This is a genomic window from Brevibacillus sp. JNUCC-41 (assembly GCF_014844095.1).
Classification (GTDB): domain Bacteria; phylum Bacillota; class Bacilli; order Bacillales; family DSM-1321; genus Peribacillus; species Peribacillus aracenensis.
The window spans coordinates 576,714-692,056 of the sequence record NZ_CP062163.1; the positions used below are offsets into that span (position 1 = coordinate 576,714).

Sequence of the window (115,343 nt, forward strand, 5' to 3'; positions counted from 1 at the left end):
ATTAAAGCTTCATTTTCATGCCTTCATGAGTGGCGTTGAATCCTAAACGTTCATAAAATCGCAGCGTTTCTTCCCGCTTTTTATCGGTCGTCAGCTGAATGATATGGCAGCCCCGCTTCCGGGCACGGTCAATCGCATATTGAATCAACTTGCTTCCAATGCCTTTCCCTCGTTCTGAAGATGCCGTCCGAACCCCTTCGATCGTTGCTCTCCAACCGCCTTGATGGGTAATATATGGAGTGAACGTGATTTGCTGCACCCCAACGATTTCCTCACCAAGACATGCTACGATCAATTCATTATTCTCATCTGCATCAATGGATGCAAATGCTTTTAGATAGCTTTCAGGAAGTGGATTTTCATAGCGTTCCCTTTCCCTCCCCAACACATCATCCGCTAGCATCCGTACTATTTCACTTAAGTCTTTTACCGTCGCATTCCTGAATGTTACCATGATATCCCTCCTGTACAGTATTGCTCTTTTTTCATTATGCTGGTTAACCGATCGTTCATTAATAACTTCAACTAAAAGTTAGGCGGTCCTCTTTTCTGGAGGAAAAAAATTGGACCAACAAAAAAGGACCCCTTTTAAAAGGAAGTCCTTCTTAAGTAACATCATTATTAGGTAATTGGCGCAGGATTGAACAGGGCAAAATCATTATGCAGGCCCCAATGCTCTGCCCAGGTTTTCTTTTTACCGCTGGCCACTTCCAATATGAGGTGAAACATTTCCCACCCGACATCCTCTATGGTTGCTTCACCTGTAGCGATAGTTCCTGCATTTATATCAATCAGATCTTTCCATTGCTCGGTCAATGTATTTCTTGTAGATACTTTGATGACGGAAGCCATTGCCAGGTTATAAGGTGTGCCTCTTCCGGTTGTAAAAACTTGAAGGTGCATGCCGGAAGCGAGCTGCAGCGTTCCGCAAACGAAGTCACTAGCTGGTGTAGCTGCAAAAATCAGCCCTTTTTCCGTTGCTTTTTCACCTGGAGCCAGTACGCCTGAAATGGGGCTGCCTCCGGATTTGGCAATGGAGCCTAATGATTTTTCCACTACATTGGCCAATCCGCCTTTTTTGTTTCCTGGAGACGGATTGGCACTTCGATCGGCATCACCTAAAGCCAGGTAGTTATCATACCAATCCATTTCCTTTATTAACGCTCTCCCCACTTCTTCATTCACTGCACGGGGCGTCAATAGATGAATCGCATCCCGTACTTCTGTGACTTCAGAAAATAGAACGGTTGCCCCTGCCCTAACTAACAGATCTGTAGCATATCCCACTGCAGGGTTAGCTGTCACACCAGAAAATGCATCACTTCCTCCACACTGCGTGCCGATGACTAATTCGGAAACCGGAAACGTCTCCCGCTGCCTGCGGTTCAACTTGATTAAACGTTCCTCGGCCATTTCGATAATGGATTGGACCATTCCCGCAAATCCATGCTGATCCTGAAGGGAAATGATATCTGAATCGTCCCCGCTTGGATTTATTCTCATTGGAGACAGTTTTTCACACCCCAATCCAACTACCAAGGCTTCCCCGCCGAAATTCGGGTGTTTCGCAAGGTTCTGTATCGTGCGAATGGGAATGACCGCTTCCGGTACATTGATTGCGACACCGCACCCATAGTTGTGATTTATGGCGACAACATCATCAACATTGGGATACCTCGGGAGAAGCTCTTTTTTTATCCGGTTCACGACGAAATCCAGCACGCCCACTACACATTGAACGCTTGTTGTAATGCCTAATATATTCTTGGTTCCAACACTGCCATCTTCATTGCGGAATCCCTGAAATGTATAACCTTCAAGCGGGGGTAAAACTTCGGGTATATCATTTGCTACCGGCAATTCCTTTAAATCCGGAGAAGCCGGAAGCATCACCAATGACTCGTCAATCCAACATCCCTTACTGATTGATTCAGCCGCATGGCCGATAACTTCCCCATAGCGGATGATGGCTTCATTCTCGACTATATCCATTAAAGCCACTTTGTGGCCTTGTGGTACTCTTTCTTTCAATTCAAGCCCACAAGGGAAAACGGTTCCTTGATCCAGGCCCCCCGTATTAACCACGATGGCGACATTGTCTAGCCTATTTACCTTAATATAAAGCGGTACCTCCGTCAGCTGCGTTTTCGTATCCACTTTACCAACCCTTTCAATATAATAAAGCTAGCATACTTGTCTGTTATGGATATAAATGTAGCTTTTTAAATGGCTTCAATTATATTCCTTATGCTATTGGGAATCTTCATTTTTCAAAAGTTCGTTTTCTTTTAATTTGAGTGTTTTCGCATACTTTGTTGCTATTTACCAAGTAATGCGGTGTGGTTGATTTCCCCTCCAGATGCTCGCTTTCCACGGGGCGTGCGGTGAGCCTCCTCGGCCTTTCACCTGTCCCGCTGCTCCCGCAGGAGTCTCGCATTTCCACTCCAATCAACCTTAAATAGTCTCGTTTTAAAAACAACAATCTTAACGAAAAGAGCCTTTAATTTTTAGCTATCAATACGATTCTTTCAGGTTTATTTACTATGAAAATGCAGGATAGAGCTCCTATGAGCAATACACCATGCAACCACGCACATTGGTTTTTTTAGGATGTTCAGTCTCATTGCTGATGCGTTGTCATACGCTTCCTCTTTATTTCGCTTAATTTTTCAGAAAAATTTAATATCTTTTATTTTTACTCTTCGTAATAAAGTAAGGGCTTAGATAAAGTGATGAAAGCAAATGAATTTTATCGCAGTCTGCCATATCATGATTGGAATGCGATTTCATCATTGAACTTCCTTCCAGGTTCATTAACTTCATAAGTTCTTTAATCATTCATTCGAAAGCGTTATCCATTGATCGCATTCACGTTATATTATTTTACAAACACCGTTTTAATGGATGTAAAAAACTCTTTTGCTGCTTCTCCTTGTTCCCTGGAGTGGGAACTGGAGTTTTTCATGCCGCCAAATGGCGCCTGCAATTCAACGCCTGCGCTCTCAGCGTTGACCCTGATCAATCCGGCTTCCATATCGTTAACAAATGAAAGCAAGTGTTGGATATTGGCTGTAAAAATCGAAGCACTAAGACCGTATTCGACGCTGTTCGCAAGTTGCAGGGCTTCATCAACTGAATCAGCTTTCAATAAAGCAATCACCGGACCAAAGATTTCTTCCTGTACAATTGTCATATCTGACGTACAGTTATCAAAAATCGTAGGCTCTACATAAAAGCCATTAGCCTGAGTGCCTTTTTCAGCACGCTTTCCGCCAGTTAGAAGTGCAGCGCCTTCCTCGACTCCCTTTTCGATATAAGAAAGAACCGTATTTAATTGATTTTCGCTAGCGCATGGTCCCATCCATGTCCCGCTATCCAATCCATCCCCGATGGAAATGCCTTTCGTTTCTTTCACCAGCAGCTGCTTGAACTCTTCATAAACTTCAGCTGCAACGATGACACGGCTTGTCGCGGTACATTTTTGCCCCGTCGAGCGAAACGCGCCGGTAATGACTGCTTCTACAGCCAGATTTAGATCCGCATCCGCTGCAACGATGACCGGGTTTTTCCCGCCCATTTCAAGCTGGTATTTCGCTCCGCGTGCTATCGCCGCTTGTCCAATCCTTTTCCCAACGCCGTTTGAGCCGGTAAAGGTAATGCCGTTTATATCTTCGTGATCGGCGATGCCCTGCCCGATGACACTGCCCGGCCCTGTGACCATATTGATAACACCCGCCGGTAGACCGGCTTCTTCAAAACACTCCATGATCTTCGCACAGGTGATGGCCGTCTCGGTGGCTGGCTTCACCACAATCGTATTCCCATAAACGAGAGCAGGAGCCATCTTCCAGATCGGGATGGCGATTGGGAAATTCCAAGGTGTAATGACACCCACTACACCAAGCGGGACACGTGTCGTGAACATAAGCGCTGAACTGTCGGTGGATGGAATGACATCCCCCACTTTACGCATTCCTTCTCCTGCATAGTATTTCAGGATCGCAATACCGCGTGCCGTTTCCCCTTTTGTTTCCGCAAAGGTCTTACCCATTTCCCGTGTTGCACATTCTGCGATTTCATCAATCCGCTTTTCAAGAATATGCGCTACTTTATATAGATACTCCCCGCGCTCTGAACCAGCTAGTTTGCGCCATTTATCTTTCGCCTTTTTCGCCGCTTCCACTGCCAGGTTCAAATCTTCCTTGGCAGATTTCTGTACATATCCGACAATTGCCTGATTATCTGCCGGGTTTAAACTTTTTTCAACTTCATTTGAAATGGAAGCAACCCATTCACCGTTAATATAGTTAAGATACGTTTTTGTTTGAACTGTAGTTATCATCTATAATCCCGCCCTTATTAGATTGATTGAATTGGTGTTTCTTTTGGAAAACGATCTAAAGCATTCTCTAATATCGTTTGCATTTCTGCATAATGTTCTTTTTCCACCGGAAGAATTGGTAATCTGACTGTTTGCCCAACTGGCATTCCCATAATCTCCATACCTGCTTTAATGAGAGAAACGGCATACCCTTTTCGCTGACGGCGAATATTATTGATTGGCATGATGACCTGTTGGTAAATTTCTTTGACCGTTTCTTGATTTCCGCTCAAAATGCCATTATAGAATTTTCGTGAGATGTGCGGAATGTAATTGGATATCGCAGATGAGTAAGAGTCAAAGCCGAGTGGAACGTAGGCCGACATGGTAACTTCCGCAAGCGGCATTCCGTTCAGCCAGCCGAAACGCTTTCCGAAGGTATATGTAAGAAGTCCATTCAACTCCATATTGCCTAGACCGTCTTTGACGCCGACCACCTGCGGGACCTCCGCGAGCGCTTCCAAAGTTGAAATTGAAAGTGAAACATTATCACGCTGATATACTATGGAATTCAAGTCTGTACTCTCTGCGATCGCTTTGAAATAAGCCGCCAGACCTGCCTGTTCTCCAGTAACAAGATATGGAGGTAATATTAAATATCCGTCTGCCCCTTTATCCGCTGATATTCTGGCAAGTTCCAGGGAAGTTTGAATATTCCCGCCTACCCCTGTGTATACAGGGACTTTTCCAGCCGTGACGGATACGGCCACCTCAACCATCGCTTCATATTCCTCTTTACTTAATGATGGATATTCCGCTGCTGCACATGCTACGAAAATAGCCTCGAGTCCTTCATCTAGTAAAAATTGGATATTTCGGGCGAGTGCATTTTCATCAAGCTTATTACTCGTTGTAAATGGTGCCACGGGAAATCCGAGGATCCCTTTAGGCGCCTTGCGAATTTTATTCATCTTGTATTCCCCCTTGTGTATTATTGTTTTATTGTAAGACAAATACACCTTCTGGTCAATCGTATTTTTTTTATTTTCTGAAAAATCAACCCACCACCTTATCCCATAATAATTTCGCTTCAAATATATACAAAAAAGCACGATCATTAAGGAGCTAAAATGAAAAAAGATTTATAAAAAAAGCGATTGACAAACAATTTTATTTGTCTTACCATTGGACAAAACTAAATATTAAGAATTTTCACGAAGGGAGACGCAGCCGACATTGTAAGCGGTAACAACCAAAAAGTATAATTAAATACGTTTAAGGAAGTGAGTATATGAACGCTGAAGAAAAAGTTTTTCAAACATCTCCTAAACTGCCGTATGCCCAGAAAAAAACACGGACACGATGGTTCATTGTCTTCATGCTATTTTTGGTTACAGCTCTGAATTATGCGGATCGTGCGACGCTATCAATCGCAGGTACGGACATGTCTGGTCAGCTTGGTCTCGATTCAGTCATGATGGGCTATGTTTTCTCCGCTTTTGCATGGTCTTACGTAGCTGGACAAATTCCGGGTGGATGGCTTTTGGACCGTTTTGGCTCAAAAAAAGTTTACTTTTGGAGTATCACGCTATGGTCTACCTTTACGCTTTTACAAGGGTTTATCGGATTTCTCGGCTCTGCCGGAACGGCTGTCATGGTATTGTTCGGACTGCGTTTTTTAGTTGGATTGGCAGAGGCTCCTTCCTTCCCGGCCAACAGCCGCATCGTTGCTACCTGGTTCCCAAGCCATGAACGCGGAACCGCGGCTGCCACTTTCAATTCAGCCCAGTATTTTGCAACCGTCCTCTTTGCACCGATCATGGGTTACATTACGTATAAGTTTGGTTGGGAATACGTCTTCTTCTTTATGGGCGCTTTAGGAATCATCGTCGCTTTCTTCTGGCTGAAAACGATATATGGCCCAAAGGAACATCCGCGCATCAACAAAGCTGAGCTTGAATATATCGAAGCAGGCGGCGCTTTGATCAATATGGATCAAACCACTGCAAAAAAGGAAGAAAAGAAAGGCGTCAACTGGAATAATATTAAGCAGCTTTTATCAAACCGTATGCTGTTAGGTGTTTATCTCGGTCAATATTGCATTACAACGTTAACGTACTTTTTCCTGACATGGTTTCCTGTGTACCTTGTACAAGAAAGAGGGATGACCATTCTTGAAGTTGGACTCGTCGCTTCCCTTCCAGCCATTTGTGGGTTTTTTGGCGGCATTCTCGGAGGGACATTCTCGGATTTCTTGTTACGGAAGGGATTCTCATTGACTGTCGCACGAAAAGTGCCCATTGTTGTGGGGATGGTTCTATCGATGAGCTTGGTAGCTGCAAACTATGTAGATACGGAATGGGTGGTTATATTCGTTATGGCCCTTGCGTTTTTCGGTAAAGGATTTGGGGCACTCGGCTGGGCGGTAGTGGCCGATACCTCACCAAAGGAAATGTCCGGTGTCAGTGGCGGGCTCTTCAACACATTCGGTAACATTGCAGGCATTACAACACCGATTATCATCGGATACATCATTGCCACGACAGGATCATTTAATGGGGCGCTGGTCTTCGTATGTGCCAATGCTCTTGTCGCAGTCTGCAGCTATTTATTCCTTGTTGGTGAAATCAAACGTGTAGAGTTAAAATCATAGTCAACTAAATATTCTGGTAGGGGGAAGAATCATGAACGATCAAATGCTTAAGGATCATGTAAAAATCGGCACACCGGTAATTTCAGAAATGAGCGTTATTCCAGTTGCTGGCCATGACGGCATGCTGCTGAATTTGAGCGGTGCCCATGCTCCTTATTTCACCCGGAACATTGTCATTCTGAAGGACAATGCGGGTAATACAGGTGTAGGTGAAGTTCCCGGAGGCGAAAAAATCCGCCGGACGCTCGAAGATGCCAAACAATTGGTTGTCGGCCAGTCCATTGGGACATACAACAACATTCTGAATACCATCCGTAAGCAGTTCGCGGACCGGGATGCGGGAGGCCGCGGCCTTCAGACGTTCGATCTCCGTATAGCCATCCATGCCGTAACAGCATTGGAAGCGGCACTTCTGGATTTAGTCGGCCAATATTTAGGTGTTCCAGTTGCAGCCCTTCTCGGCGAAGGACAGCAGCGTGATAAGGTGGAAATGCTGGGCTACCTATTTTATGTAGGTGACCGCAATAAAACGGATCTTGGTTATTTAAGCGAGCCTGAAGCGGAAGATGATTGGATTCGCCTCCGTCATGAGGAAGCGCTCACACCTGAATCAATTGTCCGCTTGGCCGAAGCCGCCCACTCTCGCTATGGATTCAATGATTTTAAACTGAAAGGCGGAGTTTTGCGCGGGGAAGAAGAAATCGAAGCGGTGACGGCTCTTGCGGAACGCTTCCCTGAAGCCAGGATCACCCTTGACCCAAATGGCGGCTGGATGCTTAAGGATGCGATTGAACTTTGCCGGGATCAATATCATGTCTTAGCCTATGCGGAGGATCCATGCGGAGCGGAAAATGGTTTTTCCGCCCGGGAAATCATGACGGAATTCAGGCGCGCAACGGGCCTTCCGACCGCTACTAATATGATTGCAACGGACTGGAGGCAAATGGGGCACTCCATTCAACTTCAATCCGTGGACATCCCTCTTGCCGATCCACATTTTTGGACGATGCAAGGCTCCGTCCGTGTCGCTCAAATGTGCAACGACTGGGGATTGACATGGGGATCACACTCGAATAATCACTTTGACATTTCGCTTGCCATGTTTACACACGTTGCTGCGGCCGCACCAGGAAAAATCACTGCGATCGATACCCATTGGATTTGGCAGGATGGGCAGCGTTTGACGAAAGAACCTTTTAAAATAGTCGGCGGTATGGTCGATGTCCCTTCCAAGCCCGGACTTGGAATTGAAGTGGATATGGAACAAATCGAGAAGGCACATCAGCTTTATAAACAAAAAGGACTTGGTGCCCGTGATGATTCAATGGCGATGCAATACCTGATCTCCGGATGGGAGTTCAATCCAAAATCACCTTGCCTTGTCAGATGATTTTTTCCAACAATGCGTGCGTCTCTCTCTTTAGAGCGGCGCATTTTACTTTTTTTGGGTATGGCTCTTCCCTTCCTTACATGCAAATAAGTGTATTATATTATATAATTAGTCTTACAGTATGAATACATATAGGATTTAACAGAAAAGGGGTTACACAATGGAAGAATCGTCAAAGAAATTAGGCGTACAATCGGTACATCGCAACACTCTTTCACAACAAGTCGTGGATCAAATCGTGCATCTGCTCGTCAGCGGACAAATGAAAGCAGGCGACAAACTGCCTCCTGAAATGGAACTTATGAAAGAACTTGAAGTAAGCCGGCCTGTTTTACGGGAGGCACTCAGTGCACTTGATACACTAGGAGTCATTACACGGAAAACGCGTGAAGGAACCTTTTTTAACGATAAAATCGGTACACATCCATTCTCTGTCATGCTGGCGCTGGCTACGGATAATTTACCAGCGATCATCGAAGCGCGAATGGCATTGGAGTTGGGACTGGTAACTATGGCTGCCGAGAAGATCACAGACGAACAACTGGAGAAACTGCAAGTTACGATTGACACGATTGCCAATAGTGAAGACAACGATTATGGAGAGGCCGATAAAGAATTCCACAAGATCATTGCTTTAAGTGCGAACAATCCCATTATTGAAGGCATGATCGATTCCTTATTGATTACCCATAATAAAATAAATAGCCTGATACAATTCAGGGAACGGGAACTGACTGTAAAGTATCATAAAGCCATCTATGCGGCACTTGCAGCACATGATCCACATGAAGCATTCAGTCAAATGTACAAGCACCTTGATTACGTCCGTCAGAAAGTCCTTCAATATTCTCACGCAAATTAATGTATCGTTTGTGTGGAAGATGGATGGACGTAATCGCAGTGATCCAATTTCATAGGGAAAGTGGATTTTTTCAGGGAACCTATTTTGCTTCCAAGATTTCAGAGTTCAACTTATCTTTTAAATCCAATTGATAGCATCATTCTTATTGAGAAAAAACTGGATAGTAGTTGATCTATCCAGCCCCCACTTATCCACTTTCGATTGAAATGAAAATGATCCCCGATGAAGTCGAAACCTCCCGATCCCCATCCAAGTCTCCACTCAAAAAAATGCATCCCTGCTTACTAGCAGGAATGCATGAATCAGTCCCAAGTTCTCTTGACCATCCTCTTGTTCATTTACGGCTTAATATGCACTCCAACCAGCATCTGCCGTGATGACCGTGCCATTAACAAAACTGGAATCGTCTGAAGCAAGGAACAAAGCCACTTTAGCGATTTCCTCAGGTTTGCCATTGCGTGGATTGATGGCCATACCCAATTGTTGGCGAGAGATGCCGAACTCATTGATGCTCGTCATGCTGGAACCGATGTTGGTTTCAACCCCGCCTGGTGCTATTGCATTGCAGCGAATCCCTTTATTGGCATACATGAAACCCGTGTTTTTTGTGAACCCAACCACTGCGTGCTTAGAGGCAGTGTATGCTGCGCCCGCTCGAGCACCGTGCAAACCGCCAGCAGAAGCAATATTGATGATGACCCCTTTTTGTTTTTCCAAAAAGATCGGCAATACTTTTCTAGTCGAACGCATGACGCTTGTCGTGTTAATGGCAAAAATCCGATCCCACCTAGAATCTTCAATGTCTCCAGCAGGTTCCATGCCATCCATGATACCCGCGTTATTCACCAAAATATCCACCGTACCATACGTACTTACCGTGGTATCGATCAAATGTTGAATATCTTCCTCCACCGCTACGTTCGTTTTAATGGCAAAAGCCATACCGCCATTCGCCTTTATTTCTTCTACCGTCTCATTCGCACCATCAAGATTTAAATCCGATACGACGACTTTAGCCCCTTCTCTAGCATAATCTATAGCGATTTGTTTCCCCATGCCGGATGCTGCGCCTGTCACTACTGCAACTTTGTCTTGTAATTTCATTTGAACTCCCCCATTCATTCTAGTGAAGTGATACTTATCGTACAGATGTTCATTAACTTACTTCCTTTATAGTATAATTAGTTTCAATAGGCTTATACAATCAGCAAATGATGACCTTGATGTTGAACAATGAACAAAAAGTATTCATTATGTTCATTAAAAGCACAATAACCAACAAAGGGTGAAGAAAATGTCCAATAATAACACTGGGATTGATAGAAGGATCAGGAAATCCAAACTGGCTTTGAAAGATTCTCTCATATCATTAATGCAAAACAAGGATTTCAGGGAAATATCGATTACTGACATTGTAGAACGCGCCGACCTTAATCGAGGTACATTTTACAAACACTATCAGTATAAAGAGGAACTGCTTGAAGAGGTCATGGAGGATGTAATTGCGGATTTGATCATATCTTACCGGGAACCTTATAAAAATGTTGAAACTTTCACCATCAATGAACTAACAGCTTCAGTGGTCAAAATATTTGAACATGTAGCTAATTATGCAAACATTTATACCCTCATCCTAAAGTCGAATGCATGGCCTACTTTACTGGAAAGGATTTGTGATGAATTAAAGAAACTTCCATTGGAAGACCTAGAAGATTACCGGCCGAATCCCAAGATCAATACAGAACTTGCCTCCAGTTACCAAGCATATGCGATATTAGGCATGATCATCGAATGGGTCAACACCGGCTTTAAATACAGCGCTGACTATATGGCTGAACAGTTACTGGAAATCATTAATAATAAATCGGTAAATGCCGTCTATAAAATAAACCATACATTTAAGCAGGAATAAGAGGGCTGCATCGGCACCCCTCCTTCTCATTAATACGCCTGCCCTTTGGAAAGAAACCTTGTTACGGTAGACAAGAAAGCTGATAAATTATCTTCATGCACAAAGTGTCCTGCATCCTCTATCGTCACCAATTCGCAATTCGGAATAAGCTCGGAAACTTCCTGCAATTTATTTTGGGGGATATGGCTCGACCCTCCCCCTATAACAAGCGTCGGAATCATAATATCGGTAAGGCGTGCCCACCATTCGGGTTCGGGTTCATTAAGCTGCTGTAGGATCGAAGGCACAACCTGCCAATCAAACGGCAGAGGGCCAGAAGGTTGGGAAGGAATCTCTATTGGTTCATCCGAGAAAGGTGGAGGCGTATCTTCGACAATCAACCTATCTATCCTCGAAGGAAAAGATTGCGAAAAAAGATAGGAAACTGTCCCTCCCATGGAATGCCCTATTAGGGAAAACCCTTCCAAATTCAGCGCATCCGCAAAATGAAGCAAATCATCGCACATCAATTCGAAAGTGTATGTACTAGTTCTCGCACTCCCACCGTGTCCCCGTTGATCTAGAGCCAATACACGATAATTTTCACCTAATGCGGCAGCCACTTGATCCCATGACTCTGCACTTTTGCCCAGCGCATGAAGAACAACAACCGGCGGTGCAGAAACATCCCCGCTCTCCCGGTATTGAAACGTGTGTCCATTCAATTCAATTTGATTAACCCGTATTTCCATCTCCATTCATCTCCTAGGATCTGCATTGGTCTTTTGAACCCGATCTATTTAAGAAAACCTCCTAAAATACTATGTTCACGATAATTAAATTATACTTTTTATGCCTTGACCCATTAATTCGCCCTAACAGCTATTCATTCCTGTCTTAATCCGATTATTTCGACCTTTCCCACATTTATTGATCCTTTGGTCTGGCGGATTTGGCGGCCGCGAAGTAATCCATGACAAATAACCGAAATTGCTTGGCTACTGGGGTGAAGTAGCGTTTTTCTGACCAGCCGAGCCCTATCGTTCTTTGACAAGCAGGTTCGGTTATCCGGATTTTATGGGATAATGAACCGGTTTGATGAAGCCATGTCAGCTCGGATACGAAGGCGACTCCCAACCCTTTCCTGACAAGGTCCGAGATGACAGCAGGTTCATCTCCTTCAAATGCGATGTGCTGGACGAATCCCGCTTCGAGGCAAAATTGATCGGTGAGGCTGCGGAACCCGAAGCCTGTGTTCATACTGATGAATGGTTCATCTTTCACTTCTTGAAGTGTAATGCTTTCCCTGCCTGCCAGCCGGTGATTGGGAGGCACGATCAAGTATATTTCTTCGGTGATCAGCGGTTCCCACTTTAAGTCTGGGCCTTCAATCGGAACGGATGATATGCAATAATCAATTTCCCCTTCTATTAGAAGCTGCTTCATGGATGATATGGATTTTAGGAATTGTTGAAAACGGACATCCGGGTATTGAGATAAAAATGTCCCCAATAAATCCGGCAGGACCCTCGGAATGGTAACGGCCAAGGTGATGCTCTTTTGGTCTTGGTCAGTTAATTCCACTATTTCGCGCCTCCCTTCATTCAGTTCCGCAAAAGCGCGTTCAACACGGTTCAAGAAAATTCGTCCGGCGGCATTGAGCTTGATTTTCCGGTGTTCCCTATCGAACAGTGCGACTCCCAAATCCTCTTCAAGCCGGGATATGGTTTTACTGAGGGATGGCTGAGCAATCTGAAGTTGTTCCGCAGCCTTCGTCATATGTTCCAACCGTGCTACGGTTTGAAAGTACTGGAGCTGTAATATTTCCATTTTCCCACTCTTTTCACATAGATTTAAATCTATTATTACATAATCAATTATGTATTATACAGTATCTAAAAAAGCCATTATGATGAAATAATCTCTTAGTTAGAAAGGGCAGGCTCAAATAATGAAAGGTTTACAACTTGTATTTCAAGATATAAAAGCAATGTGGAAACATAAACACGGGAGAATCGCCTTGATTTTCCTTTTGGTCGTTCCATTGATTTACTCAGGTTTCTTCTTGGCAGGATATTGGAACCCTTATGGAAAGTTGGATCAGCTCCCTGTGGCAGTGGTCAATCTCGATAATGGTTCAAAAATGGACGATAAGCCAGTGGAGGCTGGAGAGGATTTCGTTGAACAATTGAAAAAGCAGAAAGAATTGGATTTTCACTTTGTCACGGCAAAGGAGGCAAATACGGGTCTTAAGGAAGGTACCTATTATATGGTAGTCACGATTCCGGAAGATTTTTCGCAAAATGTCACGACTTTAATGGATAAAAAACCGGAAACGGCTAAACTTTTGTATACTGTCAATCCAGGTAAGAACTTCGTTGCCTCACAGATCAGCTCCACTGCTGTTGAAAAAATGACGGCAAAAATCAACGCAAGCATCACGAAAGTCTATTCTGAAGGCATACTTTCGAAGTTCCAGGACGTTTCTAATGGCTTGGCGGAAGCCGGAGATGGAGCGGAAACACTTCATCAAGGAACGGCGGATGCGAAAAGTGGCAGTGAGAAATTGAATGATGGCATCCAGAATTTGAATGAAGGCGCTCAGAAGCTGCAAACAGGAGGCAACAAGCTCTTGGACGGACAAGAAGCCCTAACGGATGGTGCGAAAGGATTAGCAACAGGTTCCCACAACTTGCAATCTGGCATGAAGCAGCTATCTGATGCACAGGACTCATTGGAAAATGGGATGAAGGAAGTAAGTAAGGGTGTTGAGAACTGGTCAGCCGGAAATGCAAAATTGATGCAAGGGCAAGAACAGGCTGCCGATACAACGAATACTCTAAAGAAACAATTGGATGCCTATATGAAAAGTCATCCTGATGCAATAAAGGATCAAGACTTCAAGCAAATCATTGCCCTATCGGAAGGTTTATCCAAAACAGCCGCCACTTTACATGCCAATCAAAAGCAATTGGGCGAAGGTGCTGCCAAAGTGGCTGATGGACAAGCAACCGTTCAAACCGGGATGAATGCCTTTGGTAATAAAATGGCACAAGCTACCTCTGGTGCCGAGCAATTAAACGAGGGTTCTGAAGAATTGGCGAATGGATTATTTAAATGGAAAAATGGTTTCTCCACTCTACATGCCGGAATCGATTCACTAGCCGGCGGAAGCAGCCGGCTAGCCAGTGGATCGACGGAACTTCAAGACGGACTGGCTTCACTGGAAACGGGTTCAAGCAAATTATCCACCAAGCTTAATGAAGCCGCCGATAAAACGGCCAGTCTTCAGTACGACGATTCGACAACTTCGATGTTCTCTGAGCCCGTACAATTGGTCCAATCCAATTTATCTGAAGTACCTAACTACGGAACCGGGATTGCCCCTTATTTTCTGTCATTGGCCTTTTATGTAGGCGGCATCATGGCTTCCAATATCTTGCCGCTTGGCCGCAGGCAGAATCTTAAGGTTACCGGAACCGTTCATTTCACGAATAAATTATTGCTCGTATATGTAATCGGCTTGATACAGGCACTTCTAGTGGATGCAGTCGTCCTTCTTGGATTCCATTTACACGTGGCCAGTGTCCCTGTATTCATTCTATCAAGCATCATCGTTTCATTTACCTTCATGACATTCATTCTTATGTTGGTGACCGTATTCGGAGTGGTGGGCAAATTCGCAGCCGTGACCCTTCTCGTGTTCCAATTGGCGACCTGCGGCGGAACATTCCCAGGCGAACTGGGCATGTCATTATTGACGAAAATCGGTCAACTTTTACCTATGGCCCACTCATTAAAGGAACTTCAAGAGGTCATCTCACTAGGCGGCTGGGAAAACTTGCAAACGCAGATTTGGATCTTATTAGCCTATCTCGTTTCGGCAGCGATCATTGGCTGGATGGCCAGTCATATCCAGCATGCAAAAGCAGCTTCAGAGGAAGTGACATCTTGATGTAAAAAAGCGCATGGGTAAAGCTTACTGATTAAGTCGGCTGAACTTAAAAGAAGGCTGTTTTAGCATACGTTGTTGCTATTTACCAAGTAAAGCGGTGTGGTTGATTTCCCCTCCAGATGCTCGCTTTCCGCGGGGCGGTCCGTGAGCCTCCTCGGCGTAAACGCCTGTGGGGTCTCACCTGTCCCGCTGCTCCCGCAGGAGTCTCGCACTTGCGCTCCAATCAACCTTAAATCGTTTCGTTTTAAAAACAACAACCTTTACGAAAAGAGCCTAAAAGAAAAAGCCCTATGCTGCCTGAACGATTCAGGTGACATAGGGCTTTATTGTTTCCTTTAAGCGGTTTGATCTTTTTTCACAGCTGGTTTTTCTTCAGCCGGCCAAGCACGCTTAATGAATAATGCCAGAATCAGCGCCACACCGGCAATGAAGGTAGATACAAAGAAGGAGAAGTTAATTCCATCCAGCATTGCCTGCATCCCGATTTGGGCTTTCATTTGGCCCATCATCTCAGCGGTGGGCTGGCTTGTTAATTTGCTCATCGCTTTCGTCATTAAATCTTCGGCAGTAGAAGCTGCACGGTTAGACATGACCGTAACGAGCAATGCCGTACCGACCGCACCGGAAATTTGGTTCAGTGTGTTATTCATGGCCGTACCATGCGGGTTCATGCGGGCTGGCAGCGAGTTCAAGCCATTTGTCATGATCGGCATCATGGACATTGACATCCCGAAGGAACGAACGGAAAACAGGATTACAATTTCTGTATACGTAGTTTCCATTGATAATTTACTTAGCAAATACGTAGTTACCACGGTGATAAGCAAACCGATTGAAGCAAGGATGCGGGCACCGAATTTATCGAAAAGCTTACCGGTAACCGGTGACATGAGGGCCATTAATAACGCACCTGGAAGCATCAGTAATCCAGAATCGAATGGTGAAATGCCACGTACTGTTTGTGTGTACATCGGAATTAAGATCATCCCCGAGAACATCGCCATGTTCAGTACGATTGAGATCGTTGCGGATAAAGCGAACATCGGGTGCTTGAAGATCTTGAACTCAAGCATTGGTGTTTCCATTTTAAGCTGGCGTGTTATGAAAAGGATCAGGGAGATGGCACCGACTACCAGTGTTCCGTATACCCACGGGCTGTCCCAGCCTTTGCTGCCTGCCGAACTGAATCCGTAAAGCAAACCGCCGAAGCCTAAGCTTGAAAGGATGACCGATATTTTATCAATTGAGATATCGACTTTTTCCTTGTGGTCTTTAAGTTTAAAGAAGCCGAAAATAAGCACTAGTAAGGCTAGCGGAGTAATGAAATGGAATAGCATTCTCCAATCATAATGTTCGATGATCCAGCCTGAAAGCGTCGGCCCGATTGCAGGGGCAAACATCATGACCAAACCGAATAATCCCATTGCCGAGCCCCGTTTTTCAACAGGGAAAGAAGTTAAAAGTACGTTCATTAATAATGGCATCATGATTGCCGAACCGGCAGCCTGAACCATACGTGCGCTCAATAATAGCGGGAATACATGCGCTACACCTGCAACGATCGTCCCGATTGAGAATAGGAGCATGGCTGTCAGGAACAAATTACGCACCGAATATTTTCTTATTAAGAAGGCAGTTGTCGGAATCATGATTCCGTTCACGAGCATATAGCCCGTTGTCAGCCATTGGACTGTGGAAGTCTCGACTCCCAGGTCTGTTTGGATTGATGGCAGTGCAATATTTAAAAGGGTTGAATTCAAAATCGATATAAACGCCCCGACCATCAGTATGGCCAAAATGCCATACGAACCCTTTTTCTCATTTGTTTGTGCAGTACTCACTTTTTATCTATTCCTCCATTCAAACTATTGGTTCATTTTATTAGACGTGCGGTATATTCCAATCTCACAAAATCAATAATATACCCCTAGTTCATTTTTTGCAATAAAAATTTACTGGTTTAAATAAGGGTTTGTGCTGTGATGAAAAATAGAGTACGATTATTTTTATACAAGCAGTATAATGAAAATTAGGTGATATGATGAATAATCGAAGGCAGAATGTCATCGATACGGCTCATAAGCTGTTTATTGACAAAGGCTACCAAGCCACGTCCATCCAGGACATTTTAGATGGCAGCGGTATATCAAAAGGTACATTCTATAATTATTTCCCTTCGAAGGGTGAATTATTTATAGCCATTTTCCGTTCCTTCTATACAAAGATTCTCCATGACAGGGAAAAACTGTTGATTGGTCAAGATTCAGCCGATATTGAAGTTTTCATCCGGCAGCTTGATTTGCAGATGATGGTGAACAAGCAGAGCAAATTGCTTATCCTGATCGAAGAAGTCCGTGTTTCTAACGATGAAGAATTAAAACAATTCATCAATAATACAGTATTGTTGAACTTACGCTGGATATATAATCGTTTTATCGATATATTCGGGGAAAACAAAAAACCCTATCTTTTAGATAGCGTCATCATCTTTCATTCGATGATGACCCACATGAATCATTTTAGCCATCGGGCCAATCCCGCCGGTACACCGGACATACAAATTATCCGCTATTGCATGAACCGGATTGTCCGCTTAGTCAATGAAGTGGCTGAAAGCGGGGAACAGATCATTGACCCGGAACTAATGGATAAGTGGTTTCCAAACTTTACAAACAACCTTGATCCTTGCCATAATGATTTGCTTCAAACCACCACGGAATTGAAAAAAGCGATAAACAAAGCTTTGCCTTGCGATGAAGATCGAACAAGAGCCATTGAATTGATCGACTTTATCCAAGATGAGCTGATGCAGTCCGACAAGCCGCGAAAATTCTTGATAGAAAGTTTGCTGCTCACTTTAAAAACTGGATATGCATCAAAGGTCCAAGCAAACATTGAGACTTTTGAAGAAAGCATCAATTCTTGCTTGAGCCTATGAAGATTGAAGATACACGCACCTGCCTAAAACGGCAGGTGTTTTTTTTATGGCTTTTTGAATTGCCCTGTTTTTAAAAAAAGGCTGTTTTCGCATACTTTGTTGCTATTTAAAGCGGTGTGGTTGATTTCCCCTCCTGATACTCGCTTTCCGCGGGGCGGGCGGTGAGCCTCCCCGGCGTAAACGCCTGTGGGATCTCACCTGTCCCGCTGCTCCCGCAGGAGTCTCGCACTTGCGCTCCAATTAACGTTAAATCGTTTCGTTTTAAAAACAACAATCTTTACGAAAAGAGCCTAAAAAAAAGAGTTGGTTTTTTAAAAGGGACCTATGGAAACACTATCATTATCATCATAAAGGGAGGTCTATCTACTTGAGTGCGAAAGAGAATGCTTTGTCCATACTGGCTCTGGGCGGAGTGAATGAAATCGGTAAAAACATGTACGTGGTTCAATATGCTAACGATCTCGTCATTATTGATTGTGGGGCTAAGTTTCCTGATGAAAGTTTATTAGGAGTCGATTTGATCATTCCCGATATTTCCTTTCTTCAGGAAAATAAGGAGAAGATCCGCGCTTTAATTGTGACTCATGGGCATGAAGACCATATTGGCGGGATCCCTTATTTCCTGAAAAAATTGAATGTACCCATTTATGCCACACGTTTAACACTTGGTTTGATTGAATTGAAATTAAAAGAACATAACCTTTTGGCTGATACGGAATTAATTCAGATCGATTCGGATTCAAGGTTGGAATTTGGGGAGATGGTTCTGGACTTTTTCAAAACGAATCATAGTATACCCGATTGCCTTGGAGTTACCATGCATACGCCTGAAGGCACGGTCGTTCATACAGGGGACTTTAAGTTTGACTTGACTCCCATGAATGATCAGTATCCCGATATTCATAAAATGGCCAAAATCGGGAGTGAAGGTGTACTGGTTTTATTATCTGAAAGCACGAACGCTGAACGCCCGGGCTCAAGCCCCTCGGAGCATCTGGTTGGCAGCCATATTGAAGAAGCCTTCATGCAGGCAAAACGGAAAGTCATTCTTTCGACCTTCGCTTCAAATGTCAATCGCGTTCAACAAGTTGTGAACGCTGCACAGAAGACAAACCGGAAACTCGCCCTGATTGGACGAAGCATGGTGAACGTCGTATCCGTTGCCATTGAACGCGGCTACCTCGAGGTTCCTGATGGGATGCTTATCCAACCGCAAGAAGTGGATAAATATGCTCCTGAAAGGGTCGCGGTTTTATGTACAGGAAGTCAAGGAGAGCCATTTGCTGCACTTTCCCGGCTTTCCAGTTCGAATTATCGGGATATGAGTATATTGCCTGATGATACAGTGATTCTTGCCTCCACTCCAATACCCGGAAATGAACGGGATGTTTCACGCATCATCGACAACCTGTTTCAACTTGGTGCCAAAGTCATTTACGGTTCTGGGACTGTAACGGGCATGCATGTTTCCGGACATGCCTATCAGGAAGAATTAAAGCTCATGCTTACACTGATGAAACCCAAGTATTTCATACCGATTCACGGTGAGTATCGGATGTTGCACCAGCATCGATTGCTAGCTGAGTCTGTCGGGGTGGAGAAGGAGCATACTTTCATCATCAATAACGGCGATGTGGTGGATATTGAAAACTCCGTTGCCCGTCAAACGAGAAAGGTCGCTGCAGGCAATACCTTTGTTGATGGTGTTGGCGTCGGTGATGTTGGAGAAATCGTTCTGCGGGACCGTAAGCAGCTTTCCGAAGATGGAATGCTCGTGATCGTCATCACACTAAGCAAGACGGAAAGAAAAATAGTATCAGGACCCGATACCATTTCCCGGGGATTTGTTTATGTTCAAAATTCCGAAGATCTCCTTAGGCATGTGAACCGTCTTGTCACGAAAACGGTCAATGACTTACAAAGTGAAAAAATATACCGCTGGAACGTCATTAAACAAACCATAAAGAAGGAACTGGGGCAATACCTCTTTACTCAAACTAAGAAAAAACCAATGATCCTTCCGATCATCATTGAGGTTTAGCGCCAAATCACAAAAAGGAACTCGACTCGAGTTCCTTTTTTCAATCAAGCCCTGATTTACTTGCTTTTGCGGCCATCGCCTTGTTCTTATTCCAAACCTTGAACTTCATGAAAACGGCGGCAAGACCGATGATCACGATGAATAAAAGGCTGATGAAGAACCCTGGACGTATCTCCTTTTCAAGCAGGGTGCCACTTATGGCGGCCAAAATTAAAAGAAGTCCGAAAACGGCCGTAATCTTACTCCAAATCTTATTTTCCAAGATTTTAAAAGAAGAGAGAATGATGAATGCCCAGTTATACAAAAGTAATATCCCAGCTGATGTTGTAATATATTCATAAATCTTGCCTGGCAGGAGCAAGGCAGTGATGATTGATCCTAAAAGTCCCAAGGCCCCAAGACCGAGTGAGGGCAGTGGAAGGTCCTTGAATTTCTTGATTTTTTGCATGAATAATGCGGGTGCATTCCCATCATCGGAGAGGGTTACCAATAGATTGGTTACACCAAATAGTGAAGCGGTCATCGTCGAGAAACCGGCAATGATGATCGCACCATTAAAAACGTGCGGGAAAAATGCCAGGTGATAACTGTCCAATGCCGAAACGAATGGGCTTTCTTTTTCACTGAATGCCCCTATTGAAATCATGGTTACGGCTAACCCCAATGAAATCACATATATGATGGTAAGAACCAAGAGCATGATCGTCCCTGCCTTAGGCGCATCTTCCTTCTTTTTAAGCTGCATTGCCATCAGTCCAATGACCTCAATGCCGCCAAACGCATAAAAGGCATAGATAAGGGATGTCCAAAACCCTATTAGCCCTTTTGGAAATAATTCATCGAACTTATTCGGAAATGAGGGCGGTTTCCCTCCATCAAGACCAAACCAGCCGAAAACGGCACATACTGCAATAATGATGAACATTACGATCGCTGCCGTCTTAATTATCGCAAGTATGTTTTCCACTCTGTCGAACCCTTTTGTTCCCAGCAATACCACCACGATCGAAACAATGGCAAAACCGGATGCAAATAACCACAGCGGGACCTTCGGAAACCAAAATTGTGATAATAGCGAAAGCGCAGTAAGCTGGCTTCCCATGATCAATATATTGGAGGACCAATAATTCCAGCCACAGCTAAAGCCAGCCCATCGTCCAAATGCTTTATTGGCATAATAACAAAAAGAGCCCTCTTGAGGATCGGCAGCCGTCATCTTAGCTAGCAGATTATAAACGATGTAAGTACCTAGTGCAGCCAAAACAAATGAAAATACAATGGATGGCCCAGTCGTTTTAATCCCTATGGCCGAACCGAGGAAATACCCTGTCCCGATTGTACAGCCAACACCGACCAATGATAACTGCCACCATATCATATCGCCTTGTTGTTCACCGGATGCTGCTGAATTTTGAGCAGTCTTCCCTTTAGCTGAACGGCAATTGGCTTTTGTTGTCATAACATTACCCCCTTCCATCATTCATAGTGTTGATAATGCCACAATGAATTATGTAAGGAAGAAATTTACCAAATGGTAAATCAAGTATTCGAATAAGAATTGAAGTGCTATGTAATAAGCACTGTGATACGACGGCTAAAATGCCTTGATAAGCGCCGATAAAGATAATCCAGGGATGATGGAAATAGCCATTAAGCTTTTTTTCATTTAGGCTCTTTTCGTAAAGATTGTTGTTTTGAGGTTGATTGGAGCGCAAGTGCGAGACTCCTGCGTATGCGAAAACAGCCTTCATTTAAAAACCTGCGAAATCCAATGCAGCTACAAAAGATAAAATCATCCAGCTATAAATGAAAAGTACAAAAAAGCCGTGGGAAAGCCCGGCTTTTTCGGGAATCTCTATTGATTAGGAGGCAGCAGCTTCTTTTTTGTCTGAACTAATGAATTTCCAAACAATCAAGACGATTCCTATACCTATGATCCCTGTAATGATATAACTCAAATTGAGATGATTTTTCATGACAAGGGACATGACCGGAGGGCCTGCCGCAACTCCGATGAACCTAGATGACATGTAGAAGGAAGTTATCGTCCCACGCTGTTCCTTTTTTATATTTTGAGTGATGATTGCGTCAAGTGTCGGTAATAACGCACCAATTGCTATGCCCGCCAAACTTGTTACGAGTAATAAAAGGAAAACTTTATTTTTTGTAAAACCGACAAATACAAGGCTGATTGAAAGGACAATCAGACTAATCATGATGATCTTTTTCATGATTGGCAATTCGCCCTTGATTTTCTTCCCGGCAACATAAGAAGACACACAAAGGAAAAATAGCGGGATCGCTATCACTAAACCTTTTTTGATTCCATGCAAATCATGGATTTTTTCCAGATTATCAGACAAAAAGAAAAGAACACCGAATAAAACCAACATGACAAATACACCAATCAGGAAAACTGTATATAACCATTTTCCTTCCTGTTTGAATATTTTTTTCGTATCATGCCAAAATTCATTGAATTTCTTCGGATCATCCTTTTCCTTTGGTACCTTTATAAAGAAAAAGACCAAGACAATAGATATTAAACTGAAGAATGAAATCGAGAAGAATGGTAAAAACCAGATAAATGCAGCAAACAGGGAACCCAATATTGGACTAAGCACTTTCCCAAATGTATTCGAGGTTTCTATGATACCCAGACAAGCGCTCGTTTTTTCATCATCATCTTTGTATAAATCCCCCACAAGAGGCAAAATGATGGGCGAGGCACCAGACGCCCCAATCCCCTGCAATACCCTCCCAATGATGATCCATGTATAGGGATTTTCCATTTTCCATGATGCATAACCTGCGACCAAGCCACCAATGAGGGCTAGGATCAGACTTGGCAGGATCACCATCTTCCGTCCGAATCGATCTGATAAATAACCTGCTATGGGAATTAAAAAAATGGATGCAACGGAATAGCTTGTTATCACCATGCTTGATTGAAATGAAGATATCCCCACCTTATCCTCGAAAATTGGCAAAACCGGAATAAGCATTGAATTTCCAAGCGTCATCACCAATGGAATCGATGCCATACTGATCAAGCACCACACGCTTACATCTTTATTTTGCTTCTCATGACCCTCCATACTTACACTCCTCATCCATTATAAAAGCAACTAATTGCATAAAAGGTAACCATTCGTGAAATCAATATGTGTTTTGCATCATTTTTTAGATGTCTTAAATTATTATGTTATAGCTTTGAAAGATTTATTCAGTAGCGCATTAACCAAAATTACCCCTTTTGACCTTTAAAACAAAAAAACCATTCTGTATAACAATGGGTTTCTCTTTTTTACAATGACTAGGTAAGCGCAAACCGGACCACGATTCACCATATCCACTCTAAAAGGGCTAAAAAAGTGGTACAAGTCCAATTGTTTGAATACATTCAAATAAGCGAAGATGTATTAAACGATGAGGTGATGAATTGGGCGTTTTTTTCAGCTATATATTATTAGGTTTATCACTGGCGGCTCCTATCGGTCCCATAAACGCTGCTCAATTGGACAAAGGAATCAAGAAGGGTTTTTGGCATGCCTGGATTTTTGGCTGGGGTGCCATTTTAGCAGATCTTGTTTTTATAGCCCTCGTCTTTTTCGGTGTCGTCCACTTTTTGGACAACTCCTTCATGAAGACATTTTTATGGCTTTTTGGATTTTTCGTCCTGACCTATACCGGGATCGAAAGTCTGCTAAGTGCAGGCAAGATTGAAGTGAATGCACGAAAAGCGAAAGACTCCCTTTTTTCTTCATTTCTGACAGGCTTCATCATGTCCCTTTCGAATCCTTTATCCATTTTGTTTTGGCTGGGCATTTATGGATCCATTCTCGCAAACTCCGCATCAAAATATGATATGGATCAACTACTTTTATACAGCTCAGGGATCCTAGTCGGCCTCTTAACCTGGGATTTCGCAATGGCCATCATCGCCAGCACCTTCAGACGCTTATTATCCAAACCCCTACTAATGGGCATCTCGATCGTTTCGGGTATATCCCTTATAGGGATTGGCATTTACTTTGCCATCCAAGCAGCCAAGGTTTTATTTACATAAGCATTTACTGGGTGAGTTCGTATAGAAAAAGACAGCCGATTTATTCGGCTGTCTTTTTCTATACAAACCTAACTTAAGGACATTTACTCATGAACTTTGTGCATTTACTCGTAAGTTCCGCGCATTTACTCGTGAGTTCCGCGCATTTACTCGTGAGTTTTGCGCATTTACTCGTGAATTTCGCGCATTTACTCGTGAGTTCCGTGCATTTACTCGTGAGTTTCGCGCATTTACTCGTGAATTTCGCGCATTTACTCGTGAGTTTCGGATTACGCTGCTTTTTTTGTTAGATGCTGCGTTCTTTTATTTGCTGGACCATTTTCTTGATGAACGTTTCTATTGCGACATTTTCAACTTCTTGTTCCCCGTATTTCCGGACATTCACTTCATTTTCTTTCTCTTCTTTATCTCCGAGAACCAGCATATATGGGATTTTCCCCATCTGCGCTTCCCTGACTTTATACCCGAGCTTTTCATTCCGATCATCAATTTTCACTCTTATGCCCAGATTCTTCAGTTCTTTTTGAACCTTTAAACAATAATCCAAATGAACTTGTGAGACGGGGATGATCTGTACTTGCACCGGGGCGAGCCATACTGGAAAAGCACCGGCAAAGTGTTCTATCAGGATTCCGAAAAAGCGATCGATCGATCCAAAAATGGCACGATGAATGACGACCGGACGAACTTTTTCATTATTTTCATCGATGTAAGTCAGATCAAATTTGTCGGGCATTTGAAAATCAAGTTGGATTGTTGCACATTGATGGCTTCGTTTTAATGCATCTTTAATATGAAAATCAATTTTCGGTCCATAAAATGCCCCGTCCCCTTCATTTACTTGATAATGTATCCCGATGCTTTCCAGAACATTTTTCAAGGCTGTTTCAGAAGCTTCCCAAAGGGAATCATCACCCATTGAATCCTCTGGACGCGTCGAAAGCTCAACGGAATACTCGAATCCAAAAGTGCGGTACACCTTATCGATCAGATGAAACACTTGTTTAATTTCACTTTCGATTTGATCCTGCCGAACATAGATGTGGGCATCATCCTGACAAAATGTACGGACACGCAGCATCCCGTTCAATGCCCCGCTATATTCATGACGGTGGACTTGACCGAATTCGGCCATTCGAATGGGTAAATCCCTGTAAGAATAAAGACTGTTTTTAAAAATGAGCATATGCCCCGGACAGTTCATTGGCTTCATCGCGAATTTTGTTTGATCCACCTCAGTGAAGTACATATTCTCATGGTAATGATCCCAGTGACCCGATTGTTCCCATAACCGCTGGTTCATCATGAAAGGAGTCCGAACTTCGTCGTAATCAGCTTCAGTCTGAAGCTCCCGCGAAAATTTCTCCAATTCATTTCTAACGATTTGCCCTTTCGGTAAATAAAACGGCATTCCAGGGGCTTCTTCCGAAAACATGAATAGCTCCAACTGCTTTCCTAATTTACGGTGATCGCGTTTGGCCGCTTCTTCCAGGAATTCAAAGTGTTCCTGTAGATCCTTTTTCTTTCGGAATGCCACGCCATACACCCTTTGAAGAACTTCATTTTGATTGTCTCCCCGCCAATAGGCACCAGATACATGAGTCAATTTGAACGATTTTACAAATGATGTGGATGGAAGGTGCGGTCCTCTGCAAAGATCGACGAATTCCCCCTGTTGATAGATCGTTAATTTTTCACCATTAGGGATGCTCTTTGCAATATCCAACTTGAATGACTCCCCTCTGCCCTCGAATAACTTCACAGCTTCTTCATAAGTCACTTCGACCCTTTTTATTTCTAGATTTTCACTTATGATTTGTTCCATCTCTTTTTCAATAGCTTGTAGATCTTCTGGGCTCAAAGGATGGTCTAACTTAAAATCATAGTAAAAACCATCTTCCACGACTGGCCCCATTCCTAATTCCACATCTCGGTACAATCTTTTCACTGCCTGTGCCAAAACATGCGCCGCTGTATGTCGTAATACTTGTAATCCTTCTTCCGAATCCAGAGTCAAGATCGACAGTTCGGCATCCTCATTCAGCTTGTGACATAGATCAACCAGTTGCTTGTCCAGTGTTCCTGCCACTGCCTTTTTCCTTAAACTTGAGCTGATGGACCCTGCCACGCCTTCCACTGTCATCCCAAGCGGATATTCCTTTTGCTGCCCATCCGGGAATTGAACTTTAATCATTTTTTCACCCATCACATAAACACCCCTTTTTTAGTAATAAAAAAACGCACTCATCCCTATGTAAGGGACGAGTGCGTTTACCCGTGGTTCCACCCAATTTCCCATAAGCAAGTAACACTCATGGCTCTGGAGCTTGTAACGCAGCTAGACGATATCAGTTACTTTTGTTCACCGATATTGCTCAAAGGCGGTAAATCAGTTTCCTAAGCCAGGAAGTTCGCAGCTAACCCTTCCCTCTCTGAAGACCGTAAAAATGATTCATGTCCTTATCATGGCACTAATTATAATAATAAAAAACGCACCCATCCCTAAGTAAGGGACGAGTGCGTTTATACCCGTGATTCCACCCAATTTCCCATAAGCAAGTAACACTCATGGCTCTGGAGCTTGTAACGCAGCTTAGACGATATCAGTTACTTTTGTTCACCGATATAGCTCAAAGGCGGTAAATCAGTTTCCTAAGCCAGGAAGTTCGCAGCTAACCCTTCCCTCTCTGAAGACCGTAAAAATGATTCATGTCCTTATCATGGCACTAATTATAATAATAAAAAACGCACCCATCCCTATATAAGGGACGAGTGCGTTTATACCCGTGATTCCACCCAATTTCCCATAAGCAAGAAACACTCATGGCTCTGGAGCTTGTAACGCAGCTTAGACGATATCAGCTACTCTTGTTCACCGATATAGCTCAAAGGCGGTAAATCAGTTCCCTAAGCCAGGAAGTTCGCAGCTAACCCTTCCCTCTCTGAAGACCGTAAAAATGATTCATGTCCTTATCAATGCTTCTAAAAATGTAAATGGATTTTTATATTGTTATATATATTACAATATATTCCCATAAGTGACAACCCCAATTTTATAATTCTCAGATTCTTGACCTGGATGAAAAATAAATCAAAATGAAAAACCCGTTCGCCATGACGGGTTTTTTGATTGATTCAATCTTCATCGACTATCGTTAGACTTGAATTCTTTATTCTAAGCCATAGCGTAAGTCCAGTGATCCAGAGAATTAGCGCGCATCCAAAGCCGAGCAAAGATAACGGTGCAAGGATTTGATGCTCCCCAAACATGACAGTGTCTGGCACAATAAGCAATGTGATAAGCGCCAATAAACAGAGAAGCACTCCTGTTGCATAGTAAACCTTGATTTGGAAAAGTGACGCCAAAGGTAAAAAATGAATCCCTACAATAATGGCGATGACTCCCGGTATAAGATCGGTCTGATTGATCAAGTTACAGATGACAATGGCAATCCCAATCAGCAAACCTTCGGCAATGAAGACCATATTAAACAAGAATCCGATACGCTTCAGACGCCTAGCCCCATCTCCTGAAACTTGATTGGACATTTTTTGTGATGCATGAATTAATGAAATGCCGCCGATAACCATTATGATTCCCACGAAGATGGCTGCGAGTTCCATGTAAGGAAACCCCCACCCCTGCAATCCCATTACACCGGTACCTGCCCACAGCGTACCGAAGAACGCCATGAAAATGACTCCAATTCCAGAACCGCGAAACGCCTCTTTCATCCTCATTTTCCTTTCATCCACAGTAATAAAAGTACATAGAATAATAGTATTGCTTACCCTCCCCAATTATTCAGCTGCAAAAAAAATGATTTTAATACCTTATTGCAAAAATCACCATACTGCGATATTATGATATTAATTAGTGATTGATTAATCACTAATTAATGAAATTATGGAGGATACCAATGGCCAGACCAAAAAAAGAGAACCGAAAAGATGACATTCTGGAAGCTGGTTTGGAGGTTTTTGCAGATAAAGGCTATTACAATACAACGACTGCCTTAATTGCCGAAAAAGCCGGCATCTCCCAGCCATATGTGTTTAAATTCTTTAAAACTAAAGAGGAGTTATTCGTAGCGGCCCTGGATCGGGCATACGAAAGGATCCTTGAAGCTTTTAAAATTGAAACAGGACCCGAAGACCTTGTTAACCATATGATCCAGGTATATGAAGAATTGACTGAATCCAATCCCAATGAAATTGCCTTGCAGGTCATAGGACTTTCAGTGACGGAAGACGCAATAAGAAATTCTACGCAGAAAGGGTTAGCAAGCATTAGAAATCACACACTTGAAAAATTTCAATCTGCCGGAATTCCGAATGCAGAGGACCAAGTGACCACCTTCCTGGCGAGGGGGATACTTTGCAATATTTCCCACTTCATCAATATGCCCGAGCTTATAGATGGCGGGGGCAGGTAAGAACCGATTTTCATCGGTTTCTTATTTTGAATGTTTATTTAGTGATTGATCAATAAATTAAAAGGGGATGTAAAATATGAAGAAAGCTATTGTGTTAGGAGCAACTGGCGGATCAGGTCAAGTCATTGTTTCAGAATTGTTATCAAGGGGCACAGAAGTCATTGCTTTCGGGCGTTCAAGAAGTAAGCTAGAGCGATTAATGAAAGAGCATGATCATTCGCAACAATTATCATACAGAATCGGTGACATCTTTGATTACAAAACCATTGTTGAGGCTGCAGAAGATGCGGAAGTCATTTTCCAATGTGCCAACGTTCCCTATCAAGAGATGGCTTTAAAACTCCTTTTACTTGGGGAAAGTGTCATGAAGGCAACCGATATTTTAGGTAAGAAGATTGTCATTGTAGATGGGATATATATCTATGGGCACCAAGTTGCGAAAGGAGATGAAAACCATCCAAAACAGCCGCATACAAAAAAAGGGCAAATCAGGTTGGAATTCGAGAAACTCATATTCAGCCAAAAATGGAAAAATGCCAGAGCATTGATTGTCAGGCTGCCAGACTATTATGGCGCTACCTCACAGAACTCCTACCTTCAGCCAACATTGAATGGACTCGCAGCAAATAAAACGACCGTCTTTATCGGGGACTTAAAAACACCAAGAGAATATGTCTACTTACCTGATGCAGCAAAAATGATCGTGGAAATAGCAGAAAAAGACAACTCCTATGGAGAAAATTGGAACATCCCTGGGCCTGGTCTGATTTCCGGAAACGAAATCATCCAAATTGCCCGTCAGGTAACGGGACAGAAAAAGATGGTTCTTCCCCTTACAAAAAACATCATTCAGATACTTGGCTTGTTCAACCCTTTCATGAAAGAAGTAGTGGAAATCATGTATTTAACCAAAGAAGGATTCATCCTGGATGGAGAAAAATATGAAAACCGTATCGGCCCCATACCTAAAACTCCATACAAAGAAGGAATGGAAGAAACAATGCGAACTTTAATGAGTTAATTGCCGTTTTCATCGATATATACTTATTTTCGAAGATATAACTGGATTTCGGAGATATAACTGGACTTCCGAAGATATATTTCTATTTTCGGAGATCTAACTGGGTTTTCGGAGATATATTCCTATTTTCGAAGATATATCTCCATTTTCGGAGATATAACTGGATTTTCATACAAATCCTCATAAAAAAACCTGAGTCCCAAAGGGATTTCAGGTTTTTATCTATTCATATCAAGCCACATCTGATTTATCAAATTGACAATCTTTTAATGATATTAATTTGGTCTTGTGATAAATCTTGTATCCTAACCAGATCGCCAGGAATATCGGTAATCCGATATAGGAGACAGCGACGCCATACCAGTCGATGCTGCCGCTTAGGAATGCTTGATAATTCTGCCCGGCAATGACTCCCATGCAAAGGACGAATGATAGGATCGGACCGAGTGGAAACCATTTTGCTTTATATTTCAATTCGTTCAGGTCACCACCCTGTGCAACATAGGCAAGTCTAAAGCGATAATGGCTGATGGCGATTCCAATCCAGGCGATGAAGCCGGTTAGCCCGGATGCATTCAATAGCCATGTAAATACATGGTCCCCAAAAATGGAGGTCAAGAAGGCGAGCCCGCCAATTAATGTCGTTAGTATCAAAGCATTCATCGGGATTCCCCTGCGATTGACTTTGGCGAGGAATTGGGGAGCTTGTTTATCTTTCGCCATCGACCATAACATCCGCGTTGATGCATATAGTCCCGAGTTCCCTGCGGATAGTAAGGAAGTCAACACGACTGCATTCATGACGGATGCCGCGAATGCAAGTCCTGCCCGTTCAAAGACAAGTGTGAAAGGGCTTACAGAAATGTTTTCTACATCCCCGTTCAGCAAACTTGGACTTGTATACGGAATCAAGAGGCCGAGTATCAGGATGGCTCCGATGTAAAATAATAGGATGCGCCAAAATACTTGGCGGATCGCATTCGGAACATTTTTTTCGGGATTCTCACTTTCCCCGGCAGCAATACCAACCAGCTCCGTGCCTTGAAAAGAAAATCCCGCGATAAGAAAGATTGAGATGATCGATAAAAATCCTCCCTTGAATGGTGCCTCGTCCATGGTGAAGTTTTCGAATCCAATCACCTTTCCGCCAAAAACCCCAAATATGGTCAATAAACCAATAATGATGAAGCAAATGATAGCAATGACTTTTATTAAGGCAAACCAATATTCAGATTCACCATAGCTTTTAATGGATAGGGCGTTGAGGGTGAAGACGATTCCAAGAAATAATCCACTCCATATAAGGCTGGGTACATCAGGGAGCCAGAATTTCATGATGATGGCTGCAGCAGCTATTTCCACGGCAAGGGTGACAGCCCAGTTAAACCAATAATTCCAGCCAAGTGCAAAGCCGAATGCGGGATCAACAAAGCGTGTGGCATAGGTGGAAAATGATCCCGACACAGGCATATATGTCGCCATTTCCCCTAAGCTCGTCATAAGGAAATAAACCATGATTCCAATGCAGGCATAGGCAGCAAGGGCACCACCGGGCCCTGCGCTCTGAATGGTTGCCCCGCTTGCCAGGAATAATCCGGTTCCTATTGAACCTCCAATGGCAATCATGGTCATATGCCTTGCTTTCAGTTTCCTTTTAACTGTCGGTTCTTGATTATCAATGAGATTCATGTCCATATGGTTCCTACCTCATTTTCTTTTAAAGTTAAAAGTTCAAGAAATATAAGAGTTTTTAACAATCGCTTTGTGAAAGTCTTAATAGTTCGCTTCACTTGCTGGGATCCTATCCAGTTTAATTGCCATTGCCTGGTATCGTCTCCCTATTCCCGGTCTGGGTGACCCCATCCTGCTCAGGCTCCATTCCACACCATTGAATTAATGTAAGGGCAATGATTTCGGCCGTGGAGAACACGTTGTCGAGCAGGATGTATTCATTTGGATAGTGTGCAACCTCGGTTACTCCTGGCCCGAAAACGATTGCAGGCGTTTCACCGACATGTGTCAGCAATCCCCCATCCGTTCCCCAAGGGGAGGCTTCAATGACAGGGTCCTGTCCGGCCACTTGCCGATATTGATGAACAAGCGCATTCATCAGTTCATGCTCTACATCAATTGCTCCTGGAACCCAGCGTGCCCCGAACCACTCCAATACGGGCGGGTTTTCCTTGAACCATTGGTCCACTTCCGCCAGCTGCAATAACCAGGACGCCATTTCATCCTTCGCCTGCTCCATCGTTTCCTCTGGCGCAACGCCCATCCTACCTTCGATTTTCACAAGGTCAGGGACGGATGACGGCCAATTGCCGCCTTCAATGACACCTAGATTAATAGGAATCGGAATAGGCGTGTTCTGATAAAGCGGATCACTGACACGTGCATTTCGCTTTTCTTCCAAGGCACGAATATGATTGATGACGGTCATGCTTTTTTCAATCGCACTAACGCCTTCATATCTTGTTCCTCCATGGGCTGATCGTCCTTTGACATGGATTCGGAACCACATCGAACCCTGCTGTTTCGGGAAGATCCTCATATTCGTCGGTTCAGGGATCAGGGCGGCATCTGCTTTATATCCCCTCAGGACGGCCGCCAGTGTTCCGGCACCGCCGCTTTCTTCTTCAATCACACTTTGAAAAATGACATCTCCTTTTAATTGGATGCCACTTTCCTTCAATGCCTGCATCGCAAGGATCAGCGATACATTTCCACCCTTCATATCGGTTACACCCCGACCAAACATTCTTCCATTTTTAATCGCTCCACTATATGGATCGTCGTCCCACTGATCCCGGTCACCATCCGGAACCACATCGATGTGTCCGTTCAAAATGATGGAACGTCCGCCGCCAGTCCCTTTCATGATACCTACCACATTGGGGCTGTTGGAAAATTCACTGCGCGGAGAATAGAAATAAGAATGCTTTTTCAGCTCGCTGCCGTCCGGTTCCCAACTATCGATTTGCAAACCCATTTCCTGCAGTTTTTGGGCGACGATGGCCTGTGCCCCTGCTTCATTTCCTTGCGTACTTGGGGCTTGTACCATTTTTTGCAATAGGTTTGTTCCTTCTTCCCGATGATCCTTGATCCATTGGTTTATCCGTTTTTTAATATCCGGCACCTTTATCCCTCCTTAATCTTGAATGCATATTTTCGACTTATTCAATCGTGTTGACGGCAGCATGGATTTTCAATGTCGCCTCTGTATTCCTTATCACATCATCCACGGTATATGGCGCCATGACTTCTTTCAGCACCACTCCCTCTTCTGTAACTTCCATGACAGCCATATCCGTAATGATTAAATCCACACTCTGCCTTGCCGTCAATGGGAGCGTACATGCCTTCAATATCTTCGATTCACCCTGCTTATTCACGTGATTCATCAGGACGATCACCTTTTTCGCTTTCTGGGCAAGCTCCATTGCCCCGCCCATGCCCGGCACCCGCTTTCCTGGGACGATCCAATTCGCCAAATCCCCTTTTTCACTGACTTCCAGGGCTCCAAGGATGGTGATGTCGATGTACCCTTTCCTGATCATTCCAAATGCTGTTGCACTGTCAAAATAGGAAGCTCCCATTACAGTGGTGATCGGGAACCCTCCTGCATTACAGAGGGCAGGATCTTCTTGCCCGGGATCAGGACTTGGCCCTGTACCGAGAACTCCGTTTTCCGCATGGAACATCACATGAATATCTTGAGGTATATGGTCGGCCACCAAGGTAGGGATGCCGATGCCTAAATTGACGATCAATCCGTCATGGATTTCCTTGGCGGCGCGTTTCGCGATGCGATTTCGTACATCTACTGCCATGCCCATTTCCAATTCACCCCTTTTGTCGGAATCACCATATCTACATAAATGCCTGGTGTAGCAATACATTCCGGATCCAATTCGCCTACAGGAACGATTTCCTCCACTTCCGCAATCGTAAAGGTTCCAGCCATCGCTACCAACGGATTGAAGTTACATGCAGTCTTGTCGTACACTAAATTCCCCAGCGAATCTGCCTTTTTGGCATAGACGATGCTGACTTCAGCCGTCAAAGCGGTTTCCACTAAGTATTCTTTTCCTTCTATCACCATCTTGTCCTTGCCTTCTTCGGCTATCGTACCAATCCCGACATCGACAAAAATCCCGCCTAAGCCTACACCGCCAGCACGAATCCGTTCGGCTAATGTCCCTTGAGGTGAAAATTCCACCTGCAGCTTTCCTTCAGTCATGAGCCTGCCGGCATTAGGGTTGGAACCGATATGCGAGGCGATCACTTTCTTTGCCCTTTCAGCAGTCACAAGCCGGCCAATGCCGATGTCAGGGAATCCAGTATCATTGCCAATCAAAGTCAATTCCTTAACGCCCTTGTCAAGAATACCCTGTACGAGCGTCGGAGGAGTCCCCACTCCGCCAAACCCGCCATACATGAGTGTGCATCCATCGGAAATATGCTCCAATGCTTCTTCCATGGTCACAATTTTGTTTTTCTTCGTAATGGCCTGCTTCATAACGTTCCTCCTAAATAGCCTGCATGTCCTCAATCAAACCTTCCGTGTGCAATTCTTGCTGCAACTCTTCGAGGGAAGCTTCCAGTATCTTGACGAGGGTATCGATTTCTTCATTTGTAATGATTAATGGCGGAGATATGATAACCGCATCGCCAGCGATTCCATCAATCGCACCTGCAGCAGGATAGATCAACAGCCCCTTAGCAAAAGCCTTATTGACAATCCTTGTGGTCAGGCCGATTTGCAAGTCGAATGGCGTTTTTGAAATCCGATTGGAGACAAACTCAAGCCCAAGGAGCAGCCCTTTCCCTCTTACATCACCAATGATGTCGAATTTTTCGGCCAATCCTTCCAGCTTCTTAAACAGATATTGACCTTTCTCTTCGGCTGCCTGGACCAGGTCATTTCGCTCAATGTAGGAAAGCACTTCCAATGAAACGGCTGCAGATAGCGGATTTGCACTATAAGTGTGTCCAGCCATGATTGATTTCGAACCTTTTAAAATGGGCTCCATGACACGGTCAGTAATCATCGTGGCTGCAATTGGCGTATAGCCGGCACTCATTCCTTTACCCAATGCGATGATATCCGGGGTGACTCCCCAGTGTTCCATTGCGAACATTTTTCCTGTCCGGCCGATTCCCGTCATTACCTCATCGGCGATAAAAAGAATGTCATAAGTTTCGCAGATTTCCTTTATCCTTTGATAGTAGCCATCCGGCGGTGTTACAGCACCAGCCGATGCACCGATTATCGGTTCTGCGATGAAGGCTGCGATATTCTCGGAGCCGACCCTTTGAATAGCTGTCTCCAGTTCATCTGCACACTTAAGCTTGCATCCGGAAGTTTCATTATAATGAGGACAGCGATAGCAGTAGGGAGCAGATATGCTAGGGAAATCCTCCAATAGCGGCACAAAGCGTTTTCTTCTTGGTACATGGCCTGACATCGACAAAGCGCCCATCGTGATCCCGTGATAACTCGTCCACCTGGATATGATGCGATTTTTTCGCTCGAACCCTTTTTCTTGCCAATGTTGTATCGCGATCTTCATTGCCGTTTCGGTCGCTTCCGAGCCACTATTCACAAAAAATGACCAATTCAAATCCCCTGGAGCCAACTCACTCAGCTTTTTTGCCAATGCCTCTGCGGCTCGACTCGTAAAATGAGATCTATATGCAAAAGAAACCTTGCGGGCCTGCTCCGTCATTGCCTCGACAACGTCCAATACACCATGGCCTATACTTGCTGTGACCGCTCCTGATGAGCCGTCTATATACTGTTTTCCATCTATATCATAAAGGTAAATTCCATTCCCATGAGAGATAGTGGGATAGTGATGATCCAAAGTGGGCTTAATCAAATGATTCCGTTCCATTTCATCTCTCCTTTTTCACGTTCGTACACACTTCTCATTATCTATTAATCAATTAAGTTCTGAAAAGAAACCGATTCTACCAACTAAAAGGTTCATCCTGAATCAGGATGGATTCGGTAGGGCAGCCTTCCATAGCATCTTGCATGTCATCATGCAGGATCTCAGGAACTTCGGCAATCCCCTGATTATCGTCCAGGATGACGAAAGCGATCCCTTGATCGTCATAGTCATAAATCTCGGGTCCTGTTGCACCGCATGCCCCGCATGCAATACAGGTTTCTTTATCAACCCATGTGTATTTAGCCATAGAAACAATCCTCCTACTTGACGGATAAATCTTTACCCCAAATATTCATGTCCTCATACTTATCCCAAATATTGCAATTCTTCGTTAATCGGCCTCCATATTCATATCCCAGCTGATGAAAGACTGCGTTCATGCCCATTGACAAGGATCGCGCCAAAGAATAAGAGCAATAAATGTTTTTCCTGAACAATTCTTGTTCCAAAGCGGAGATGAGCACCTTCATGAAGCCATGCTTTCGATGTTCGGGAATCGTTGCACAGTCCGTCAATTCAGCATTGTGATACATCTCATTCACTTCAGCGGATGCAGCACTCACGATGGTTCCTTCATATTCGATTACACTAAAGATCGTGCCTTCCTCCATCACTTTCTTGATATATCGCTCATCATTCATCGGCGTAGGATAGGTTTCAAAAATGGCACCATATAACTTCGCCAGCTCTTGTGCATCATCAACCGTAGCAAACCGGAGGATATAATCCTCAGGAATTTGCTGAGATTCCATCACCCTAGGAACCTTGCTTATCTCTTGGATGACTTTATCTTCCTTGACCCAAAAGTCGCTCGTTCGCCTTTCATCCGTCAAATAGAAAGCCATGCAATAGGCATCATTCCCTTTGAAATACTTGCTCAATATGCCTTCCAGCATGAATCCTTGACCCAATGCCGCTGATAAATCTTCATTTCTGGCCTTAAGTATCACTTTAGTGAAGCCCTGCTCCTTTGCGATGGCAAGGGCCCGATCGATCGCTTTTTTGACATTTCCCCGATAATCATCCATGCGTAAGCGCTGATTGGCATGATCATGATAGAGTTCCATCGTATAACAATCCCCAGTCTCCACTTGGGTGAAAAAAGGCAGCTTTTGAACAGGCATTACGTCCCCCCCTTATTTAAAGAATTCGGGAGAAGAGATGCATATCATCCGCTTCTCCCGGCATTCTATTTCCAATTGAATAATTTTTTGACAGGTGCCTGAAGAAGCTGATCATACGTGAACTCATCAGGATATTCACTCACATCATATATAGACAAGGCTTCATCCACCTTTTGATTCATCGAATCGGACACATAGATTCCACACTCAGGACAGTTCACGGCTGGAACTTGAAGGACTTTTATCGAGCGTTTCCCGTCAGGCATGATCCAGTAACAATCCTTCTTTTCACTTTCTTCCACGTTCGGGGCGTTGCACCACAAGCAATCCATCTTCATTCCTCCTTGCCATCGGATTTAACCGAGCCACTAACGGCCATGGCGTTCTTTTTTTCTTGAGCTAGCCTTAATTTTTCCTTCATTTCATCCCGTTTATCACGGCGATCCTTCAAGGAAGCATGTTCATCAGTGCTTTCATACGATTTTCTCTTGTCAAGACGACGAAGGCCCTCTGGCACCAAATTGAATTTCTCGTCCGTCATGAGAGCAGAAATCCCGACGGCTTCTTTCCTATCCGCCGTACCATACACTTCATCAAAGTAAGCATCCGCACTGCCGGCAACATAATTCTTTGGCTCCGGATAGCTTGTGATAACTCCTTCAAAGTTCCGTAAAACGACTTTATCCGGACTTTGCGAAAGAAGGTAATTCGGAGTCAGGGCAATCTTTCCGCCTCCACCGGGAGCATCCACCACAAAGGTCGGCACTGCATATCCTGATGTATGGCCGCGCAGAGCTTCAATGATTTCCAGCCCTTTTGAAACCGGCGCCCGGAAATGGCCAATCCCTTCAGATAGATCACATTGATAAATGTAATAAGGTCTTACCCTTGCTTTTACACAGTCATGCATAAGCTTTTTCATGATATGTACACTATCGTTGATTCCAGCCAGAATGACTGCCTGATTACCAAGCGGCACTCCTGCCATCGACAGCATATCACATGCTTTTTTCGCTTCATCCGTCAGTTCAAGTGAATGATTGAAATGCGTATTCAACCAAATCGGATGATATTTTTTCAGAATATTACATAAATTTTCTGTAATCCTTTGCGGGAAAACGACCGGTGCACGTGTTCCAATCCGAATGATTTCCACATGCGGGATGGCACGTAAGTTACTCAATACGTATTCAAGAATCTTATCATTGATCAGCAGGCCGTCTCCACCAGAGATCAGCACGTCCCTTACTTCCGGAGTGTTCCGGATATATTCAATCGCCCCGTCAAGCTGCTTCTTCGGAACACCCATGCCAACCTGACCTGAAAAACGGCGTCGCGTACAGTATCTGCAGTACATGGAGCATTGGTTCGTTACAAGGAATAGAACGCGATCCGGATATCGATGCGTCAATCCCGGAACAGGGGAATCCTCATCCTCATGCAGCGGATCCTCCAAATCATATCTAGTCTTGTTCATTTCTGCCGAAAGCGGTACCGACTGTAAACGAATCGGACAGCGAGGATCATCGGGATTCATCAATGAAGCATAATAAGGCGTAATGTTCAACGGAATCGTTTGAGTCGAAATCCGGACTCCTTCCTCTTCTTCAGGTGTCAGGTTAACGACCTTTTTCAGATCATCCAGTGTTTTAATCGTGTTTGTCAATTGCCAGAGCCAATCATTCCACTGCTCTTCCGTTACATCTTTCCACAATTCGATATCATTATAATGCCTGCGTCCACCTAGGTATTCTTTATGTTTTACATCCATTCCCATCAAATTCATTTAAAATGCCCCCCTTATTTTAAAAGCTTATACATATACTCTCGCAAGAATGATGCCAACACGAATAACAAGGTAAACATAAGCAAAAGGGGGCAAACCGAGCTTAAAGTCGCAAGAAATTTTTCAATACGCATGATTTTTTGCAGCCAATTTCTTTGCGCCATGCGAAAAAAGAGGGTCTCTTTTCACAAGAGCCCTCTTCAAGTTACATGATCAAGAAAGTGGCAGCGTTTCCAAAAAACCTGAATTTACTTCGATTCCTTCGATCCCGCCGTATAAACTTTCTCAATGCCGTACTTGTTTAACTTATATTGCAGCCCCTGTCTTTTAATATTGAGGGCTTCTGCCGTTTTGCTAATATTTCCGTTATATTTCTCGAACATCTTGATGATCATTTCCCTTTCCATTTCTTCCAGAACGACAGGTAAATCAATCTTGTCCTGCAATGGGGAATGATGGCTCTGCGCATTTGCTGCAGCATAATTTCCTGAAGGGAAAAGATAAGCGGGAAGATGATGTTCATCAATCATATCTTCCCCTGCGTCCATGACGTTAAAGGTCAACTCGATGGCATGTCCCAGTTCACGAATGTTCCCTGGCCATTGATATTGAAGAAGCCGCTGCATCGCCTTTTGACTGATCCCGCGCACTTCGGTAAAAAATGATTTGTTGAACTTTTGAATAAAGTGATTGACGATCTCCGGAATATCCGTTTTACGCTCCAAAAGAGAAGGCATTTGGACCGTCACGACATTCAGGCGGAAAAATAAATCCGAGCGAATGATTCCCCGCTCCAACGCCTCTTCTGGAGATATGTTCATCGCAGCAATGATCTTAACATTAACCTTCTGCTCCTTCGAACCTCCAACACGGCGCACCTCACCTTCCTGAAGCACTCGCAGCAATTTTGCCTGCAGACCGAGGTCGAGGCTATTCAGCTCATCAAGGAAAAGGGTTCCGCCATTCGCCTGCTCAAAAATGCCCATGCGATCCATCGCTCCGGTAAAAGCCCCTTTCGTCGTGCCGAACAGCAGCCCCTCCATCAATTCCTTTGGAACAGCTGCACAGTTCTGCGCGATGAAAGGCTGATTTCTCTGAGCACTTACATTATGTATACTTTGGGCGACCAGTTCCTTCCCTGTCCCGGTGGGTCCATAAATCATCACTGGGGAATGTGTACGGGCCGCTTTTTTCGCCAATGAAATCGCTTGCTGAAAAGCAGGGCTACTACCAATCAAATCACTAAAATGATAGGTCGCCGTCCCTTCAGAGAACTTGCTTTTCTTATGGGTCTCGACCAGCTGGGAACGCAAATCGACAATTTGGTCGTACATATTCATGACCTTCGTAATATCCTTTGCGATTTCCACTGCCCCTATAATTTCACCATCCTCATACAGAGGATACGTACTATTGATCGACGTTATTTTTTTCTCTTTTACATTGACATATGTTTGAATGGACTCAATCGTTTCATTGCCTTTTTCCAATGCTACATGCAGCGTACTGGATTCATCAGTCAATGAAGGATAAAGCTGAAAAATATTCTCCCCCAGCACCTGTTCACGATCAAGCCCGTCGATATGTGCCATCATTTCATTGTAGAATACCGTATCCCCATCCTTATTCACGATATGGACACCCACATTGATCACATTCAATATCCATTCAAATTGAGTGGAAAACTGATTTACTGAAGATTTCATTTCTTCATCTCCGTTCTCTGTCATTTGATAGAATCACCTGTAAATTATAGCATTTAATGGGAAACATTCATCTCATTATTCTTATAAGATTAAAACTTCAACAAAAAGGCAATAGATTAATAAGTTCAACTAAAGGAATATCGCACCAAGCCAAGAAAATTAATTAAGAAAAATTAAAATTCAGGGGTGAGTCGGATTTCAGAACGAAGCAAAAAAATGAAAATAGAAATTAAACCGTGGGAAGATACAGACCTTGCATTACTTTTTCAACTAAATGCCCCAGAAATGATGGAACACCTTGGCGGAACAGAAAATAATGAACAAATCCTGAAACGCCATCAACGGTATCTACAGATTGGGGATAAGGGGTGCATGTTTAGCATCAACTTGTTTCCGGAGGCAGAGGCAGCCGGTTCCGTTGGCTACTGGCAAAGAGTGTGAAATGATGAATATGTATACGAAATCGGCTGGAGCGTCCTCCCTTCCTTTCAAGGAAAAGGAATCGCATCTCAAGCCGTGAAGGCACTGATAGAGAAAGTCAAAGCCGAACGAAAATACAAATACATTCACGCTTTCCCTTCGATCAATAATCCTGCATCAAACGCAATTTGCCGCAAGCTCGGCTTCAACCTCATCTCCGAATGTGAATTCGAATACCCGCCAGGGAGCTTTATGAGATGCAATGATTGGTGCTTGGAACTTATCTGACAATGGCTCATTACCATTAGGATAGTAGTAAATGAAAGAGAAATTTGGATTGTATAGGATTAAACTCAACAGTTAAAAAGTTTATCAACATTTTTAATTGAAAACTTAGAACTCCATTCATTTGAGTGACAAAAGCCCACTCTCTCAATCAAGGGAGACTGGGCGTTTTATAGCTCTTTTTTGTTTGATAACTTGGAAAACACTTGAGTTATTTATTAAGTAAGTAAAGGCGTATTAATTCAAGAATCCAAATTGTTCTAAATTTTTTAAGTAATATTGAAAATACTCATCTGTAATGTCAGTTGGATACTCTGCGACGCCCCTTTGAATAAGTGAACCTACAATCAATGCATTTAAATAACTATTCAATTTCTCACACTGGTCTCTTACAATAAACTCCGAAATGTATCTGCCATCTTTGCTTTCGAAGAATATATCGATTCTTCTACCTTCTTGTTCATCTAATAGTAACTGGTTGTAATTCCATTCGGTTTTTTTTATTTTTTTCTCATTAAGCGGATTTTCGCGATTATCCAGCACTTGTTCATTGTGGTATCGTCTTTCTTCGTTTGAAAACAGTTTATTTAACACCGATGGATCATCTATTACAAGACATGTGAAAATCTTAGAGTATTCTAATTGGTCATCATTGACTAAATCTAGCACTTCTTTTTTTGAAAATTCTCTAGCTTTGAATTTAGATAAAATACGGTCAACGACCTGTTCCTTGGTTAACGATAGTTCATCTTGCCTGTATAGGTATTGTTTATATAACTTTTCGTAATTGTTCATTGTTTACCCCCTGCGTTTATTTGACGGGTCCACCGTAAAAAGCATGAGCTTTCGGAGTTCGCTTATAAGGGTGCCAATGCCAGTAATAACCTTTTTTAGGTTTACCGTTAAGTTTGTCAACCTCATTTATTGGTTTTCCATTCTTATTAGCCGAAGATGCAACACCTTTTGCTTGATTACTAGAAGTAGACCACGTATCATTCTTCGACTTTATTCTAGCAACTGCCTTAGACTTTGATAAGCCCTTACCAATATATACTCCACCCTTTTTAACAGTTGCAGCAAAATGATAATAACTCTTGGATTTATTGGCTTGAGTAGCAATTACAAAAGCTGTTCCACTAACAATTATCATAGCTCCTGTATGAAACAAAGCAGTTAGAACAGCAGGTGACATAGCAAGTCCAATTGGTATTAAGAATGCCAATGACGGTACGCCTTCTTATCAATAATTCTGCATCAAACGCAATTTGCCGCAAGCTCGGCTTCAACCTCATCTCCGAATGTGAATTCGAATACCCGCCAGGGAGCTTTATGAGATGCAATGATTGGTGCTTGGAACTTGAATGAATTCTTTAGATGATTAGCGGACTTGTGCAGGAAGGATTATTCCAGGGTAAGTCGAATCATGACGGGTTTAGGTGAATTATTTCCCGGGAAAGTCGAATTATTCCCAGGGCAGGACGGATTGCATCCTATCCGACAACATCCATATAGCTGGAACTGCTTAATCCCGCTCTTCTTTTTGGTGTCTGTCTAAAAGGATAATGAACCTGAATAGGAAGTTTTATATCTTAATGATGGTTAGGTTGATTCCCTGATTTTAAGTTTGGTAGGCAATTTAATAATGTCCCGCTTTAATTCCAAATCATCATTAAAATATTTTATTAATTCTATTACAGTGCATTGTCCTAGTTCCATAATTGGTATATCGATTGTGGTTATGGTGGGGGTTGTGACTTGGCAAATCGATTGATTATCATAACCAACTATAGCTAGGCATTCCGGTATTTTGTAGCCCAATGTAGTTGCCTTTTTAATAATTCCTGCTGCTACCTGGTCATTTCCAGTAAATAAGGCAGTAGGTTTTTCTTTTAATTTTACTATTTCATCACAAATACGGAATCCATCTTCAATATTAAATCCATGTCCAAATATCCAGTCATCATTATGTAGTAAATCATTATCCGCTAACGCTTTTATAAATCCCTCTTTTCTTTGGCCCTGAGCCTGACTATAAGAAGTATCGTAGCAAAAACCTATCTTCCTATGGCCTTTTTTTATTAAATGATTTACCGCTTTGTAAGTCGCTTCAAATTCATCATAACCAATAATTGGTATAGAGGCGGAATGATGGTATTCATTACACAGTAAGATTGGGCCATATTTCAAATAAGGCTTTATTACATTCCATTCATTTTCTAACGCTCCTAAAATAACTCCATCTACTTCTCTATTCTTTAATTTTCCCATAACATCCAATTCATTTTTCGAATCATAAAAGGTTTGAAAAATAAGAACTTTATAATCATTTTCCAATGCCGCTAGAGATACCCCTTTAACCAATTGGGCAAAGAATGGATGATCGAATCTTGGGACTGATAGTGCAATGGTTTGGGTTTTATTTGTCCTAAAATTCCGGGCAAGTGAACTTGGTGCATAATCAAGTTCTTCCATGACCTTTAAGATTTGTTCCCTTTTTTCTTTTGATACATATGGATGATTATTCAAGACTCTAGATACCGTTGTTTTAGAGACATTACACATCTTGGCTATTTCGCTAATTTTAGTCATTTGATCACATCCTTGTAATAAGTGGTTGACATGTTACCGATTTCAGAAGTTATTATTAAACCGTTCCTCACATATCACATATTACCAAATTTTCCTGAGTTGCATTTTTACATGTTATTGAAGCGGATATTTTTAGCTAATGGAGGGATTGTTATGTTATTGAATAAAAAGGGCGGGTTTCAGTTACTGCCAAATGTTGAAGACCCAAAATACATTGTATTCTGTGATTTTGATGAAACCTATTATCCTCACTCCATGAGTCACGAGAGACAGAAAGATTTATATGAACTTGAAAATTACTTAGAGGCAAAAAGTCACGATGGAGAACTTGTCTTTGGCTGGGTCACTGGAAGTGGTATTGAATCAATATTACATAAAATGGAACAAGGTGGCTTCAGATTTTTCCCGCATTTTATTGCTAGTGACTTAGGTACTGAAATCACCTATTTCTCAGAAAATAATTTTTTGGAAAATGATCCAGATTGGCATTCACAGCTTACTATCGAAGAATTTAATAAAAGGAAAGTCGATGAAATTTATAATGTTCTACATAACGGCAATATACCATTGATTCCTCAGACTCAAATGGGAAGTTCACGCTACAAAAGAAATTATTATTATCAAATACAACATGAATCCCTCGACAAGAAGAACTTAGCCACCATCCAGATGGTGGCCAAAGAGTACGGGGTAGGGGTAAATATCAATCGTTGCAATCCCCTTGCCGGAGATCCTGAAGATAGTTATGATATAGACTTTATTCCATTGGGTACTGGAAAAAATGAAATTGTACGTTTTATGCTAGACAAATTCGCGCTGAGTCGGGAGCATGCCTTTGCATTCGGGGATAGCGGCAATGATCTGCTCATGTTAAAAAGTGTTAAACATGGTTACTTGGTAGGGAATGCAACTCAAGAAGCGAAGGAAGCTCATACTAAAATAGCGGCAGGTACGTACTCCAAAGGAATATTAAGAACTTTGCAATCCATCATTACTATTTGAGTGGAGGTATAAGCAATTGATGCGCTTTTGCCACAGCTTTAACTTTCTGCTAACGGTATGGTTTTTTCTATCAAGCAAGCAATTCATTCCATGTTTCTTGACCTGCTTGCTTATCAGCGGAAATCTTGCTTGCCTTTTGGTCTTGAAATAATGCCGCCTCTGTTTTCCCCCCGAATTCTCCGTCAAGGGGTCCGGGGTTAAACCCTTTCAAATAGAGCGCTGCTTGCAGGATCCATGTGATGTTGCCAGCAGCTCCTTTTTTTAAAGTGACGGTTGCTGTCTTGGTTTTAGGTCCCCATTTTCCATCGGCAATTAGCTTTTTATTGTATTGCTTATTCAGCTCCGTTTGTAAACCTTTTATTAGAGCCGATCGAGTTTTTGGACCATAAAACCCATCACCTTCAATATTCGTTTTATATCGGCTATTTAACGTTTTTTGTATCGAAATTATATGACTATCTCCTTTGCTGGCCTTCGGCATTTCCATTTTTTCTAATTTGAAGGTAAGGTGAGGTTCTTTTCCTGCTTGTAACTGTGTAAAAGATAACCCGCCTGTCATCTCCAAGTGGGGATAATCCTTGAATGAACTCCAATCCCCGCCCCATTTAAATCCTAAATCCTTACCTATGGCAGCCACGCGCTGCCACTTTGAATCAACTGTCCATATCGCCCTCTTGCCATCATCACTCACAATGAAGAAATCAATGGCCAGTCCATAATTATGATAAGATTGCCCTGGTTTAGCGTTCGTCACAATAGGTTTAGCTAGATTGCTATAGTTTTTTCCATTGTAGCTGTAAACTCGTCCTTGACCATAAAGTACGGCTTGTTCTTCCAAAGAGCGATGGCCTGCACTTATCTGTACAGTGATCCCTTCAGTATAAGCACATTCCACCATTTCCAATGCTGATCCCTTCACCACAGGATTCATCCCTTTGCCCATCCTTTTCACTGATCGATCCAGTAATGTTCGTAATGCTACCGTCAATGCAATCCCTCCTTTTAGTTCCCATCAGGCTTTATATAAGCCCTTTTAATGGAAAAGTAGCATGGTTGGAAAAGTTTGTTCTCATTTATTAGAGAATGGAAGTAATAGGTTATTTAACAAACGTTCCAGCTGATTTAAGAAATCCGCTCCCTTTCCGCAGACTGTCTGCCAAGCCTCCTCGACGCAAGCGTCTGTGGGGTCTCGGCTAGCCAGATATTCGGAGGGAATGCCGGAAATTATTATTTTTTTTTGAATATATCATCTTTATCCAAGATTGATAACTGAGGGTGAAAAAGCCTATTGTTCCTTCACAATAGAAAGGGAATTTCCCCAAAAAAATTAGACTACTTCCGTTCGCCTGTTTGCGAATGAAAGTAGTCTATTAATGAATTGTTTTATTAATCTCTTTAACTTACGCCTTAATTTCAATAGAGGGGCTTATTGTAAAGTCAGCCTCTGTTTTACTTTTCACTTCATCAAGTGTTATGCCATTTTGCAATTCAATCAATTCCATGCCAGCTTCTGTAAATTGAAAAACAGCCAGTTCGGTAATCAGGCAATGGACGACTTTTTCCCCCGTCAATGGCAATGTACAGCTCTTTTTCACTTTGGATTCCCCATGCTTGTTCACATGGTCCATAATGACAACAATTCTTTTTGCGCCTTGGACGAGATCCATCGCCCCTCCCATTCCTTTTACCATCTTCCCTGGAATCATCCAGTTTGCCAAGTCCCCATTCTCGGACACTTCCATCCCGCCTAAAATGGCCAGGTCGATGTGGCCGCCGCGAATCATCGCGAACGATTCAGCGCTATCAAAAAATGATGCTCCCGATTTTGCGGTTACTGTTTCTTTTCCGGCATTAATCAAATCCGGATCGACTTCATCCTTTTGTGGATAAGGTCCGATTCCCAGTAAGCCATTTTCCGATTGAAGCATGACATTAAAGTCATTTGGAATCATGTTGGCAATCAAGGTCGGCATTCCAATCCCTAAATTTACACACATACCATCTTGGATTTCTTTAACGGCCCGTTCTAAAATTAGTTGTCTCGTCATTCGAATGCTCCTCCTTTTTATGCGTTAGCAGTTGTAAGTCTTTCAATTCGTTTTTCATAGTCACTTCCTACAAGCACTTTCTGTACATAAACCCCTGAAGTATGAATTTCATCTGGATCGAGTTCTCCTGTGCCCACGAGCTCCTCCACTTCGACAAGCGTGACTTTTCCTGCAGTGGCAACGACAGGGTTAAAATTCCTTGCCGTTTTCCGATATACAAGATTACCGAAATGATCTGCTTTCCAGGCTTTTACAAAGGCAAAATCTCCGACTATTCCTTTTTCCATAATGTATGTGCGGCCATCAAACTCTTTATGTTCTTTACCTTTCGCGACTTCCGTTCCTACTCCAGTAGCTGTATAAAAGGCAGGAATTCCCGCTCCGCCCGCTCTTAAACGCTCGGCCAGCGTTCCTTGTGGAACTAGCTCGACCTCCAGCTCGCCACTTAAAAATTGCTGTTCAAATAACTTATTTTCCCCTACATAAGAAGCGATCATTTTTTTGATTTGCTTATTTTCAAGCAAAAGACCTAGACCCCAATCGTCGACTCCACAATTGTTGCTGACAATCGTCAAATCCTTTACCCCTTTGTTACGCAAAGCAATGAACAGTTTTTCTGGTATTCCGCTTAATCCGAATCCGCCAACGATAATGGTTGCTCCATCCTCGATTTGTTGAATAGCGCTATCAAAAGATGTTAATAATTTACTCATTTTCCATCATCTCCATTCTTAATACTATTCTATTAAATAAACAGTGAAGTTGCAAAAGCTATGATGAACACGGTTACAGTTTTCAAAACTGTAATCGCAAAGATATCCTTGTAAGATTGACGATGTGTCAGTCCAGTAATGGCAAGCAAGGTAATGACGGCACCATTATGCGGCAGCGTATCCATTCCGCCAGATGCCATGGATGCAATTCGATGAAGCATTTCAGGGGTGATTCCGACACTTTGGGCCACCTGCAAATAGTGACCTCCCATTACTTCTAACGCAATCGAAAGTCCACCTGACGCGGATCCGGTAATCCCTGCCAGCACATTGACGGCGATAGCTTCGGATACGAGTGGATTGCCGCTTGCATCGAACACCCAGTTTTGAATGACCGAGAATCCAGGAAGCGTTTTCACCACATTCCCGAAACCAACTTCAGATGCAGTATTGAATATGGCAAGCAAGGATCCCATTGCCGCAGCAGTTAATCCAGTTGCCAATTTGACCTTGATACGTCCAACATTCAGAAGCATCGCTGCAATAATACCGATTGTCAATGCAACAATCAAAGACCAGGATGAAGTGACTGTGCTTACATCGGCAATGTTGAAAGTTTCCTTCAACATCGATGCATCATACCAGTGCTTAACCGAAATAGCACTCCGGCTGAAAACAAAATTAAACGCTACGACAAGGATGAGCGGTACGATGGACAGCCAAAAGTTAGGCAGGTTTTGCTCTTCTGCACTTTCTGGTTCATTAATATGTCCTTCCCCATAGCCTTCGCCATTTGCCAATGCTTGTTTACGGCGACGCTCTAACCAGATCATTCCTCCAGTGAATACCATGATCGCGCCAATAATCCCTATTATTGGGGCTGCATAGGTATCCGTTCCGAAATAATTCGTTGGAATGATATTTTGAATTTGAGGTGTTCCAGGAAGGGCATCCATCGTATAAGTGAAAGCGCCTAATGCTATCGTTCCTGGCAATAACCTTTTTGGAATGTCTGCTTCTTTAAAGATTGCCGCTGCAAACGGATAAACGGCGAATGCCACTACAAACAATGAAACCCCGCCGTATGTCAGCGCCGAACACGCCAGCACCACGGCAAGAATGGCCTGCTTTGAGCCTAGTGATTTTACGATGGTCTTGGCAATGGATGCTGCTGCACCGCTCATTTCCATGACTTTTCCAAATACGGCCCCTAATAAGAATATCGGAAAAAACGCTTTTATATAGTTAGCCGCAAACGTCATATATGTCTCTGTATAACTCGGCAGCAAATGTCCACCGGATAAAATGACCGCCAATAAAGTAACGATCGGCGCTATGATAATGACCGGATAGCCCCGGTAGGCTAAAAAGATTAAAAGTCCCAGCGCCACAACAATGGCTAAAATTTGAATCACCAACTCAATTCCCCCTTTTCTCCTCTTGCCCCAAAATAATTTCAGAAGCCCTTAAGCAGAACTACTAGTAATCTCCTAAATTCCATATTTTCAATTTTTCCGCCTTTGCCATCCAAGCTTGCCTTCCCCAAGTCAAGCTGAATGAGCTTCCTAAGTGGTTTCCAATTAGTGAGAACGCTTTCAACAATCTGCTGAATTACGAAATCCCCTTTCATTTTACGTGAAAACACAATATAAAATGACAGATAGGCCATTCACAAAAGTTAATTATGCAATTATTGTGCCAACTTAAGCACAATGAAAAATGACATCTTTTAAAGCCTTTTCCAACATTTTATTTCCCTGTTTTTCAATAAAACCCTTTAAAACTGTCAAGGTTTCAGTACACATACGTATAAACTCCGAAAAAGTGTAAGCCTTTTCTTACACCATTTATATTTCCTTTCATTTTATGTACGGATTTCCTTACACTTCAAATATTTGCTAGTGAAAAATTCTTAAGAGGTGGTTAATAAGTATAAAAAAAGTGCCCTTGGGCTAAAGGGCACTTCAGACTGTAGACATACTCAATGGAAATCGAGTTGGTCTATAGTTAATTTGATCGTTGATTTCCTCTCCAGGGACTCGCTTTTCCCGCAGGAGTCTCGCACCTTCCGTTCCAATCAACTTTTTTAAAACTTTAGATTTAACCTCTGTTCCTACATTCTTTTTTTATGTTTTGTATACTTTGAACGTTGCGTTTACTCCAGGTACTCGCTATCCGTCCAATCTACTATTTTAAAAATTCAGAAAGTACCCTTCGCAAAAGGACAATTTCAACATTCATAAACCATATTTATTCATTTTTTCATATAGTGTCGTTCGACTCACTCCGAGTCTCTTTGCCGTTTCTGATTTATTACCAGAAGTCATTTCCAAACACGAAACGATTGCAGCCCGTTCGGTTTCATCCATTACTTCCGCTAAAGTGCGAATCGATACTGATTCTTTATGTCCCGTTATTTCTTCAGGGAGATGCTTGGAACGTATCATTTCCCCTTCTTCCACAATATTCATTGCGCGTTCGATGATATTCTCCAACTCACGGATATTACCCGGCCATTTATAAAGACGCAACAGCCGTAAAGCTTGTTCACTCATCCCCGTTACGCGTTTTTTCATGAGGTTCTGGTACTTTTCAACAAAATGATTTACCAGTATTTCAATGTCCTCCGGTCGCTCTCTCATGGAAGGAACCTGGATTTGCAAGACCTTCAGCCGGTAATACATATCAAGTCGGAATTCCCCCTTCGAGACCATTTCCTCCAGATTACGGTTCGTTGCAGCGATTACCCGTACATCAATCGGAATGCTTCCCGTCGAACCGACCCTCTCGATCTCTTTTTCTTGTAACACACGGAGCAGCTTAACCTGCATATGCAGTGGCAGCTCACCGATTTCATCGAGAAAAATCGTTCCGCCTTCAGCCGCTTCGAACTTACCTGCTTTTCCGCCTTTTTTTGCACCAGTGAAGGAACCCTCTTCATAGCCGAATAGTTCTGACTCCAGCAGCTCTGCAGGGATGGCCGCACAGTTCACTTTGACAAATACACCCATGGCCCTTCTGCTATCATTATGAATGGAATGGGCAAACAGCTCCTTACCTGTTCCGCTTTCACCCAAGATCAACACATTCGAGTCGCTTTTAGCGGCAATTTTGGCTTGACCTTTTACTTCCATGAAAGCAGGACTTCTCCCCATCAGATGATCAAACGTATATGAGGCCTTATTCCTCTCGCGAAAATCGCCTTTGTACTTTTTCAGCTCAACTTCTAGTGAATTTATCCGTTTGGAAAGAGCGGTAAATTGGCCGACATTCTTAAACAGAATCTTTCCGACCGCCCCTATTAATTTACCTTGTTTCCTTATCGGGGAGCGGGTCGCAATTATATAATTATCTTTTATTTTTTGTAATTCAGCGACCTCTTGCTTGCCAGTTTTGGCGACCACATGCATACGGGTATTTTCAATGACCTCCGTTACATGTTTCCCAATGGAACTTTCCTGATCGACGCCAAGAAAATCCGCATAAGCGTGGCTCAGCATTTGGACATACCCTTCCGTATCGACCATCACCAAGCCGTCATAGGCAAATTCGATAATATCCTTAAACAGAAGTTCTTCATGATTATCGCTGTTAAGAAAATCACTTTTATTATTTGTAAATAATAGGAGATAAATCTGATACTCCTCATCACCCATTTGAATGAGGGCCTTTCTGACAATCCCATTATGATCATTCAAACGAATCGGAGTATTTACAGCGGGTACAAGTTTTTTTTCAATAATCAAATTTATTTGCCGATCCAATTCATTCTCAGCAAAAGCCTCGGATAATACGCGATTGCTGAGAACGATTTCTGTTTCGTTTTTCGTTACCAAAACACCAAAAGGCAATTCTTCCAATATCGCTTTCACTAATTCAAATTGAATAGTTTTATTATCGCTGGCCATTCCTATTCTCCTTAACCCGTCTGAAGTTTCCTCCATTATATCATAGGAAAAAGGGGCCAAGTCATTACCGTTCCACAATCAGCGCAGTTCCCTGTCCGCCACCGATACATAATGTGGCAAGGCCGGTTTTTGCATCCCTAAGCTTCATTTCATACAATAAAGTCACTAAGATTCGGGCACCGGAAGCACCTACCGGATGACCCAGAGCTATTGCACCGCCATTTACATTCACTTTCTCGGGATTCAGTTTAAGGTCTTTAAGCACGGCGAGTGATTGTGCCGCAAAGGCTTCATTCACTTCCATCAAATCAAGATCATCTATTGTCAATCCCGCTTTTGCCAAAGCCTTCCTTGTCGCAGGCACAGGACCGTATCCCATGATTTTCGGATCAAGCGCAGCATTTGCATATGACTTAATTGTCGCTAATGCTTCCAGTCCCAGCTCGTCCGCTTTTTCCTTAGACATCAGGACTAACATCGCACCCCCATCATTGATTCCGGATGCATTTCCTGCCGTAACCGTCCCATTTTCCTTAAAAGCAGGACGCAGCTTCGCTAGCTGGTCGATTGTCAGCCCATGACGCGGGTGTTCATCTTGGTCCACCAAGATCGTCTTTCCTCTGCGTTTATATTCAACAGGTACGATTTCATCTGCAAATCGTCCTTCAAGCTGTGCCTTTTCAGCCTTCCGTTGGCTATCTAAAGCAAATTCGTCCTGCTTTTCACGGCTGATTCCCCACTGCTCGGCGATATTCTCCGCAGTCACGCCCATATGATATTGATTAAAAACATCCGTCAAGGCATCATATGTCATGGAATCGACTGCTTCGGCATTCCCCATTTTCTGTCCAAAACGATAATTCGGAAGTAAATATGGAGCATTGCTCATGCTTTCAATCCCCCCGGCAAGAATCACATCAGCATCGCCAAGGGCAATGAATTGTGCGCCCATTATTACCGTCCGGAGGCCAGATCCGCAAAGTTTATTTATGGCCATGGCCGGCGTTGTTTCCGGAATCCCTGCATGAATCGCAACCTGACGTGCCACATTTTGCCCTAATCCAGCAGATAGAATATTCCCTACTAATACCTCATCAATCATGTCAGCCGAGATATTCGCCCGCTTAATCGCTTCCTTGGCAGCCACAACTCCCAAGTCAACCGCCGACACATTGGCAAGACTGCCTCCAAAAGAACCAACTGGTGTTCTTGCTGCCCCCACAATCACTACTTCTCTCATAATACTTCCTCCTTCTCCATTTTTAATTTTCCCAGTTTAATAAAATTACGGTCCCTCTCATTGATTTTCTGAGACACGGCAGATCCTTCATACGTAAAAATCCCTTCTCCCGACTTCGTCCCAAGCTTTCCCTTAGCTACCAAATCACGAATCAAATCAGGGGCTTCCTTACTTTGATCCAATACCGGTGAAACATTATCAAAAACGCGCTGCCATGTATCCAATCCGCCAAAATCTGCAATCTCGATCGGCCCAGTAAATGCCCATCGAAAACCTGGTCCAGCCGTTATCGCCGTATCGATATCCTCAGCATCGGCAACGCCCTCTTTCAATAGATAAAAGGCTTCCCGCATCAAGGCAGTCTGGAGACGATTGGCGATGAATCCTGCTATTTCTTTTTTCAAGAGAATCGGAGACTTGCCGATTTTACGCATTAAATCCATTGTTGTCTTGACGATTTCAGGCTTTGTTTCGTCATGCTGAACAACTTCAACCAACGGAACCAAATGGCCAGGATTAAAGAAATGCGTGATGACCATTCTGTCGGCAAACGAGGCCTTCTCCATCAATTGAGAAATCGGAAAGGTCGATGTATTTGAAGCAACAATGGCATCCGGTTTGATTATTCCCTCCATTTGCTGATATAGATTCAACTTCAGCTCAATGACTTCCGGAATCGCCTCAATGATAAAGTCAGCATCCCTTACAGCCCCTTCCAAATCTACGCTATACGTAATATTCGCTAAAGCATCTTGCTTTTCCTGATCAGTCAATGCCCCTTCCTCAATGAGCAGTGATAGATTCTCAGAAATCCGATTTTGGGCATGGTGTAGCAACTCTTCCTTTATATCGTTAATGGTGACGGAATACCCGCTAACTGCAAAAGACTGAGCGATCCCGCTCCCCATTACACCTGAACCGATAATGGTTATTTTTTTAATCATCCAGCTTCCCCTTTCCGTTTCCATTACCTTTATTTACTCACTTTTTTATTTATGCAATATTTATGCCAAAGATTAGGGGGGAATAAAATTCTTTTTTTATCTTGAAAATCATGATAGACTCTTACTCATTAACCTAAACCATATTTTTATAACCTTCCCTTTATATTTCCAATGGAGTTTGCCTTGTGAAATATTCCCTATTTACGACATAAAATGACAGACCTGGACCATTACATTTTTTATTGGAGGAATGTAATATGGTTAAAGATAAAGTGGCGATCATTACCGGATCCGCTAGAGGAATCGGTTTTGAGATCGGAAAGATATTCGCGGAAAATGGCGCAAAGGTCGTTTTGTCCGACCTTGATCAAAACACAGTTGAAAAAGCTGCTTTAGACCTGAGGAACAAAGGCTTGGATGTTATCGGCCTAAAAGCGGACGTAACAAGTGAAGAGGATATTATCCAACTAATCAAACAAGCTAAAGACAAATACGGACGAATAGATATTTTCATCAATAACGCAGGCCTTCAGCATGTTGCTCCAATCGAGGAGTTTCCAACTGAAAAATTCGAACTGATGATCAAAATCATGCTGACCGCGCCATTCATTTCAATAAAGAACGTTTTGCCGATCATGAAAGAACAAGGCTTCGGCAGAATCATCAATATCTCTTCCATTAACGGCCTGATTGGATTTGCCAACAAAGCAGCGTACAATAGTGCCAAACACGGTGTAATCGGTTTAACGAAAGTCGCCGCCTTGGAAAGCGCCTCTTTTGGCATTACCGTCAATGCCCTTTGCCCAGGATATGTAGACACACCTCTCGTCCGCGGACAATTGGAGGATTTGGCGAAAACAAGACAAGTACCGCTAGAAAGCGTTTTGGAAGATGTCATCTATCCACTTGTCCCACAAAACCGCTTACTCGATGTAAGTGAAATTGCCGACTATGCCATTTTCCTCGCAAGCGACAAAGCACGGGGCATCACAGGCCAGGCAGTCGTGTTAGATGGCGGATATACAGCTCAATAAAAGGAAAAAGGCATCTGCGATAAACCCCGAATAAATGACACCAAAAAGGTGCTCTGCATTCGGGTTTTTCTGGCTTCCTTGGATTGTGGGAAAATTTGGTGGTTCACAGACCTCGCACATGTTACAGTAATATAGGGACATTTCCCATTTTACAAATATAAAAGGAGGCCTCGTCATGATTATTAAGTGGGTTAGACTGCGATAATTAAAAGCGCAGGCCAATCATCATGCTCCGGAAAGAATTTATTGATCTGCGCCAAGGTAACGGCTATTAGATAATATTTAATACGGAGGTAAAAAAACATGAGTGAACAGATACTGAAAATAAATAAAGTGGATATATGTACAGAAAGTTTTGGAAACCCAAAGGACCCTGCTGTGCTTTTGATCATGGGAGCGATGTCTTCATTAGATTGGTGGGATGATGACTTCTGTCTCCGCCTCGCTGATTCGGGGAGGTTTGTCATTCGGTACGATCATCGGGATCTCGGACGATCTGTCAGTTATGAACCCGGTACCTCCAACTATACAATAACGGACATGGCTGACGATGCCGCGGGTGTTCTGGACGCTTATTCCATAGAGCAGGCGTCTATCGTCGGGATGTCCCTAGGCGGTTTGATCGGCCAGATTCTCGCTTTAAGATATCCGGAACGCGTAACTACGCTTACGCTAATTGCATCAAGTGTGTTCGGGACTGTAATGGAAAAACTCCCCCCAATGGACCAAAGCATATTGGATCATCATGCGAAGAGTGCATCCATGGATTGGTCAAATCGGGAGGCGGTCATCGCTTTTCTTGCGGATGGATGGAAAACTTTAGCCGGTTCCAAACCTTACGAGCAGGAAAGAATGTATAAACTGGCACAAAGGGAGGCGGACCGCGCCAAACAACTGCCGAGCAGATTCAATCATGCTTTGCTTGCTGGCGGGGACGAATATTTTGATAGAATGGGTGAGATATCCGTACCTGTCCTCATTATTCATGGCACAGAAGATCCAGCCTTGCCATACGAGCATGGGCTTGCCCTTGCAAAAGCCATCCCTCATGCAGAATTAGTGACTCTTGATGGATCGGGGCATGAGATTCATAGTGAAGATTGGGATCAAATTATCGATTCAATCATTAAGCTAACTTCGCGATAAATTAGTCATAAAAGAAGCCGACCAATAAAGGTCGGCTTTTTTTATACTACTTTTAGCAGAAACTGCCGTATCCGCCGCCGTATCCGCCGCCGTACCCGCCGCCGTAACCTCCGCCGAAACAAGCAGCTCCAACGATGACTAAGAGTATAAACAAAACGACTATAAAAGCGAAGCCGCCACCAAATCCAACACCATCATTACAACAACTTGATTCATGACCACAATTTGACAATAGAAACATCTCCTTATTCGTTTTAGGAGGAAATAATTAAATGGGTTAATTCAACATATGTTCCAAATAGGATAATGACACAAAAATCTCCGGAAACTTTTTAACAACCCACTAAACCATTCGGGAATCCAATTATCTCGGTCAAGAATATCGCCGATCCATGAACCAACTTGACGTTACCAGCTTCGGCTGAAGAAGGAACAGGGTTAACTACTATCTCTATAATGGCGGACGGCACGTTAGTTCAACAAGCAAGTCATACTAACTTCGGTTTATTGTACAATTAAGGTAAAAAGGTTCGAGGTATCTATGATAAAAGGAAATTCTTATATTCTTGTTTTCACCGTGCTTGTTATGTTTACAATAGTGCTTGTTTCAACTACACCAATAATAATTAAAACTTTACTTGCTTTTATAACGATTGCGTTTTTATTTCCTGTGATTAGGAAGCTTCTGTTTAAAGACAAATCAAGAAAAATCAAAGTGGCATTCTACTCATCATTTTCCTTAACAATTGGTTTATTTCTAGTCTCAATTTTTGAAGAACCATCCTTGAATTCAGGTGGAGATTTTATTGTAGTTCTTTTTTATAGTTTGATTGGAAATTTCTTTTATGGCTTACCAGTCTCACCATTGCTGAATTTATCTCAATCAAGTATTTCAATATTCGTTTCTGGTTATCTGGATTAATACATAAAGTTTATCTTTTAGTTATCCTGAAAAAAACATACGCCATTTTCGCCGCTTAATTCTTTAACTGAATTACCCGAGTGATAAAGATCTACAATAGTCTTCTTGAATTCATTATTATATTTTTTACCTGTATTCTTACGTTCCAAGACGGACCGTCCTCTCAAAAATCATTGTAAGGACTTAACTAAAATGTGTCCATGAAACTATACTAACTCCAAGGGAAATAAGTATTCTTTATGGACAAGATTTTGTATCAATTAGCAATCGATTCAAAAAAAAATAACGAAGCTATTGAAACGGTATTAAAGTTTTACACACCCAAAATTAATAAAACTCTACTACAAACGAGTTTACAGAACAGAAACGACTTAGAACAAGAACTACGTCTTAAATTGGTAAAAATGATAAAAATGTATGACCTGGATGAGATAGTTGGCTTTTGGGGGTTTTACGAAAAAGTAAAAAAATAAAACTACTTTAAAAAAGGTTGTAAAAATCTGCAGTTAATATTCTTTACTAAATATACGGAGGGAGAAGAAAAAATGGAAAATGAAATCTTAGTTTATACCATGTTTAACTGTATTTTTTGTATCAACCAAAAAAAGTGGATGGAGACTAATCAACTTCAATATGAAGAGCGTAACATTATCAAACAAATTACACCAGTTACTTTTATCTCTGTAAATAAGTTACTAGTTACATTTTTATTGTTTACTTTTTAAAAGGAAAAACAGTGCAACTGTGTAGTAATAATAAAGTGGTTTAGATTTGTACGTTTGAACCTATATGTCTACGTCTAAAAATTACCTACAATAAAAATAAAAACGCTTATATTTGAATTAGAAAACAACCATTGTATAAAAAGAAAAGCCTGCTTATTCAGCAGACTTTTCATCGATTATATCTTTGTATTTTTTTACAATGTTGGCTCAGTGTAATTAGGAAGTTAATATCAACATCATAAGTTGGAATATTCATAAAATAATGTTAGTATTAATACAATGGATTTTTAAGTGTTTTGAAAATAATTCCAAGTAATTTGGGAGGTGTTTTTTTGGAAAAGGAGGTAAAAAGAGGTTTAACTAAAGTTATATCCGTTACTGTTGTAGGTTTCATTCTTGTAATATTGGTTCCAATTCAAAATTACTTCTTAACCAAAGGGGGATTTTAGATTATCCATTATAATAACTACTTGGAATCATTTACCTCATTCATGTTACCTTCACAAATTCCCCTTTAACAGAACAACTTATTGAACAGTTCCTTAATCAATCATTAATTCAGATATCCTACTTACTTTTTCCCCCTTTAGATTACCTTATCCAAAGGGGGAAACTCTTTTACAAACGCTATAACCTTATGAAGGATAAAGTAACAGTAATGGCTTCTCTAATCTTTTAGTAGTTTTTCTAGGCTAGCCTTATTTTGATAACCGTTAACAGTTTTTATAACTTTCCCTTTTTTAAAATTAATCATAGTAGGGACTGTTTTAACTCCTAATTTATTAATCTGATTAACCATTTCTTTTTCGTTTTCTTCTCTTTCTTTATCTGTGTTGTAATAATAAACCTGGATATTATTTTCTTTAAGAACTTCATTCAAAACAGGAGAAAATTTATCACACTCATCACAAGTTGGCCTCCCAATATATACCCAGAAATTTTCCTTTTCTTTTATATATTTTTCAAGTTTTGGGGTATCTAAAGAGATAAGGGCAGCTGAAGACTTAGCTGATCCCATATAAAAAATTAACATAAGTAACAAGAAGCAAGATAGTATTACTGAAATAACAATTGATATTTTTTTCTTTGTATAAATAATCTGACCTCCTATTCAAAAATATACTCTATAAGTTGAAACAAGCTATGACACCAGCAATAGTACCCGCCCCCATAGTAGCAACTGCAGCAATACAAGCAGCACAAATTGGCGGTACAGCTGGACAAGATGCAGCACAAGTACCAGCTATTAAATATGCAACTGTTATATCCCCGTTCCTTTTTTTGCTACATACAATTTTAACTTATAATGCAACTCAGCATTTAATTTAACTACTTTTGTTTCAACAGCCTTTGTCTTTTTTGCAAATGGACTATCCACGTTTTCATTTTCTTGTCTATCTAAAAAGCTCATTATAATTCCACCTTTAAATTCAAGTCTTAAAGGGATGTGATTTGAGTATGTCATTTTTAAAGACATTAGGTTGACCTTGGGACAAGGGGTTTGACCCGAACGAACTTTTTAGCAATCACATTGGTGAAGCTATATAAATGTTCTGAGTCAAACGGTTCTCCTTTCTATGCCTCTTTATTGAACGACATAAATTGTTTAGATATCACTTTCAGTTCTTTATATATTTGTGTAAGCAATATTAGAATATGTATAGGTAATCCAACTGCAAGTCCCACCAATGGAGAATAAGGCCCAGCGAAAGTAAAAAGCGATACAAGTGTAATGATTATATATACTGAGATAATTAACGTGGTCAAAAGATTTATCCTTTTTTATCCAATTATATCATATATTTCTTGCGTAGTTCATAACACTACGACTGTCTTGCTCCCTTCAAGTGAAACAACAATATAGCAGAGCTGATTCTAAAAAAAAGGAATAATTTCACATTCCAATTTGAAACATCCGTTCTTTTCAAATCGCTGAAAAAGATATGATCCGTGATTATGAATCAAGCCTCCGAAGACAAAAAGGAATACTTTATCCCTTGACCAACCCCAGCCGGATTAGAAAAACGGTAAAATAAACTTGGTACACGCCTATTTTTTAACATCATTAAAAGGTAACGGTTGAAGTTCCCTCTATAACCCCATAGATTTAAACGATGAAAACGGAAACGAAACTTCGTTTAGACTCCTTAAAAAGAGTTTAGGTCTTCTTTGTTCACTTTTCGAAAGGTCGAGCAAAGAAGACCTTTTTGCGTTTACCAGTATTTTAGTAGGCACTGCTTTTCAATGTTTATCTTTTTGCCTCCTTTTGGTTTCATCCAATTCTTTACCGCGTTCCATACTCCCTCTAATGCTACATTATAAACCTATAAATATTTACAGTTTGTCCGTAAATATAAGTAACTTGTCCAAGCAATCGCCTTAATTTATTAATACTATATTTTGTAACTACTACGAAAATACACTTGGGGTAGTACGATTCGATACTACACTCCATTTCATTTTCAAAAAAAAAGGGTTACAAGAAAGGATTGTGATTTTGTGGGAAATTTCAGTATGAATAATCCGATGCACAGCAACTGGGGTTCTGCCTGTTCCGACAACGACTGGGGTTTGGGGAATGATTCAAGATTTGATCGTCATTCAAAATTCAAAAAGCCATGTAAGGTTTGTAAGTCTCACGACGAGTCTGCTTGCAATTGCAATTTTAAAGCTCCAACTCGCCAACTCGCTGCTCCATTAAACAGCGACTGTGTCCTAGTTAATTCCGTTGTAGGCTCTAAATCGGTACAAAAGGTTGCAGAAACAACACTTCCTTTTACCGCGTTTACTCCAGCAATACCAGCAGGATCCACTATTAGATCGGTAGTTGTTACACCGAATCTAGCTGGTGTTACCCGTAACACAACAATCATTAGGGACAAAGTCGTTAACATCGGGCTTATTCCTGTAACGATTACAGTAACATATACGGCACCAGGAACAACCACTCCTCTTTTAACAGCCACACTTTCAACGAGTTTACCATTCCAGGAGCATACAGATTTTCCAGGTGCCTGCCCTGAGGATGCAGTAGTAGAACCCCCATTAGTAGTAGAAGGGATCTTTGCTCAACCAGGCGTTCCAGTCATCGGCACCACTGGACTTGTTACTACCAATGCTATTTTAGTCAAGATTGTACTACGCACTACAATTACAGTTACTCGACAAGTTATCGTGGATTCACATGGTGGTATTTGCGACGTAAATGAACGTCGTTGTGAAACTACAACTACTCCAACGACTAATACTCTTCCTGCTCCATAAATGACAGTGTTGAGCAGTTTTTAATCTTGACTAGCAAAGCCCTCTCTAAATAGAGAAGGCTTTGCCTTTATTTATTTTATAGGATAGAAAGGAGTGACATTTCTATGTGTTATCACGAAGATTGTTCTAAGAAAAATCACTGCGATAATGAGCATCACGAGTGTTGTAAAAAGAAAAATCACTGCGATGAGGACCATCACCACGATTGGTGTAAGAAAAAATGCTGCCATAGGAACCATCACCATGATTGGTGTAAGAAAAAATGCTGCCATAATGAACATCACGAGTGTTGGAAGAAGAAAAATCACTGCGATAATGAACATCACGAGTGTTGCAAGAAGAAAAATCACTGCGATAATGAACATCATGATTGTTGCAAGAAGAAAAATCACTGCGATAATGAACATCACGAGTGTTGCAAGAAGAAAAATCACTGCGATAATGAACATCATGATTGTTGCAAGAAGAAAAATCACTGCGATAATGAACATCACGAGTGTTGTTGTAAAAAGAAAAAACGCTGCGATAATGAACATCATGATTGTTGCAAGAAGAAAAATCACTGCGATAATGAACATCATGATTGTTGCAAGAAGAAAAATCACTGCGATAATGAACATCACGAGTGTTGTTGTAAAAAGAAAAAACGCTGCGATAATGAACATCACGAGTGTTGTAAAAAGAAAAATCACTGCGATAATGAACATCACGAGTGTTGTTGTAAAAAGAAAAAATGCTGCGATGAGGACCATCACCATGATTGTTGGAACAAGAAAAATCACTGCGATAATGAACAGCACGAGTGTTGCAAGAAGAAAAATCACTGCGATAATGAACATCACGAGTGTTGTTGTAAAAAGAAAAAACGCTGCGATGAGGACCATCACCATGATTGTTGGAACAAGAAAAATCACTGCGATAATGAACATCACGAGTGTTGCAAGAAGAAAAATCACTGCGATAATGAACATCACGAGTGTTGTTGTAAAAAGAAAAAACGCTGCGATGAGGACTGTTGTGGTAATTGGTAGTTTGTTAAATGTAAAGTACTTTGATGACGTACTTGATCAAAGTACTTTTTTAGTTCCCAAAAAGATGAGTTATTCAACCTCACAAGTACCGCGTACTCATTCTGTTTTTCTTAGAATGGCCACTCTATTTCAACTATCCTGCCCTTAGTCTTCATGAGAATCAACAAAGCCCTTTACCAGAGTGATTTTAATAAAAAGTAATAATTTTACACTTTAACACTGGAACATTTGTTCTATTTATGTTATTCTTATAAAAACAAATAAAAAGATCAAATCGCTACAAAAGATTTGACCATAATTATAATTAAAGGTCGGTTGTATCCGCGGGCCTTACACGGTTGTACCGCTGAGCCGAGCCATTTGCTAACGTTCAGGGTGCCGGTGATAAAGACAGCTCCGAACTTCAGCTAAAGCACCCGTTCGTTCATTAATAGCCAGTAATTTCATAACAACAGCTATTTAATAAATCATCCCCCCATCCATCTGTTTGCCCGCCATAAGGTTTACTTAGTCCATTAAGTCGTTTTTGTATATCAATAATATCGTCGTAAATTAAAAGCGCTTATCTCTTCTGCAACAAAAAAAGACAGTAGCCCCCTGATAGTTAAAGCACCATTTCGTTAGACAAGATTAGTGCATATTCTCGGCAATCTTTTTCAGTTCCTTTGCACGAGAAATGATAAATTCTCTCATATACTTCTCTAAAAACAACTTATCAGCTAAAACTCCAATTGGACCGAACGGTGATTCATATTGAAATTTATCCATCATTATAGTTCCGCCTGATTCTTCTATGAACTGATGTGTGTGCACGAAGGAATGGAAGGCTCCCTTCACCATAATATCCACAAACTTATTTGGCTTTTCCATTAATGTCACTTGGGCTTTCAGCCTTTGTTTAATACCAAAGTGAATGGCTTCCCATGTTACAGTATCCCCCTCCTCTAATAGCCCTTCTGTCACACCATCAACAGCAACTTCCTTTGTTTTCGCTGTCGTTTTGGTATGGATATCCACGCTCCTCTTAAGGTCAAAACATAAGTGAACTGGTGCTTTAATAAATAGTTGATGTTCAATAACAGGCATCGCCCAATCTCCTTATATAATCACTTTCTACCCATCATTATTGCTCGTTTTAGCAAATAATACCTAGCCCTTATTCCATTATCCTGCCATGCTTGTTACATAAGAAAAAGCTGCCTTAAGACAGCTTTTCGAATAAATCTTTCGTCCAGCCTTACTTTTTCAAAACGGGGATCCATATTTCACTTCTAAATGTTGGTGAGGTCATATCTTTATTTTCATTCCAAAGGATTTCCGGTCCTTCCCTTTGTTCATAGTTTGAGGATGGAAACCATTCGGAATAAATACGTCCCCATACATTTTGCAGTGTTTCAGGAAAGGGACCTACCGCTTCGAATACTGCCCATGTAGATGCATCAACTTCAAGCTGTGTTAAGTTATCTGGACACTCCCTCGTTGTCGCTGCACCGATATAATGATCAAGCTCCCCTTTTTCCTCCATGCGGCCTTCTGAAAAATTCACAGATGCACTAAGCAGCCCCAATGGCTCGACATTCGATAGGTTTTTAAGTTCATTTATCGTTTTCTCGTCTAAGCTTTTCCACATAGATGCAATCCCTGGATTAACCCCGTTAAAAATGATTGGAACTCTTTTTTTAATTCCAATAATGTGAAATGCCTCTTTTTCTTCAATTCGATAGTTCATCTCACTGCCTCCTTTAATGGATAATTGGAAGGACATCGGTGGATAGGCTTTAAGTGAATGACCATTACTTCTCGCTTCTGATGGTGTGATACCATGCAAATGTTGAAACGCTCTTGCAAAAGAGTCAGGTGAGCTGTATCCGTACTTTATCGCTATATCTATGACCTTTATGTTGTTATCCCTTAGCTCAAACGCTGCAAGTGTAAGACGTCTTCGGCGGATATATTCGGATAGTGAGATACCTGCAAGGAAGGAAAACATCCTTTTAAAATGATATTCCGAGCAATAAGCTATTCTTGAAACTTCTTTAAAGTCAATTTCATTCGTAAGATTTTCTTCAATGAATTTAATGGCACCATTCATATTTTTCAGCAAATCCATTCAATGACCTCCTTATATCAAAAGAATAGCAGGAATTGAAACGAATCATCCGACATTCTGTGCACGATTATGCAGGGTCCTTTCACACCCGTTAATGAAAATAAGCTTATTGTTAAAATGGAGATTTACGGACTTTTTGCATAAATAGCTCTGGATTATCGATCTGATTAAAACCGTATTTTTTATATAATGAATGTGCATCATTAGTAGCTAACATAAACCTGCGGACCCCCTCCAGCTCGGAATGATTGGTGATGACATCCATTAACCATTTTGATAATCCTAATTTACGATAGTCAGGTAATATAAACACATCGCAAAGGTATGCATGTGTTACTAAATCTGTTATGACCCTTGCAAATCCAACTTGTTCACTACCTTCATTACCTATTTCACCCTTATAAACCCCAAAACATAAGGTTGTATTTTCAATTGACTTCATTACTGTTTCCTTAGGTATTCCCTTTGACCAGTAAGCTTCTTGATTCAAAAAATCATGTATTAAATCTATATCCAAATACTTTTTATTAGTAGAAATCGAAAATCCTTTACTATTCATTTTTACATCTCCCCCAAAACTTTTTTAATTTTCTTTAATTTTACCAAACAACAGATTTTAATCTTTTGAACTAGCTCGCCACGTTAGTCTAAATGATTATAAGCTTCCTTAAATATAACTCGACCTTCAGCTGATGCACCAGTTTGTAAATTAAGTGTGTAAGGGATTGTTGGAAGAATTTTAATTACAACAAGTATATCTAGGTAATTCGGAACAAATATTATACATGTTGCAAATTCTAAGGAGGTGGCTAAAATGGACGCACAACGAGCAGAAAAAATTGCTTCTTCACCAAATATGGTTAATGTAACCTATAATGAGGAAAGTATCTACATTGAGCATGTGGATGAACAAAATGGAATAGCTACAATCCATCCCCTTGATGATCCAAATAAAAAACAAAGTGTTTCTGTAACCAGCTTAAAAGAACAGTAATTTCCTCGATTCAATAATAAACCTCCACTTTCGGGTGGCGGTTTATTGTTCGATTCATTCCAATTACCATTTTCAAAAATGGAGCTGCTGATCAGCTCCTGGGAATGAAGTAAAGCTCGTATTGTTGGTTTAAAAGGCAAAGAAAAAACAAGCGAATTCATAAAATTCGCTTGCCTACCTGTTGGACGGTATGGGCTATATTGTGCGTTTGGATAGTTTACATCAACAGTATATACCCCGCGAGTTTTTGCACGTGTTACAAACTCAAATACATCACGGAATCCTGGGCCACCATGACCGGAAAGAATCGTTGTTTTCCCTTCATTAGCAAAGTCACGAATTTTTTTCGCATTTTGAAGTAATAAGTTCGAGTTTAACTGTGATGGCACAATCAGTACATCATAAATCTATCTCGGCAAACTCAGGGAAATATAAATCAGTTTGTCGATAAATTGCGCATATTTCGGCTCGTGGAATGTACGATAGTGTAGTGCATGCCCACTATAAATAACTGCAATTTTTCTCATTATACTTCCTCCTGTGCAACTTCTTGTTTGAGTTCTAATTTTACCTGTTGTTTTCCTATCGCTCTTATAACCTAATAGACTATGTCCGGAATGAACAATGACCGTACCATTTGTTGTATGACGATCAATGTACGTAATGACCTTTCCATCTGTAAACGTTAAACAAACCTCTTATACACCCGTTAGATGACAAGCAGCACCTCTTCTATAGCACATATCCATCCAGGAACATAACAAAAAAAGCCAACAATTTGTTGACTTAAAATATATCGACATTATAATTTCATTAAAATTCATTAGTATTACTTATATATTTCATTTTCCAATATAATCACTTTTTCCCCATTCGCTGCTTTCCCGATTTGTTTCGTATTTTCAACCAGCCGAAAAATATTATCACAGCATTGTTTGGCACCTATAAGCAATAATGGTACACCTATAAAATCAATTTTTAATGCTCTTGATAAATATCCCCCTATAGACATAGCAATAGGTACAGTTGGTGAAGTATTGGAGAATACTATTACTTCGTTAAAATGAAATTTTTCTTCTAGTAGTAAAGTCAATTCTTTTAATGCTGGAACCACAAGTTTGTCTCTTTTATGCCCAATTGTATAAACGGAGTTGCCCTCTTCATCGATTCCGCGAAAAATTAGCTTTCCAGCATCTTCTTTCGTTAATTTATTGAAATATTTCACATTTAATATTTCTTTCGAGGTTAATTTTCTTTCCGATTGAGGTAATTGTTTTAAATGATATGCGGCAGCCAAAGACGTGGTATGTGTTCCCCCATAATCATTATAGATATACATCATGAAATCATCCCTAATAGTCATATTTAACACTATTATGTCCTCTAAATGAATATTCATATCCTGGGATCATCATAAAAAAGAAGAGTACACCTATTTGTCATTATAAGTGCACTCTTTTATCCCCTTTAATCCGGGGTATGTATAAGGCAGCGCCTCTGATTCCATGCGGTGATTTTTTCAGTAAAAATGACGAAACCTACCGATGGTAAAGAAAATTCATTAGCTTATTATCATCGAGTGTTTCTTTCTTAATCGGGGCAGGCAATACTGTGTTTCTGACATCAGCTATCATTTTAAGGTCAAAGGAATCTATTGCTTCCCCTTGTTGGTTCATGATTGAGAGAATTCCATCATTACTCGTTTTTAGACTTGGTTGATCATTCATTAAATGAGTAAAGTATAAGTCTTCGTTCAGCTTGTAGGAATTAGAGTAGTCCGCTGAATAAAGTATGCTATTTTTATCAATTTTGCCTGATTTAAAGTTTTCAAAGCCATAGTTGAATAAAAGCTCAGTATCAGAGTAGGCAACCTTGTCTGAAGGAGCTTTCAGAGTGACGGCAATCAAGTCCTGCTCTCCCCTAGTGGCAGTAGAAATCAGGGTGTAACCGGATTTACTGACGAAACCGGTTTTCCCGCCGGTTATTCCTTTATAGGGGAGTTCGCCTTTTAACATTTTATGATGGGTAACTAGAGTGGTGTCCCATGTTTCCACTTCCCATGGTAATTCCTTCTTCCCAAAATACTCACGGAACGTTTCATTTTTCATTGCATATTGGGTAATTTTCGCAAGGTCACTGGCTGTTGTTACATGGTCTTTGTCAAATAATCCATGGGGGTTCGTAAAATGAGTATCTGTGACGTTTACTTCTTTTCTTAAAAACTCATTCAAATCTTCCATGAACAGTTTTTCACTACCAGACATATGCTCGGCAATTGCGATGGCTGCATCATTTCCGGAGTTGATCAGCATTCCTGCAATTAATTTGGAAAGCTCGATTTCCTCCCCAGGTTCCACAAATACCGAAGAACCGTCTGCCTCCGCTGCTTTTTTGCTTATCGTCACCAGTTCGTCCTGATCCCCGTGTTCTATAGCATATATAGCCGTGGCAACTTTCGTTAGACTGGCTGGATACATCCTTTTATTCATATTTTTTTCGTATAATACATTCCCACTTTTCGCATCAATAATGATCCCTGCTTCACTATTGAGAGGTAAGTCAGATTCTGCACTTACAGTCGTAGAGGCGAAGGGGATTAAAGCCAAGATGAAGATGAAGAAAAACTTTTTCATATGCCTCTCCTTTAATGATAGTCAAATTCTATATAGTCATAATAAAATAAATCCGAAAGGTAAAAGATGTTTTATTGAAAGTGAAATACAAAAGTAATTCCCCCTTAATAATTTTGGAAACATTTCGGTTAATGGCCTTCATTTTCTTTCCTGAAATAACTTTATAAGGGTCACTGCCCTTTTATTGGAGACCCTATTTTATTCCCCTTTAAATAGATATTTTTGTAAATCACTAAAGCTTTTCATAAAAAAACCATTCAAACTGAAGGGCTGAGTTTGTAGACAAAAGGGGTTTTGTCTATATTTCAAAACAAAGTTGATTGGAACGGAAGGTGCGAGACTCCTGCGGGAAAAGCGCGTCGAGGGGAGACCCCGCAGGCGCAAAAGCGCCGAGGAGGCTCCCGGACCGCCCGCGGAAAGCGAGTGCCTGGCATGGAAATCGACGTTCGAGGTTTTATAAACCTAAATAAAAATTGAGACAAACTTGTTTTTATCAGGTTTGTCAACAGTCTCAACCATTCAAACTGAAGGGCTGGTTACTTTATAGGTGTTGAAAATCTGTTATGTTTTCATTTTCATTCCTATTAACATACATTCCACTTTTACAATCGGCTTTCTTGATAATATAAATATAATCGTTACTGATATGGCTAATAAAACATAATATTGGCCACTTTCTTTGATCCAATCATAAATAAATGAGTTATAAACATATTCCAGAATAAACATATGAAAAAGATAAATAACTAATGTAATGGATCCTATTTCAGTAAAAAATGTCTGCTTTCTAGGAACTATACAAAGAAAACTATAAGTTGCCGCCCCCATGATTAAATAAACGATCAGCTTATATACAAAACCGAGGGCAATGGAACCTTCCATTAATTCCTTATAACCTAAACGGCCATAAAACCATTCCCTCCAGGTCATTTCACCAAAGAAATAAATGCCGGCAAAGATTAACCCTAGTACACACCAGCCGATTAGGGCATTCCTTTGCTTTTTAACCCATTCAAAATGTTCTTTTTCTAAAAAATGTCCAATTAAAAAGAAAGGAAAGAAAAAGAACGTTCTCGACAAACTTAACCATTCATTTACTTCACCAATGTAACCAATTATTAGAGATACGATTATCGAAAAAACGATTCCATATTTCCTCGAGGTAAATATTGATAATAATATATTCCAACAGAATAAGCTTATTAAGAACCATAAGGCCCACCTTGGGGTCAATATTGAGAATTCAATTGGTTCATCAAATAACTTCTGATAATAGAAGGTATAAATTACCTGGAATATTACATAGGGAATCAATATTTTCTTTATTAGCATCCAAAGGTCCTTTTTACTTTTTATCTTTCTTGAAAAATAGCCGGATACTAAAATAAAAGCTGGCATATGGAATGAAAAAACAAACAAATAAATAGTTAAAATCCATTCGTTTTCTTCTACCATTCGAGCTAATGTGTGTCCCAAAACCACTAGTACGATTAAAATAGCTTTCGCATTATCAAAATAAGGATCACGTTTCATTAAATCTTACCTCCTCTAAAGAAACTGCTCGTTATATCTCTTAATCCTTAATTATGCTTTGAATGAAAAAACCGGCTTTCCTCAAAAAAAGGATTGCCGGCTTTTTTACTAAAGGAAATTCAATGGAGTATCTACTTTATCATAGCTTGTTTACAGAATAGTTAATGGAAAATAACAGTTTGATAACAGAGACTTAAAAAAGGGGTCCAACCGTCAATTTCAGCCTTCTTATGGTACACCCGTTTAGTGACTGGCCGGAACATATAATCCCTTCCAGAATTTCAAATCTCCAAGCAGTTCCATACGTTTTCGCCTTACCAAAGCGGGTAGTGTATTATAGAAGCATGAGTATGATAACGTCTCTCTATAGGAGGAATGTTCATGAATCCGGTCATTTTATTTGATGGTGAATGCAACTTTTGCGATTCGAGTGTCCAGTTCATCATAAAGCGGGATCCGCAGGGGCTTTTTCATTACGCTTCGCTTCAAAGTGAGGCGGGACAAGAGTTGCTGAAGAAGTATGATGTTCCTGCAGATATAGATAGCATGGTGCTGATCGAAAGGGATAAGGCCTACTATAAATCATCTGCAGCCTTGAGGATTTGCCGCCGCTTGCAAGGGACGTGGAAATTGCTTTACGGTTTCATCATCGTTCCAAGCTTCATCAGGAACTTCGTGTATGATTACATTGCCAGGAACCGTTACAAATGGTTCGGAAAGAAAGAAGAAAGCTGTATGCTGCCGTCGCCAAGTGTTCGAAAGCGATTTTTATAAAAAAGACCTCATCAACGAGCAAAAAGGACTTCAAGTAATTCGAGGTCCTTTTTGTTTTTTGTATTAGAAAAGACGATCGGCAATCATTGCTTTTCGTCCTTTTCATTGTGTAAATGTGGAATATCTCCATAAATGGTTGGCCGTAGGATGCGCCATCATTTCAAGCCCTTTGTTTTCCGCTAAGTGCAGGGATTCCCAGTTCTGTTCATCTGCCTCCTTTAGGTAGACCTCGTGATGCGGTGCCTGATCATGATAGCCGGCTATATTGATTTCGCCATTTCGGTAAAAGGTCCCGATCACTTTATAATCCACGGCAGGAGAAATGATGATTGGGTTGCCTACGGAGTGTGTCAGCTGAATCGTCGTTTTCTCATGATTGGATAATATGCGCTTCACTACAATGGCTTCATCAGAGGCCACTCCTTCTTCAAGGAAATCCCCATCATGATTGTAGGCCTCACTTTTCCCGACTGCTTTGGTACATTCAATCTCGGCTTCACTTTCCTTTTCGTGAATGTACACATCGACCCTAGTCCGGAAACGGGATGATTCAGGATCAAACCAGCGGTTGTCTCCTTTAAAATAGGGAACCTTTGAGGCAAGATTGGGGTTCTTCAGCCAACCTTCCGGTAAAAAGGTGGAATAGCGCAGTTGCCAATTTCTTTTCTTTTTACCATCCGCGTCGTTTTCAACTGAATGCAAAAGTTGTTTTACAGGTCCTATCTTTTTTGTATTCGTTATTTCCTCGATCGCTGCCTGTGCTTGGGATGAACCTTTTTTTACGGCTCCGACAATACTCGCTACAAGGGATTTCACGGCATAGGACTCCTGCTCTGAACGCGGAAGGGGCCGCTTTGCTTTAATGGTATATGTGTATTCCTGCTCATCACTAATACCCCGGTCACTGAAGGAACATCCACCCACTTTCCCAATATCCACGCCGTTTCGGTAAACCCGATACTCTTTTATTCCCTTGATGGGCTCCCATTCCAGGCTGGCTTGGCCTTTCGCGACAATCGTGGTGAATACCAAATCCAAAAGGATATTATCCTCTTTTTTATTCTCAGCGGTCGTTGATGTCTGTATTTTCATCCTGTTCACTGTCTGCTTTTTTTCATTCAAGCTATCTATCGTGTACGTATAGATGGTTCCTGGAGTCAGTCCCTGATCTGCCATCCTTGGCTCCGGGCCGCTGTAAATCAGCTCTTGCCCCCTGAATGCCCGATAGAAACCACCTTCATCTGGCCACATAAGCTTTATGGAATCTTCATTCCGTTCGATCTTACACATCAATGAAGCCGTTTTGAATACCTCTTGATGCTTCCTCTTATTGGAAATGAGATAAGCGATGCCTGCAAGACCAAGAGCAAGCAATGAATGCCGTGCAGTGAATGTAACTCCGCCTACTTTTAAACGGGGAAATGAATAATGGACAATCAACTTCTTCATCACCTCTTTCTATTCCAGGTGTTATTTCTTTACCCACTTTAATTTCCAAGCACACTTTGTAATGTGCTGTGAAGGGGATTTCCATGTGATGGCATAAAAAACCGAGGGAATGGTTCCTCCCTCGGTTTTTTATGAGTTTCCTCGATTATATTTTAACGGCGGCTTTTTTCCCCGCCTTTGCGTCCTGCTTCTTCACGGCTCATTTTTCCATCATCGGAACCATCTCGTTGATTGGCCCGTGCCTCTCCGCCTTTTTCGCCGATCTCCTGATAGAATTCCTTATCATGATTTTCGGATGTCGCTTCTCCGCCTTTTTGGCCAATCTCTTGATAGAATTCCTTATCATGATTTTCGGATGTTGCTTCTCCGCCTTTTTGGCCAATCTCTTGATAGAATTCCTTATCATGATTTTCGGATGTTGCTTCTCCGCCTTTTTGACCAATCTCTTGATAGAATTCCTTATCATGATTTCCGGATGTCGCTTCTCCGCCTTTTTGGCCAATCTCTTGATAGAATTCCTTATCATGATTTTTCGCTGTTGTTTCTCCACCCTTACGGCCTGCTTCTTCACGACTCATTTTATCATTGTTGTTAGTCATTAAAAATTCCTCCTTATTATTCGGATTTTCATTGAACTAGCTACAGATGCCATGTACCCGTTTGAACAGCTATAAAACTAGAATCAGCTAAATGCTTCAGATCGCTTCCTTTATTTAGCGGCGACTTCTTTCTCCGCCAATGCGTCCTGTTTCTTCCTTGCTCATTTTTCAATCATCGGACCCATCACGTTGATCGCCTCGAGCCTCTCCGCCCTTTTTGCCAATTTCCTGATAGAATTCCTTATCATGATTTTCGGAAGTGGCCTCTCCGCCTTTTTGACCAATCTCTTGGAAAAATTCCTTATCATGTTTTTTTGCTGTTGCTTCCCCGCCTTTGCGGCCAGCTTCTTCCCTGCTCATTTTTTCATTGTTGTTAGTCATTAAAACTCCTCCTTATTGTTTGGGATTTTTGATGAACTAGCTACAGTTTTATGTATACCCGATAGTTTTGATATGAAACTAGAATCTATTAAAACTTTACCATTTAAAAGGAAAAGCATCATGAATGATATCACCCATGATGCTTCCCTCTTATCCTTAACCTGACTTGGGAATCCCTTCTCGCAGGCGATCTGGCAGCTCTACAAGGGTTTCATTCAAAGTATCCAATTTCGTTTCAATCCTATGAAGCAAATAAAGGGTGACGATGATCGGGAACCCAATATCACTGACAAATGGCAGGATTTGATCCACTTTTTATTCACCTCACTTCCAGGGTGTCCAACAAGTCCCTTGCATCAGATAAGTTCCACTTCCTCGACATTCCGCTCGACAAGGCGCGCCGCCTTCAAATCGACGAAATCTCCGGAAGATGTAACGAACACGTTCCCCGCAATGATTTTTTCCATTGCCAGTTTAACCGTATTTACCTCGACCGGCTCCTTCGGATTATCAACGGAAATCGTCGCTGATTTTCCTTCCTCCGTAACGAAAATCAATTCCAGTACTTTAGCCATTTCAAATCACCTCCCCCTCGTACGACATCAAAACCGTTTAGCCTATCAATGAATACGTATCCACCCGGGTCACTTCACCCATTGGATAATTCTGCACACTTGCGATTGAAACAGCTGCCGAAAACAACTGATCCGCCGTCGCCTCGACCTTGATGTTCGAAAATGCCCTCCGCTTGAAAACGAGAGCCCCTTTTTCATTTAACCCCGTCTCAAAATCGATCCGCAACGTACTTGAAACTGGAATCTGACTTGCCATATCACTCACCCCCTTTCACACTCTATATAAACTTTTATGGGATGAAAGTAGCATGGTCCTGAAATTTTTCAGGGAAACGAATAAAAAGCTCCCCATCATTCGGGTAGCTCCATAAAATCCATATTTTTACTATTTTTTCAAGAAATCTCTTAAAACATTTTTTACCGAAATTTTAATTCTTAATGTCTTCTCTTACTAAAAAATCTTCCTCGATTATTGGCGGTTTTTCTACAAAATTAATTCTTCTCATTACTCGTTGTATTACTCTCGGAAAAAAAACTATCTCTCCTCTCCCTCCATTATTCGGACAATTACTTTGGCATACAAGGATAAAAGGATATTGCCGATAGCAAGCAGGTATTTTATTGACTTCATTATTGAAAGGTATAGGGAAGATTGAAAATGCGAATTCGTTGTTGCCGCTAAAAGCCGTCCTGTGTTTGCTTCATAAATCCAAATGCCGTTTTTGCTATTCAGCTTATTTTCCCTTTGAATGATTTTTTTATAACTGATTTTTTGGTGCGAAGATAAATGGCATTTGGCTTTAAATGGCACGTCATGTTCGTCTTTTCTGGGAAATAATAATCACGAAAGGATGTGGATGTGGAATGTCATTAGAATGGTTTGACAGAGTTAGCGGGGAATTGCAGGATCATCTTCAATCAATTTGTGAGAAATACGATCGTAATGGCAGTATGATCGTGGAGCGCGGGTCGAAGCATCCACGGATCGAGTTTTATACAGAGCTGGATGACAATGAGAGGGATTATTTTTCCACGCTGTTTTTTGATCCGTATAATGAAGAATTTTATATGGAATCGTTCGAGCCGGATTTAGGGCAGATCAGCAAGGTCATCCTTTCAGACATTGAAGATATCGTCGATGCTGTCCACGAGAGCTTCCATAACTATTTGGAAGAGGATGATGATGATTACGAATATGATATGGATGATGAAAATGATGATTTGTATGATCCGGACGGCGAGGATTCCGATATATACGAAATCGATGTAGAATGGGAAACACCTGAAGTGACCGCCTATATCCAGGATAATGAAGTGGAGGTCACCTACCAATTCGGTATCGTTCAGGAAACAGGTGATGGTGTGCTCAAACGGATCAACCGGATTCGGACAGCGGATGATGACCTGATAAAGGATGAAACGAATTTCATTTTCAGCAAGGAAGAAGCAAGCACGATCATCGCCATGATCGCCAGTCATATGGATTCACTTAGTGAAATGGAATAAAAAAACCAACAAAACCTTGTCCATGAACATCATGGACAAGGTTTTATCATATAAGAATCAGTTCATATACCTCTGATAATTGCGTGACTCGTTCCGTATCACTCGCTTCCTTCGCATGCTTGATTTCCTTAGGAAGAATATGGTTAAGGAGGCTGGCTTCCCTTCCGGATAGATTATTGACGAGTTCTTCTTCAGAATGAAATTGCCCGCTTTTGATTTTATTATAAATGTCCTGTGCTTCAGGATATTGGTCCGTATAGTTAGATAATATCTCACGTAAGTAACCAATCGTACGATCCATTAAACCATCCCTCTCAAATTTTTTCTTACATGCTATACCTTCCCCCATTTTTTGATGATAAATTCCTAAAAAAAAGATATCCAAGTCAATGGATACCCCTAATCAGTCTTCCTCCCAAAACAAATCATCCAATGTACGCGATAATGCTTTACAAATACCGACACACAAACTTAAGGAGGGATTATACTTTCCTGATTCAATCAATCCTATCGTTTGCCTGGAAACGCCGACAATCTTGGCCAGTTCATCTTGTGACAAGTCCTTTTCTACTCTCGCAAGCTTCAGTTTCAAATTTTTCAAAGGAAGGCACCTACAATTTCTTATTATCTTCGCTATTTTTCATTCCGACTTTCTTCGCAAGCAAGTATATACCGCCAAAAAACAAAAGTAAAATCGGTAAATAGATCATAACGGACACAAACGATACCAATACAAAATACCATACGCCTTGGGAACTGCCATCCGCATAGGATACAGCACTATTCACCCCCATGATTATAGCGATGATGAGTGCAAAAATAACCGACCCAAGAATCGTCTTCCTGCTCATCGGCGTTTTGCTTGTGCGGTCATGCATCTCCACTTCATCCCAGAATACACCTAAGAAAATGGAACGAGCTAAGTAATACAGCCCTCCTGCAACAAGGATCACGAATTCCAAATATAACTCCCCGCTGCCTGCACCATATTTATATAGTTTGAAAAGTGCACTCACCAGGCAAATGGCCAAGATGACGTGGTACATTTCTTTATAAATTTTATTTCTTACATGCTCAACCCGCTCATCCGTAATTTTTTTCGTCCGTTTAAATAATCCCATCATCAATCGACCTCCATTTAATTCCACCGCTTACCCATATTATATGATTTATTTTACTTTTTGCAACATATATATTACATTTTATAATTTATAAATTGCAAAAAGTATAAAAAAAAGGTACCCACACATCAAGTGTGGATACCTCACTAGCCTTATTTATGGTTTTACTCGTCAGTTTTGGGGATTTACTCGTGAATTTCAGGCATTTACTCGTGAGTTTTAGAGTTTTACTCGTGAATTTCAAGGTTTTACTCGTGAATTCATCATTTCTTATAAATATGAATTCCCTAAAGAATTTTGATCATTTAGTCAATTACTCTTCATTAAGATGATAGCAAAGTTGAACAACGCCAGAGGAAAATCTTTTTGTATCAACCAGTTTTAGATTCAATCTCTCCTTCATATCTATAAACAGAGGTTTTCCTTCCCCTAAAACAACAGGGTGAACAGATAACCTAAATTCATCAACCAGCCCAAGTCTTATAAAAGATGTAATAAGACTTGCCCCGCCATAAAGCCAAATGTCTTTACCGGGCTTTTTCTTTAATTCATTTACTTCTTCAACAATATGATCATTTATGATCGTCACTTTATCATCATTGCTTTTTTTTGTTTGGGAAAACATGAATTTTTCTTTGCCATGAACTAAATTCCACATTTCTTTTTCAGTATCAGATACCTCATTTTCTGGAGTATATTGTCCCCATAATTCATAGCTTTTTCTTCCATAAAAAATAGTATCAATTTGATTCAAGAAATCCGTGAACCCCATTTCAGGGTCCATAATGCACCAGTCAATTTCTCCTTTCGGCCCTTCAATAAAGCCATCTAAAGTAACTGCCAAATCTAAAATTATTCTTCTTGGTCTTTCGTTAATGGTCATACTTTTAGCTCCTTCTTCTTATAGAATGTCCCATATGGTTTCGACCGCTCAGCGAGATACTTGCCCCTGACCGATGCGGGACAATACCTAATGCTTGTAAGCATTCATTCTTCCGTTTCGCTTACATGTAGTTTTATATTACAACTTCAATCATAGCATTAAAAGATTGTATCAAAAATGAAGGAGACTCGCGATGAAAGCAATGGTATGCACAAAATACGGTTCACCCGATGTACTGGAACTCCAAGAGCTGGCAAAACCAACGCCCAAGGACAACGAAGTTCTGGTAAAGGTTCATGCGGCAACAGTGGCTTCAGGGGACATAAGAGTCCGTAGTTTTAATAGCCCCTTCTTATTATGGCTGCCGATGCGGATCTTCCTGGGTCTTAGAAAACCGCGAAAACCGGTACTCGGAGTGGAACTGGCCGGGGAGATAGAGGAAACGGGAAGAAATGTAAAAAAATTTAAAAAAGGCGACCAGATTTTTGCCATGACTGGAATGAATTTCGGGGCTCATGCCGAATACACATGTTTACCAGAAGACGGGCCGATCGCAATGAAGCCTGCCAATGTGACCTATGAGGAAGCGGCCGCCGTTTCTTTTGGAGGAACGACAGCCCTTCATTTTTTCAGAAAAGGCAAGATCCAGGACGGACAAAAGGTCCTCATCTACGGTGCATCCGGGTCGGTAGGTACTTCAGCCGTACAGCTTGCCAAATACTTTGGAACAGAAGTTACCGGAGTATGCAGTGCCGCTAATTTTGAATTGGTGAAATCATTGGGAGCAGATGAGGTAATTGATTATACGGAAGAGGATTTCACGGAAAGACAAGAGCGATATGACATCATCTTTGATGCAGTCGGGAAAAGCTCGAAAGCCGCTTGCAAGAAAGCACTGACCCCGAACGGGCGATACGTGTCCGTCGAAGGGCAAGGAATAGCAAAGGTACTTACGGAAGATTTATTACTCCTAAAGGAGCTAATCGAAACTGGAAAAATAAAATCAGTCATTGATAAACGCTACCCGCTGGAACAGCTTCCCGAGGCTCATAGATATGTAGAACAAGGACATAAAAAGGGAAATGTAGTGATAACCTTGGTTGATCATGGTAGACCCTGAAATAACCTACTTCGATGTCATTATGCAGGAAGTGTTGAAACTTCTTCCAGCATTAAACGTATATGGAAGATATATAAACATTCCTGGAGGACTCAATGAATATAGATGCAATCGTACGATTAGTTTTCATGTTAGGGATTCCGGCCTTCATGATGTGGCGGGGTTATAAAAAGATGTCAGAAGAAGAACGAAATGATGTGAAGACCGATTTTACGAGTAAGCGTTTTATCTCTACAATTGGTTTAGTGGCACTCAGTCTACTATTCTTTTTGCTTGAACCAATTTTTGAAATGACTTGGATGAAGAGGATTGGCGCTGTATTTCTATTTATCGGAATAATGGTGAGCATTGTTTTGACATGGGTAGATGCCCCCTTAAAAAGGAAGGCAGTGCTAAAAATTATCACTTTATTAATCGCCCTGTCTATCATGTTATGGGCGAATTATTAAATAGTACAGCCCTCTGCACCTATTCTTCTATCCTGTTATCATTTTTCTCCCAGTTTGATTTCATAAATCTAATAAACTATTAAGAAAACATAGTCTTGTAATCATGGATCGGGATGAGCCATTCCGCCCCCTCCAGACGATAACCAAATGGGAAGAAAAGTCAGTTTACCTATAGTTTTTTTATTAAAAAAACGCTTCAGTTGATTGGAGCGGGTGTTCGAGACTCCTGCGGGAAAAACGCGTCTAGGGGAGACCCCGCAGAAAGCGAGTACCCTACGTTCCAATCAATGTTATTATCGAATTACACCTTTTAAACACGAACATTAAATTATATTTATATTTTAACGTTCACTTTTTTTATTGATTATCTATTATTTGTTTGTTATATTAGCAAAGTAATAATCGTAATTTACTCGTATATGCTCGGAAATATGGTCTGAGCGTTTCTACCTGGTTCCCGGTGAAAGAACTAGACTACGAGTTAAAGTATTCGGCTGCCCGCTTTCTTGAGCAGCAAATGATTTAGCATGATAATCATTTTGCTTAATCAACTTTACTTTGACTATCGTAGGTCTAGAAGACAGAAATCATTCTGCCGTTCTGGACCTTTTTCTATGACCGCAACTGCGAGTGTATCAAACAATCGAATAATATGTTTTAAGGAGAAATTATATGAGAAAAAACATGTTTAAAAAGTACACGATATTAGGAATCATCACATTACTTTTCGTATCGGTGATTGCAGCATGCAGCTCTGCTTCCAAAAATGAAACGGTCGAAAAAAAGACTCAAAGGCCTATCATGATCCAAGGTCCAATGCCCATCGAAGCTGAAAATTTCGCGAAAAGGTTAAAAAATGTTAAAGAAGAAAAATCAGGAGATTTTGTATTTTACATTGGAACGTTAGACAATTATCCTGTAATCGTTGCAAAAACAGGAAAAGGGATGGAAAACACAGCTGCCGCTACAGCATTGGCCATTGAAAGATATAACCCTATTGCCATCATCAATCAAGGGACATCAGGCGGACATGATCCAAACTTAAACGTTTTTGATATCGTTTTAGGAAAAAGAACGGTAAACCTAGGTTCATTGAAAACGGCAGATAAAACTGAAAACCAAGGAATTGATCCAACCATTTGGAAACCGATGGACCTAATGGCTTCTGAAGGAAGTGCAGGAGAAGATCCTAACGCTGAAAAGCCACGCTTCTACGAGGGAGATAAGGATTTACTCGCTGCTGCTCATGCAGTTAAAGATACTTACACAAAAGGTAAGGTTGTCGATGGCACGATCGGTTCTGCAGACGTTTGGAATAATGAAGTGGATCGGATTAAGTGGTTCCATACGAAATATGGTACATCTGTTGAGGAAATGGAAGGAGCTTCGGCTGCCCAAATCGCCAAAGCTTACGATGTTCCCTTCTTAGGTATACGAGTGCTATCCAATAATAAAGTGAATGGCGGTAAATATAACCCGAATACAGCAGCAGCCAATCAAGAATATGTTTATGAAGTAGTCAAAAAATATATCTCCACGATGCCAAGCAAATAAGGCCGGCCCGTAAGCATACTATAATGAAATAAAGAAGAGCACATATTATATACGATAATATGTGCTCTTCTTTTATTCGCTGAGGGCTGTGCCCGATTCTTCCTCCTTGCAAAGTAATAGGCTGAGGTTATTCAGCGTATAGAGTCTAGCGGTAAAAATGAATAAATCGCTGTAGTTGTTTTCAACGTACTCTTCAATGATCCCCATCCCTTTCCTGAATCTATCAACTAATAAATGCGTGTAGTTTTCATCCCATGTAAACCGATTGATTCGTTTTAGTTCATCTGCCAATACTTGAAACTTGAACTCCTCGACAAGAAGCTTCAATTGATACAATTTATCTCTATTTAAACAAAAGCAATTATTTTCATTTTCATGATTTTCCCTGACGAATGTAATGAAACCATTTATATTATCAGCCAGCATATTCGCTATTCGCATCTCGAAGTTCATTTCTAACATCCCCTCAATGTCTGGAATCTATATGAAGAGTGTATGATTTGAAATGATATTTTAACACCAACAATTAATTCTTTTAAGATAGATTCCTTTATTTCGCCTATGCATTTCCTACTATGATAGATTTCAAACAAAAAAATTGCCCCCATTCTTTCCAAGGGGACAATCACTTTTTCGTTATCACATCGAATCCAGAACCAAAGAAATAAGCAGGCCGGCGGCGGCGAAAATGCCCGTCATCGGTCCTCCGTCTTCATATGCTTCAGGCATCATCGTCGAGGCAATCATGGCGATGATTCCGCCGCCTGCAAATGCCGCCATCGCTGCCAGGATATAGTCCGGGGCATGATCGAGGAATAGATAGCCCGACATTGAGGAAAGTGCCGAAATGAGCAATACGGATAACCACAGCAGCATGATTTTCTTCTTGGAATAATCACTTTTGAGCAGACCTGTTGTACTTGAGAGCCCTTCCGGAATATTAGAGATGAAGATGGCAATGACCAATAGCCAGCTTACCGAGCCGCCGCTTATTAAGCTGGCGCCAATCATGATCGACTCCGGTATGGCATCCATCACCGTCCCGATGAAAATGGCTAGGCCTGCTTCCTTCGTAGAGCTATTATTGGACCGTTTCCTTTTATCTGCACCTTTTTTGGAAATAAGAAAATCCAAGGCGGTAAATACGGCGGCCCCTGTTATGAATCCGATCCCCGTCGCCCAGATTCCTCCATCACTCACCGAATCAGCAAGCAGCTCATATGCCGCTGCACCGATCAATACACCCGTACCAAAAGCCATAATATAGCCAATGATGTTTTTCTTTATCGGAATGAAGATGGCGGCTAATGCGCCAAGCAGGACAGCAGAACCCGAAACCCCTCCCCAAAAGACCGCATTCCACATAGAGTTCCCCCATTTCCTTTTTATAGGATAGTGTACCCTGGTAGATGCTGGGGTAAACAAGGGGCTGCTTTTTGTAAATTCCAGCAAAAAAAAGCAGTTATATTCGCTGCCTTATATGACTGATATTTGCGGTTTTCCTTCTTCTCTTTCACTAACCTTTTCAATTTTATCGACAAACATTTGAAAAACCTTTCTCTTTTCTTCCAGCTCTTTTATTGATTCTTTCAATTCATTCAATTTTTGTTCAAAAGGTTTATGATAGAGCTCGCGGATATTTCGAATGATTTCATCATTTATAGTGGATTGTACAACTTGTTTGGTAATATTGAACTTATAGGAATAAACCTGAAGATCACGCTTAACTTCTTCATACTCTTTTTCTATCCCATTTAACACATCACTGATTTCTTCATTCCATTCCACTAAAGCCTTTTTCACATGTTCCTCCACCTTTATTCCCCCTCTTTAACAACAAAAAATTCATTTCCATAAAAACTTATTTTATCAAAACTTCATTTCGGTTTCTTTTCGGCTAAGTTACTTAACATATAAGTTTCATTAAAAACAGATAACAGCGAGTTACGAAACACTTTTGAAAAATGACATAGAATGAAACATGACAACTATAACCTATGGAGGTGTTCAGAATGATTCATATAGTTAAACCAGGTGAAACACTGACACAGATTTCCAGGGACTATCGAAAACCGCTATCGGCAATCATCACTGCTAACCCGAACATAAATCCAAATGTCATTTATCCTGGTCAACCCATCATGATTCCTGGTTTTCCCCCTCCTGATACCATACCATTTAGAATCGATGTGTCCGTTAACAATCATAATCTAAGGCTGCTAAAAAATGGAGTCCTGCAAAAACAATATCCAATCGCTGTTGGAAGAATGCTATTCGGTACACCAGTAGGACAATTCATCATCATTAATAAAGTCCCAAACCCCGGAGGCCCATTCGGTACAATGTGGATGAGTTTATCAAAAGAACACTATGGCATTCATGGAACGAATGATCCCAGCTCGATCGGTAGAGCTGTCTCAAAGGGCTGTATTCGCATGCATAATCGGGACGTGGAGGAATTATCAAGGATCGTTCCAATCGGGACACCGGTCACGATTCATCCTTAATGTATTAAACCTGGATACTTTTTTCATTCAAAAAAAGGCAGGGATTTCCCCTGCCATTTCTATCAATTCATATTTATCGGCCAATAATAAAATACTAGTGTAACCATGATGATCATGACGCCGCTGATCATCAAATAGGTTGGGTATCTGCGGGTGATGTTCATTTCTTTTTGCTCGTCTATTTCAAATGGGGTTTGAAGGATATTTGCTTGAAACTCCCTTTCTTCGATGGAGATCGTTCCATACTTGGAGCCAATGATGAGTGCACCTATGCTTAAGATTAAGCCTATGATGACAGGATTGAAGTAAACGGGAAGGCTTATTCCGAACATGCCGAGGCTTTCTCCGAGAATCACGCCAAAGAAGCCGAACACGATGCTCCAAAAGGCTCCTTCTTTCGTTACCTTCTTTGAAAATACGCTTGATATGGCAATCGGTCCCCATGATGCCGCAAATAATGTTGCCGCAAAGTAGCCGATCCACATGACGGCTGGCGGCTGGAACAATCCAATGAATAAGATGATCAAGCTGATCACGACCATGGAAATGCGGCTGGCCCGTAATAGATGTTGATCGGTGTATTCCTTTTTCCGGGATTGTTCCATGATATCCCTTGTTATACTGCTTCCTATTATTTGCAGGAAGCTCGAACAGGATGATAATGCCGCAGCCATGATGCCGCTAACGATGATGACTCCAAGCCATGTCGGGACAATATTCATCGCTGCCCAAATGAATACCTTTTCCGTCGGTGCGATATCCGCTTTAATGGTGGTGATTGTCGATATGCTGATATGGAGGAAAAAATAGACGGTCAAAATGGATATCGTTGCCCATACGCCGGCCCGGATGGCTACGTGTTCATTCTTAGCCATCAAATATCGGCTGCTTTGCCATGGACTCACTGCAATGACAATGCCCCAGACCAAGCCCATGATGACTGCCCAGGCCAACGCTTCCCAAGGAGTGCCCATCGTTGCGCCAGGTCCGGTAATGCCATGCCAGCTTAATAAATCAGGCCGTTCGGCCAGGTTTGCCGCTTTAGTAACGGCATCAGGGAAACCGCCTGCTGATTTGATAATATAAGGAAAGCTAATATACGTTGCGATCGAGAATAAAAAGAACATCACGGTATCATTCACCATGACCCCCTTCGCACCTGAGAGAATAGTAAAGGATGAATACACGACCCACATGATCACCAGGGCTATTGGATAGGAAACCCCGGAAACCTCGGCCAATAAAACGGCTGCCCCTTGGGTAACGGCAACTAAGTATGCTGCGATTCCGAGAATCGTCGTGATGGCAGCTGCCAGGCGGACCTTCTTGGAACGAAAGCGGTTACCAAAAAATTCAGGAACCGTCAATGATTTGCTTCTTCTTAAATACCTGCCAAACAGGAATACCCCGAAAATATAGCCGCTTGCATTAAAAATAACGAGAATAAGCAGCAGGATCGGATACCCTTCATAGGAAAACCCCGCTTCTCCCATGAAAGATACCGTACTTAGGAAAGAGGCAACAAGCGTACCGGTTATCATCAATGTGTTTCCGCTCCGTCCAGAAACATAATACTCCTCTGAGCTTTTCACTTTCCTGAATAAGAAAATGCCGATCGAGACATATACACAAAAGGATACGATAATACCAAGCAGAAAGGCCACTTACATCCCCACCTTTTCAATCGGATCTTTTGCTTTTATCTCTTCTTGACTTCTTTTCATTTTCACTAGAAACACCTTTGTGATCCACCCCATGACAATTAAGGAACCCCCATAACTTAAAGAGAAAATCAACTCGCCCATTTTTTGACCCCCTTATCAAAATAGAAATAATCAATAGTTAAATATGCAATATCCATACCAAGTTTTTGAATATTCAGATTTCAACGGAGGCAAATTTATTAATCGTCATGATGGCTAAATTGATACTTGCCTAGTTTGCGCATGATCGTCGTTTGGCTGACCTCCAGGGCCTTGGCCATTTTTCGGGTTGATTTATAGGTGGAAAGGGCCTGGGACAATAATTGCTTTTCCGTTTCCTCTAACGCTTTTTTTAAGGGAATGATTCCTGTTAAATTGACTAGTGCCGTATCTTTGTAGGTTAAGTCGGAAGGCAAATCCTCTATCGTTACGATAGGTTTCCTGGCCGTCACGACAATCTGTTCAATTACATTTTCCAATTCCCGAACATTGCCCGGGTAATCCTGCAGCTGCAGAATTAACTTCGAATGATCATCGATCGCGATGGATTGACCGTACTTTTCATTGAATTTCTTCAGAAAATAATCGGTTAATAATAGAATATCTTCCTTCCGCTCACGCAGCTGCGGTATTTCCATCGGAACGACATGCAGCCGATAATAGAGATCTTCGCGGAACTGATTATTTTTGATCATTTGCTTCAAGTCTTTATTTGTAGCGGAGATGATGCGGATATTCACCTTTTTCTCCTTCGTTCCTCCCACCTTCATGAACGTTCTGTCCTGGACCAGATGGAGAATTTTCACTTGAATGTCGAGCGGCATTTCCCCGATTTCATCAAGAAACAGCGTACCGCCATCAGCACTCTCAACAAGCCCTTGTTTCCCATGCTTATTGGCTCCCGTGAATGCACCGCTTTCGTAGCCAAACAGCTCGGATTCGATTAATGCCGATGGAATCGCGCCGCAATTCACTTGAATGAATTTCTTATCCTTTCTGCTGCTAAGATCATGAATGACCCTTGCTAATACGCCTTTCCCGACTCCGGTTTCACCATGGATGAAGATCGATGAATCCATCGGTGCGACTTTTTCAGCTAGTTCCAAAACCTTTATCATCTTATCCGAATTTGTAATGAAGTTATTGAACGAAACGGTTCTCGAATTCTCATGCCGGGCTCGCTGGTTCCGAAGGTTCACTCTGTTCAATTGACTCTTCATCTCAACCAATTCGGTGATATCCCTGGAATTCGAAACGATTCTATATAAGTTCCCCTCCTCATCAAAAATCGGCTTCGCTGTGCTGAATACAGTCAGCCCATGCGGATACGTTTGCTCCGCTGAATGGATCGCTTTCGTTTTCATGGTCTTTAATGTAACCGAATTGACGATCAGCCCCTTTTCAACTAACTCTTTAATGTTCTTATTAATAAAGGCCTCCGGCGGCAGCCCTGTAAGCTTCTTACACGCTTCACTCACGAATAACGTGTCCCCGTTGGCATCGGTCACGAAAATTTCATCATAGCTGGAATCCAGGATTTGCGTCAGCTCTTTGACCTTCTTTCTTGTCACCTCAAGCTCTTCATGTAGTGATTCATTTAAGCTTATTAAGCTCTTAATCTTCTGTTTAAGCAGAATTTCCCTGGCTTCAGTGATCGGATAGCATCTATATTGGTTATCGCCATATTGAATCACAAAATCATAGGTGCACATATCCTCTTCACTTAGCTTATCTAAATCCTCCACAACGACAAACGATGTATTCAGATAAGCCGTGATTTCTTGATCATGACCCTCACTATCCAATCTCTTCAAAAAGAAACCTTCCTCTAATATGCCGAGGATTTCCAAGTGATTTTTCATGACAATAAAAGGAGAAGAATTGATTTTCAGTAAGGATTTTATATCCAAAATGGAAATATCGGAAAATACAATTAGTGATTCTTTTTTTACTTCCGTATCCACACAATCACCCCATAATTTGATATCGAACCGATTTTGTTACACTTTTTGGGGCGGCAAAGAAATAAGCGCCCCTCTCATTAGCAACGAATGTCCATATACCAACCAAATTTAAAGCTGAACCTTTTATGAATCACCACTTTTCAAAAAAGGTTCAGTTATCTATATATAAAATACTAGATTCATGGGCCATACCCTCTTTATCAAAGTAAAAAAACGATTAATCATCACCATTCCCCGAACGGCATGATTATTGCATATTGAACCTGTATAGGGATAGGTAGAGGGCGATTGGTGCCCTCTATACTCTCATTCTATCTAACATTAGGGAGTGGTCATGATCATGGCTCAATTCAAGAATCTATTTACTCATTTAACGATCGGTTCGACTGAATTAAAAAACCGAATCTTAAGTACAGCACATCAAACAAATCATGTCACGGACGGAATCCCCACTTCGGATATGGTCGCCTATCATGAAGCCCGTGCTAAAGGGGGCGTCGGATTGATCATCCTTGAAGCGGCATCCGTACACCCATCCGGCATGCTTACGTCCAAAACGATTGCCGGATATGATCAAAGAATCGTCGATGCCTACAAAGAGATTTCCGAAACGCTCCATAAGTATGGAACGAAGGTTTTCTCGCAGCTATTTCATGGCGGACGGGAAGTCGTATCGAGCGACTACCGAAATGCGGCATGGGCGCCATCAGCCGTTCCCAGCCTTCGCTTCGGTGTCATGCCAAAGCCAATGAGTTTAGAAGATATTGAAGGAGTGATTGAAGGGTTCGCCCATTCAGCACAGCTGGCAAAGGAAGGCGGACTTGATGGAGTCGAAATTTGCTGTTCACATGGATATCTTCCTGCCCAGTTTTGGTCGGTGCATACAAATAAACGCACCGATAACTACGGCGGATCGTTTGAAAATCGGATGCGATTCATTGTGGAAATATTGGAGAAAGTATGGGATAGAGTCGGAGAAGACTTTACCGTCGGCATTCGCATGAGTTCGGATGAACTGACGATGGACGGGACAACGATGAAGGATTCCGTGCAAATCGTCGAATATCTCGCGGAAAAAGTCCGATTGGATTTCATCAATGTCACGGCCGGAGATTCAAGTACCTTCGAGGGATCAACACATATCGTACCGCCATCACCGATAAAGCACGCATACCTATCTGCACATGGATTCAAAATCAGGATGGCGGGAGCCGTACCGGTCTTTGTCGGCAATCGAATCGTCGACCCCGTTGAAGCGGAACAGATCGTATCCACCGGAAAAGCCGATGTAGTAGGAATGACCAGGGCCTTAATCGTCGACCCTGACATGCCCAACAAAGCAAAAAACGGCGACCTTCAAGCAATCGACGCATGCATAGGCTGTTTACAGGCCTGTATAGGTCACTATCATAAAGGACTGCCGATCGGCTGTGTCCAAAACCCAACAACAGGTAAAGAAGCATGGATATTACCAGAATTAAAGAAAACGAGAAACAAACAAAATGTCCTCGTCATCGGCGCCGGACCTGGCGGATTACAGGCAGCCATAACCGCGGATTCACTAGGTCATTCCGTTACACTGATCGATCAAAGCAAATCAATCGGCGGCCTGCTCCGCACCATGCGCAAAGCACCGATGCGGCATGAACTGGCAGAATCGATGCTCGATAACTATTCCCGGAAATTAATGAGAAGCAATATAAATATACAATTAGAAAAGACTGCCACCGTCCAAGAAATATCCGAAGCGAAACCAGACGCCATCATATGTGCAACCGGCTCACGGCCCTATACACCAGCCATCGAAGGAATCAATGACCCACGGATCATCATGAGTGATGACCTCTACAGCTCAACAAAAAAAGTCGGGGACAACGTACTCGTATTCGACTTCGGCGGTGACTGGCCTGGCATGGAAGCAGCCATCTATCTAGCCGAAAAAGGCCATGGAGTCACACTCATATCATCAAGACTGCACATCGGTGAAACCGTCCACCAATATCTCAGGAATGAATACCTAAAAAAACTATACAACCTAAACGTCAAACTCCTGCCCCACTACGACATCGGGGCAATCAAAGAAGATCACGTCATTATCCGGAATCTGTTCACCCAACAAAAAGAAGAACTAACAGATTGGGACTCCATCGTCCTCTCCCTTGGCCGCATTCCCAACACAGAACTATTCGAAGAGATGAAAGGCCATGCGCCTGTTGTGAAACAGATTGGGGATTGTCTTGGACCGCGTACTATTGAGGAAGCTACGCATGAGGGGATGATGAGTGTGTTAGGTTTATAAAAAGAGAAGAGACATCCTTTGGGGGATGTCTCTTCTCTGATTATATAGGTATGGCACGACCTATTTTATTCTTACCTTTTTTTAATATTGAGCACTTTCCAAATAAATATTAACCAAAGTATAATACAAAAAACTAACACGTATATATGAAAAATATCAAAGTTAAGAAAGATGTAAGCAATACTAAATAGGATAGGTAAAAGCAAACTTACAAGTATAGTAGATTTTTTAACCATTTTATATTGTAGAAAGCAAATTCCTATCATTATAATAATAAGTAAATAAAACATAATATCAATCCCTAATAAAATTTTTTACTCCATAACTTTTGCTTTATCGAGAGCTTTTTTAGCATCAATTATGTCATAGGCATCTGCGTTGGCATTCGTTAACGATTTTTTACTAATTTTAAGTATTTGGGCTAAGTCATTACTACTAATGTCCTCATACTCACTTATTACTAAAGCTGCTACTCCTGTTACATAAGCTGTAGCGAAAGATGCACCACTTGAATATAGGTAATCATTTTCTGGTAAGGAACCTAATATAGTTTCACCAGGAGCATAAATCAAATCTTCACTACCATAGCCTGAGTATTCATATATTTTACCAGTATTATTAACAGCCGCCACACAAACAACATTATCTAATTCAAAACTGCATGGATATACAGGTGTTTTCTTTAAGTTATTTTGATTATTACCAGATGAACTAATAAACAATATATCTTTATATTTTTTCATTGTATCGTACAAACCAGTATCAAAACTAGTATTATCCCAACTGCAATTAATGATTCTAACTCCCATTTTATATGCATATTCAATTGCCCTTATTGCATTATCAGTATTTCCAGTAGATCCATTAATAAATTTCAAAGGTAGAATGTTAACTTCAGGTGCCACTCCCCAAACATTATTATTAAGGTCATGTTTACCAACAATTAATGAAGCAATAAATGTACCATGATAATCGGACAAATATCTATCATAAACAGAGTTGTCATTTTTCAAGAAATTCCATCCATTGATATCATCAATAAATCCATTTTTTTCATCATCTAATCCATTTTTTTCAGTTTCTTTTTGATTTAAAAAAATATTATCAGAAATATTAGGATTTGAAATATCTATTCCTGTGTCAAGGATTCCTACAATTACTTTTCTATCGCCCTTAGTTACTTTCCAAGCTTCTTTAGCGCTTATATCATAGTTTTTTACCCCAAAAGAATTTTCCACCTTTTGGCCATTATTTATTAAAGCCCACTGATTTTCTGGGATTATCTTATCATAGTTTACTTCTTCTTTCTCAAAATCCATATAATTAAATACCAAAAATACAATGGCAATAAACGCTATAACTATTAGTATAATACATAATAAATTCTTTTTTATTATCATTTTTTTAATCATCTGCCTAAATAATCAATTATTAAAATATATATACTTATTTTTAATATTTTATTGTAGAAGCTTTTTGAGCACTCTTATCAAAACCAGTACCTATAGTAATGCTGGGAGTTCCTGATATTGTAATATTGCTTACTGTTACAATTTTATGTGCAAATTGTGAAATAACTTTTGTATCATAGCCTTTGAACTTTGTTTGATAAAGTGTAGCTTTTATAGTACCCGTTTTATTTTGTTGAGTAGCAACCGCTCTTGATTGAGCTGTGGAAAATACTATTCCCTTATTAGGAGTTTCACTTTTACTCCAACTTTTAGTGTATTTTAAACTATTAAATTTACCTGTATACCAGTTACCAGCATAATATTTAGCTGTAGAGGAAATATTTTTTGAATTTAAACCACCGCCCCATGCAATTCCAATATTATCACTAAAGGAATCAACAAAATAAGGCGATTTCCAGTTATATGTAACAGTAATGTTATATGAAGGAGCTTTAGATGTAGAGTTATTAACTTTCGTCATACCAAAAGACATTTTAGAAGTGGCAATACTCCCTGAAGTGGTTACAGTCTTTTCTCCAGAATCGGCATTAGCTTCATATTCAGGGTTAGTTTCTATAGCCTTTTTTATCATTTTATATTCTGATGAACTTACATTATATTTTTCTTTTACTTCATTTTTACTTAAGTTATCAATATAATCTATTTTATCCCTAATATTATTTATTTCTTCTTGCTCATATCCTTCTTGAATAAGTTCACTATCTTCAGTATTTGTAAAATACTCTAACGTCGAAATATTATCAATTGTTAACAAGGTATTACTAGACTCAACTAAACTAGGATCTTCAAGTATTGCTGTAGCTATTTCCTCTTTATCAGTAAATTCCATTTCTTCTAATGTTTCAATATCATATCCTGATTCTTCGAGTATTTGATTAACCTTTCCTTCTAGTATGTCAGTATTTTCATTAGCAAAAGTTGGACTTACTAAAAAACTACTTATCAGACCAATGGTTGATATCGCACAAAATAATTTTTTCATTTTTACTCTCCTTATCCATAATAGGTAAATTTTATATAACAAGGATAATTATATCATATTACCTATTTACCACCTAACAAAATCATGACAAAATACCCATTTAGGATAAACTGGCAGAAATCACACTCGATAACTACTCCCAGAAATTAATGAGAAGCAATGTGAATCTGCAATTAGGCAAAACGGCCACCGTCCAAGAAATATCCGAATGGAAACCAGGCGCCATTATCTGTGCAACCGGCTCACGGCCCTATACTCAAGGCAATCGAAGGAGTCGTGACCCACGGATCATCATGAGTGATGACCTCTTCAGCTCAACCAAAAAAGTGGGGGACAACGTACTCGTATTCGACTTTGTGGGCGACTGGCCAGGAATGGAAGCGGCCATCTATCTAGCCGAAAAAGGCCATGGAGTCACACTCATATCATCACGACTGCACATCGGCGAAACCGTCCACCAATATCTCAGAAATGAATACTTAAAAAAACTATACAACCTAAACGTCACACTCCTTCCCCATTACGACATCGGGACAATCAAAGAAGATCACGTCACCATCCGGAACCTATTCAACCAACAAAAAGAAGAACTAACCAACTGGGACTCCATCGTCCTCTCCCTTGACCGCATTCCCAACACAGAACTATTCGAAGAAATGAAAGGCCATGCTCTCATTGTGAAACAGATTTGGGATTGTTTTGGTCCGCGGACGATAGAGGAAGCTACGCATGAGGGGATTATGAGTGCTATAAGTTTGTAAAAGAGAAGAGACATCCTTTGGGGGATGTCTCTTTTTTGAGGATATGGGTCTGGCACAACCAGCTCATGTTTTTAATTTTCTTGTCTACTTTATCTCCAATAAACTCCTTTCATTCTTTAAAATGTATTCTTTTTAATCCATTTTGTATATAATACTATACATAAGAGGTGGGAAATTTGAAAAGAGGAAAAGTAAAAAACAACGTACGGTATTTTCGAAGATTACATGATTTTACCCAAGAAGAACTTTCGGATCGAATAGGTGTACATAGACAAACCATTGTTGCTTTGGAAAAACAAAAATACGAACCCTCAATAGGAATTGTTTTAATGCTCTCTGCTGTATTAAATGAACCAATCGAAAAATTATTCTTTTTAGAAGAAAAAACAGATTAAAATCAGGAGGGATCTTTATGCGTTTGAAAAAGTGGATGATTTTAGTTGGTTATATGTACTTATTCTTTTCCTTTGGATATTCATGTTATTCAAATTTAACAAATGATGGTAACCTATGGTTTTTATGGGGGATAGCTTCTCTTGTTATTGGTTATCAAGTAATTAATTTCTTAGTCAAGAAGAAAAATGATAAGTGGAACAGTAGTTACGTTGTTGCAGATCAACGTATTTTTCGTAAAATTCTAATTTCTCTCTCTATATCATATGTTTTTATTCTGATTTTTTTAATGATTGGAACAATTGGATTCTATAATGATTTCATTTCAGGCTATAATATTTTGGTCGGAGCTATTATATCAAGTTTGTTAGTTTTTATGATTTCACAAATTGTGCAAAGTTTTGTACACTAATCCAAATAAAACTTCATATAGGTTGTAAAAAAGTTAGTAAATCCTCCCTTATAGAATTGTAAGGTAAAAAATTATAAGGAGGATTTTACATGACAATCATTAAATCATTATCTTTAAATGCTGTGGAAAAACAATCAATTTTTCATGAGTCTTAGTGCCTTTCAACCTTACTGTTCTATTCTGATTATTCCCCTTCAGTTTCTTTTAATTATACATACCGTAATGGTATGATTACATAGAGCAAACCTATAGGAGGATAACATGAAAAAGCAAGTTAAAGTAGTTGCAGCCATCATTGAAAATGAAAAAGATGAAATACTATGTGCGTTACGCTCTCCAGAAATGAGTATCCCGAACATGTGGGAATTCCCTGGTGGGAAAGTAGAAATGGGAGAAGATATTTTTACTGCTTTAAAAAGAGAGATTAATGAGGAATTACAATGTCAGGTTGAAACAGAGGCTTCAATCTTTAATGATAATACGCATGAATATGAAACCTTCATCATTAACCTACTGTCTATAAAATCTAGAATCATTGGAGGTACCCCAACTGCCAATGAACATTCAAAACTGATATGGTTAAAGCGAGAGAATTTAGGTTCCCTAAAATGGGCTCCTGCTGACATTCCAGCTGTGGAGCAATTAATCAATGAAAAAAATAGTCTTCTCAAATGAGAAGACTATACTCTTTTAGTGAACTCCGTATATAAACTAGCTGGTACCTCATTCTCTAATTCCATTGTAACGGTAATTGGCTTTTCCCCTTCATATTCCACCGTGTTTCCCTTCCCGATATAAATATAAGGTTCTGTCTTTCCATCTATTTCTTTATACTTTCTAATAAATAAATGTAAATGTATCCCTCTATCCTGGTTGAATACAATATTCTTGCCTCTCTCAGAACTTGGGGCTGTACTATTTGGAGTCTGCCATTGAAAAATGCGCTCGTTTATAAATTCATCGTGGTAATTAATGCTTTCTTTAATATCTTCTTCCTTGTGTAAATCAATAAATAAGAAATAGTCATTTCCATTCGAAAGTAATCCAGAACCCCTAAAGGCACTGTGACTTTTGCGATAATTTGATAGTAATGCAGCATCACCCATTTGATATTGTTCATACAGCTTCAAATGTGGCACCCCATAGTAGTCTTCTTTAAATTCCTTTTCATATCTAAAGATTCCATAAATAATAAGATCTTCTATATACGTTCTATATTCATCATTCTGTAGAACCTTTTGATAAGTAGAGGTCTTAGATAAATGACCATCTTCAAGTGTAAATAACTTCAAGTTCCTCTTTTTCTGACCAGGATCATAAAAATCCTGATTTAGACACTGCAAGGCATGCAATACGCTATCTTCATCTACCTCTTTAACTAACTTCAATATCTCACGTTTTGCTGTCTCTAAAGAAATCTCATTATGGTCCAATAGATATTTAGCAATCGCAAACTCATACACTCTCTTTAAAGGTAGCTTACTTGATAATTCTTTTAATACTCCTTCAAAATCTTCGTCTAGTAATAGCCTTTTCAAGGAATCTTCTTTTTCTACTTTTGCTACAAATTGCAAATATGTTTTTTCGCGATTAATAAACTTAATCGGATCTGGAGCTCCATCAAATTTCATATAATCCATTAATAATAAAGGAATTTTACCTTGATTCATTTTCTTAAATTCAAAGTACTCTTCCTTCAAATACTTCAAAGAATTAAAGTTTTCCTTATCAATCTGCGCCAATATCCGTTCTTCCGAGATTTTATCCATTTGAATATGCGTACAACCTGGAATATTTGCAAAGCCAGTCGCTATGGCAACTTTCAAGCTTTCTTTATCATAATAACGGCTTCCATTTAATGCGATGGCAATTAAGAACGTTTTACTATGATTCCCGATAAAATCAAGGACGGTTAGGAAACTCTTGTCTTTATGCTTACGAAGTCCTCGTCCTAGCTGTTGAATAAAAACGATCGGAGAATTAGTAGGTCTTAACATTAATACGGTATTTACAGAAGGAATATCAACACCCTCATTAAAGATATCAACCGTGAAAATAAATTCTAAATCATCATGGTCATCTTCTAATTTTTTTATATAATACGATCTTAGCTCGACTGAGTCATTTCCAGATAAACAGATACTTTGAATACCCCTACTATTAAATTCTTGTGCCATATATTGTGCATGTTCAACGGTTACGCAAAAACCTAGACCTTTTCTTTTGTCACCGTCATGGCCATAGAAATTCATATTCTTAATAATAAAGTCGACTCTCTCGTTAACCTTTAATCGCTTCGTTATCTCCGCTACATCGTCAATATCTACATCACTTAAATCAATTCCCTCAATGTCGGTAATACCAAAATAATGAAAAGGAATAACCAGTTCATCCTCTAAAGCCTCATGTAAACGAACCTCCAAGGCAACATTATTATCAAATAGGTCAAAGACGTTTTGTTGATCGCTTCTCTCTGGAGTAGCTGTCATCCCTAATGTGAATTGTGGGTCGAAATATTCTAGCACTGCTTGATAACTAGGGCTTGTTGCATGGTGAGCCTCATCAAAGATAATATAATCAAACTCGTCTCGTTTAAATTCCTCGTAGCATTTAGACAAAGTTTGTATGGTAGAAAAAATATAATCAGCATTTTTTTGCTTTTGATTCCCAGTTAGTAATCCAAATGTCAGTTTTTCATTAGGAAGGAGCTTTTCAAAGGTCTCTTTTGCTTTTTTTAATATTTCTTCTCGATGTACAATGAACAACAATCTTTTAGGCTTGAATCCCTTTACGTCAAAAGCAGACATATACGTTTTACCCGTACCTGTTGCTGCTATAACTAATGCCTTCTTTTCCCCAAACGATCTAATTCTTTCAAGGTTTTCAACCGCACGTTTTTGCATGTTATTAGGAATGATATATTCAGAGCTTTCATAAATAAATTGCTGTGTATTCGTATAGCCCTTTAATTTACTCAAAAACTCTTCATACTTACTAATGAAATTGTCATCCGCTACGACACTACTATTCCATAAGCCATCATATTCTTTTAAGACATCTTTAAGAAATTGAGCATCCTCTTTAGCAATAATCTCAACATTCCACTCAATATTACTCTTAAGGGCGCTTTGAGTAATATTAGAAGAGCCAATAATCACCTTATAGCTATCCTTAAATTCAAAAATATACGCTTTCGTATGAAAACCAATCGCCTTATCTGTTTCAAAAATCTTCAAATGGATATTACTAAACTCATTTATTTTCTTTAAAGCCTTCGCTTCAGTAAAATTCAGATAAGTAGAAGTAATAATTTTCCCCTTTACTCCCCTTTTTTCCGTATTCTTGAAAGTATCCAACAACAGCTGAAGACCACTATAATTAATAAAGGCCACGCTGAAATAAAACTTTTCACACTCATTTATAGAAGAAATTAATTCATTTAATAAATTACCCTTGTCTGAATTGACAATTAGCTTTTTCTCGATGTTCATGATTTGCTCCTGACTGTGGTTATATAAGAAAATGTTTCAGATAGCTAAAGATACATTGAATAATTTGTCGAACAGTTATGTTTAGATAATGGTAGCATAGAATTCCCCATATAAAAATAGCTAACCAGGAGGGTCAGCTGCATAATCTTCATTTACTTCAAATAATGTCTTATGTTACTAGTAATAAAATTAATGTCATTTACGATACGGTTCACCGTAACTAATCTAAATGAGGTTTACAAGGTCAAAAATCCCCCGAACCATAGTCCGAGGGAACATTTAAACACACTTCATATTTAAACCTATTGCCACAAAGCTATTTCAACTCTATCAACGCCACACACTCCACATGTGTTGTTATTAGGTCTCGGAAACTTTAGCTTAAATTGATGTAGCAGTGTTTACTGACAAGGAATGCAATGTTAGTTAACAGTACTCATTAACAAATTGCATTGCATTTCAACACTTTTTTATTTACTTCACATTTACTTATTATGTAAAAGCAAAATACCCAACTTGCGCTGAATGCATATAATATACATATCCTCTTATAGAATTATTTGAAGAATTGAATAGCGTATGCAAACAAATCTGCTTTAATACCATTAAAGTCTTGATTCAAATCGAGAGATAATACGAAAATTTTATTTCCCTTAATGTTGTACGTATGGTTCGGTTGGTTTAATGCTATTGTTCTACCATAAAGTAACATGCCACCTACTATTTCAGTAGATTTCTTTTTCCAATTATTTACGTAAGTAAAAATTTGATAGAGATTACCTGATTTTTGTTTTGACGCCCCTCCCTCAAATCTTGCGACCATATTCTCTGAATAGAACTTCGTATCCACAATCAGTGTTTTATTACCTTTTTGAAGCACAATATCAGTTTGCATGATTGGCAATGCTTCGATAAACCCATCATCAACGTTCCACTGAATTTGAGGACGTGATACAAGATAATCCGTTTCACGTTTGAAAAATGAATAGATGAATTTTTCGTATAAAGCCGAAAGCCTTTGTTCATCCTGTACTTGCTTCATAAATTGATATGTCGAATTTTCATCAAGTAATAGCTCTTCAAAAAGATATCTGCATACATCAATGATAAATTGATAGCGAATATTTTGCCGATTATACTGGACATTTTTCCAAAGCTGCAGGTTCATCTCTATGTCTGATACCTCAGCAAAATAAGGGAGAAAACCATAAAATAATCTACGAGTTTTTTGTTTTATTTTTGCTGAATGAGATAAGAAAACAAGAGTAGCTTTTATAATTTGATTCAACAATATATCTTCAGAAAACTCATCGTATATCACCACGAGCTTCTTATCTACCAACGCATTTTTCTTTATTGAAGAATTTATATCAATTTTCCCCTTGATAACAGTGGAACTCTCCTCAACACATATGTAATCCTTAATTAATCCCCCACGAATTAATACAGGTATTCCAATAGATAAAATTTCTGCATAAAGGTCTTTGACGTTTTCAAACTTTTCTGTTCCAATATGTTTATATTCTGAAAGATTCAAAGTTTGATATGCATATGAAAGCATATAATAGATATTACGAATTGGAATATTGCTATTTCTCTCCATCGCAACAACCCCTTAGTCGTTCTGCCCAATCCTTAGCCTTCTGTTCATCGTCAAACCAATACTCGAATAGTTGAGGAATAATTTCATATTCAACAACTTCTTCTACCCGATTTACAGAATCAACTTTATAAGCACTCCCTACAAAATAACTATGACCAATTTGAAAGCCCGTACCAAGCTCTTCAACAATTTGATTATTTAAACTCTTGATTTCATCTATTACACGAACCAAAACTTCTGGATTATTTAATTTTTCAACATACGACTTAAAGGTATCATTTTCAAATGCCGGTTTAATTTCGACGAATGAAAACCTTCTTCTAAGAGCATAGTCTAACAGCGCTAAACTTCTATCGGCTGTATTCATCATACCTATGATATATAAGTTGGATGGAACTGAAAATTTATCGTTAGAGTATAGGAGATTGATTTGTTCCCCTCGCTTATCTGTTTCAATAAGCATCATCAATTCTCCAAATATTTTACTCATATTTCCTCGATTAATTTCATCAATAATGAAGAAATAATCACGCTCAGGATCACGTGCTGCTTTTCTTGCAAACTTCACAAATGGACCTTGTTTAAGTTCAAAACCATCACCTTCAGCTTTCGGACGGTAACCTTCAATAAAATCTTCATAACTGTAACTTTGGTGGAACTGAACCATTTGGACACGAGTCTCATCCTTTTCTTCCATCATCACATAAGCCAGACGTTTTGCAATATACGTTTTTCCTACTCCGGGGGCACCCTTCATGATGAGATTCTTCTTATTTTCAAGTACAGAAATTAGTCGGTTCAGCTCCTTTTTTTCGATAAAAACATCGGAAAGAAAGTCATCAGTAGAAAAAGGTTCATTTTCTTGAACAGTAGGTTTAGATTCAATAAAACGAATGTAATAATCAATCGAACTCCCAGATACTCCTTTATATTTTCTGTAGGATTCATCTGATACAACTACATCTTTCAATTGCTTCAATTGCTCAGTATCTGTTTCTCCAAATATTGAAGTATCAAAGTAGCTCTCTATATCCTTTAATGCGTTCACCTTTTGAGTAACCGTTTTATCGTTCAAACTGGTTCCATTGTCTGTGACTTGGTTTGATAACCAAGTACGAAATTCGTTTACTTCCGCAATTGTTGGATCAATGATGTCGTCATTTATCACCTGCTCAATTTCTTGAATCAGATCTGGGTAAGGATTCAGATATGTCATAGTCTTTTGCGCAAAAGTCTGACGCAGTTCCCACTTACCAACTTGCAGCCACTCCACTTTTCTTCTATGTTTGTACTCAGTTTTTCCACTATCGAAGTAATAATCTCCAGTAACGACTCCACGAGCGATGATTTTCTTAATTCCTTCTTTAGCATAAACAACGTCGCCTATCTGAATTACACTATAAAAATCCCACACAGCTTTTGTATCGTTGATGGGACGCTTTCCATCAGCTCTCTGCTCTGATATTTCTCGTTCAATCGCTTCCTTAGAATCGTAGTTATTTAAATCACCTAGATAATCCCAACCAAGCCCAATCACACTTTCAGAATGAAAATTATCCCATAATCTTGAATGTTCCCCCGGCGAAACAACCCAATAGTTGATGCTATTATCAATTTCACCTTCTTGATTCGCAATTTTCTTTTCCTTTTTAGGATAAATTAAAGTAGGATTTTCATGGTAGTATAGAAATATTAGATAGGATCTAAGTAAAACACCCCAGTCGGGTATCCCCCCTAAATTGTCTGGCTTACTTCTTTTGCCACGATTAAATTCATCTTCGGCATATTTCTGTCTGAATTGTATTCTTCTAGTTCCAAACTCTTCTGGATATCGAGGTATTCCCTTACCAGTCACTAATTTTTCTATATCTTCATCACTTTGTTTTGTCATCTGTTGATAGACATTTTTAAATTCTGAATACAACTGGTAATCAAAGAAATTTTGCTTATATCCAGTACCAAGCTCAAACTTATCTAGTAGATAACCAAGTAGTTCAAGATAGGGTGAATACCAAATTCCAGTTTTTTCACCCAGATTTTCAGTGACCCAAACTTTATATTTTTCTTTTTGAGAATTAACAAAATCATTCATAGTTTACCTCCAAAAAGTAAATTCTTTACTTAAATTATATCATTCTACAATTCAAATAAACCCCTAGTTACTACTAGCGGTCCCATCTTATCAAAGCATATTATCTTTTACACGAAAAGTATCTTTCAATACTTCAGCTGCTTTGGTTCAATAAGTTTTATCTTATTTCAGTAGAAATTGGCTTAAGTATGAAAAGTCCAGAAGTTTCATTGTATTCTTCAACTACAGCAGTAATATGAAGATTTTGTCCCATACCAATATTTTCTGGTATTTCAGAACCAGTAAGCTTTAAATCAGATACATTGACATCTTCGAAGTTAAAACTAGGTCCAATAGCAGTTGTTTCACTATAATCACCAGCATAAATTAAAATGTCATATCTTGTTGTATAATTCTCATTTTGCATCATATTTGCAATATTTCCATCAAATTCAATGGATTTTTTTTCATAATGTCCTCCTTAATAATGTATAAAATTAAATATATTTGCTTTCCATCATTATTCTGAATAATATAGACAAATTCTAAAATATTTTAACACATTGATTTTTAATTAATAGCAAATCCAAACACTTCCATTATCTCTTCTTTTATTTCGTTACCCATGAAGTTTAGTGCAGACTTCGTAGCATAACTCCCATGGCTTTTTCCATTAGAGTCAACTTTGCTTCCTCCCAAACCAATGAATTGCTCTGATGGTTTAAAATGTAGACCAACTACAGGAACTCCTAATTGATGATAAAAGCCAATTTGATACTGAGCATCAGGAAAACCCTTTATTGACTTGGCATTGTTAAAACTAAATTCATTTCCTAAAGCAAGTCTGGAGCAGTGCTCTTTTCCTAACACAATAATCAAAGAGGAACTTAGAAAATCTAACGTATCCCTAATAAAATCTTTTGCAAATTGTGTTTCAAATAAATTTCCTTTTGATCTTATTCTGCTCATCTGACTCTTAGTTGGAATAGGGAAAAAATCTGTATGTACTACTCTTTTCTTGTTATGAGGTGAATATAAAGAACCACCCATACCGTTTAGAAAGCCTTCCAATTCCAACTACGATATGTGGTATCCCTTTCGAAATAAGAACTGTACATCTCTATTGTTGATTCTAATTGTGAATCGTTCTTTTCATAATCCTCTAGAGAAGCCCTAATTCACTTACATAAAAGCGTGATTTTTTTCCTAATAACAAGGTGCCATCTGTATCAAGAAATTCCTTTGATGAAGGATTTGTTGCAATAGTTACCCAATTATTAGACGAAATATTACCAAACCAAACAACAGGTGTGGCTCTATCTATTACCTCATGTGCAAGTGGTGATTTGGATAATTCTGCTTGATAACGTATTACCCTCTTTAAAAGAGACTTTGCTTGCTCTGCTTTTGAAGGGGATAGCGGCTTTATCATTTCATTCAAGGTAATTCCTCCTCCATCATGTTACATTCAAAAACGGTGTAATGCAGTTGAATATCATTTAAATTTCTTACACCAATTCAAAAAATAAATTTTCTCTTTAAGTTAACTTCCTCCATAAATTCTAATTCCAATTTATTTTGAATAACTTTTACTAATTCTTCCTCATCATCCAATATTATTATATACTGATAGGGCATAAGTAGAAAGTCCTCTATTTTTTCGCCGTTGCTTAGATATTCATAAAGCCCGTAAAAAAAGACAAGACGTTCGACGTAAAAACAGTTAAATAATTTTGGAATAACAAGAATTCTTACATTTAGTAATTAGAAAGCTTCTATTAAATAAACAGTCTAAGCCGGTCGAAACCATATTAGTTTCGACCGGCTTTATTTTCTTCAATTCACTCTCTATCAAACTTCCAAGCTCTTATACATTAGCTATCTCAGTTATTGTTCGAAATGCATTGAAGCTGACCTAACTTCTGGAAGCTTGTGGGTTTGGATAAAACTTCTCCATTCCTCAAAAGACCCTCCTATTTCCTCTGGTTTATATTTCACCAATACGGCTACCAATTTTGCATAACTACCTAATAACTTAAAATCTTGCTGAGTGACAATAAGTGACTCATCATTTTTCAAGGTATATAAATATCTATTTAAATTGCTTATTAACACCGGTACTAGTTCGTCGTCAATTAGTTTTGAATCAATTACCACTATTTCTATTAAAACTTGAATTGCCTCATTTAAATTTTCACCATATCCATACTTCAAAATATGAAGAAGTTCCTCTTTTATTAGATTGAAATCTTCATCTATTTCTTTTTTATTAATAAAGATTGAATAGTCATATAGAGACATTACTGAATATTTACTTTTCTCTATATTTCTATCAGACAAACTCTCAATAGTGTAATTAAGATTGTATTGATGCTCGATACCCATTCTCTCTAATACAGGAATTAAAAGCATTGCTTTCTCAGGCTCTTTCGCAAAGATTTCAGTTAAGATAGTAAGCGCTCTACTCTTATCTTCTTCTCTTAAATAATCCAAAGGTATTGATCCCCATATATTGTTCTTCATAGCGATTATGAGATTTAGTAAAATTTCGTCAATTGGTATCATAGGATGAACATATTCTACATCTCTTAATAAGGCCACTTTTTGGCTGTCCCACCATAGGTAAAATTTTTCAAGCCACTGAATATAATATGACTTATCCGGTTTCTTTGTATCATCTAATTCCGTAAGACCTTTGAAAAGATATTGAATCGATCTAAAATACTGAGTTACCCCATGACCATCGGACATAGACTTATCTCTATAAAATATCGGAATCTCGTCTTTTATAAACACATCCAATTCAGTATTAGGCATTACATCTGTTCCATCTATAAAGTTATCGATATCTTTCACTATAATAAAATCACTAATTCCCACCCGTTTATCTTTGTCCATTTTTTTTAGTATTTCTCTAAATCTTTCGCGATAAGAATCGTCTAAACTCTCGGCTAAAGATAAAAAAGACAGTCTTATAAATGCAGCTTCTACAATTGAATAGTCATTATCATTTTCAAGAACATCTAATAACCTTTCTAACTGGGATACAGAGACTTTCATTCCTTTAACTTTATCGGTGTAATTGTAAATCACCAAAATTGGTTCAAAAAAAGAATGCTCGTATAAATCATTACTTCTATAATTTTGACTTCTTAAATTTAATGCGATAACTTTTTCTACAAATTCTTTCGCTTCATCTGAATTTTTCGCATAGAATATCCGATAAATAGTATCTTTTAAAGCCTTTAATGTTGGTATGTCCCAAAATTTAATGGCTTCTATATAATTTATAATTTTATCGTCAATTTCCAATTTGGTTTCGGCATCAAGAATCATGTATATTCTTGAATAAATCTCTAATGCTATTGAGTTTGGAATTGCAGAATTGGTTCCTTTTAATAAAGAATTCTTAAGAATTTTAATCAAAACGGCTTTTTCATTATTGCCCATACTGTATACATATTCTCGGGTAAAAAGATTTTTAATATCTTTTTGGTTTGCTTTTTGTATTCTCTTTATAAGTGAATATTCTGGGTAAAGTACTTGAATATTCTTCAAAGCCATTTCGTGCTGTTCTCCATCAATTACGTATAAATTAAATTCTTCTATGATTTGTATTAAAGCAAAAGATTCATTAAAAATCGGGTTGAATGAAGTGCCACCTATAAATTTGGTAGAGATCATTTCTTTACCCGGATCAAAAAGAAGTGATTTTTTTGTTCCATAACTATAATTAAATTCTTTAATTGACCTTAATAGACTTGTAAATTCTTTTCCTGAATCACAGTACTTCATACTAAGAACCCGTAATCGATCATCATAAGATTCGACTTTAATCTGACTTAATTTATGGAGTATAATGCTTTCCAAAGAAAGTAGACGATAATCATCCATTTTTATTGCCAATAGGCGTCTCACTGTCTGGAGGTATTCTTCAAATAAAACTTCTGCTTTATCTGATTGATTTATCCGTGTGTATATACAGGCTTTTCTTATTACCCAATCCAATTCTTGTATGCCAACGTCCCATAGTTCAAGTGTATCAATTACCTCTTTGATGCTATTTAAATCTAAGTAGAAGAGAATTTTTTCGTAAGTTAACTTATGAGAATCTTCGTCACTTAAGTTTAGTTTACTAAGAACTTTTTCATACTTCCGAAAAATTTCTAAATCATATTTTAATCTAGCCTCTTTTAGTAGTCTTAAAGCTATTGGAATTAAATCAGTTTTTTCATTTTTATAATTTTCTACTATAGCATTGAGTCTTTTATATAAAACTGCTTCTAGAGGAATAAGAAACTTATCGTAATACCAAATTAAGTCGTTAATTTTATTTATATCTACTTTTCCGACTTTATTTACATCAATTTTCATTAAATAATCCGATGAGCTTCTTACAAATCGTAAGGAGTTTTTCTTCCTAATTTCATCTGGCATAACAACCCATCCAGGATATGTCTCCCGATTATAACCGTACTCGTCACTAAGAATTCTTGCACCTGGTTTATGTGGCCATTTAATTTTTTCGATTCTTTTTTTGTACGATAAAAAATCAAATAAATCTTCGAACATCGATTTGTATGGATCGGAATCTTCTTTATATAACTCTTTAAAATCAATTAATGTAATTCCTTTTTCTTGTAGTTCATCTTTTTGTGATTCTTCATCATATCCTATCATGTATATTTTGGGCATCTGGTCTTTTAGATTACTTCTAACCCAAGAAGTCCACTTAGTAAAATTAGGGTCATCGCCAGAGAAACCTATTAAAACGAATGTTGTTTCCATTATTGATTGTTGAACCATATTTACGAAGGGACTAAACTGCGCTGGATAATTATCATAGTCATTTTTCGTGAAAATAAACGGTCTGTTTGCTGGAAAACTACCATGAAGTTTCACTATCCGTGGTTGAACAGAGCTTGGTATATCATTAATCTCGTATACTACTTGATAGCTGATTTCATAAACATTTCTTTTTGCTCTTTCAAGTAAACTATCATAATTAGTTGTAAAAACATCTGTCCAAGGCAACCTTAATAAATCAGTATGTAGTGAACCTGGTTCAAAATTGTCATCTGGAATTGCAGCTTTTAACAACTCATCTAGTGCAGATCTTCCGTATTCATCCGAATAAATTTGTGCTATATCTAGCACGTCCTTCTTTTCGATTTTATGATGATGTGACAAATCTTTAATCAGTTGAGCTTTTAAATCTCGCCACAAAGCCATACCCTCAAATGACGGTTCTATCTTTGATGCATTTCTGCTGAATCCTGCACCAACCATTACCGATACTCTACTTTTTGAATCGTTACTCCATAATTTATCTCTTATTTTCTTTAAATGTGTATACATTTTCAAATCACTTTTATAAAGATCTTCAGGTAATTTTCTCATATGTCCACCTTTCCAATCGTTCATTATAAATTATACATCTTTTAAAAAACATGGTAACTAAAAGTGTAAGTTATCTACTCATTAATTCAGCTATAGTTTCTTCTATAATCCGATCATCTATATTTTCGAACCTTGCAGAATGAGTTAAAGAAAGACCAAAATAGTCATCATAAAAGAAAACAAAAACACCTGTTGCCTAAAAGGCAATCAAGTGCTTTATGGTTAGCTATTTAAAGTAGTCTATTACTAATTACATCTTTAAACTAACGAACCTGTTAATTTCGTAATTTTCAGGCTTATTCCCTGTAACACTTTTTTATTCTTTTTCATCCATCTTCTGCTTTAAATATTCAGCAATTTCTGTTTGCCCAAATTCTCTAGCATATTCATATGCATCCATATTCTTAATATTCTCTCCCGTATATCTAATTGAAATATCTATTCCTTTTTCAACTAGAAACTCCACAACTTCTTTATGCCCACCATAAATCGCTCCAAATAATGGATTTCTTTTTGCTAAGCTTACATCTAATTCTGCGCCTGCCTCTATTAAATACTTTACTATCTCCAAATGCCCCGTTCCTGCAGCCAATCTTAGAGGAGAAGCATCAAATATATCACCTTTTGTATTAACATCGATTCCTTTATGGATCAGATATTCTACTATTCCAAAATGTCCTTTCTTTGCTGCAACATGTAACCACGTACCAAATGGTGTCATTGTATGTAAAGATTCTGGATTATCGTCTATTAAACGCTTTACTTCATTAATTTCACCAAGCTTAATAGCATTTCTTATAGTTTTATTTAGACTTTTTTCATCCATAACATTACCTCCTGTATTTCTTCTATCTTGTACTAGCTATGTCTCCTAAATCTTCAAGAGCTTCAACAATATCATCAAAGTCACCATCCATTGCTTCAACAGCCCTTAACCTGTTCACTACTTCCTCTAAAGCATCAATACTATGTTGTCCTATTACGGCATTTGGCGCCCAAACAAGATTTTCTTGTCCAATTATTGGATCAACCCCATACCTTCTTAATATTTCCTGACCTTCTCGAACCAGTTCTTGCTGCGCCTGGCCTAGACCTTTTTTAAATAGAATATGATGTGCATGAGGATTTATCATAGCAGTAGGTGGGTCACCTATTAATCCTCGAAGATATTTACCAAAATCAATTTTAATTAATACATCATTATATTCTTTAGTAATACCTAAATCAGACATCTTTTTACTAATCTCAGAAAGTTCATCTACACTAAAAGTATTATTTTGAATAGCATTTTTAAGCTTATTCATCTTAGTGGCATTAACATTACCGGCTTCGCCTATACCATCAAGATAATCACTTACAGATTTAACCCTACCACTAACCTCAGACTCCACTTTCGCCATAGAAATTAACTGATCCCTCAACCCCACACCATTAACCACATTATAAGGTACTCCACCTGCCAACGACAGTTGGTTTTTAGGATTGTATGGCAATAGGTTAGGGATGGAGACTAGTTCTTTTGCTTTCGTTGCACCTTTTACTGCAGCCGCTTTTGTAGTCGCTACCCCAGTCTTCGTTACGGCTCCTGCGCCTTTTGTTCCGACTACTGAGGTGGCGACTGTTCCGAGGGCATAGGTTACCCAATGAGCCCGCGAGTAGGCATCGCCATTTACCATATCCCGTTCATATGAGTCGGAGATGGATTTGGAAATATATTTATAGGTTTTTATCGGGTGCATGATTGAATTGGCTACACCTTCAACCGTTTCTCCAGGATTTGTGACAAAGTCCCAAACTCCGGTCACAAAGTCTTTCCCTACATCATACAGGCCTACGCCGATTCCTTTTGCAATGTCTGCGGTTTGCTTAGCCGCTTCTAGCTGCATGACATATTGCTGCTGGGTGGGCGCTAAGTTTTCGTACCCGATCTTTTTGGCGATTTTGAGGAACTCATCTGGATCATTTACATGATCGAGTTGTGCCTTCAAGTCTCTGATCCGGCGATTCTCCGCTTCCTCTTTCTTAACCTTCAGATATTGTGCGGTCTCTTTTTTCCTAACTTCCAGGTTTTTATAGGCTTCACTATTTTTATAAGCTATTGCATTAAAATAGAGAGGGGATACTACGCCTTCTCTTGTACTGGATACTTTCAATTGCTCCATGAGTGCCGCCACTGCCGCTTGGTCCGCTTCGGATTTAGCATATTCAGCCGTCCACTTATGATCGATTTCGTTTACTTTGTCTATCGTTTCGGTCCGTTTCCTTTCAGCTTTCTCCATGTTCTCAAAGAACGCATCATCGGAAAAGGGCTCTAACTGAATGATATCATCAATTCCAGCCAATATTCTTTTCAGATCATTTTTTTGGGCTGTGACCATTTCCTTGGAATTTCGACTGGCATTTGTCAGCTCTTCCTCTAAAAAAGGGACCGTAACCACGGTTTCACTCAGGTTCGCCTCGATTGTATCTCCTTGAATTCCACTTAAAAAGGCAACATGCCGATTAATCAGACGCAGCCAAGAATCCACGACATCGATCTGTGCTTTGTAAAATCCTTTGATTGCCTCTGCACCTTGCCCCTGCAGCTCATCATCCAAATGAACGATACTCTCAAATCCTTTTTTTAATTCCGTGAGCTGTTCTTTCAGATCCTTATATTGTCCGACACGCGTTTGCATGGCAGATACTAGTGTTTGAGATTCGTAAATCATCGACATAATGGAAAGTCCTTTCAACTTCTGTTTCTTATAACTAGATTTCATTTGTATGTAATAATTCTATTTATTGTTAAATTGTGGATTAAATATATTTTAGAAGAGTTTCTATATTTATTCAAGAATTGAAGGGGAATTCACTAAACAATTGTTTTATCGAAATCAATAGGTTCATTCTTACCAATGTGAATGATTGATGCAAGTTCCTACACGACAGGTGAAAAGACGCGCTGACCAAAAGAAAAACTGGGTGATTAAAAGCCGGTTTTATAATAAAAAGACCCAAAACCAACAAGGTTATGAGCTCTTAACCTAAGCCTAAAACAATTATTTACACTTTATATTTAATGAGATTAATTAAAAATTAGATCCAATAGTAACGTGATGAGATTGTGGATAATTAACACCCATTAAAATCAACCTAATTAACAGTGGCTTTACTCGTTATGTAAGTAATATCGGTCATTACGGTACAGGGGATTTAGAAGTTGTAATAGCTAGCGATGAAAATATCGAGAAGGCAAAGCATTTTATTCATATGAGTTATGACGCAAGTGTAATCCTATAAGCTGTTGAATTGGCACTACATAAAAATCAACGGGCTTGCGTAATGCTTGCCCGTTACTTGATCTAGTTTTTATAGATTTAATTTCTTTTTAACCTCTTTAGACAAATCATCAGCTTCAATCACCTCAGGATCTCCGGTATATCCATCGAGACTTCTAGGAAGATGTAAAAGCGTTCCTATTTTGTATGGTTCTTCAACATAAAAATAGACAACCTTTTCGTTCCCATTCTCATCGAATCCTTTTAAATTATAAACATATTGCCCCTCATTAGTTTGTTCTGGTTCTTCATCGATTTGCACATAATAATCTTTTTCAAACATCACTTCTTTTTTACCACAACCGACTAACATAAAAGTCGCTAGACAACTAAATATCGCTAATGATTTAATAATTTTCATGTTTACTCCTCCTCGTATGATAAGCTTCAAATGAAGGATGAATTACTTTTAACTTCTTTAATAGTCAGATGCTTCATTTAGTAGCTACTGCTAAAACCATATTTTAATTTCTCAATAATCTCACTTTTAACCAGATTTCCGCTGTTAGTTGCCTTTTTTGTAGTACTGAGGCACTTTTCCATATGTGCCTGTACGCCATAATAACTCGATCGGACCCATCTTAAATCGCTTAAGCCACATGGTACTATAAATCATTTGAAGAATTAATATTCCTGCAGAAATCATTATTAATGTTGTTAAATGAACATGATTGTTCAAATTAAATATAGAGTCAATGCAAATAATCAAGAAAGTTTGCATTAAATAATTTGTCAATGCCATTCTCCCTATATTCTTCAAAGGAGAAAGCCATTTTTTTACTGTTGTATGCTGAAGAAGCAGCGTCAACGTTGTAACATAAAACAGGCTGACAGAGAGTCCGCCAACAGTACCAGCCACATCGATCATACCAGTGGTTGATGTAATCTTGTACTGCAAGTATAAAGATATTGGGATAGCTGCCAAAGCTATCATTTGCAGTCGGCGAATGGTCTTTTTATATCTATTAAGACTCTCAAGAACTTGTAATTGCCCAACACATAAACCAAGTAAAAACATTGTAAAAATCATAAACACATAGCCGATCCAAAGAGATGGAATCAATAGAATGACTGCGATTATAAAATTTGTTTTAGGTTTGAATTTATAAAATGGAATTAAAATAAAGCCGCATATGGCATAAGGAAGTAACGCTTCACCTGGCTGGAAGAGATGATGAATAAATCCAATAGCTAATAAAATTAGCAACCGACGGATAAATAGTTTTCTTCCATTGTTCCCATTTGAGTTGGCTCGGAATATAAACAGATAAAAACCAATTCCAAATAAGAAAGAAAAAATCGGGAAAAATCGCTGACTCACGCCATAATCCAAAACGACCCTTACAGCATAATCAAGTGTTCCCTGTTCAGGGATAAGGTAGTTAATCATTTGTGTAATGTTAATCAGAATAATTCCTATTAGGGCAAAGCCGCGCAAGTAATCTAATTCATCTATTCGTTTCATATTTTTCACTCCGCCTATCAAGTAGTCTAAGAAAACAGTATGGAAAGAGGATTAAAAAGAATCCTCTTCCATTTGCTGTTTGCATATTAATCTGCCAGTTTGTTTAAATAACTCCGTCGAATGATGAAAAAACTTATAACAAATAGCAGTATAAATATACCTACACCAAGCGCTGTCATTTGATAGAATGTAGATGAAATATAGTTGCGCATACTAAGCATCGCTACAAATAAAACAATAGCTGCGATGGTAAACGGGATAAAAATTAAAGTGGCCAACTCCCTCGTTACAACAGAAGATAGTTCTTTAACAGAAAGACCAATTTTTCGAATGCCCGCATATTTTTCCTTTTCTTCTGCGAGTGACGTTTGCAGGTAGAAATAAAGAATACTCATTGCTGCGCTCAAAAAGATCAAACTCAACATAAATCCGATGAAAAACATGATACTCTTCACAAATTTTTCCGTATCATATAAATCAATTTTAGAAGCTGTTAAGCGAATATCCGGCTCTGTATGAACCCGTGATAAAATGGTTTCAGCTACTTCTACCTTGTCCGTCCAATGTTCTGCCTCATAAGCAAACACTTTATAAACTGGATAATCAATTGTTTCATATACGTCATCAGGAACGATATAATATGCATTTCGTAAACCTGTTGATAAAATATTTTTTTCTTCTAGACCGGCATAATGAAGTTCTCCAAACGGGTAATCATGAATGATTTCAGTAGTTGGACGTACCCCCTCATTACCGGCTGCAACATAATACTCGTTATCCCCTAGTTTTATCGGCTTATGCAAACCAAGAGCATTATAATTCGAAACGGACATAAAGCCAATCCGATGGTCATCCTCGGCTTTGAAGGCTGAATAATCGGCAGTATACTTACCTTCTTTGCCTAATGTTTCTTCAATAAACGCAATATCTTCCTTCTCGGCCTCCGATGTGTTACTAGGAAGTGAGATATATTGGAAGCTGTAAGGATATAGGGCCTCAGTATTTTCCTTCACATTATAGTAGGAGCTATATAGAACGCTTGTACATACAAAAACACCAAGCAGTAAAACCGTTAAAAGGTATATGATATGCGCATGGGAACGTCCTTTTGCCTTTAAGTTGGAAACAAACAGCATATTCGTTTTTCGAAAATATGATGGTCTTCTTTCCAATAGACGAATGGCCAGTAGCGCACCTTGAGTAATTATGAAATAAAGGGATAATAATAGGCTGGCAATTAGAGCAATATAGCCGAGCGATTCAAAAGACTTTATCCAACTCATTTCCTTGATTATTGACACGAGTAAAAAGGCACTGACAATAGCGGATAGCACTAGTTTCAATGGTGCTGATGCAATGAGCTTTTCCTGTGTCACATCTGATTTTAAGAGCTGTACGATTTCTTCTTTTTTAATAAAGCGTGTCATCCATTTTGATACAACAATAAATAAAATAGTGAATAAAACAATCGTTAACATGATGGATTGTAAGGGTAGATACATGCCAAAGCTATCCGCACGTAATACCCTTTTAGCCACCATTAAAAATAACGGGGCGATGATAAGTCCGAGTCCAATCGCTGTGATAATTGCTGCTCCGGCAACAAGCATATTTTCTCTAAAAACCATTTTGCGAATTTGCTTCATGGAGGCACCCGTCATCATAAATACGCCAAGCGTTTTTGTTTTCTTTTTTAAAAAAGCAAACAGCGAATAAATGATAAAGACAAATGAGAAAATATAAATAAAGAAGCTGGCAAGCATCATTGTTATTCCCAGTGTGCTTGTGGTATCAACTTCCGCCATCATCGGATGGAAAGCTGTTGTCGAAAAAAGAAAAAAGATGAGAATCGAGAACACACTGCTTAAAAAGTAAGAAATATACGTCGATTTGTCTCGTAAAATATTTTGGACGACAATTTGATTAAAACTCATGCCGACCACCGCCTAGAAACGTGAGGGTATCCATAATTTCTTGATAAAATTGCTGTTTGCTTTTACCACGATGTATCTCATTAAACAGAACACCGTCTTTTATAAAAATGACACGCTGGGCAAAACTGGCAACATAAGCATCATGCGTCACCATTAATATGGCTGTGTTAAAAGACTTGTTAATCGATTCGAACAATCCCATCACATTATTTACGGCTTTAGAATCTAAGTTTCCAGTTGGCTCATCCGCTAGCAATAAGCTTGGTTCATGAATGACCGCTCTTGCAATCGCCACACGCTGCTTCTGTCCTCCTGAAATTTCAAATGTACGCTTTTTTAAAATCTCTCGAATCCCCAAAAAATCGATAATATCCGTTAAACGCTGTTTCATTTCTTTCTCATCTATGGAATCCAGTGTCAATGGCAATAAAATATTTTCTTCTACTGTTAATGTATGAACCAGGTTAAAATCTTGAAAAACAAAACCAAGTTCTTTTCGTCGAAATTTCGCCAATTCATCGTCATTTAACTCATATGGATTTTTGGAATTGATGGTAATAATCCCATTGGTAGGCCGATCAATTGTGGAAATACAATTAAGGAATGTTGTTTTCCCACTGCCAGATGGTCCCATCACGGCAACAAATTCATTTTCAGCTAAATGAAAATCGATTCCTTTTAATGCCTTATATGTGATTTCTCCTGTGTATTCTTTTTGAAGTTGCTCTACGCCTAAAATCGTGTTTGCCATATGCAATTCACTCCTTTGTATCTTTCGTTGCTTTTAGTATAGCCCCTCCTCCTGCTCCCTAAAATCTTTGAACATGACAGCAAGATGACAAAATTGTCATATTTAAAACGGCTAACCTTTGGCAGCCGTTTCTATATTTCCCGAAAAATCAATGATAAAAGTTGTTTCATGATGCGCGGAATATAACTTGTATGGATGATTTAATGTTGACAGAATTTTTTTTACTAAATAAAGCCCGATACCAGTCGCTTCAACCTTAGTACGGCCTTTCGTACCTGTGTAAAACAATTCAAAAACACGGTTTATTTCGTTTGCAGTTATCGTTTCCCCTTTGTTTTTGATCAATAGTTGACCATTGTCATAATGAATCATAACGGAAGATTGCTTCTCTCCATATTTGACAGCATTACTCAATAGCTGGTAAATCACAACCTTTGTCCATTTACGATCCGAATAGATCCATACGTCATCATGTATCGTAATTTTTGGAAAGATTTCTTCCTCAATAAAATAATCCTTTAAATCATTAACCACTTCCTGTATGACACCTTTTAATGGAATCGGCTCTATCTTTAGATCTGCTAATAATTTCGTGGAGCGGCTATAAGTCAGCAGCTGATTTAAAGAGAAATTCAGTTTATTGCATTCTGCTTTAACTTTTAGCCATTCCACAAGTAAATCTGGTTCCTTCGACCGATTGGATTGTACTAGCAATTGAATGACAGAAAGGGGCGTTTTCATTTGATGAACAGCATGAGAAATCAACAATTGCTGTTCATCTAAGACAGCTTTATGCTCGGCTTCTTTTGAAAGGAGGAGGGACTGTATAGATTGCATTTGTGCCGCATATTCCTTTTCAATGGGAGCAGCCGGCTGGTAAATCAAAAGGCTGTCTGTCGTCATATTCTTGCCATTTAAATGTAGATACATTTTTTTTCGGCGTACATAACGAATGAACAGGAAAATGGCTAGGAATGTAAGGGATAAAAAGACAAAATATGCATAATGATTTTCCAAACCATCCAGCCGCTGAATGACAATTGGCAAGCTAATAAATGAAATAATATATAGGATAATAAAGCTTAAATGATCCCGTAAAAACAGCTTCATATGCTTTTCTCCCTTAACTGATAGCCAATTCCCCGGATTGTTATAATTTCAAGCGAAGAATTAATCGCTTCTAGCTTCTTTCTCAACCTTTTAATATTAACGGTAAGCGTATTTTCCTCTACAAACGCCTCTTCATCCCAAATAGATGTAAGCAACTGTTGCCTTGTGACAACATTAGGGAATGTTTCAAGAAGGATTCTACAAAGCTGAAGTTCCTTTACAGTCAATAGCTCCTCACCATAAGATGTATATAATCGAACAGTATCCAAGTTTAAAGATGTGTCTCCCTTTTTTAAAATGTGAGTTTGCGTTTCTTGTGCATATTCACCGTATACACGACGAATTTGGCCGTTTATTTTTGCCACTACAACATCCATTAAAAAAGGCTTTGTAATGAAATCATCTGCCCCATTTTCAATTCCATACACTTGATCCAGCTCACTCATCCTAGCTGAGAGAATTATGATAGGACAATTCGATACCTTTCTTATTTTGCGAGACCAATAATAGCCGTCAAAGTAAGGGAGATTTATGTCCATTATGACAAGGTGCGGTTGAAAATCTTGAAAAACATCGAGCACCTTTTCAAAATCCACTATAATGTGGCAGTCATAGCCGTATTTCCCAAAATGGTTTTTTAATGCATTGGCAATATGCATTTCATCTTCAACAATTAATATCTTATACATCAAATTCTCCTTCAAAAAGTTACCCAGGGTTTTTATTATTTTTACTACCACTTTAATATAATTTTCTATAAAGGTCTTTGTAAAGAGGAACAACGCAACCATTTCAAGATGTCCCTTCTTGACAGCTACATGTAACCACGCACCAAATAAAGTCATTGTGGTCAAAATTTCTTTATCATCCAAAATTGTTTTACTTCATTAAAAAATCAACATATTGTTTAGGTAGCGTAACATCATACTCTTGTTCAAATTGTTTTATATCTTCTAAAGAGATCTTATTGATATTCACCAATCATTTTTGACATACTCTCACTCCTATATCCTTACTTATTATGGAATGCTTTATATTGACTCGAAAGCTCAGGAGAATTCCTAAAACTTAATTCGTTATTTTCCAATTCAATCATTACTTTACTATACTGTTTATGTAGACTCTCTGGTATCTCTAACATAGTACCAGGTTCTTCTTGAATTAAATTATGTAAATTGATTTTAGTCCCATCGTTTGCCCCTGCCAATAACAGTTCGTTTCTAGGATTGTATGGCAATAGATTAGGGATAGAGACCTTTTCTTTTGCTTTCGAAACGCCTTTTACTGCGACGCTTTTGTAGTCGCTACCGAATACAAATATAAACGTTTTTATAATATTTTATGCTAAAAAGCACTTGGTTGCTAAAGGCAACCAAGTGCTCTCATCAGGTTCTTGATAGAATAACTTATAAAGTCATTGTAACCATTTATTGTACTATCCCATAGCAATACTATTAACTCTTTTCTATTCTTTTTCATCCAACTTCTGCTTTAAATATTCAGCAATTTCTGTTTGCCCTCTTTCAATAGCAAATTCATAAGCTCCTATATCTTTCATAGTATCCCCTGTATATTTAACAGTAATATCAATACCATTCTCAACAAGATATTTTATAATATTAAGGTGCCCACCATAAATCGCTGAGAATAGAGGATTTCTATTTGGGTCACTAACATCTAATAATGCACCATTATCAAATAAGTACTTTACAATACTTATTTCACCTTCACTAGCTGCATGTGCAATAGTCGCTGACTTTGGTACACCTTCATTTATGTTAATATCCATACCAGATTCAACTAGAAATTTTATCATATCCAGTTTACCAGCTCTAGCCGCAACATGTAGCCAAGTTCCAAAAGGTGTTACAAAATCAAGCAAATTTTTATCAGTAATAATGATCTCTTTCGCTTGTTCTATATCACCATTCTTAATTAAATCAAAGATTTTTATTGCTTTTTCCTTATTATCCATAGAATCCTCCTAAAATATCTTTATTCATTGATGTTGCTTCTTCACCTAGTAACTTAAGTTAAGTATTTCAACCAAAAGAAACCTTGAATGGTAAATAGCCATTCAAGGTTCCACTAATACGTGTTCTAAATACATTTATTTTTCTTCCTTATATGCTAAGGAAATCTCTACTACTTCCTCTGATGATATATCCTCATCATTCCAAAAAATTAAGTCACTAGGGGCAGGATGAGGAACATTGTCTTCTAAAATTTCTATGTATTCACATACCTCTTCATCAGGCAGCATAGGATTACAAATTTTATTTACTAGTTCAACTAATTCCTCTTTAGATAACTTTTTACTCATTTTTCCACCCTCCAATAATTACTGCCTTTTTTTCAAAATAAGCAGGGTCTAAAGTATTTAGAATACCACATGCTCATGAGATGACCAGGTACATGGAGGATTCAAGTGTGATATATTCGGCTAGAAGAGAATTGAACTAGTTGGACAATTGCAATCTTCGCTTTATGTAATGTTTTTGAGCTTTTTTCGTTTAGATATGGGATTACATAAAGATATATTATTTATCTTCCAAAATAAAAGTTGATAGAACCAACTTTTATTGGTTGTATCAACTCTTCTT

106 protein-coding genes, 4 pseudogenes, 1 riboswitch and 3 other annotated features are annotated in these 115,343 nt (G+C 39.8%); of the genes and pseudogenes, 32 read left to right on the forward strand and 78 right to left on the reverse strand.

What is annotated here, in order from left to right:
* Position 1: 1 nt before the first annotated feature.
* The 4 genes from JNUCC41_RS02850 to kdgD form a co-directional block, all read right to left on the reverse strand.
* Complete coding sequence (locus JNUCC41_RS02850; protein ID WP_192206287.1) at positions 2-454, reverse strand: GNAT family N-acetyltransferase; 453 nt, start codon at positions 452-454, stop codon at positions 2-4.
* 167 nt (positions 455-621) lie between these two features.
* Positions 622-2,157 (reverse strand): galactarate dehydratase, encoded by a 1,536-nt coding sequence (gene garD / locus JNUCC41_RS02855; protein ID WP_192206288.1) that lies wholly within the window; start codon positions 2,155-2,157, stop codon positions 622-624.
* Between the two features lie 721 nt (positions 2,158-2,878).
* A complete protein-coding gene (gene gucD, locus JNUCC41_RS02860; RefSeq protein WP_192206289.1) occupies positions 2,879-4,342 on the reverse strand; it encodes an alpha-ketoglutaric semialdehyde dehydrogenase GucD in 1,464 nt (487 codons plus the stop codon).
* Between the two features lie 17 nt (positions 4,343-4,359).
* Entirely contained in the window at positions 4,360-5,292 is a 933-nt protein-coding gene (gene kdgD, locus JNUCC41_RS02865) for a 5-dehydro-4-deoxyglucarate dehydratase (protein ID WP_192206290.1), read from the reverse strand.
* Between the two features lie 320 nt (positions 5,293-5,612).
* On the opposite strand from kdgD, the gene JNUCC41_RS02870 reads away from it, so the two are divergent.
* The 3 genes from JNUCC41_RS02870 (at position 5,613) to JNUCC41_RS02880 (ending at position 9,226) form a co-directional block, all read left to right on the forward strand.
* The gene (locus JNUCC41_RS02870) at positions 5,613-6,974 is read left to right on the forward strand and encodes an MFS transporter (protein ID WP_192206291.1); all 1,362 of its coding nucleotides are present in this window, start codon (positions 5,613-5,615) and stop codon (positions 6,972-6,974) included.
* Positions 6,975-7,005: 31 nt separating this feature from the next.
* Positions 7,006-8,364 carry a glucarate dehydratase gene (gene gudD, locus JNUCC41_RS02875; RefSeq protein WP_192206292.1) on the forward strand — a complete coding sequence of 453 codons (1,359 nt, stop codon included), beginning with the start codon at positions 7,006-7,008 and terminating at the stop codon, positions 8,362-8,364.
* A 160-nt stretch (positions 8,365-8,524) separates the two neighbouring features.
* Positions 8,525-9,226 (forward strand): FadR/GntR family transcriptional regulator, encoded by a 702-nt coding sequence (locus JNUCC41_RS02880; RefSeq protein ID WP_063232459.1) that lies wholly within the window; start codon positions 8,525-8,527, stop codon positions 9,224-9,226.
* 345 nt (positions 9,227-9,571) lie between these two features.
* Here the strand turns inward: JNUCC41_RS02880 and JNUCC41_RS02885 are convergent, their stop codons facing one another.
* Positions 9,572-10,330 carry an SDR family oxidoreductase gene (locus JNUCC41_RS02885; RefSeq protein WP_192206293.1) on the reverse strand — a complete coding sequence of 253 codons (759 nt, stop codon included), beginning with the start codon at positions 10,328-10,330 and terminating at the stop codon, positions 9,572-9,574.
* 190 nt (positions 10,331-10,520) lie between these two features.
* Here JNUCC41_RS02885 and JNUCC41_RS02890 point away from each other — a divergent pair, with 190 nt between their 5' ends.
* A complete protein-coding gene (locus JNUCC41_RS02890) occupies positions 10,521-11,138 on the forward strand; it encodes a TetR/AcrR family transcriptional regulator (protein ID WP_192206294.1) in 618 nt (205 codons plus the stop codon).
* Positions 11,139-11,167: 29 nt separating this feature from the next.
* Here the strand turns inward: JNUCC41_RS02890 and JNUCC41_RS02895 are convergent, their stop codons facing one another.
* Together JNUCC41_RS02895 and JNUCC41_RS02900 are read right to left on the reverse strand one after the other, a co-directional pair.
* Positions 11,168-11,869, reverse strand: coding sequence for an alpha/beta fold hydrolase (locus JNUCC41_RS02895; protein WP_192206295.1), 702 nt, complete (start codon positions 11,867-11,869; stop codon positions 11,168-11,170).
* A gap of 175 nt (positions 11,870-12,044) precedes the next feature.
* Positions 12,045-12,947, reverse strand: coding sequence for a LysR family transcriptional regulator (locus tag JNUCC41_RS02900; RefSeq protein ID WP_192206296.1), 903 nt, complete (start codon positions 12,945-12,947; stop codon positions 12,045-12,047).
* A gap of 121 nt (positions 12,948-13,068) precedes the next feature.
* On the opposite strand from JNUCC41_RS02900, the gene JNUCC41_RS02905 reads away from it, so the two are divergent.
* Positions 13,069-15,072, forward strand: a complete 2,004-nt coding sequence (locus tag JNUCC41_RS02905) for a YhgE/Pip family protein (protein ID WP_192206297.1) — start codon at positions 13,069-13,071, stop codon at positions 15,070-15,072.
* Between the two features lie 335 nt (positions 15,073-15,407).
* Here the strand turns inward: JNUCC41_RS02905 and JNUCC41_RS02910 are convergent, their stop codons facing one another.
* A complete protein-coding gene (locus JNUCC41_RS02910; protein ID WP_370662560.1) occupies positions 15,408-16,913 on the reverse strand; it encodes a DHA2 family efflux MFS transporter permease subunit in 1,506 nt (501 codons plus the stop codon).
* Between the two features lie 197 nt (positions 16,914-17,110).
* Between JNUCC41_RS02910 and JNUCC41_RS02915 the strand changes: the two genes are divergently transcribed.
* Together JNUCC41_RS02915 and JNUCC41_RS02920 are read left to right on the forward strand one after the other, a co-directional pair.
* Positions 17,111-18,010, forward strand: a complete 900-nt coding sequence (locus tag JNUCC41_RS02915; RefSeq protein ID WP_192206298.1) for a TetR/AcrR family transcriptional regulator — start codon at positions 17,111-17,113, stop codon at positions 18,008-18,010.
* 367 nt (positions 18,011-18,377) lie between these two features.
* Entirely contained in the window at positions 18,378-20,051 is a 1,674-nt protein-coding gene (locus JNUCC41_RS02920; RefSeq protein ID WP_192206299.1) for a ribonuclease J, read from the forward strand.
* A 40-nt stretch (positions 20,052-20,091) separates the two neighbouring features.
* Here the strand turns inward: JNUCC41_RS02920 and JNUCC41_RS02925 are convergent, their stop codons facing one another.
* A complete protein-coding gene (locus JNUCC41_RS02925) occupies positions 20,092-21,429 on the reverse strand; it encodes an amino acid permease (RefSeq protein ID WP_228467625.1) in 1,338 nt (445 codons plus the stop codon).
* Between the two features lie 484 nt (positions 21,430-21,913).
* Positions 21,914-23,149, reverse strand: a complete 1,236-nt coding sequence (locus JNUCC41_RS02930) for an MFS transporter (protein ID WP_228467504.1) — start codon at positions 23,147-23,149, stop codon at positions 21,914-21,916.
* A 344-nt stretch (positions 23,150-23,493) separates the two neighbouring features.
* Here JNUCC41_RS02930 and JNUCC41_RS02935 point away from each other — a divergent pair, with 344 nt between their 5' ends.
* The gene (locus JNUCC41_RS02935) at positions 23,494-24,120 is read left to right on the forward strand and encodes a LysE family transporter (RefSeq protein ID WP_192206301.1); all 627 of its coding nucleotides are present in this window, start codon (positions 23,494-23,496) and stop codon (positions 24,118-24,120) included.
* A gap of 286 nt (positions 24,121-24,406) precedes the next feature.
* Here JNUCC41_RS02935 and thrS read toward each other — a convergent pair whose 3' ends face one another.
* Positions 24,407-26,314, reverse strand: coding sequence for a threonine--tRNA ligase (gene thrS, locus JNUCC41_RS02940; RefSeq protein WP_428834137.1), 1,908 nt, complete (start codon positions 26,312-26,314; stop codon positions 24,407-24,409).
* A 60-nt stretch (positions 26,315-26,374) separates the two neighbouring features.
* Positions 26,375-26,596: a binding site (T-box leader), on the reverse strand.
* Positions 26,597-26,626: 30 nt separating this feature from the next.
* Positions 26,627-26,851 (reverse strand) — a binding site (T-box leader).
* Between the two features lie 30 nt (positions 26,852-26,881).
* Positions 26,882-27,106, reverse strand: a binding site (T-box leader).
* Positions 27,107-27,255: 149 nt separating this feature from the next.
* On the reverse strand, positions 27,256-27,861 hold the full coding sequence (locus JNUCC41_RS02945) for a DUF7010 family protein (RefSeq protein WP_192206303.1): 606 nt from the start codon (positions 27,859-27,861) through the stop codon (positions 27,256-27,258).
* 179 nt (positions 27,862-28,040) lie between these two features.
* Between JNUCC41_RS02945 and JNUCC41_RS02950 the strand changes: the two genes are divergently transcribed.
* Both JNUCC41_RS02950 and JNUCC41_RS02955 read left to right on the forward strand, forming a co-directional pair.
* Positions 28,041-28,556: a TetR/AcrR family transcriptional regulator gene (locus tag JNUCC41_RS02950; protein WP_137020560.1), complete on the forward strand. Its 516-nt coding sequence runs from the start codon at positions 28,041-28,043 to the stop codon at positions 28,554-28,556.
* Between the two features lie 76 nt (positions 28,557-28,632).
* Positions 28,633-29,577: an SDR family NAD(P)-dependent oxidoreductase gene (locus JNUCC41_RS02955; RefSeq protein WP_192206304.1), complete on the forward strand. Its 945-nt coding sequence runs from the start codon at positions 28,633-28,635 to the stop codon at positions 29,575-29,577.
* Between the two features lie 231 nt (positions 29,578-29,808).
* Here JNUCC41_RS02955 and JNUCC41_RS02960 read toward each other — a convergent pair whose 3' ends face one another.
* The 10 genes from JNUCC41_RS02960 to JNUCC41_RS03005 all read right to left on the reverse strand — a co-directional run bounded on the left by JNUCC41_RS02960 (position 29,809) and on the right by JNUCC41_RS03005 (position 40,174).
* Complete coding sequence (locus JNUCC41_RS02960; RefSeq protein ID WP_228467506.1) at positions 29,809-31,272, reverse strand: amino acid permease; 1,464 nt, start codon at positions 31,270-31,272, stop codon at positions 29,809-29,811.
* 115 nt (positions 31,273-31,387) lie between these two features.
* Positions 31,388-32,713, reverse strand: a complete 1,326-nt coding sequence (locus tag JNUCC41_RS02965) for a peptidase (RefSeq protein ID WP_192206305.1) — start codon at positions 32,711-32,713, stop codon at positions 31,388-31,390.
* 37 nt (positions 32,714-32,750) lie between these two features.
* Positions 32,751-33,413: a 3-oxoacid CoA-transferase subunit B gene (locus tag JNUCC41_RS02970; protein ID WP_192206306.1), complete on the reverse strand. Its 663-nt coding sequence runs from the start codon at positions 33,411-33,413 to the stop codon at positions 32,751-32,753.
* Complete coding sequence (locus tag JNUCC41_RS02975) at positions 33,398-34,096, reverse strand: CoA transferase subunit A (RefSeq protein WP_192206307.1); 699 nt, start codon at positions 34,094-34,096, stop codon at positions 33,398-33,400. The genes JNUCC41_RS02970 and JNUCC41_RS02975 overlap by 16 nt, the downstream gene beginning before the upstream one ends.
* A gap of 10 nt (positions 34,097-34,106) precedes the next feature.
* Entirely contained in the window at positions 34,107-35,474 is a 1,368-nt protein-coding gene (locus JNUCC41_RS02980) for an aspartate aminotransferase family protein (protein ID WP_192206308.1), read from the reverse strand.
* 76 nt (positions 35,475-35,550) lie between these two features.
* Positions 35,551-35,781, reverse strand: a complete 231-nt coding sequence (locus tag JNUCC41_RS02985; RefSeq protein ID WP_076364212.1) for a ferredoxin — start codon at positions 35,779-35,781, stop codon at positions 35,551-35,553.
* Positions 35,782-35,794: 13 nt separating this feature from the next.
* A complete protein-coding gene (gene ablB, locus JNUCC41_RS02990) occupies positions 35,795-36,658 on the reverse strand; it encodes a putative beta-lysine N-acetyltransferase (RefSeq protein WP_192206309.1) in 864 nt (287 codons plus the stop codon).
* A gap of 65 nt (positions 36,659-36,723) precedes the next feature.
* Entirely contained in the window at positions 36,724-36,990 is a 267-nt protein-coding gene (locus JNUCC41_RS02995; protein WP_192206310.1) for a YokU family protein, read from the reverse strand.
* A gap of 2 nt (positions 36,991-36,992) precedes the next feature.
* Positions 36,993-38,429 (reverse strand): lysine 2,3-aminomutase, encoded by a 1,437-nt coding sequence (gene ablA / locus JNUCC41_RS03000; protein WP_192208015.1) that lies wholly within the window; start codon positions 38,427-38,429, stop codon positions 36,993-36,995.
* Between the two features lie 263 nt (positions 38,430-38,692).
* On the reverse strand, positions 38,693-40,174 hold the full coding sequence (locus JNUCC41_RS03005; RefSeq protein WP_228467508.1) for a sigma-54 interaction domain-containing protein: 1,482 nt from the start codon (positions 40,172-40,174) through the stop codon (positions 38,693-38,695).
* A 171-nt stretch (positions 40,175-40,345) separates the two neighbouring features.
* Here JNUCC41_RS03005 and JNUCC41_RS03010 point away from each other — a divergent pair.
* Positions 40,346-40,858, forward strand: a pseudogene (locus JNUCC41_RS03010) (GNAT family N-acetyltransferase).
* A 234-nt stretch (positions 40,859-41,092) separates the two neighbouring features.
* On the opposite strand, the gene JNUCC41_RS03015 reads toward JNUCC41_RS03010, so the two are convergent.
* Both JNUCC41_RS03015 and JNUCC41_RS03020 read right to left on the reverse strand, forming a co-directional pair.
* A complete protein-coding gene (locus tag JNUCC41_RS03015) occupies positions 41,093-41,650 on the reverse strand; it encodes a hypothetical protein (RefSeq protein ID WP_192206311.1) in 558 nt (185 codons plus the stop codon).
* Between the two features lie 16 nt (positions 41,651-41,666).
* Positions 41,667-42,077, reverse strand: coding sequence for a hypothetical protein (locus JNUCC41_RS03020; RefSeq protein WP_192206312.1), 411 nt, complete (start codon positions 42,075-42,077; stop codon positions 41,667-41,669).
* 17 nt (positions 42,078-42,094) lie between these two features.
* Here JNUCC41_RS03020 and JNUCC41_RS26595 point away from each other — a divergent pair.
* A pseudogene (locus JNUCC41_RS26595) lies at positions 42,095-42,220 on the forward strand (GNAT family N-acetyltransferase); the annotation flags it as partial.
* 234 nt (positions 42,221-42,454) lie between these two features.
* Here the strand turns inward: JNUCC41_RS26595 and JNUCC41_RS03025 are convergent.
* Positions 42,455-43,444, reverse strand: a complete 990-nt coding sequence (locus JNUCC41_RS03025; protein ID WP_192206313.1) for a LacI family DNA-binding transcriptional regulator — start codon at positions 43,442-43,444, stop codon at positions 42,455-42,457.
* A 153-nt stretch (positions 43,445-43,597) separates the two neighbouring features.
* Between JNUCC41_RS03025 and JNUCC41_RS03030 the strand changes: the two genes are divergently transcribed.
* A complete protein-coding gene (locus JNUCC41_RS03030; RefSeq protein ID WP_192206314.1) occupies positions 43,598-44,446 on the forward strand; it encodes an HAD-IIB family hydrolase in 849 nt (282 codons plus the stop codon).
* Positions 44,447-44,516: 70 nt separating this feature from the next.
* On the opposite strand, the gene JNUCC41_RS03035 is transcribed toward JNUCC41_RS03030, so the two are convergent.
* The 7 genes from JNUCC41_RS03035 to JNUCC41_RS03065 form a co-directional block, all read right to left on the reverse strand.
* A complete protein-coding gene (locus JNUCC41_RS03035) occupies positions 44,517-45,434 on the reverse strand; it encodes a M15 family metallopeptidase (RefSeq protein WP_228467510.1) in 918 nt (305 codons plus the stop codon).
* 412 nt (positions 45,435-45,846) lie between these two features.
* Complete coding sequence (locus JNUCC41_RS03040; protein ID WP_192206315.1) at positions 45,847-46,494, reverse strand: 3-oxoacid CoA-transferase subunit B; 648 nt, start codon at positions 46,492-46,494, stop codon at positions 45,847-45,849.
* Positions 46,495-46,511: 17 nt separating this feature from the next.
* Positions 46,512-47,207, reverse strand: a complete 696-nt coding sequence (locus JNUCC41_RS03045; RefSeq protein WP_192206316.1) for a CoA transferase subunit A — start codon at positions 47,205-47,207, stop codon at positions 46,512-46,514.
* 32 nt (positions 47,208-47,239) lie between these two features.
* Positions 47,240-48,625, reverse strand: a complete 1,386-nt coding sequence (locus JNUCC41_RS03050; RefSeq protein ID WP_192206317.1) for a GntP family permease — start codon at positions 48,623-48,625, stop codon at positions 47,240-47,242.
* An 819-nt stretch (positions 48,626-49,444) separates the two neighbouring features.
* Complete coding sequence (locus tag JNUCC41_RS03055) at positions 49,445-51,115, reverse strand: sigma-54 interaction domain-containing protein (RefSeq protein WP_192206318.1); 1,671 nt, start codon at positions 51,113-51,115, stop codon at positions 49,445-49,447.
* A 64-nt stretch (positions 51,116-51,179) separates the two neighbouring features.
* Positions 51,180-52,355 (reverse strand): acetyl-CoA C-acetyltransferase, encoded by a 1,176-nt coding sequence (locus tag JNUCC41_RS03060; RefSeq protein WP_192206319.1) that lies wholly within the window; start codon positions 52,353-52,355, stop codon positions 51,180-51,182.
* Complete coding sequence (locus JNUCC41_RS03065) at positions 52,352-53,299, reverse strand: 3-hydroxyacyl-CoA dehydrogenase family protein (protein ID WP_192206320.1); 948 nt, start codon at positions 53,297-53,299, stop codon at positions 52,352-52,354. Before JNUCC41_RS03065 ends, JNUCC41_RS03060 begins: the two co-directional genes overlap by 4 nt.
* 257 nt (positions 53,300-53,556) lie before the next feature.
* Between JNUCC41_RS03065 and JNUCC41_RS03070 the strand changes: the two genes are divergently transcribed.
* A complete protein-coding gene (locus tag JNUCC41_RS03070; RefSeq protein WP_192206321.1) occupies positions 53,557-54,333 on the forward strand; it encodes a 3-hydroxybutyrate dehydrogenase in 777 nt (258 codons plus the stop codon).
* Between the two features lie 303 nt (positions 54,334-54,636).
* Positions 54,637-55,479 (forward strand): CBF family alpha/beta fold macrolide esterase, encoded by an 843-nt coding sequence (locus JNUCC41_RS03075; RefSeq protein WP_192206322.1) that lies wholly within the window; start codon positions 54,637-54,639, stop codon positions 55,477-55,479.
* A 52-nt stretch (positions 55,480-55,531) separates the two neighbouring features.
* Here the strand turns inward: JNUCC41_RS03075 and JNUCC41_RS03080 are convergent, their stop codons facing one another.
* A complete protein-coding gene (locus JNUCC41_RS03080; RefSeq protein WP_192206323.1) occupies positions 55,532-55,720 on the reverse strand; it encodes a YjcZ family sporulation protein in 189 nt (62 codons plus the stop codon).
* Between the two features lie 300 nt (positions 55,721-56,020).
* On the opposite strand from JNUCC41_RS03080, the gene JNUCC41_RS03085 reads away from it, so the two are divergent.
* From JNUCC41_RS03085 to JNUCC41_RS03095, 3 genes are all read left to right on the forward strand, one after another.
* Positions 56,021-56,401, forward strand: coding sequence for a hypothetical protein (locus JNUCC41_RS03085; RefSeq protein ID WP_192206324.1), 381 nt, complete (start codon positions 56,021-56,023; stop codon positions 56,399-56,401).
* A 239-nt stretch (positions 56,402-56,640) separates the two neighbouring features.
* Positions 56,641-56,874, forward strand: coding sequence for a helix-turn-helix domain-containing protein (locus JNUCC41_RS27215; RefSeq protein WP_192206325.1), 234 nt, complete (start codon positions 56,641-56,643; stop codon positions 56,872-56,874).
* Positions 56,875-56,946: 72 nt separating this feature from the next.
* On the forward strand, positions 56,947-57,126 hold the full coding sequence (locus tag JNUCC41_RS03095) for a thioredoxin domain-containing protein (RefSeq protein ID WP_192206326.1): 180 nt from the start codon (positions 56,947-56,949) through the stop codon (positions 57,124-57,126).
* A gap of 667 nt (positions 57,127-57,793) precedes the next feature.
* On the opposite strand, the gene JNUCC41_RS03100 is transcribed toward JNUCC41_RS03095, so the two are convergent.
* Positions 57,794-58,144 (reverse strand): thioredoxin family protein, encoded by a 351-nt coding sequence (locus JNUCC41_RS03100; protein WP_228467514.1) that lies wholly within the window; start codon positions 58,142-58,144, stop codon positions 57,794-57,796.
* A gap of 243 nt (positions 58,145-58,387) precedes the next feature.
* Positions 58,388-58,537: a hypothetical protein gene (locus tag JNUCC41_RS03105; protein WP_192206328.1), complete on the reverse strand. Its 150-nt coding sequence runs from the start codon at positions 58,535-58,537 to the stop codon at positions 58,388-58,390.
* Between the two features lie 1,103 nt (positions 58,538-59,640).
* Here JNUCC41_RS03105 and JNUCC41_RS03110 point away from each other — a divergent pair.
* Both JNUCC41_RS03110 and JNUCC41_RS03115 read left to right on the forward strand, forming a co-directional pair.
* Positions 59,641-60,390 (forward strand): hypothetical protein, encoded by a 750-nt coding sequence (locus JNUCC41_RS03110; protein ID WP_192206329.1) that lies wholly within the window; start codon positions 59,641-59,643, stop codon positions 60,388-60,390.
* A gap of 93 nt (positions 60,391-60,483) precedes the next feature.
* Positions 60,484-61,569, forward strand: a complete 1,086-nt coding sequence (locus tag JNUCC41_RS03115) for a hypothetical protein (protein ID WP_192206330.1) — start codon at positions 60,484-60,486, stop codon at positions 61,567-61,569.
* Positions 61,570-62,051: 482 nt separating this feature from the next.
* On the opposite strand, the gene JNUCC41_RS03120 is transcribed toward JNUCC41_RS03115, so the two are convergent.
* The 3 genes from JNUCC41_RS03120 to JNUCC41_RS03130 all read right to left on the reverse strand — a co-directional run bounded on the left by JNUCC41_RS03120 (position 62,052) and on the right by JNUCC41_RS03130 (position 64,090).
* The gene (locus JNUCC41_RS03120) at positions 62,052-62,507 is read right to left on the reverse strand and encodes an SRPBCC family protein (protein WP_192206331.1); all 456 of its coding nucleotides are present in this window, start codon (positions 62,505-62,507) and stop codon (positions 62,052-62,054) included.
* A 151-nt stretch (positions 62,508-62,658) separates the two neighbouring features.
* Entirely contained in the window at positions 62,659-63,531 is an 873-nt protein-coding gene (locus JNUCC41_RS03125; protein WP_192206332.1) for an AraC family transcriptional regulator, read from the reverse strand.
* Between the two features lie 112 nt (positions 63,532-63,643).
* Positions 63,644-64,090 carry a GNAT family N-acetyltransferase gene (locus tag JNUCC41_RS03130; RefSeq protein WP_192206333.1) on the reverse strand — a complete coding sequence of 149 codons (447 nt, stop codon included), beginning with the start codon at positions 64,088-64,090 and terminating at the stop codon, positions 63,644-63,646.
* A 255-nt stretch (positions 64,091-64,345) separates the two neighbouring features.
* Here JNUCC41_RS03130 and JNUCC41_RS03135 point away from each other — a divergent pair, with 255 nt between their 5' ends.
* On the forward strand, positions 64,346-64,525 hold the full coding sequence (locus tag JNUCC41_RS03135; protein ID WP_192206334.1) for a small acid-soluble spore protein H: 180 nt from the start codon (positions 64,346-64,348) through the stop codon (positions 64,523-64,525).
* Between the two features lie 829 nt (positions 64,526-65,354).
* On the opposite strand, the gene JNUCC41_RS03140 is transcribed toward JNUCC41_RS03135, so the two are convergent.
* The 3 genes from JNUCC41_RS03140 to JNUCC41_RS03150 form a co-directional block, all read right to left on the reverse strand.
* Positions 65,355-65,867 (reverse strand): DUF3189 family protein, encoded by a 513-nt coding sequence (locus JNUCC41_RS03140; RefSeq protein WP_192208017.1) that lies wholly within the window; start codon positions 65,865-65,867, stop codon positions 65,355-65,357.
* A gap of 196 nt (positions 65,868-66,063) precedes the next feature.
* On the reverse strand, positions 66,064-67,158 hold the full coding sequence (locus JNUCC41_RS03145) for a D-alanyl-D-alanine carboxypeptidase family protein (RefSeq protein ID WP_192206335.1): 1,095 nt from the start codon (positions 67,156-67,158) through the stop codon (positions 66,064-66,066).
* Positions 67,159-67,719: 561 nt separating this feature from the next.
* Positions 67,720-68,691, reverse strand: a complete 972-nt coding sequence (locus tag JNUCC41_RS03150) for an acyltransferase family protein (protein WP_192206336.1) — start codon at positions 68,689-68,691, stop codon at positions 67,720-67,722.
* A gap of 381 nt (positions 68,692-69,072) precedes the next feature.
* Between JNUCC41_RS03150 and JNUCC41_RS03155 the strand changes: the two genes are divergently transcribed.
* Positions 69,073-69,465, forward strand: a complete 393-nt coding sequence (locus JNUCC41_RS03155; RefSeq protein WP_192206337.1) for a thiol-disulfide oxidoreductase DCC family protein — start codon at positions 69,073-69,075, stop codon at positions 69,463-69,465.
* Between the two features lie 102 nt (positions 69,466-69,567).
* Here JNUCC41_RS03155 and JNUCC41_RS03160 read toward each other — a convergent pair whose 3' ends face one another.
* The 6 genes from JNUCC41_RS03160 to JNUCC41_RS03185 all read right to left on the reverse strand — a co-directional run bounded on the left by JNUCC41_RS03160 (position 69,568) and on the right by JNUCC41_RS03185 (position 72,725).
* Complete coding sequence (locus JNUCC41_RS03160) at positions 69,568-70,914, reverse strand: DUF3238 domain-containing protein (RefSeq protein ID WP_192206338.1); 1,347 nt, start codon at positions 70,912-70,914, stop codon at positions 69,568-69,570.
* A gap of 152 nt (positions 70,915-71,066) precedes the next feature.
* Complete coding sequence (gene gsiB, locus JNUCC41_RS03165; protein WP_192206339.1) at positions 71,067-71,513, reverse strand: glucose starvation-inducible protein GsiB; 447 nt, start codon at positions 71,511-71,513, stop codon at positions 71,067-71,069.
* Between the two features lie 168 nt (positions 71,514-71,681).
* Positions 71,682-71,894, reverse strand: coding sequence for a KGG domain-containing protein (locus tag JNUCC41_RS03170; protein ID WP_192206340.1), 213 nt, complete (start codon positions 71,892-71,894; stop codon positions 71,682-71,684).
* A gap of 156 nt (positions 71,895-72,050) precedes the next feature.
* Entirely contained in the window at positions 72,051-72,206 is a 156-nt protein-coding gene (locus JNUCC41_RS03175) for a YvrJ family protein (protein WP_057913045.1), read from the reverse strand.
* A gap of 44 nt (positions 72,207-72,250) precedes the next feature.
* Positions 72,251-72,469: a DUF2922 domain-containing protein gene (locus tag JNUCC41_RS03180; protein WP_053536155.1), complete on the reverse strand. Its 219-nt coding sequence runs from the start codon at positions 72,467-72,469 to the stop codon at positions 72,251-72,253.
* Positions 72,470-72,506: 37 nt separating this feature from the next.
* A complete protein-coding gene (locus JNUCC41_RS03185; protein WP_192206341.1) occupies positions 72,507-72,725 on the reverse strand; it encodes a DUF1659 domain-containing protein in 219 nt (72 codons plus the stop codon).
* 608 nt (positions 72,726-73,333) lie between these two features.
* Here JNUCC41_RS03185 and JNUCC41_RS03190 point away from each other — a divergent pair.
* Positions 73,334-73,975, forward strand: a complete 642-nt coding sequence (locus JNUCC41_RS03190) for a hypothetical protein (RefSeq protein ID WP_192206342.1) — start codon at positions 73,334-73,336, stop codon at positions 73,973-73,975.
* 46 nt (positions 73,976-74,021) lie between these two features.
* On the opposite strand, the gene JNUCC41_RS03195 is transcribed toward JNUCC41_RS03190, so the two are convergent.
* The 4 genes from JNUCC41_RS03195 to JNUCC41_RS03210 all read right to left on the reverse strand — a co-directional run bounded on the left by JNUCC41_RS03195 (position 74,022) and on the right by JNUCC41_RS03210 (position 75,979).
* A complete protein-coding gene (locus tag JNUCC41_RS03195; protein ID WP_192206343.1) occupies positions 74,022-74,276 on the reverse strand; it encodes a sporulation protein in 255 nt (84 codons plus the stop codon).
* Positions 74,277-74,378: 102 nt separating this feature from the next.
* A complete protein-coding gene (locus JNUCC41_RS03200; protein WP_192206344.1) occupies positions 74,379-74,576 on the reverse strand; it encodes a helix-turn-helix transcriptional regulator in 198 nt (65 codons plus the stop codon).
* Positions 74,577-74,586: 10 nt separating this feature from the next.
* On the reverse strand, positions 74,587-75,099 hold the full coding sequence (locus tag JNUCC41_RS03205) for a DUF6773 family protein (protein ID WP_192206345.1): 513 nt from the start codon (positions 75,097-75,099) through the stop codon (positions 74,587-74,589).
* Between the two features lie 310 nt (positions 75,100-75,409).
* Entirely contained in the window at positions 75,410-75,979 is a 570-nt protein-coding gene (locus tag JNUCC41_RS03210) for a dihydrofolate reductase family protein (protein WP_192206346.1), read from the reverse strand.
* Between the two features lie 193 nt (positions 75,980-76,172).
* On the opposite strand from JNUCC41_RS03210, the gene JNUCC41_RS03215 reads away from it, so the two are divergent.
* The 3 genes from JNUCC41_RS03215 to JNUCC41_RS03225 all read left to right on the forward strand — a co-directional run bounded on the left by JNUCC41_RS03215 (position 76,173) and on the right by JNUCC41_RS03225 (position 79,102).
* Positions 76,173-77,099 (forward strand): NAD(P)-dependent alcohol dehydrogenase, encoded by a 927-nt coding sequence (locus JNUCC41_RS03215; protein WP_192206347.1) that lies wholly within the window; start codon positions 76,173-76,175, stop codon positions 77,097-77,099.
* Positions 77,100-77,194: 95 nt separating this feature from the next.
* Positions 77,195-77,548 carry a hypothetical protein gene (locus JNUCC41_RS03220; RefSeq protein WP_192206348.1) on the forward strand — a complete coding sequence of 118 codons (354 nt, stop codon included), beginning with the start codon at positions 77,195-77,197 and terminating at the stop codon, positions 77,546-77,548.
* A gap of 393 nt (positions 77,549-77,941) precedes the next feature.
* Positions 77,942-78,045, forward strand: a riboswitch (purine riboswitch).
* 175 nt (positions 78,046-78,220) lie between these two features.
* Positions 78,221-79,102 carry a 5'-methylthioadenosine/S-adenosylhomocysteine nucleosidase gene (locus JNUCC41_RS03225; protein ID WP_192206349.1) on the forward strand — a complete coding sequence of 294 codons (882 nt, stop codon included), beginning with the start codon at positions 78,221-78,223 and terminating at the stop codon, positions 79,100-79,102.
* Between the two features lie 72 nt (positions 79,103-79,174).
* Here JNUCC41_RS03225 and JNUCC41_RS03230 read toward each other — a convergent pair whose 3' ends face one another.
* The 3 genes from JNUCC41_RS03230 to JNUCC41_RS03240 form a co-directional block, all read right to left on the reverse strand.
* Positions 79,175-79,555 (reverse strand): hypothetical protein, encoded by a 381-nt coding sequence (locus JNUCC41_RS03230; protein WP_192206350.1) that lies wholly within the window; start codon positions 79,553-79,555, stop codon positions 79,175-79,177.
* 186 nt (positions 79,556-79,741) lie between these two features.
* Positions 79,742-80,467 (reverse strand): ZIP family metal transporter, encoded by a 726-nt coding sequence (locus tag JNUCC41_RS03235; RefSeq protein ID WP_192206351.1) that lies wholly within the window; start codon positions 80,465-80,467, stop codon positions 79,742-79,744.
* Positions 80,468-80,578: 111 nt separating this feature from the next.
* Positions 80,579-80,917, reverse strand: a complete 339-nt coding sequence (locus JNUCC41_RS03240) for a hypothetical protein (RefSeq protein WP_057276953.1) — start codon at positions 80,915-80,917, stop codon at positions 80,579-80,581.
* A 197-nt stretch (positions 80,918-81,114) separates the two neighbouring features.
* Here JNUCC41_RS03240 and JNUCC41_RS03245 point away from each other — a divergent pair, with 197 nt between their 5' ends.
* Entirely contained in the window at positions 81,115-81,609 is a 495-nt protein-coding gene (locus JNUCC41_RS03245; protein ID WP_192206352.1) for a L,D-transpeptidase family protein, read from the forward strand.
* A gap of 62 nt (positions 81,610-81,671) precedes the next feature.
* Here the strand turns inward: JNUCC41_RS03245 and JNUCC41_RS03250 are convergent, their stop codons facing one another.
* The 3 genes from JNUCC41_RS03250 to JNUCC41_RS03260 all read right to left on the reverse strand — a co-directional run bounded on the left by JNUCC41_RS03250 (position 81,672) and on the right by JNUCC41_RS03260 (position 85,276).
* Positions 81,672-83,273 (reverse strand): sodium:solute symporter family protein, encoded by a 1,602-nt coding sequence (locus tag JNUCC41_RS03250; RefSeq protein ID WP_192206353.1) that lies wholly within the window; start codon positions 83,271-83,273, stop codon positions 81,672-81,674.
* Positions 83,274-83,414, reverse strand: coding sequence for a hypothetical protein (locus JNUCC41_RS03255; RefSeq protein WP_181762236.1), 141 nt, complete (start codon positions 83,412-83,414; stop codon positions 83,274-83,276).
* A gap of 98 nt (positions 83,415-83,512) precedes the next feature.
* Entirely contained in the window at positions 83,513-85,276 is a 1,764-nt protein-coding gene (locus JNUCC41_RS03260) for a sigma-54 interaction domain-containing protein (RefSeq protein WP_192206354.1), read from the reverse strand.
* A 340-nt stretch (positions 85,277-85,616) separates the two neighbouring features.
* On the opposite strand from JNUCC41_RS03260, the gene JNUCC41_RS03265 reads away from it, so the two are divergent.
* Entirely contained in the window at positions 85,617-87,575 is a 1,959-nt protein-coding gene (locus JNUCC41_RS03265) for an oxidoreductase (RefSeq protein ID WP_192206355.1), read from the forward strand.
* Positions 87,576-87,889: 314 nt separating this feature from the next.
* Here JNUCC41_RS03265 and JNUCC41_RS03270 read toward each other — a convergent pair whose 3' ends face one another.
* Positions 87,890-88,975 carry a S8 family serine peptidase gene (locus JNUCC41_RS03270; RefSeq protein WP_192206356.1) on the reverse strand — a complete coding sequence of 362 codons (1,086 nt, stop codon included), beginning with the start codon at positions 88,973-88,975 and terminating at the stop codon, positions 87,890-87,892.
* Positions 88,976-89,027: 52 nt separating this feature from the next.
* The gene (locus JNUCC41_RS03275) at positions 89,028-90,029 is read right to left on the reverse strand and encodes a hypothetical protein (RefSeq protein ID WP_192206357.1); all 1,002 of its coding nucleotides are present in this window, start codon (positions 90,027-90,029) and stop codon (positions 89,028-89,030) included.
* Between the two features lie 161 nt (positions 90,030-90,190).
* On the opposite strand from JNUCC41_RS03275, the gene JNUCC41_RS03280 reads away from it, so the two are divergent.
* The 4 genes from JNUCC41_RS03280 (at position 90,191) to JNUCC41_RS03295 (ending at position 92,270) form a co-directional block, all read left to right on the forward strand.
* Complete coding sequence (locus tag JNUCC41_RS03280; protein ID WP_192206358.1) at positions 90,191-90,790, forward strand: FAD-dependent oxidoreductase; 600 nt, start codon at positions 90,191-90,193, stop codon at positions 90,788-90,790.
* A 167-nt stretch (positions 90,791-90,957) separates the two neighbouring features.
* On the forward strand, positions 90,958-91,185 hold the full coding sequence (locus JNUCC41_RS03285) for a helix-turn-helix transcriptional regulator (RefSeq protein ID WP_228467515.1): 228 nt from the start codon (positions 90,958-90,960) through the stop codon (positions 91,183-91,185).
* A 17-nt stretch (positions 91,186-91,202) separates the two neighbouring features.
* Positions 91,203-91,595: a hypothetical protein gene (locus JNUCC41_RS03290; RefSeq protein WP_192206360.1), complete on the forward strand. Its 393-nt coding sequence runs from the start codon at positions 91,203-91,205 to the stop codon at positions 91,593-91,595.
* Between the two features lie 261 nt (positions 91,596-91,856).
* Positions 91,857-92,270, forward strand: coding sequence for a (deoxy)nucleoside triphosphate pyrophosphohydrolase (locus JNUCC41_RS03295; protein WP_192206361.1), 414 nt, complete (start codon positions 91,857-91,859; stop codon positions 92,268-92,270).
* A 5-nt stretch (positions 92,271-92,275) separates the two neighbouring features.
* Here JNUCC41_RS03295 and JNUCC41_RS03300 read toward each other — a convergent pair whose 3' ends face one another.
* From JNUCC41_RS03300 to JNUCC41_RS03390, 19 genes and pseudogenes are all read right to left on the reverse strand, one after another.
* A complete protein-coding gene (locus JNUCC41_RS03300) occupies positions 92,276-95,086 on the reverse strand; it encodes a DEAD/DEAH box helicase (RefSeq protein ID WP_192206362.1) in 2,811 nt (936 codons plus the stop codon).
* Between the two features lie 556 nt (positions 95,087-95,642).
* Positions 95,643-96,689 (reverse strand): 5-methylcytosine restriction system specificity protein McrC, encoded by a 1,047-nt coding sequence (locus JNUCC41_RS03305; protein ID WP_192206363.1) that lies wholly within the window; start codon positions 96,687-96,689, stop codon positions 95,643-95,645.
* On the reverse strand, positions 96,676-98,781 hold the full coding sequence (locus JNUCC41_RS26605; RefSeq protein WP_228467517.1) for an AAA family ATPase: 2,106 nt from the start codon (positions 98,779-98,781) through the stop codon (positions 96,676-96,678). The genes JNUCC41_RS03305 and JNUCC41_RS26605 overlap by 14 nt, the downstream gene beginning before the upstream one ends.
* Before the next feature lie 157 nt (positions 98,782-98,938).
* Positions 98,939-99,220: pseudogene (locus JNUCC41_RS03315) on the reverse strand (DUF4839 domain-containing protein); the annotation flags it as partial.
* A 110-nt stretch (positions 99,221-99,330) separates the two neighbouring features.
* Complete coding sequence (locus JNUCC41_RS03320; RefSeq protein WP_192206364.1) at positions 99,331-99,837, reverse strand: hypothetical protein; 507 nt, start codon at positions 99,835-99,837, stop codon at positions 99,331-99,333.
* A gap of 85 nt (positions 99,838-99,922) precedes the next feature.
* Entirely contained in the window at positions 99,923-100,201 is a 279-nt protein-coding gene (locus JNUCC41_RS03325) for a hypothetical protein (protein ID WP_192206365.1), read from the reverse strand.
* A 446-nt stretch (positions 100,202-100,647) separates the two neighbouring features.
* A complete protein-coding gene (locus JNUCC41_RS03330) occupies positions 100,648-104,160 on the reverse strand; it encodes an SIR2 family NAD-dependent protein deacylase (protein WP_192206366.1) in 3,513 nt (1,170 codons plus the stop codon).
* 316 nt (positions 104,161-104,476) lie between these two features.
* The gene (locus JNUCC41_RS03335) at positions 104,477-104,986 is read right to left on the reverse strand and encodes an ankyrin repeat domain-containing protein (RefSeq protein WP_192206367.1); all 510 of its coding nucleotides are present in this window, start codon (positions 104,984-104,986) and stop codon (positions 104,477-104,479) included.
* Between the two features lie 22 nt (positions 104,987-105,008).
* Positions 105,009-106,877 (reverse strand): T7SS effector LXG polymorphic toxin, encoded by a 1,869-nt coding sequence (locus tag JNUCC41_RS03340; RefSeq protein WP_192206368.1) that lies wholly within the window; start codon positions 106,875-106,877, stop codon positions 105,009-105,011.
* A gap of 634 nt (positions 106,878-107,511) precedes the next feature.
* Positions 107,512-107,841, reverse strand: coding sequence for a DUF1093 domain-containing protein (locus JNUCC41_RS03345; RefSeq protein WP_192206369.1), 330 nt, complete (start codon positions 107,839-107,841; stop codon positions 107,512-107,514).
* A gap of 144 nt (positions 107,842-107,985) precedes the next feature.
* The gene (locus JNUCC41_RS03350; RefSeq protein WP_192206370.1) at positions 107,986-108,945 is read right to left on the reverse strand and encodes a DUF418 domain-containing protein; all 960 of its coding nucleotides are present in this window, start codon (positions 108,943-108,945) and stop codon (positions 107,986-107,988) included.
* Positions 108,946-109,031: 86 nt separating this feature from the next.
* Positions 109,032-110,879 carry an FtsX-like permease family protein gene (locus tag JNUCC41_RS03355; RefSeq protein ID WP_192206371.1) on the reverse strand — a complete coding sequence of 616 codons (1,848 nt, stop codon included), beginning with the start codon at positions 110,877-110,879 and terminating at the stop codon, positions 109,032-109,034.
* Positions 110,869-111,630 (reverse strand): ABC transporter ATP-binding protein, encoded by a 762-nt coding sequence (locus JNUCC41_RS03360; protein WP_192206372.1) that lies wholly within the window; start codon positions 111,628-111,630, stop codon positions 110,869-110,871. The genes JNUCC41_RS03355 and JNUCC41_RS03360 overlap by 11 nt, the downstream gene beginning before the upstream one ends.
* A 111-nt stretch (positions 111,631-111,741) precedes the next feature.
* A complete protein-coding gene (locus JNUCC41_RS03365; RefSeq protein ID WP_192206373.1) occupies positions 111,742-112,740 on the reverse strand; it encodes a sensor histidine kinase in 999 nt (332 codons plus the stop codon).
* Positions 112,737-113,429 carry a response regulator transcription factor gene (locus JNUCC41_RS03370; protein ID WP_192206374.1) on the reverse strand — a complete coding sequence of 231 codons (693 nt, stop codon included), beginning with the start codon at positions 113,427-113,429 and terminating at the stop codon, positions 112,737-112,739. Before JNUCC41_RS03370 ends, JNUCC41_RS03365 begins: the two co-directional genes overlap by 4 nt.
* Before the next feature lie 190 nt (positions 113,430-113,619).
* Positions 113,620-113,718 carry an SMI1/KNR4 family protein gene (locus JNUCC41_RS03375; RefSeq protein WP_228467628.1) on the reverse strand — a complete coding sequence of 33 codons (99 nt, stop codon included), beginning with the start codon at positions 113,716-113,718 and terminating at the stop codon, positions 113,620-113,622.
* 34 nt (positions 113,719-113,752) lie between these two features.
* Positions 113,753-113,938 (reverse strand): annotated as a pseudogene (locus tag JNUCC41_RS26610) (HNH/ENDO VII family nuclease); the annotation flags it as partial.
* Between the two features lie 267 nt (positions 113,939-114,205).
* Complete coding sequence (locus JNUCC41_RS03385; RefSeq protein ID WP_192206376.1) at positions 114,206-114,715, reverse strand: ankyrin repeat domain-containing protein; 510 nt, start codon at positions 114,713-114,715, stop codon at positions 114,206-114,208.
* 135 nt (positions 114,716-114,850) lie between these two features.
* Positions 114,851-115,063, reverse strand: coding sequence for a bacteriocin immunity protein (locus JNUCC41_RS03390; RefSeq protein ID WP_192206377.1), 213 nt, complete (start codon positions 115,061-115,063; stop codon positions 114,851-114,853).
* Positions 115,064-115,343: the final 280 nt, after the last annotated feature.

Coding starts and splice junctions, on each gene's coding strand:
- JNUCC41_RS02850 (WP_192206287.1), bottom strand. CDS start 454: ATGGTAACATTCAGGAATGCGACGGTAAAAGACTTAAGTGAAATAGTA.
- gucD (WP_192206289.1), bottom strand. CDS start 4,342: ATGATAACTACAGTTCAAACAAAAACGTATCTTAACTATATTAACGGT.
- kdgD (WP_192206290.1), bottom strand. CDS start 5,292: ATGAATAAAATTCGCAAGGCGCCTAAAGGGATCCTCGGATTTCCCGTG.
- JNUCC41_RS02870 (WP_192206291.1), top strand. CDS start 5,613: ATGAACGCTGAAGAAAAAGTTTTTCAAACATCTCCTAAACTGCCGTAT.
- gudD (WP_192206292.1), top strand. CDS start 7,006: ATGAACGATCAAATGCTTAAGGATCATGTAAAAATCGGCACACCGGTA.
- JNUCC41_RS02880 (WP_063232459.1), top strand. CDS start 8,525: ATGGAAGAATCGTCAAAGAAATTAGGCGTACAATCGGTACATCGCAAC.
- JNUCC41_RS02885 (WP_192206293.1), bottom strand. CDS start 10,330: ATGAAATTACAAGACAAAGTTGCAGTAGTGACAGGCGCAGCATCCGGC.
- JNUCC41_RS02890 (WP_192206294.1), top strand. CDS start 10,521: ATGTCCAATAATAACACTGGGATTGATAGAAGGATCAGGAAATCCAAA.
- JNUCC41_RS02895 (WP_192206295.1), bottom strand. CDS start 11,869: ATGGAAATACGGGTTAATCAAATTGAATTGAATGGACACACGTTTCAA.
- JNUCC41_RS02900 (WP_192206296.1), bottom strand. CDS start 12,947: ATGGAAATATTACAGCTCCAGTACTTTCAAACCGTAGCACGGTTGGAA.
- JNUCC41_RS02905 (WP_192206297.1), top strand. CDS start 13,069: ATGAAAGGTTTACAACTTGTATTTCAAGATATAAAAGCAATGTGGAAA.
- JNUCC41_RS02915 (WP_192206298.1), top strand. CDS start 17,111: ATGATGAATAATCGAAGGCAGAATGTCATCGATACGGCTCATAAGCTG.
- JNUCC41_RS02925 (WP_228467625.1), bottom strand. CDS start 21,429: ATGATATGGTGGCAGTTATCATTGGTCGGTGTTGGCTGTACAATCGGG.
- JNUCC41_RS02930 (WP_228467504.1), bottom strand. CDS start 23,149: ATGGAGGGTCATGAGAAGCAAAATAAAGATGTAAGCGTGTGGTGCTTG.
- thrS (WP_428834137.1), bottom strand. CDS start 26,314: ATGATTAAAGTTCAATTCCCGGATGGGCAGCAAAAGGAATATCCGCTT.
- JNUCC41_RS02945 (WP_192206303.1), bottom strand. CDS start 27,861: ATGAGGATGAAAGAGGCGTTTCGCGGTTCTGGAATTGGAGTCATTTTC.
- JNUCC41_RS02950 (WP_137020560.1), top strand. CDS start 28,041: ATGGCCAGACCAAAAAAAGAGAACCGAAAAGATGACATTCTGGAAGCT.
- JNUCC41_RS02955 (WP_192206304.1), top strand. CDS start 28,633: ATGAAGAAAGCTATTGTGTTAGGAGCAACTGGCGGATCAGGTCAAGTC.
- JNUCC41_RS02960 (WP_228467506.1), bottom strand. CDS start 31,272: ATGGACATGAATCTCATTGATAATCAAGAACCGACAGTTAAAAGGAAA.
- JNUCC41_RS02970 (WP_192206306.1), bottom strand. CDS start 33,413: ATGGGCATGGCAGTAGATGTACGAAATCGCATCGCGAAACGCGCCGCC.
- JNUCC41_RS02975 (WP_192206307.1), bottom strand. CDS start 34,096: ATGAAGCAGGCCATTACGAAGAAAAACAAAATTGTGACCATGGAAGAA.
- JNUCC41_RS02980 (WP_192206308.1), bottom strand. CDS start 35,474: ATGGAACGGAATCATTTGATTAAGCCCACTTTGGATCATCACTATCCC.
- JNUCC41_RS02985 (WP_076364212.1), bottom strand. CDS start 35,781: ATGGCTAAATACACATGGGTTGATAAAGAAACCTGTATTGCATGCGGG.
- ablB (WP_192206309.1), bottom strand. CDS start 36,658: ATGCCTGTTCAAAAGCTGCCTTTTTTCACCCAAGTGGAGACTGGGGAT.
- JNUCC41_RS02995 (WP_192206310.1), bottom strand. CDS start 36,990: ATGGATTGCTTGTGGTGCAACGCCCCGAACGTGGAAGAAAGTGAAAAG.
- ablA (WP_192208015.1), bottom strand. CDS start 38,429: ATGGATGTAAAACATAAAGAATACCTAGGTGGACGCAGGCATTATAAT.
- JNUCC41_RS03005 (WP_228467508.1), bottom strand. CDS start 40,174: ATGACAGAGAACGGAGATGAAGAAATGAAATCTTCAGTAAATCAGTTT.
- JNUCC41_RS03015 (WP_192206311.1), bottom strand. CDS start 41,650: ATGAACAATTACGAAAAGTTATATAAACAATACCTATACAGGCAAGAT.
- JNUCC41_RS03025 (WP_192206313.1), bottom strand. CDS start 43,444: ATGACTAAAATTAGCGAAATAGCCAAGATGTGTAATGTCTCTAAAACA.
- JNUCC41_RS03030 (WP_192206314.1), top strand. CDS start 43,598: ATGTTATTGAATAAAAAGGGCGGGTTTCAGTTACTGCCAAATGTTGAA.
- JNUCC41_RS03040 (WP_192206315.1), bottom strand. CDS start 46,494: ATGACGAGACAACTAATTTTAGAACGGGCCGTTAAAGAAATCCAAGAT.
- JNUCC41_RS03045 (WP_192206316.1), bottom strand. CDS start 47,207: ATGAGTAAATTATTAACATCTTTTGATAGCGCTATTCAACAAATCGAG.
- JNUCC41_RS03055 (WP_192206318.1), bottom strand. CDS start 51,115: ATGGCCAGCGATAATAAAACTATTCAATTTGAATTAGTGAAAGCGATA.
- JNUCC41_RS03060 (WP_192206319.1), bottom strand. CDS start 52,355: ATGAGAGAAGTAGTGATTGTGGGGGCAGCAAGAACACCAGTTGGTTCT.
- JNUCC41_RS03065 (WP_192206320.1), bottom strand. CDS start 53,299: ATGATTAAAAAAATAACCATTATCGGTTCAGGTGTAATGGGGAGCGGG.
- JNUCC41_RS03070 (WP_192206321.1), top strand. CDS start 53,557: ATGGTTAAAGATAAAGTGGCGATCATTACCGGATCCGCTAGAGGAATC.
- JNUCC41_RS03075 (WP_192206322.1), top strand. CDS start 54,637: ATGAGTGAACAGATACTGAAAATAAATAAAGTGGATATATGTACAGAA.
- JNUCC41_RS03080 (WP_192206323.1), bottom strand. CDS start 55,720: ATGTTTCTATTGTCAAATTGTGGTCATGAATCAAGTTGTTGTAATGAT.
- JNUCC41_RS03085 (WP_192206324.1), top strand. CDS start 56,021: ATGATAAAAGGAAATTCTTATATTCTTGTTTTCACCGTGCTTGTTATG.
- JNUCC41_RS27215 (WP_192206325.1), top strand. CDS start 56,641: ATGGACAAGATTTTGTATCAATTAGCAATCGATTCAAAAAAAAATAAC.
- JNUCC41_RS03095 (WP_192206326.1), top strand. CDS start 56,947: ATGGAAAATGAAATCTTAGTTTATACCATGTTTAACTGTATTTTTTGT.
- JNUCC41_RS03100 (WP_228467514.1), bottom strand. CDS start 58,144: ATGGGATCAGCTAAGTCTTCAGCTGCCCTTATCTCTTTAGATACCCCA.
- JNUCC41_RS03105 (WP_192206328.1), bottom strand. CDS start 58,537: ATGAGCTTTTTAGATAGACAAGAAAATGAAAACGTGGATAGTCCATTT.
- JNUCC41_RS03110 (WP_192206329.1), top strand. CDS start 59,641: ATGAATAATCCGATGCACAGCAACTGGGGTTCTGCCTGTTCCGACAAC.
- JNUCC41_RS03120 (WP_192206331.1), bottom strand. CDS start 62,507: ATGCCTGTTATTGAACATCAACTATTTATTAAAGCACCAGTTCACTTA.
- JNUCC41_RS03125 (WP_192206332.1), bottom strand. CDS start 63,531: ATGGATTTGCTGAAAAATATGAATGGTGCCATTAAATTCATTGAAGAA.
- JNUCC41_RS03130 (WP_192206333.1), bottom strand. CDS start 64,090: ATGAATAGTAAAGGATTTTCGATTTCTACTAATAAAAAGTATTTGGAT.
- JNUCC41_RS03135 (WP_192206334.1), top strand. CDS start 64,346: ATGGACGCACAACGAGCAGAAAAAATTGCTTCTTCACCAAATATGGTT.
- JNUCC41_RS03140 (WP_192208017.1), bottom strand. CDS start 65,867: ATGATGTATATCTATAATGATTATGGGGGAACACATACCACGTCTTTG.
- JNUCC41_RS03145 (WP_192206335.1), bottom strand. CDS start 67,158: ATGAAAAAGTTTTTCTTCATCTTCATCTTGGCTTTAATCCCCTTCGCC.
- JNUCC41_RS03150 (WP_192206336.1), bottom strand. CDS start 68,691: ATGAAACGTGATCCTTATTTTGATAATGCGAAAGCTATTTTAATCGTA.
- JNUCC41_RS03155 (WP_192206337.1), top strand. CDS start 69,073: ATGAATCCGGTCATTTTATTTGATGGTGAATGCAACTTTTGCGATTCG.
- JNUCC41_RS03160 (WP_192206338.1), bottom strand. CDS start 70,914: ATGAAGAAGTTGATTGTCCATTATTCATTTCCCCGTTTAAAAGTAGGC.
- gsiB (WP_192206339.1), bottom strand. CDS start 71,513: ATGACTAACAACAATGATAAAATGAGTCGTGAAGAAGCAGGCCGTAAG.
- JNUCC41_RS03170 (WP_192206340.1), bottom strand. CDS start 71,894: ATGACTAACAACAATGAAAAAATGAGCAGGGAAGAAGCTGGCCGCAAA.
- JNUCC41_RS03180 (WP_053536155.1), bottom strand. CDS start 72,469: ATGGCTAAAGTACTGGAATTGATTTTCGTTACGGAGGAAGGAAAATCA.
- JNUCC41_RS03185 (WP_192206341.1), bottom strand. CDS start 72,725: ATGGCAAGTCAGATTCCAGTTTCAAGTACGTTGCGGATCGATTTTGAG.
- JNUCC41_RS03190 (WP_192206342.1), top strand. CDS start 73,334: ATGTCATTAGAATGGTTTGACAGAGTTAGCGGGGAATTGCAGGATCAT.
- JNUCC41_RS03195 (WP_192206343.1), bottom strand. CDS start 74,276: ATGGATCGTACGATTGGTTACTTACGTGAGATATTATCTAACTATACG.
- JNUCC41_RS03205 (WP_192206345.1), bottom strand. CDS start 75,099: ATGATGGGATTATTTAAACGGACGAAAAAAATTACGGATGAGCGGGTT.
- JNUCC41_RS03210 (WP_192206346.1), bottom strand. CDS start 75,979: ATGACCATTAACGAAAGACCAAGAAGAATAATTTTAGATTTGGCAGTT.
- JNUCC41_RS03215 (WP_192206347.1), top strand. CDS start 76,173: ATGAAAGCAATGGTATGCACAAAATACGGTTCACCCGATGTACTGGAA.
- JNUCC41_RS03220 (WP_192206348.1), top strand. CDS start 77,195: ATGAATATAGATGCAATCGTACGATTAGTTTTCATGTTAGGGATTCCG.
- JNUCC41_RS03225 (WP_192206349.1), top strand. CDS start 78,221: ATGAGAAAAAACATGTTTAAAAAGTACACGATATTAGGAATCATCACA.
- JNUCC41_RS03230 (WP_192206350.1), bottom strand. CDS start 79,555: ATGAACTTCGAGATGCGAATAGCGAATATGCTGGCTGATAATATAAAT.
- JNUCC41_RS03235 (WP_192206351.1), bottom strand. CDS start 80,467: ATGTGGAATGCGGTCTTTTGGGGAGGGGTTTCGGGTTCTGCTGTCCTG.
- JNUCC41_RS03245 (WP_192206352.1), top strand. CDS start 81,115: ATGATTCATATAGTTAAACCAGGTGAAACACTGACACAGATTTCCAGG.
- JNUCC41_RS03255 (WP_181762236.1), bottom strand. CDS start 83,414: ATGGGCGAGTTGATTTTCTCTTTAAGTTATGGGGGTTCCTTAATTGTC.
- JNUCC41_RS03265 (WP_192206355.1), top strand. CDS start 85,617: ATGGCTCAATTCAAGAATCTATTTACTCATTTAACGATCGGTTCGACT.
- JNUCC41_RS03270 (WP_192206356.1), bottom strand. CDS start 88,975: ATGATAATAAAAAAGAATTTATTATGTATTATACTAATAGTTATAGCG.
- JNUCC41_RS03275 (WP_192206357.1), bottom strand. CDS start 90,029: ATGAAAAAATTATTTTGTGCGATATCAACCATTGGTCTGATAAGTAGT.
- JNUCC41_RS03290 (WP_192206360.1), top strand. CDS start 91,203: ATGCGTTTGAAAAAGTGGATGATTTTAGTTGGTTATATGTACTTATTC.
- JNUCC41_RS03295 (WP_192206361.1), top strand. CDS start 91,857: ATGAAAAAGCAAGTTAAAGTAGTTGCAGCCATCATTGAAAATGAAAAA.
- JNUCC41_RS03300 (WP_192206362.1), bottom strand. CDS start 95,086: ATGAACATCGAGAAAAAGCTAATTGTCAATTCAGACAAGGGTAATTTA.
- JNUCC41_RS03305 (WP_192206363.1), bottom strand. CDS start 96,689: ATGGAGAGAAATAGCAATATTCCAATTCGTAATATCTATTATATGCTT.
- JNUCC41_RS26605 (WP_228467517.1), bottom strand. CDS start 98,781: ATGAATGATTTTGTTAATTCTCAAAAAGAAAAATATAAAGTTTGGGTC.
- JNUCC41_RS03330 (WP_192206366.1), bottom strand. CDS start 104,160: ATGAGAAAATTACCTGAAGATCTTTATAAAAGTGATTTGAAAATGTAT.
- JNUCC41_RS03335 (WP_192206367.1), bottom strand. CDS start 104,986: ATGGATGAAAAAAGTCTAAATAAAACTATAAGAAATGCTATTAAGCTT.
- JNUCC41_RS03340 (WP_192206368.1), bottom strand. CDS start 106,877: ATGTCGATGATTTACGAATCTCAAACACTAGTATCTGCCATGCAAACG.
- JNUCC41_RS03345 (WP_192206369.1), bottom strand. CDS start 107,841: ATGAAAATTATTAAATCATTAGCGATATTTAGTTGTCTAGCGACTTTT.
- JNUCC41_RS03350 (WP_192206370.1), bottom strand. CDS start 108,945: ATGAAACGAATAGATGAATTAGATTACTTGCGCGGCTTTGCCCTAATA.
- JNUCC41_RS03355 (WP_192206371.1), bottom strand. CDS start 110,879: ATGAGTTTTAATCAAATTGTCGTCCAAAATATTTTACGAGACAAATCG.
- JNUCC41_RS03360 (WP_192206372.1), bottom strand. CDS start 111,630: ATGGCAAACACGATTTTAGGCGTAGAGCAACTTCAAAAAGAATACACA.
- JNUCC41_RS03365 (WP_192206373.1), bottom strand. CDS start 112,740: ATGAAGCTGTTTTTACGGGATCATTTAAGCTTTATTATCCTATATATT.
- JNUCC41_RS03370 (WP_192206374.1), bottom strand. CDS start 113,429: ATGTATAAGATATTAATTGTTGAAGATGAAATGCATATTGCCAATGCA.
- JNUCC41_RS03385 (WP_192206376.1), bottom strand. CDS start 114,715: ATGGATAATAAGGAAAAAGCAATAAAAATCTTTGATTTAATTAAGAAT.
- JNUCC41_RS03390 (WP_192206377.1), bottom strand. CDS start 115,063: ATGAGTAAAAAGTTATCTAAAGAGGAATTAGTTGAACTAGTAAATAAA.